The organism is Chryseobacterium vrystaatense (genome assembly GCF_000737765.1).
GTDB lineage: Bacteria > Bacteroidota > Bacteroidia > Flavobacteriales > Weeksellaceae > Chryseobacterium > Chryseobacterium vrystaatense.
This window is the reverse complement of the sequence record NZ_JPRI01000006.1, coordinates 57,672-173,014: the sequence shown is the minus strand read 5'-3', so window position 1 is coordinate 173,014 and position 115,343 is coordinate 57,672. Positions and strand designations below refer to the sequence as shown.

103 protein-coding genes and 1 tRNA gene (1 of these 104 only partly in view) are annotated in these 115,343 nt (G+C 36.4%); 61 read left to right on the top strand and 43 right to left on the bottom strand.

Going from position 1 to position 115,343, the window contains the following annotated elements:
• The 3 genes in view from ku to ligD are tightly spaced (at most 32 nt apart) and all read left to right on the top strand, a layout consistent with a single transcriptional unit that may run on beyond the window.
• Positions 1–695 carry the 3' portion of a non-homologous end joining protein Ku gene (gene ku / locus IW16_RS16555; RefSeq protein ID WP_034746743.1) on the top strand. It extends 91 nt beyond the left edge of the window, so 695 of the gene's 786 nt are visible here — the last part of the coding sequence; its start codon lies beyond the left edge, outside the window; it ends in the stop codon at positions 693–695.
• Positions 695–1,300, top strand: a complete 606-nt coding sequence (locus IW16_RS16550) for a DNA polymerase ligase N-terminal domain-containing protein (RefSeq protein WP_034746740.1) — start codon at positions 695–697, stop codon at positions 1,298–1,300. The genes ku and IW16_RS16550 overlap by 1 nt, the downstream gene beginning before the upstream one ends.
• A 32-nt stretch (positions 1,301–1,332) precedes the next feature.
• Positions 1,333–3,258, top strand: a complete 1,926-nt coding sequence (gene ligD, locus IW16_RS16545; RefSeq protein ID WP_228376952.1) for a DNA ligase D — start codon at positions 1,333–1,335, stop codon at positions 3,256–3,258.
• An 83-nt stretch (positions 3,259–3,341) separates the two neighbouring features.
• On the opposite strand, the gene IW16_RS16540 is transcribed toward ligD, so the two are convergent.
• Positions 3,342–4,187: a mechanosensitive ion channel family protein gene (locus tag IW16_RS16540; protein WP_034746737.1), complete on the bottom strand. Its 846-nt coding sequence runs from the start codon at positions 4,185–4,187 to the stop codon at positions 3,342–3,344.
• A gap of 498 nt (positions 4,188–4,685) precedes the next feature.
• Here IW16_RS16540 and IW16_RS16535 point away from each other — a divergent pair, with 498 nt between their 5' ends.
• Positions 4,686–5,876 carry a DUF6438 domain-containing protein gene (locus IW16_RS16535; protein ID WP_034746734.1) on the top strand — a complete coding sequence of 397 codons (1,191 nt, stop codon included), beginning with the start codon at positions 4,686–4,688 and terminating at the stop codon, positions 5,874–5,876.
• Here IW16_RS16535 and IW16_RS16530 read toward each other — a convergent pair.
• From IW16_RS16530 to IW16_RS16515, 4 genes are all read right to left on the bottom strand, one after another.
• A complete protein-coding gene (locus IW16_RS16530) occupies positions 5,830–6,564 on the bottom strand; it encodes an SDR family NAD(P)-dependent oxidoreductase (RefSeq protein WP_034746731.1) in 735 nt (244 codons plus the stop codon). The genes IW16_RS16535 and IW16_RS16530 overlap by 47 nt on opposite strands.
• Positions 6,565–6,729: 165 nt before the next feature.
• On the bottom strand, positions 6,730–7,092 hold the full coding sequence (gene yajC / locus IW16_RS16525) for a preprotein translocase subunit YajC (RefSeq protein ID WP_034746727.1): 363 nt from the start codon (positions 7,090–7,092) through the stop codon (positions 6,730–6,732).
• 10 nt (positions 7,093–7,102) lie between these two features.
• Positions 7,103–7,624, bottom strand: a complete 522-nt coding sequence (locus IW16_RS16520; RefSeq protein WP_034746725.1) for a DUF1573 domain-containing protein — start codon at positions 7,622–7,624, stop codon at positions 7,103–7,105.
• A 1-nt stretch (position 7,625) separates the two neighbouring features.
• The gene (locus IW16_RS16515; protein WP_034746722.1) at positions 7,626–8,531 is read right to left on the bottom strand and encodes a transcription antitermination protein NusB; all 906 of its coding nucleotides are present in this window, start codon (positions 8,529–8,531) and stop codon (positions 7,626–7,628) included.
• Positions 8,532–8,621: 90 nt separating this feature from the next.
• On the opposite strand from IW16_RS16515, the gene IW16_RS16510 reads away from it, so the two are divergent.
• Both IW16_RS16510 and IW16_RS16505 read left to right on the top strand, forming a co-directional pair.
• A complete protein-coding gene (locus IW16_RS16510; RefSeq protein WP_034746719.1) occupies positions 8,622–10,283 on the top strand; it encodes an ABC transporter ATP-binding protein in 1,662 nt (553 codons plus the stop codon).
• A gap of 99 nt (positions 10,284–10,382) precedes the next feature.
• Positions 10,383–10,718, top strand: coding sequence for a DUF3276 family protein (locus tag IW16_RS16505; RefSeq protein WP_034701927.1), 336 nt, complete (start codon positions 10,383–10,385; stop codon positions 10,716–10,718).
• 167 nt (positions 10,719–10,885) lie between these two features.
• Here the strand turns inward: IW16_RS16505 and IW16_RS16500 are convergent, their stop codons facing one another.
• The 14 genes from IW16_RS16500 to IW16_RS16435 form a co-directional block, all read right to left on the bottom strand.
• The gene (locus tag IW16_RS16500) at positions 10,886–15,928 is read right to left on the bottom strand and encodes a DUF4132 domain-containing protein (RefSeq protein WP_034746716.1); all 5,043 of its coding nucleotides are present in this window, start codon (positions 15,926–15,928) and stop codon (positions 10,886–10,888) included.
• 23 nt (positions 15,929–15,951) lie between these two features.
• Complete coding sequence (locus tag IW16_RS16495) at positions 15,952–16,386, bottom strand: hypothetical protein (protein WP_034746713.1); 435 nt, start codon at positions 16,384–16,386, stop codon at positions 15,952–15,954.
• 233 nt (positions 16,387–16,619) lie between these two features.
• Positions 16,620–18,920, bottom strand: coding sequence for an FG-GAP repeat domain-containing protein (locus IW16_RS16490; RefSeq protein ID WP_131327921.1), 2,301 nt, complete (start codon positions 18,918–18,920; stop codon positions 16,620–16,622).
• A 247-nt stretch (positions 18,921–19,167) separates the two neighbouring features.
• A tRNA-His gene (locus IW16_RS16485) sits at positions 19,168–19,243 on the bottom strand.
• 35 nt (positions 19,244–19,278) lie between these two features.
• Positions 19,279–19,998 (bottom strand): bacillithiol biosynthesis deacetylase BshB1, encoded by a 720-nt coding sequence (gene bshB1, locus IW16_RS16480; RefSeq protein ID WP_034746935.1) that lies wholly within the window; start codon positions 19,996–19,998, stop codon positions 19,279–19,281.
• An 82-nt stretch (positions 19,999–20,080) separates the two neighbouring features.
• Positions 20,081–21,730 carry a tetratricopeptide repeat protein gene (locus tag IW16_RS16475; RefSeq protein ID WP_034746708.1) on the bottom strand — a complete coding sequence of 550 codons (1,650 nt, stop codon included), beginning with the start codon at positions 21,728–21,730 and terminating at the stop codon, positions 20,081–20,083.
• A 91-nt stretch (positions 21,731–21,821) separates the two neighbouring features.
• Positions 21,822–22,694, bottom strand: a complete 873-nt coding sequence (locus IW16_RS16470) for a PstS family phosphate ABC transporter substrate-binding protein (protein ID WP_034746705.1) — start codon at positions 22,692–22,694, stop codon at positions 21,822–21,824.
• Complete coding sequence (locus tag IW16_RS16465) at positions 22,684–22,881, bottom strand: DUF308 domain-containing protein (protein WP_083536272.1); 198 nt, start codon at positions 22,879–22,881, stop codon at positions 22,684–22,686. The genes IW16_RS16470 and IW16_RS16465 overlap by 11 nt, the downstream gene beginning before the upstream one ends.
• A 76-nt stretch (positions 22,882–22,957) precedes the next feature.
• Positions 22,958–23,797: an energy transducer TonB gene (locus tag IW16_RS16460; protein ID WP_034746699.1), complete on the bottom strand. Its 840-nt coding sequence runs from the start codon at positions 23,795–23,797 to the stop codon at positions 22,958–22,960.
• Between the two features lie 23 nt (positions 23,798–23,820).
• Positions 23,821–24,393, bottom strand: coding sequence for an ExbD/TolR family protein (locus IW16_RS16455; protein WP_034746696.1), 573 nt, complete (start codon positions 24,391–24,393; stop codon positions 23,821–23,823).
• A 15-nt stretch (positions 24,394–24,408) separates the two neighbouring features.
• The gene (locus IW16_RS16450; protein WP_034746693.1) at positions 24,409–25,011 is read right to left on the bottom strand and encodes an ExbD/TolR family protein; all 603 of its coding nucleotides are present in this window, start codon (positions 25,009–25,011) and stop codon (positions 24,409–24,411) included.
• A 68-nt stretch (positions 25,012–25,079) separates the two neighbouring features.
• Complete coding sequence (locus IW16_RS16445) at positions 25,080–25,943, bottom strand: MotA/TolQ/ExbB proton channel family protein (protein ID WP_034723277.1); 864 nt, start codon at positions 25,941–25,943, stop codon at positions 25,080–25,082.
• 240 nt (positions 25,944–26,183) lie between these two features.
• Positions 26,184–28,997 carry a leucine--tRNA ligase gene (gene leuS, locus IW16_RS16440; RefSeq protein WP_034746690.1) on the bottom strand — a complete coding sequence of 938 codons (2,814 nt, stop codon included), beginning with the start codon at positions 28,995–28,997 and terminating at the stop codon, positions 26,184–26,186.
• A gap of 186 nt (positions 28,998–29,183) precedes the next feature.
• The gene (locus IW16_RS16435; RefSeq protein ID WP_034746687.1) at positions 29,184–29,654 is read right to left on the bottom strand and encodes a lipocalin-like domain-containing protein; all 471 of its coding nucleotides are present in this window, start codon (positions 29,652–29,654) and stop codon (positions 29,184–29,186) included.
• Positions 29,655–29,833: 179 nt separating this feature from the next.
• Between IW16_RS16435 and IW16_RS16430 the strand changes: the two genes are divergently transcribed.
• The 3 genes from IW16_RS16430 to IW16_RS16420 are packed head-to-tail and all read left to right on the top strand — an operon-like array spanning position 29,834 to position 32,232.
• Positions 29,834–30,829, top strand: a complete 996-nt coding sequence (locus IW16_RS16430) for an acyltransferase family protein (protein WP_131327920.1) — start codon at positions 29,834–29,836, stop codon at positions 30,827–30,829.
• A gap of 21 nt (positions 30,830–30,850) precedes the next feature.
• Positions 30,851–31,606 (top strand): glycosyltransferase family 2 protein, encoded by a 756-nt coding sequence (locus tag IW16_RS16425; RefSeq protein ID WP_034746684.1) that lies wholly within the window; start codon positions 30,851–30,853, stop codon positions 31,604–31,606.
• Positions 31,606–32,232 carry a hypothetical protein gene (locus IW16_RS16420; protein ID WP_034746681.1) on the top strand — a complete coding sequence of 209 codons (627 nt, stop codon included), beginning with the start codon at positions 31,606–31,608 and terminating at the stop codon, positions 32,230–32,232. Before IW16_RS16425 ends, IW16_RS16420 begins: the two co-directional genes overlap by 1 nt.
• Here the strand turns inward: IW16_RS16420 and IW16_RS16415 are convergent.
• The 7 genes from IW16_RS16415 to IW16_RS16385 all read right to left on the bottom strand — a co-directional run bounded on the left by IW16_RS16415 (position 32,224) and on the right by IW16_RS16385 (position 37,414).
• Entirely contained in the window at positions 32,224–33,456 is a 1,233-nt protein-coding gene (locus IW16_RS16415; protein ID WP_034746678.1) for a 3-deoxy-D-manno-octulosonic acid transferase, read from the bottom strand. The genes IW16_RS16420 and IW16_RS16415 overlap by 9 nt on opposite strands.
• A gap of 5 nt (positions 33,457–33,461) precedes the next feature.
• Positions 33,462–33,806 carry a cupin domain-containing protein gene (locus IW16_RS16410; protein WP_034746675.1) on the bottom strand — a complete coding sequence of 115 codons (345 nt, stop codon included), beginning with the start codon at positions 33,804–33,806 and terminating at the stop codon, positions 33,462–33,464.
• Entirely contained in the window at positions 33,803–34,270 is a 468-nt protein-coding gene (locus tag IW16_RS16405; protein WP_034746672.1) for a DUF1648 domain-containing protein, read from the bottom strand. Before IW16_RS16405 ends, IW16_RS16410 begins: the two co-directional genes overlap by 4 nt.
• Positions 34,271–34,286: 16 nt before the next feature.
• Entirely contained in the window at positions 34,287–35,003 is a 717-nt protein-coding gene (locus IW16_RS16400) for a C40 family peptidase (protein ID WP_034746668.1), read from the bottom strand.
• Positions 35,004–35,068: 65 nt separating this feature from the next.
• On the bottom strand, positions 35,069–35,716 hold the full coding sequence (locus IW16_RS16395; RefSeq protein ID WP_034746665.1) for an O-methyltransferase: 648 nt from the start codon (positions 35,714–35,716) through the stop codon (positions 35,069–35,071).
• A 123-nt stretch (positions 35,717–35,839) separates the two neighbouring features.
• Positions 35,840–35,992: a CCPGW family putative bacteriocin gene (locus IW16_RS27235; RefSeq protein ID WP_117590656.1), complete on the bottom strand. Its 153-nt coding sequence runs from the start codon at positions 35,990–35,992 to the stop codon at positions 35,840–35,842.
• Between the two features lie 588 nt (positions 35,993–36,580).
• Positions 36,581–37,414 (bottom strand): OmpA family protein, encoded by an 834-nt coding sequence (locus IW16_RS16385; RefSeq protein ID WP_034746663.1) that lies wholly within the window; start codon positions 37,412–37,414, stop codon positions 36,581–36,583.
• 90 nt (positions 37,415–37,504) lie between these two features.
• On the opposite strand from IW16_RS16385, the gene tilS reads away from it, so the two are divergent.
• The 14 genes from tilS (at position 37,505) to IW16_RS16315 (ending at position 55,539) form a co-directional block, all read left to right on the top strand.
• A complete protein-coding gene (gene tilS / locus IW16_RS16380; RefSeq protein WP_034746662.1) occupies positions 37,505–38,830 on the top strand; it encodes a tRNA lysidine(34) synthetase TilS in 1,326 nt (441 codons plus the stop codon).
• A 242-nt stretch (positions 38,831–39,072) separates the two neighbouring features.
• Positions 39,073–39,642 (top strand): GNAT family N-acetyltransferase, encoded by a 570-nt coding sequence (locus IW16_RS16375; RefSeq protein WP_034746661.1) that lies wholly within the window; start codon positions 39,073–39,075, stop codon positions 39,640–39,642.
• Positions 39,635–40,549, top strand: coding sequence for a helix-turn-helix transcriptional regulator (locus tag IW16_RS16370; protein WP_034746660.1), 915 nt, complete (start codon positions 39,635–39,637; stop codon positions 40,547–40,549). Before IW16_RS16375 ends, IW16_RS16370 begins: the two co-directional genes overlap by 8 nt.
• Before the next feature lie 312 nt (positions 40,550–40,861).
• Entirely contained in the window at positions 40,862–41,062 is a 201-nt protein-coding gene (locus IW16_RS16365) for a hypothetical protein (RefSeq protein WP_034746657.1), read from the top strand.
• Positions 41,063–41,132: 70 nt separating this feature from the next.
• Positions 41,133–42,332, top strand: a complete 1,200-nt coding sequence (locus IW16_RS16360; protein WP_084694570.1) for a radical SAM protein — start codon at positions 41,133–41,135, stop codon at positions 42,330–42,332.
• Between the two features lie 11 nt (positions 42,333–42,343).
• Complete coding sequence (locus IW16_RS25780; RefSeq protein ID WP_051890367.1) at positions 42,344–43,126, top strand: hypothetical protein; 783 nt, start codon at positions 42,344–42,346, stop codon at positions 43,124–43,126.
• Entirely contained in the window at positions 43,126–44,061 is a 936-nt protein-coding gene (locus tag IW16_RS16350) for a glycosyltransferase family 9 protein (protein ID WP_034746651.1), read from the top strand. Before IW16_RS25780 ends, IW16_RS16350 begins: the two co-directional genes overlap by 1 nt.
• 8 nt (positions 44,062–44,069) lie before the next feature.
• Positions 44,070–46,250, top strand: coding sequence for a peptidase domain-containing ABC transporter (locus IW16_RS16345; protein ID WP_034746648.1), 2,181 nt, complete (start codon positions 44,070–44,072; stop codon positions 46,248–46,250).
• 17 nt (positions 46,251–46,267) lie between these two features.
• Positions 46,268–48,667, top strand: coding sequence for an outer membrane beta-barrel family protein (locus IW16_RS16340; protein WP_034746644.1), 2,400 nt, complete (start codon positions 46,268–46,270; stop codon positions 48,665–48,667).
• 602 nt (positions 48,668–49,269) lie between these two features.
• A complete protein-coding gene (locus IW16_RS16335) occupies positions 49,270–51,336 on the top strand; it encodes a protein-disulfide reductase DsbD family protein (RefSeq protein WP_034746641.1) in 2,067 nt (688 codons plus the stop codon).
• Between the two features lie 154 nt (positions 51,337–51,490).
• Positions 51,491–53,041 (top strand): T9SS type A sorting domain-containing protein, encoded by a 1,551-nt coding sequence (locus IW16_RS26165; protein WP_073175482.1) that lies wholly within the window; start codon positions 51,491–51,493, stop codon positions 53,039–53,041.
• Positions 53,042–53,235: 194 nt separating this feature from the next.
• Entirely contained in the window at positions 53,236–53,751 is a 516-nt protein-coding gene (locus IW16_RS16325) for an ExbD/TolR family protein (RefSeq protein WP_034746638.1), read from the top strand.
• A 114-nt stretch (positions 53,752–53,865) separates the two neighbouring features.
• Positions 53,866–54,648 carry an alpha/beta fold hydrolase gene (locus IW16_RS16320; RefSeq protein ID WP_034746635.1) on the top strand — a complete coding sequence of 261 codons (783 nt, stop codon included), beginning with the start codon at positions 53,866–53,868 and terminating at the stop codon, positions 54,646–54,648.
• Positions 54,649–54,720: 72 nt separating this feature from the next.
• Positions 54,721–55,539: a patatin-like phospholipase family protein gene (locus tag IW16_RS16315; RefSeq protein WP_034746632.1), complete on the top strand. Its 819-nt coding sequence runs from the start codon at positions 54,721–54,723 to the stop codon at positions 55,537–55,539.
• Positions 55,540–55,560: 21 nt separating this feature from the next.
• Here the strand turns inward: IW16_RS16315 and IW16_RS16310 are convergent, their stop codons facing one another.
• Positions 55,561–56,565 (bottom strand): DHH family phosphoesterase, encoded by a 1,005-nt coding sequence (locus IW16_RS16310; RefSeq protein ID WP_034746629.1) that lies wholly within the window; start codon positions 56,563–56,565, stop codon positions 55,561–55,563.
• Positions 56,566–56,800: 235 nt separating this feature from the next.
• On the opposite strand from IW16_RS16310, the gene rpmH reads away from it, so the two are divergent.
• Together rpmH and IW16_RS16300 are read left to right on the top strand one after the other, a co-directional pair.
• On the top strand, positions 56,801–56,959 hold the full coding sequence (gene rpmH / locus IW16_RS16305) for a 50S ribosomal protein L34 (RefSeq protein WP_034746626.1): 159 nt from the start codon (positions 56,801–56,803) through the stop codon (positions 56,957–56,959).
• Positions 56,960–57,114: 155 nt separating this feature from the next.
• Positions 57,115–57,825, top strand: a complete 711-nt coding sequence (locus tag IW16_RS16300; RefSeq protein WP_034746623.1) for a cell division ATP-binding protein FtsE — start codon at positions 57,115–57,117, stop codon at positions 57,823–57,825.
• A 73-nt stretch (positions 57,826–57,898) separates the two neighbouring features.
• On the opposite strand, the gene IW16_RS16295 is transcribed toward IW16_RS16300, so the two are convergent.
• The 3 genes from IW16_RS16295 to IW16_RS16285 are packed head-to-tail and all read right to left on the bottom strand — an operon-like array spanning position 57,899 to position 60,646.
• The gene (locus IW16_RS16295) at positions 57,899–58,606 is read right to left on the bottom strand and encodes a tRNA1(Val) (adenine(37)-N6)-methyltransferase (protein ID WP_034746621.1); all 708 of its coding nucleotides are present in this window, start codon (positions 58,604–58,606) and stop codon (positions 57,899–57,901) included.
• Positions 58,606–60,060, bottom strand: coding sequence for a sensor histidine kinase (locus IW16_RS16290; RefSeq protein WP_034746619.1), 1,455 nt, complete (start codon positions 60,058–60,060; stop codon positions 58,606–58,608). Before IW16_RS16290 ends, IW16_RS16295 begins: the two co-directional genes overlap by 1 nt.
• Position 60,061: 1 nt before the next feature.
• Positions 60,062–60,646, bottom strand: coding sequence for a riboflavin synthase (locus tag IW16_RS16285; protein WP_034746616.1), 585 nt, complete (start codon positions 60,644–60,646; stop codon positions 60,062–60,064).
• Positions 60,647–60,694: 48 nt separating this feature from the next.
• Between IW16_RS16285 and pdxA the strand changes: the two genes are divergently transcribed.
• The 12 genes from pdxA (at position 60,695) to IW16_RS16220 (ending at position 71,613) form a co-directional block, all read left to right on the top strand.
• Entirely contained in the window at positions 60,695–61,786 is a 1,092-nt protein-coding gene (gene pdxA / locus IW16_RS16280) for a 4-hydroxythreonine-4-phosphate dehydrogenase PdxA (RefSeq protein ID WP_034746612.1), read from the top strand.
• An 84-nt stretch (positions 61,787–61,870) separates the two neighbouring features.
• Positions 61,871–62,404, top strand: a complete 534-nt coding sequence (locus IW16_RS16275) for a YceD family protein (protein WP_034746609.1) — start codon at positions 61,871–61,873, stop codon at positions 62,402–62,404.
• A 69-nt stretch (positions 62,405–62,473) separates the two neighbouring features.
• On the top strand, positions 62,474–62,677 hold the full coding sequence (gene rpmF / locus IW16_RS16270; RefSeq protein ID WP_034746606.1) for a 50S ribosomal protein L32: 204 nt from the start codon (positions 62,474–62,476) through the stop codon (positions 62,675–62,677).
• Positions 62,678–62,804: 127 nt separating this feature from the next.
• Positions 62,805–63,284 (top strand): acetyl-CoA carboxylase biotin carboxyl carrier protein, encoded by a 480-nt coding sequence (gene accB / locus IW16_RS16265; protein ID WP_034746604.1) that lies wholly within the window; start codon positions 62,805–62,807, stop codon positions 63,282–63,284.
• Positions 63,285–63,383: 99 nt separating this feature from the next.
• Positions 63,384–64,739: an acetyl-CoA carboxylase biotin carboxylase subunit gene (gene accC / locus IW16_RS16260; protein WP_034746601.1), complete on the top strand. Its 1,356-nt coding sequence runs from the start codon at positions 63,384–63,386 to the stop codon at positions 64,737–64,739.
• Between the two features lie 375 nt (positions 64,740–65,114).
• A complete protein-coding gene (tssD, locus tag IW16_RS16255) occupies positions 65,115–65,519 on the top strand; it encodes a type VI secretion system tube protein TssD (protein WP_034746598.1) in 405 nt (134 codons plus the stop codon).
• Between the two features lie 210 nt (positions 65,520–65,729).
• Entirely contained in the window at positions 65,730–66,281 is a 552-nt protein-coding gene (locus IW16_RS16245; protein ID WP_034746593.1) for a YdcF family protein, read from the top strand.
• Positions 66,282–66,342: 61 nt separating this feature from the next.
• Complete coding sequence (locus tag IW16_RS16240) at positions 66,343–67,134, top strand: hypothetical protein (RefSeq protein WP_034746590.1); 792 nt, start codon at positions 66,343–66,345, stop codon at positions 67,132–67,134.
• 241 nt (positions 67,135–67,375) lie between these two features.
• The gene (locus IW16_RS16235; RefSeq protein ID WP_051890364.1) at positions 67,376–68,269 is read left to right on the top strand and encodes a tyrosine-protein phosphatase; all 894 of its coding nucleotides are present in this window, start codon (positions 67,376–67,378) and stop codon (positions 68,267–68,269) included.
• A gap of 212 nt (positions 68,270–68,481) precedes the next feature.
• Entirely contained in the window at positions 68,482–69,729 is a 1,248-nt protein-coding gene (gene rocD / locus IW16_RS16230; protein ID WP_034746587.1) for an ornithine--oxo-acid transaminase, read from the top strand.
• Positions 69,729–70,487, top strand: a complete 759-nt coding sequence (locus IW16_RS16225; RefSeq protein WP_034746584.1) for a glycosyltransferase family 2 protein — start codon at positions 69,729–69,731, stop codon at positions 70,485–70,487. Before rocD ends, IW16_RS16225 begins: the two co-directional genes overlap by 1 nt.
• A 382-nt stretch (positions 70,488–70,869) precedes the next feature.
• Complete coding sequence (locus tag IW16_RS16220) at positions 70,870–71,613, top strand: polysaccharide deacetylase family protein (RefSeq protein ID WP_034746921.1); 744 nt, start codon at positions 70,870–70,872, stop codon at positions 71,611–71,613.
• Here IW16_RS16220 and IW16_RS16215 read toward each other — a convergent pair.
• Entirely contained in the window at positions 71,610–72,707 is a 1,098-nt protein-coding gene (locus IW16_RS16215; protein ID WP_228376951.1) for a glycosyltransferase family 4 protein, read from the bottom strand. The two genes, IW16_RS16220 and IW16_RS16215, sit on opposite strands and share 4 nt — an antisense overlap.
• A 41-nt stretch (positions 72,708–72,748) precedes the next feature.
• Here IW16_RS16215 and IW16_RS16210 point away from each other — a divergent pair, with 41 nt between their 5' ends.
• The 7 genes from IW16_RS16210 (at position 72,749) to IW16_RS16180 (ending at position 81,375) form a co-directional block, all read left to right on the top strand.
• A complete protein-coding gene (locus tag IW16_RS16210) occupies positions 72,749–73,726 on the top strand; it encodes a glycosyltransferase family protein (protein WP_034746581.1) in 978 nt (325 codons plus the stop codon).
• Positions 73,723–74,910 (top strand): glycosyltransferase family 4 protein, encoded by a 1,188-nt coding sequence (locus IW16_RS16205; RefSeq protein WP_034746578.1) that lies wholly within the window; start codon positions 73,723–73,725, stop codon positions 74,908–74,910. Before IW16_RS16210 ends, IW16_RS16205 begins: the two co-directional genes overlap by 4 nt.
• A 65-nt stretch (positions 74,911–74,975) precedes the next feature.
• Complete coding sequence (locus IW16_RS16200; RefSeq protein ID WP_034746575.1) at positions 74,976–76,196, top strand: glycosyltransferase family 61 protein; 1,221 nt, start codon at positions 74,976–74,978, stop codon at positions 76,194–76,196.
• Between the two features lie 153 nt (positions 76,197–76,349).
• Entirely contained in the window at positions 76,350–77,531 is a 1,182-nt protein-coding gene (locus IW16_RS16195; RefSeq protein ID WP_034746572.1) for a hypothetical protein, read from the top strand.
• Positions 77,532–77,601: 70 nt separating this feature from the next.
• On the top strand, positions 77,602–78,510 hold the full coding sequence (locus IW16_RS16190) for a glycosyltransferase family 2 protein (protein WP_034746569.1): 909 nt from the start codon (positions 77,602–77,604) through the stop codon (positions 78,508–78,510).
• 132 nt (positions 78,511–78,642) lie between these two features.
• On the top strand, positions 78,643–80,370 hold the full coding sequence (gltX, locus tag IW16_RS16185) for a glutamate--tRNA ligase (protein WP_034746566.1): 1,728 nt from the start codon (positions 78,643–78,645) through the stop codon (positions 80,368–80,370).
• A 48-nt stretch (positions 80,371–80,418) separates the two neighbouring features.
• The gene (locus tag IW16_RS16180) at positions 80,419–81,375 is read left to right on the top strand and encodes an acetyl-CoA carboxylase carboxyltransferase subunit alpha (RefSeq protein ID WP_034746564.1); all 957 of its coding nucleotides are present in this window, start codon (positions 80,419–80,421) and stop codon (positions 81,373–81,375) included.
• Positions 81,376–81,435: 60 nt separating this feature from the next.
• Here the strand turns inward: IW16_RS16180 and IW16_RS16175 are convergent, their stop codons facing one another.
• A complete protein-coding gene (locus IW16_RS16175) occupies positions 81,436–82,161 on the bottom strand; it encodes a DUF6759 domain-containing protein (RefSeq protein WP_034746561.1) in 726 nt (241 codons plus the stop codon).
• A 145-nt stretch (positions 82,162–82,306) separates the two neighbouring features.
• On the opposite strand from IW16_RS16175, the gene tsf reads away from it, so the two are divergent.
• The 9 genes from tsf to IW16_RS16130 all read left to right on the top strand — a co-directional run bounded on the left by tsf (position 82,307) and on the right by IW16_RS16130 (position 98,205).
• Positions 82,307–83,134: a translation elongation factor Ts gene (gene tsf / locus IW16_RS16170; RefSeq protein WP_034746558.1), complete on the top strand. Its 828-nt coding sequence runs from the start codon at positions 82,307–82,309 to the stop codon at positions 83,132–83,134.
• A gap of 193 nt (positions 83,135–83,327) precedes the next feature.
• Positions 83,328–86,681 (top strand): T9SS type B sorting domain-containing protein, encoded by a 3,354-nt coding sequence (locus IW16_RS16165; protein WP_034746555.1) that lies wholly within the window; start codon positions 83,328–83,330, stop codon positions 86,679–86,681.
• 77 nt (positions 86,682–86,758) lie between these two features.
• Positions 86,759–89,566 (top strand): T9SS C-terminal target domain-containing protein, encoded by a 2,808-nt coding sequence (locus IW16_RS16160; protein ID WP_034746552.1) that lies wholly within the window; start codon positions 86,759–86,761, stop codon positions 89,564–89,566.
• Between the two features lie 113 nt (positions 89,567–89,679).
• On the top strand, positions 89,680–93,078 hold the full coding sequence (locus IW16_RS16155; RefSeq protein ID WP_034746549.1) for a T9SS type B sorting domain-containing protein: 3,399 nt from the start codon (positions 89,680–89,682) through the stop codon (positions 93,076–93,078).
• Positions 93,079–93,240: 162 nt separating this feature from the next.
• Positions 93,241–94,029 carry a hypothetical protein gene (locus tag IW16_RS16150; RefSeq protein WP_051890352.1) on the top strand — a complete coding sequence of 263 codons (789 nt, stop codon included), beginning with the start codon at positions 93,241–93,243 and terminating at the stop codon, positions 94,027–94,029.
• Between the two features lie 203 nt (positions 94,030–94,232).
• Complete coding sequence (locus IW16_RS16145; protein ID WP_034746543.1) at positions 94,233–95,006, top strand: DUF6759 domain-containing protein; 774 nt, start codon at positions 94,233–94,235, stop codon at positions 95,004–95,006.
• Between the two features lie 98 nt (positions 95,007–95,104).
• Positions 95,105–95,782 carry a tRNA (guanosine(46)-N7)-methyltransferase TrmB gene (gene trmB, locus IW16_RS16140; protein ID WP_034746540.1) on the top strand — a complete coding sequence of 226 codons (678 nt, stop codon included), beginning with the start codon at positions 95,105–95,107 and terminating at the stop codon, positions 95,780–95,782.
• 80 nt (positions 95,783–95,862) lie between these two features.
• Positions 95,863–96,306, top strand: a complete 444-nt coding sequence (locus tag IW16_RS16135) for a DUF6759 domain-containing protein (protein WP_034746537.1) — start codon at positions 95,863–95,865, stop codon at positions 96,304–96,306.
• Between the two features lie 57 nt (positions 96,307–96,363).
• On the top strand, positions 96,364–98,205 hold the full coding sequence (locus tag IW16_RS16130; protein WP_034746534.1) for a WG repeat-containing protein: 1,842 nt from the start codon (positions 96,364–96,366) through the stop codon (positions 98,203–98,205).
• A 54-nt stretch (positions 98,206–98,259) separates the two neighbouring features.
• Here the strand turns inward: IW16_RS16130 and rpsB are convergent, their stop codons facing one another.
• From rpsB to rplM, 3 genes are all read right to left on the bottom strand, one after another.
• Entirely contained in the window at positions 98,260–99,021 is a 762-nt protein-coding gene (rpsB, locus tag IW16_RS16125; protein WP_034746531.1) for a 30S ribosomal protein S2, read from the bottom strand.
• Between the two features lie 201 nt (positions 99,022–99,222).
• Positions 99,223–99,609, bottom strand: a complete 387-nt coding sequence (gene rpsI, locus IW16_RS16120) for a 30S ribosomal protein S9 (protein ID WP_034746528.1) — start codon at positions 99,607–99,609, stop codon at positions 99,223–99,225.
• 6 nt (positions 99,610–99,615) lie between these two features.
• Positions 99,616–100,071: a 50S ribosomal protein L13 gene (gene rplM, locus IW16_RS16115; RefSeq protein ID WP_034706094.1), complete on the bottom strand. Its 456-nt coding sequence runs from the start codon at positions 100,069–100,071 to the stop codon at positions 99,616–99,618.
• A 355-nt stretch (positions 100,072–100,426) separates the two neighbouring features.
• Between rplM and IW16_RS16110 the strand changes: the two genes are divergently transcribed.
• Positions 100,427–101,527, top strand: a complete 1,101-nt coding sequence (locus IW16_RS16110; RefSeq protein ID WP_034746526.1) for a DUF3667 domain-containing protein — start codon at positions 100,427–100,429, stop codon at positions 101,525–101,527.
• A 73-nt stretch (positions 101,528–101,600) separates the two neighbouring features.
• Here IW16_RS16110 and IW16_RS16105 read toward each other — a convergent pair whose 3' ends face one another.
• Entirely contained in the window at positions 101,601–101,933 is a 333-nt protein-coding gene (locus tag IW16_RS16105; protein WP_034746523.1) for a hypothetical protein, read from the bottom strand.
• 185 nt (positions 101,934–102,118) lie between these two features.
• On the opposite strand from IW16_RS16105, the gene IW16_RS16100 reads away from it, so the two are divergent.
• The 4 genes from IW16_RS16100 to IW16_RS16080 all read left to right on the top strand — a co-directional run bounded on the left by IW16_RS16100 (position 102,119) and on the right by IW16_RS16080 (position 108,474).
• Positions 102,119–105,466, top strand: coding sequence for a methylmalonyl-CoA mutase family protein (locus IW16_RS16100; protein ID WP_034746915.1), 3,348 nt, complete (start codon positions 102,119–102,121; stop codon positions 105,464–105,466).
• Positions 105,467–105,553: 87 nt separating this feature from the next.
• Positions 105,554–106,333 (top strand): hypothetical protein, encoded by a 780-nt coding sequence (locus IW16_RS16095; protein WP_034746521.1) that lies wholly within the window; start codon positions 105,554–105,556, stop codon positions 106,331–106,333.
• Between the two features lie 55 nt (positions 106,334–106,388).
• Positions 106,389–107,099: a Dph6-related ATP pyrophosphatase gene (locus IW16_RS16090; RefSeq protein WP_034746519.1), complete on the top strand. Its 711-nt coding sequence runs from the start codon at positions 106,389–106,391 to the stop codon at positions 107,097–107,099.
• A gap of 250 nt (positions 107,100–107,349) precedes the next feature.
• A complete protein-coding gene (locus tag IW16_RS16080) occupies positions 107,350–108,474 on the top strand; it encodes a serine hydrolase domain-containing protein (RefSeq protein WP_034746514.1) in 1,125 nt (374 codons plus the stop codon).
• Here the strand turns inward: IW16_RS16080 and IW16_RS16075 are convergent.
• From IW16_RS16075 to IW16_RS16065, 3 genes are read right to left on the bottom strand one after another with little or no spacing between them, the layout of a single operon-like run.
• A complete protein-coding gene (locus tag IW16_RS16075; RefSeq protein ID WP_034746511.1) occupies positions 108,458–109,072 on the bottom strand; it encodes a hypothetical protein in 615 nt (204 codons plus the stop codon). The two genes, IW16_RS16080 and IW16_RS16075, sit on opposite strands and share 17 nt — an antisense overlap.
• Positions 109,073–109,116: 44 nt before the next feature.
• Positions 109,117–109,842 carry a hypothetical protein gene (locus IW16_RS16070; protein ID WP_034746508.1) on the bottom strand — a complete coding sequence of 242 codons (726 nt, stop codon included), beginning with the start codon at positions 109,840–109,842 and terminating at the stop codon, positions 109,117–109,119.
• On the bottom strand, positions 109,839–110,162 hold the full coding sequence (locus tag IW16_RS16065; RefSeq protein WP_034746505.1) for a PadR family transcriptional regulator: 324 nt from the start codon (positions 110,160–110,162) through the stop codon (positions 109,839–109,841). Before IW16_RS16065 ends, IW16_RS16070 begins: the two co-directional genes overlap by 4 nt.
• An 82-nt stretch (positions 110,163–110,244) precedes the next feature.
• On the opposite strand from IW16_RS16065, the gene IW16_RS16060 reads away from it, so the two are divergent.
• On the top strand, positions 110,245–110,781 hold the full coding sequence (locus IW16_RS16060) for a 2'-5' RNA ligase family protein (protein WP_034746912.1): 537 nt from the start codon (positions 110,245–110,247) through the stop codon (positions 110,779–110,781).
• A gap of 48 nt (positions 110,782–110,829) precedes the next feature.
• Here IW16_RS16060 and IW16_RS16055 read toward each other — a convergent pair whose 3' ends face one another.
• Both IW16_RS16055 and IW16_RS16050 read right to left on the bottom strand, forming a co-directional pair.
• Positions 110,830–112,194, bottom strand: a complete 1,365-nt coding sequence (locus IW16_RS16055) for a peptidase M64 domain-containing protein (RefSeq protein WP_034746502.1) — start codon at positions 112,192–112,194, stop codon at positions 110,830–110,832.
• 2 nt (positions 112,195–112,196) lie between these two features.
• Positions 112,197–112,688: a hypothetical protein gene (locus tag IW16_RS16050; RefSeq protein WP_034746499.1), complete on the bottom strand. Its 492-nt coding sequence runs from the start codon at positions 112,686–112,688 to the stop codon at positions 112,197–112,199.
• 100 nt (positions 112,689–112,788) lie between these two features.
• On the opposite strand from IW16_RS16050, the gene ruvC reads away from it, so the two are divergent.
• Together ruvC and IW16_RS16040 are read left to right on the top strand one after the other, a co-directional pair.
• Positions 112,789–113,343: a crossover junction endodeoxyribonuclease RuvC gene (ruvC, locus tag IW16_RS16045; protein ID WP_034746495.1), complete on the top strand. Its 555-nt coding sequence runs from the start codon at positions 112,789–112,791 to the stop codon at positions 113,341–113,343.
• 445 nt (positions 113,344–113,788) lie between these two features.
• A complete protein-coding gene (locus IW16_RS16040; RefSeq protein WP_034746492.1) occupies positions 113,789–114,181 on the top strand; it encodes a helix-turn-helix domain-containing protein in 393 nt (130 codons plus the stop codon).
• A gap of 127 nt (positions 114,182–114,308) precedes the next feature.
• On the opposite strand, the gene IW16_RS16035 is transcribed toward IW16_RS16040, so the two are convergent.
• Both IW16_RS16035 and IW16_RS26670 read right to left on the bottom strand, forming a co-directional pair.
• The gene (locus IW16_RS16035) at positions 114,309–114,797 is read right to left on the bottom strand and encodes a hypothetical protein (RefSeq protein ID WP_034746489.1); all 489 of its coding nucleotides are present in this window, start codon (positions 114,795–114,797) and stop codon (positions 114,309–114,311) included.
• A gap of 6 nt (positions 114,798–114,803) precedes the next feature.
• Positions 114,804–115,295, bottom strand: coding sequence for a hypothetical protein (locus tag IW16_RS26670; RefSeq protein ID WP_034746486.1), 492 nt, complete (start codon positions 115,293–115,295; stop codon positions 114,804–114,806).
• Positions 115,296–115,343 lie beyond the last annotated feature (48 nt).

The window sequence follows — 115,343 nt, the reverse complement described above, 5'->3', positions numbered from 1 at the left end:
TCGACATGCTCGATAAATCCGACTTTTCCAACATTAAATTTAAAAGAGTTAATGAAAGTACGGGAAAGGAAGTAAAATGGGAAAATATCGTCAAGGGATATCTTATGGACGATAAATATATTGTTCTTGATGATGATGACTATGAGGCAGCGAGCCCTGAAAAAACAAAAATACTTTCTATAGATCAGTTTGTGAAAGAAGCAGAAGTAGACAGTGTTTATTTCGAAAATCCTTATTATCTGGAACCTCAGAAAAATGGTGAAAATGCCTACCGACTTCTTTTAAAGGCACTACAGGAAACAGACATGGCAGGAATAGGTACGTTTGTACTCCGTGACAGTGAGGCTATCGGTATGATCAGGCCCTATAATGACGAGATCCTGGTATTGAACCGTCTCAGATTTGATCAGGAAATAAGGGATTATAAAGATCTTAAAATTCCGGCTCTAAAAGCTCCCAAACCGGCAGAACTCAAAATGGCGGTAAGTCTTATCAAACAGCTTTCTCAGGACTTTGATCCTGCTATGTATAAAGATAATTATTCTGATGAACTGATGAAGATTATCAAACAGAAAGCAAAAGGTAAAAATATAAAAGCTAAAAAAGCCGAACCTGCAAAAGAAGGTAAAGTGATTGACCTTATGGCTCAATTAAAAGCCAGTTTACAAACTCCTAAATCAAAATCTGCATCGTAATGGCTCTCAAAGACTATCAGGACAAAAGAAAGTTCGATGAAACTTCCGAACCTAAAGGTAAAACAAAGAAAAGTAAAGATCAGCTTATTTTTGTTATTCAGAGACATGCAGCCTCAAGGCTCCACTATGACTTTCGGTTAGAAATGGAAGGTGTACTGAAAAGCTGGGCAGTTCCGAAAGGACCGTCTCTGGATCCGAAAGATAAACGCCTTGCCATGATGGTAGAGGACCATCCTTATGATTACAAGGATTTTGAAGGAAATATTCCTGAAGGAAATTATGGAGCGGGTCAGGTGGAAGTATGGGACAGCGGAACTTACGAACCTCTTGACGACAACAGCAAACTGTCTGACGAAAAAGAACTGCTGAAAGAACTGCATGCAGGTTCACTGAAGTTTATTTTACACGGTAAAAAACTGAAAGGTGAATTTGCTCTCGTTAAAATGAAAAATGGTGAAGGAAATTCCTGGCTTTTGATCAAACATAAAGATGATTTTGCAGAAAGCCCTTATGACGCTGAAGATAATACATCAAACAAATCTTTAGTAACTAAATTTTTAGAGGAAAAAAAAAGCCTAAAAATAAAGGAAAAAAAGAAGTCATAACTTCTGAAAGCAGATTTAAAAACTTCAATTCATTGACCAACGAAAAGAAGCTCGCTTCATTCATCAGGCCCATGCTGGCCAAATCTTCTGAAAAAGCTTTTGATGACGAAGACTGGGTTTTTGAAATCAAATGGGACGGATACCGTGCTGTTGCCGATCTCAGCCATGCCGAACCTCAGTTTTATTCCCGAAATGGAATTTCATTTTTATCAAAATTTGAAAAAGTAAGCCAAGATTTTAACCGTCAGAAACACACCATGATCCTTGACGGTGAAATTGTAGCATATGATGAAAACGGGAAACCCAGCTTCCAGCTATTGCAGCAAATTGGTGATAATCCAGATCTTGCATTGACTTATCAGGTCTTTGACATTCTCTGGCTAAATGGACATTCTACGGAAGAACTTCCTCTGCTTCAGCGAAAAGAACTTTTAAAAGAAGCGTTAACAGAAACAGATGTGATCAAATACTGCGATCATATTTCTGAAAATGGAATTGCTTTTTTTGACCAGATGAAAAAAATGAAACTGGAAGGGATGATCGCCAAAAAAGCAGATAGCTTATACACTGAAAATCTGAGAAGCAGTGACTGGCTCAAAATAAAATTCACGAATACTGATGAAGCTATTATCTGTGGGTTTACAGAACCCAGAGGATCCAGGGAAAGTTTTGGAGCATTAATTTTAGGAAAATATATTGACGGAAAACTGATATACTGTGGCCACACAGGAACCGGATTTAATAAGGAATCATTGAACCTGCTTTATAACAGGTTGAAAAAACTCATTGTAAAAACTTCTCCTTTTGAAAATATTCCGAAAACAAATATGCCCGTAACCTGGACAAAACCGGAATTGGTTTGCGAAATCAAATATTCCGAAATTACCAAGGACAGTATTTACCGACACCCTGTTTTTGTAGCGATACGTGAGGACAAAGAACCTGAAGACACCAGTTCTAATTCCGATAAGAATCACCCAATGAACAATAAATCCAAAGAAATGAAAGCGAAAACCTCATCAGCAAAAACTGAAAATCCAGAAAAGGACAAAGAAATTACTCTGAATAAACATAAAGTAAAACTCACCAACCAGGATAAGATGTATTTTCCAAAAGATGGTATTACAAAAGGAGATGTCATTGAATACTATCAGTCTGTGGCATCGTATATCCTGCCCTATCTGAAAAACCGGCCGCTATCCCTCAACCGTTTCCCAAACGGTATTGAAGAACAGGGATTTTACCAGAAAGATGCCGGAGACCATATGCCGGACTGGATCAAAACAACAGAGGTATATTCGGAATCCAATGATAAAAATATAGACTATGTCTACTGTAATGACAAAGCTACTCTTGCTTACCTGAATAATTTAGGCTGCATCGATTTAAATCCCTGGAACAGCGCTCTGCCTGATCTGGAGCATCCTGATTATCTGGTATTGGATCTCGATCCTTCCAAAAAAAACACATTCGATGATGTGATTGAAACGGCCCTTCAGGTGAATGAAGTTTTAAATGAAGTAAAAATTAAAGGTTATTGCAAAACTTCCGGAAGTACCGGAATCCATATCTATATTCCGATGGGCGGAAAATATGATTTTGATCAGGTGAAAGATTTTGCACATATTCTGATGAAGCAGGTCAATGAGAAGCTTCCTAAACTGACCACTTTGGAAAGGAGTTTACAGAAGAGAGATGATAAGAAAATTTACCTGGACTATTTACAAAACAGAACAGGACAGACTCTGGCAAGTGTTTACAGCCTGAGGCCAAAAGAAGGTGGCTCTGTTTCTATGCCCCTGGAGTGGGATGAAGTAAAACCTGGCCTGAAGCCAACTGATTTTACAATACATAATGCACTGGAAAGAATTAAGGAGAAGGGAGACATTTTTAAACCAGTTTTAGGAAAGGGAATTGATATGATGAAGGCATTGGAATTGTTGCAGAATGGCGGGTAATCATAAATATAGGTATCAACCTACTAAAAAACCCCTGCAATATTTATTAATGCAGGGGTTTTACCATATTCAAAACACATCTGTTATTTATTATAGACATGAATATCCCTTTGAGGAAAAGGGATTTCAATTCCTGCCTGATCCAGAGCCATTTTACAAGTTATGATTAACTCTTCATTCATCGCCCAGAAATTTTCATTGGATGCCGTAGCCCGTACGGATAAATTGATAGAACTGTCTCCAAGCTCAGTAACAACGACTTGTGGTGCAGGCTCTTTAAGGGCATATTGATTACTGTTGATAACAGACAGTAAAATTTCTTTTGCCTGTTTCAGATCAGCATTATAGGAAACCCCTATATCAAACCAGGTTCTTCGTGTTCCCAGTTGAGTGTAATTGGTAATACTTTTATTTGAAATCTCTCCATTAGGGATGACAATCAGCTGATTCTGAGGTGTTATTAATCTGGTATGAAAAACATCTATAGCATTCACCGTTCCGGAAACACCTGAACTCGCAGAAATAAAGTCGCCAATTTTAAATGGTTTTAATAATAAAATGAGTATTCCTCCTGCAAAATTGGTAAGCGAACCCTGCAAAGCCAAGCCTACAGCTAATCCCGCTGCACCTATCATAGCCACAAAAGCAGAGGTCTGCACTCCCAATTGGGTAACGACCACGATAAAGAGAAGAATATTCAGACCCCAGTTGATGATGTTTAAAAGAAAAAGCTGTAGAGAAGCTTCCATATTACGCTTTCTGAAAGCTTTTTCTACCAGTCTCTTAATCATCCGGATAAGCCAGGACCCAATTAAATATATCAAAAATGCTGAAATGACCGCGGTAATAATCTTAGGGGCCCAGGTAATTGCTGAGGATACGAAATGATCCCAATGCTGCTGAATACTGTTTAATTTTAAATCATCCATGTTCTACTGTCTATTTTTAATTTAAATATGTTTACTAACTGGAATTTTATCCGGAAATGGATTTCTAAAAGCAATGGGCTGAAATGTGACTGGCTGGTCAATGAAATAAATCCTTAAACCTTTTGGCTTAAAGTACATGGTTAGAAAAATTATAATTATACAGCACGAAAGCACGTTCAGGCTTTACTCAATGATCATTTTAGAAGTCAAATCCTATGAAAGGAAAAATTCTGATTTACAAAAATAATTAAAAAAACATGGATGCTTATTTTTTCAGATAACCGGTTTTCCAAAGATAAACACCAGATTATAAGAACAATACAACGAATATATTTTATCCTTAAATTTTAGGAAACTTATTTTCCAGAACACAGATTTAATGAAAAATATCAGATTTATTATTGTCGGTTTTTAAATCAAATTTTTCAAGATGACAGAAATCATTTTAAGTTTTAATTGAGGGTAATTTTTTATCTTTAGCTTCATAACTATCTTACCATGATCAAAAATATCGGATACTGTAGTCTGTTAACACTTATCGTTATTTGCTGTACTCCGGCAAAGCAAAACAAAAAAAATATTTTAGGAGAATGGCTTTTTGCAAAGATAAAAATTGAAAGCACTCATGCAGAACCTCCAGTTCCTTTTATGCAGGATCCGCATAATATTATTTTTTATGCAGACGGAAAATACATCAATAAGAGCGGCTTTTTCAAAATTCCGGATAATGATGACCGGTGGGAAAATAAAACATTATATCTTGGTGAACAGGCAAAGTATAAGATATTCAAAGACTCTTTATCCCTTCTAAACCCTGTTACTAATACTTACGAAGCATCTAAGGTGGTAAAACTCACTCCTGATACTCTTATTTTAAAATCTAAAGACAAGTCCTTATTTACTTACATCCGTCATATATCAAAACAATATAAAAATGCAAATATTGATAAGATCGTCGTATCAAAATTACCATGTTATGGAACCTGTCCTGTGAACTCCACAGTCATTAGCAATAAAGGTGAGTTGCTGTTTTATGGTCAGCAATTTAACACAAAAGAAGGATTCTTTCAAGCTCATATATCAAAACAGATTACAGAAGATATTTTTAAAGGATTAAGCACAGTTAATATTGAAGGTTTAGAAAAGTACTACAGTGAAAATGCCACCGATATGGCCTCCACAACGATAACATTCATTTCGAATGGGAAAATAGTGAAAACAATATATGATTATGGCTCCAGATCGCCCTTCGAGCTCAGAAGATTAATACGAAACATCAGCTATCTTTACCAACATGCAGACCTTAAAAAACTGATTATACAGGATCCTATATTGACAGCCACTTTACAGTCAGATACAAAGCAGGTAGGACTGATCAACAATTCTGAGAGTTTCTATTTATTCAGCGAACTTTTAAACGCATCATCTATCAGTAACAGCGCTGAAAAACTCCCTTTTACAGGCAGCTATCAGCTTGACCTTCCTGAAAATACAGATTATAAAAAAATAGATCTTTACAAAAGGGTAATTTACACAGACGGAAGAATATTCAAAATACAACTTAGAGATAAAACGTTTAAAACTCTTGATCTTGGCTACAATTTCTTTGAAACCAACAACCTTACAGAGCCGAGAAATTATCCTAAGGGAGTTTCGACACCAGACCCTCTGGCAATATTTTCAAAATGATGTATATCATCTTCCATTTAAAATTTGGAACAATCGTAAAAGAATTTCCGGCATTGACGATATGTTTTGCCACGTAATCGGGCTCCATAATCAAGGATTCGTTGAGCTGCAACCCTTCATTGATCTTTGTTCTGATATAACCGATTACCAAAGCGTTGACTGTTATCTTTCTTGACGCCAGTTCCTGCCTTAACCCAGCCAGATACTGTGTAAATGCGGCCTTTGTACTTCCGTAAACAAAATTGCTTTTTCTTCCTCTTACACCTGAAAGTGAAGACAATCCGATAATCCTTTCAAGTTGGGTATTACTCTGATCCATGGCAATGATATTCAGGATGGAAACAGCTCCCATATAGTTGACCTGCATCATTTGCTTTGTCCCTTTAAAATCTCTCAAAGCTTTTTCGTTATCTACCAAAAACCCGGCAGCATATACTGCAATGTGAGGTTTCACAGGAAGTGTATTGTAAAATTTCTGATGAGAATCAAAATCTACTGCATCAAAATAAATAATGGCGATCTTTGAAGAATCCAGATTATTTTCTCCGACAAATTTTTCAAGTGAACCGGTATCGCGGGAAGCAGCCGTTACAGAGAATCCTTTTTCAAGATATTGTTTTATACACTGCTTGGCTACATCTGAATTAGCACCTAAAATAAGAACGTTCCTGCCTGTATTTTGAATCATCTGACAAAGATATTTGATTTGGTTTGATGATGTATAAATTTTTTAAAATCTACAGGACATTTTTTAATCAAAATTTCATAAATAATTTTCTGTCCTGTCCTATTATAAAAAATCGGCGCGGTGAACAAAGTTCACCGCGCCGAGCAATATTTTCAAACTAAAAAATTATTTATTTTCAGTTTCAATTTCTTTTTTCTCTGCTGTTTTTTCAGCTGCAGCTTTTGCTTTATCTCCAAAACGTGTTTCAGTAAATTCTCTTGAAACAGCTGCTTTTTCGAATTTCAGTTTTCCGGATAAAGTTTCGATAACGAATCCGTCATCCTGAACCTGAGCAATTCTACCATGAAGTCCAGAAGTAAGGACCACTCTGGTTCCTACTTTTAAAGTTTCCTGGAAGTTTTTTTCCTGCTTTTGTTTTCTCATCTGTGGTCTTATCATCAGAAAATAAAACCCCACAAACATTACCCCCATCATGATCAGCATCATAGATGAAGACCCCTGCTGTGCCTGTAAAAAGATTGTCAACATATTTTTAAAATTATGGTTGGATGTTCGCTGTGAACGTTAATTTGATAGGAGCCTTATCTACGTTAGCAAATACATCTGCATACTTCTGAACGTTTCCGTCGAAGCTTGAAGAATCAAAATGCAAAGTAATTTTTCCTTTTTTACCTGGAAGGATAGGGTCTTTTGTAAAGTCAGGAGCAGTACATCCGCATCCAGGCTTTACTTCAGAAATCACCAAAGGATTTTTTCCTGTGTTTGTAATTTCGTAAACGTGTTCTACTTTGTCTCCTTTTTTGATATTTCCAAAATCGAAGTTGTTTTCAGATAGGGCAACGGATGTTAATGGCTGGTTAGAAACCGGAGCTGCAGCAGTTGTTTCAGCTGAAACTGGAGCCGCAACAGCATCAGTAGGAGCTAAATTTGTAGCACCTGCTGTAGAATCTGTAATATTTGCAGCTTCTGCACCTGCAGCAGCTTGCTGATTTTCTTTCTTACAAGAAACCAAACCAAGGCCTATAATAGACAAAGCGATAAATGATAACGTCTTTTTCATGTTAAATTCTATTTTGATCTTTACAATATTTATCCAAAATTCCGTTAATGAAGATATTGGAACGGTCTGTTGCATATACTTTTGCAATTTCAATAAATTCATTGATAATAACTCTTGAAGGCGTAAGCGCAAAATTATCCAGCTCTGAAATCGCTGTAGATAAAATGACTTTATCCATTAAGGAAACTCTTTCCAAATCCCAGTTTTCCAGTCTTTCGCTTAGTTTTTTCTCAGTAGCTTCCCAATTGTTCAGGGTATCTCTAAGAAGTTTTCCTGCGAAAGTTTTATCCTCTTCATCTTTAATCATTTTAATCAAAGTTCTGCTTTCTTCATCTTCTTTCAGGAAACCGATTGTTTTCTGTACCATCGAATTGGCGATATGGATATCGTCATACCATGAAAGTTCCTTATCACTAAGATATTCCTGAAAATCTTCATTCTCAGCAATGTATCTCAAAAACAGTTTTCCAATAAACTTCTGATCCTCTTCAAAAGAATAACCATCTTCTTTCATAAAATCCTGGTAACGCTTTCCTGCAGTAATTCTCTGGAAAGTTTTCACCAATATGTCATCATGCATATCCCATTTCAACTGCTTGTGTTGTCCTGTGAAAAATAATCTCTCCGGATTTTCTTCCAACTTGATCAGTACCTGGTTGTTGATGAATTTTTGGTTAGGATTAATCTCAGCATCGGTTTTAAGATATTTATTCTTCCCGATCTCGATTTGAGTCTCTGCTAATTCTTTCAGAGCTACCAAAAAGTTGAGTTGATAGATATAGAGATTATAGATTTTCTCTATTCCTGAGAACATGTTTTTCTCTAAAACATCAAATTTCAAAGGATTTTGATAGTATGAATACACTGTTTGTACTACTTTTTCACGGATTTGTCGTCTTCCTAACATTCAAAGAGCTTTTTATGGGTGCAAAGATACAAAAATTAAAATTGATGAAATTCGTAGTCTGCCTACATTTTTGTAAATTTGTAAAACTTTATGAAAGCGCTAAAAACCTTAAACCCTTACTTTTGGAAGCACAAAATATTATTGTTTTGGGGGTTGTTATTTATCATTGCCAGTAATTTCTTCAATATATATAAGGTTCAGTTTGTTGGAAAATCTGTGGACGAACTTACTAAAAGCGGGAATCTGGGCTTTAATAAGCAGGTTCTTATCTATGTAGCCATTATTGTAGGCTGTTCACTTTTAACCGGTTTTTTCACGTTTATGATGCGCCAGACGATCATCGTTGCATCGAGAAGGATTGAATATGAACTGAAAAATAAAATTTACAGACATTATCAGGAACTTTCACTTACTGACTATAAACAGACAACTATAGGTGATCTGATGAACAGATTAAGTGAAGATGTTGTAGCGGTAAGGATGTATCTTGGACCCGGAGTGATGTATGTGGTGAACTTGGTAATTCTTCTTTTGATCACCAGTATTTATATGGTGAAGACTGATGCGTATATGACTTTGTGGACTTTGCTCCCTCTTCCTGTTTTATCTTATATCATATTTAAGGTAAGTTCAATTATTAATAAGAAGTCGAAGATTATGCAGAAAAGCCAGTCTGCAATTTCCACTTTTGTACAGGACAGTTTTTCGGGAATCAGGGTTGTAAAATATTTTGCCAAGGAAGATTACATCAAGAAAAACTACGGCATAAAGGTAACTGATTATCAAGACAAAGCATTAGATTTAGCGAAAACAGAGGCCTATTTCTTTACCATTATTTTATTTGTAATCGGGCTGCTGAATGTGGCTGTAATTCTTGTAGGGGGACAAAAGTATATGGCTGGAGAACTTAGCGTAGGTAAAATCGCCGATTTCTTTATGTATATCAATATTTTGATCTGGCCATTCTCAATGGTAGGCTGGGTAACTTCGGTCAATCAGAGAGCGGAAGCTTCGATGCAGCGAATTAATGAATTTCTGGATAAAAAGTCAGAAGTTGTCAACACAAATTTTGAGAACTATCCTATTAAAGGTGATATTGAATTCAGAAATGTTTCCTACGTTTATCCCAATACAGGAATCAAAGCACTGGACAATTTAAGCTTTAAGATTGGCGCCGGAGAATCCCTGGCTATTATGGGTAAAACAGGAAGCGGAAAATCGACGGTTGCCCTTCTTCTTTGCAGACTCATTGACCCTACTGAAGGAGAGATCTTAATTGACGGTAAAAACCTCAAGGAACATAATCTGAAAAACTACCGGGATTTCATTGGCTATATTCCTCAGGAAAGCTATTTATTCTCAGATTCTATTGAAAATAACATCGGTTTTTCTATTGATCATCCTTCCCACGAAAAAGTGGTTGAATATGCAAAAATAGCAGACGTCGATAAAAATATTATTGAATTTAAAGAACAGTATAAAACACTTGTTGGTGAACGTGGGGTGATGCTTTCGGGAGGACAGAAGCAAAGAATATGTATCGCAAGAGCATTAATTAAGGATCCAAATATCATAATTTTTGATGATTCCCTGTCGGCTTTGGATACGGAAACAGAGCAGAATATCCTGGAAAATATTGATAAAAAAATCAACAACGCCACATCCATAATTATCACACACAGAGAGTCTAGCGCTCAAAAAGCTGATAAAATCCTCAACCTTACTGAAATTACCAATTCTGTAACCGCTTAGCTGTTTCATTCTCAATTGTTAAATAAATCATAAAAAAAATTTTGTGATTAAAAGAATTCTTTTATATTTGTTCTTAACAAGATTAAAAAATATCTAACAATGAGTGAATACAAGGAACGCCATGAAAATGAAATTTTCACTAAGGTGTTAAAAGCAGGGAGAAGAACTTATTTCTTTGATGTGCGCGAGACGAAAGCAGGAGATTATTATCTTACGATTACCGAAAGCAAAAAGAATTTCGGAGAGAATGGAGAAGCTACATTCGAGAAGCACAAAATTTATCTTTACAAAGAAGATTTTAAAAGTTTTCAGGAGATGTTTAATGAATCCACAGATTTCATCATTAACGAGAAGGGTGAGGATGTAATATCAGAAAAACACGACAAGGACTTCAAAAGCAAATCATTCACAATTGATTCCGACGACGAAGTTTAAAAAAAGAATATCTAAAAACACAAGCATCTGAAAAAGATGCTTTTTTTATGCCTCAATTTTTCCTGTACAATGTAATTAGGTTGATTTCTTTTACAATGGACATAAAAAAAAGAGTACACTTTCCGGGAAGTATACTCTTTATAATATTATAATATCAGAATTACAGTCTATACATATTCTTTCTTTATCTGCGAAAGTATGGTTGGATCCTGTATTTCATCGTCTTTGGCTAACAGCAACACTTTAGACATCACTTCTGCCGACTTTGGATCATCATCTGCAAACGGAAGGAATAGTCTTCCTCTATGCTGAGATTGGACAGCAAGTATGGACAGATATTTCCCAGGAACCTGATGCACTACTGCACTTCCCAAATGCACACTATACTCTGCCATTTTACCTTTCACTAAGACATGCGAACCTTCTATACTCACATTATCCAGTTTGAATAAACGTGCAGTTTCTTTCATAAGCACAGCCCGCATTTCAATGGAAGAATGACTTGCCTCAGGATCAACTCCTCCAACGTGAGCTACAGACACCACAAGATCTATATCCCGCATTACCTCTGAGAACAGTCTTGGGTTAATATCTTCAAATGGAATATTCTTATAGTCTTTTAATGAATGGAATTCTATCGTTTCCAACGTTGGACTTTCTACTTCAGCCGGAGAAAACCAGTTGGCAGCGGCATACATTTTCACCTGGAAGCCTTCTTTATGATATACTTTTTGCAGCCCTTCTTCATAATCGACTTTCCAGCCTCTTGTTTTTAGCAGGGCCAATGTCTGTTTAGGCTGAACCTGATGTCCGGCATATCGACGCGACACAGATTTTTCCTTCAGCTCATCAGGAGTAGGTACATATAATTCTCTGAAAACTTGCTTGAACGGCTGAATCAGTTTTTCCGTGAAACAATAATGCTGATAATCACTCCAAACTGAATGTTGATGCAGATCGACACAATGGGCAATACGTAACGTATGATCTCCATTTAATTCCTGAATTTCTCCATGAGCATTGACCAGACTGCCCTGATGATAGAATCCTATTTTATGATCATCGGAAATAAATACAAGTTTTTCCAAATGCTTAACAATAACCGGATGTTCAAACAGGTTTTTAATTTCTGCAAAAAGAAACTCGTCACCTCTGATCATTGCCTCCTCTAGTCCTTTACGGGATCGGCTCCATTGCTCACGCATGATCTTACGGTAGTTTCCTAATTCCAGGATGGCTTTTTCTTTTTTGATCTTTGGCGGAATAGATTTCAATTGCTTATCATCTCTGAATACCACCATTTCGGCTTTCCCATCTGCTTCTATAATTAAACCTACCGTAACCCCATCAATTGTAACCTGAGTTTCTTTTGACAGAATGGTTTGAATCTGCTTGGTCTCCATGGCCCAGGTCAGTCTGACAGGATCAGGATAACCGGCATTTCTTGCTAAATTTTCCAACGCCACACGAATAGCGAGTGCTTCACTTGACTGCTTCATAGAGCCAAATTCTTTACTCTCCTTTTTGAACTGCTGAATATATTCATATCGGCTCAAAACATCTTTCTCCGGATTGGCTTTACTCAATGGAACAAGCCCATACACACGAAGATAATCCTGATCGCGCTTGTCTTTAACTTTCGCTGTTACTTCTTTTATTTTCAAATCACCAGTAAGGGTATCCGAATAGAGTCTTGCACGACGGTGTCCGTTTCCGTCGGATATATATTTTGCAGATTCATACAGCATCTCCCAACGGGCTTTACCTAATTCTTTAAAGGCTTTCGTAAACCAATCTTTATCTACTGCTCCGTCCTGAAAATCCTGAACATCTACGGATGAATATTTGGCTACTTCACTTTCCAGTTCTGAATTCTGTGCCTGATAAGCGCTGGTTTTGGTATGGGCATGCATCCACCATATCGCTGAATCCAGACCTTTCCAGCCTAAATAAGTACTGATCAGCTTCTGCCATTGAGGTGCGTACACAGCTGCCTGTATCAAGCGAAGCTCTGAAACCTTCTCTTTCTTCATCATTTCATTGAACAATTCCTGAGTATCGCCAGCTAAAGGATGAGAATTTTTGATCAGATAAGAAAACAGTTTCTGCTTGGTCATGCTTTCGCTGCCATAACTGTAAATGTAATTGGCATAGAGTGTCGTTTTTCCCAATCCTTTCAAAAGCTGTATGAGACGATGCGCACCATATATATTTTGAAACTCCTGAACAAAATGTGAAACCGCCGTGCCTGCATCACCCCGAATAAGTTCTATATCCAGAAACTTATTCTGTACTTCATCAATCATCGGTTTCAGAAAAGGAAATTCCTCAGGATAATTTTCCTGGTTGGGATATGTTTGGGTTCTGGTAAGATCTCTTATAGCTGATTCAGCTGTGATAATCCCTTCGTAAAGTTCACCTTTGGTAATGATTTGCAATTCATAAGCCTTACAAAATAAATACAATGGCGGCACAGAAACTTTTATATTATCCTGCAACCCGTTATACTGCATCCATCGATATAAATTCCATTGCTTGATATGCTGTTCATCTGTAAGATTCTTCTTAGGGATAACCCATAAAAAAACATAAAAAAAGCCTAGTTGCTGCCAGCCATTTCCTCTTTGTGTATAGTAGTAATCCTTATCATCTTTTCCTTTATAATTGATGACATCGTCCGGAAGATGAGCAAAGAGTGTACTGCAGGCATCTATCAGAAAATCAGTTTTTTCCTCGAATACAAATTTATGTTTTAGGGATTCGAGAATTCTGCTGATAGGATTATTCCAATTGTAGTCATCTTTGATAGGATTGGGTATGACATTCTTATGGTAAAACACATATCCCTCCAGGAATTCCCTGAATACTTTTCGGTCGCACTTTTCGGCAAATGTCAGCAAAAATAAATCTCTCGGCAGCATTCCTGAATCTTTAAACCACTGTTCCCATACCTCATGCAGGGGATAATTTTCGGCTAACTGCTGAGGAGTAAACCCCTCTGTATTTCTTTTAATCGCACGGAAAGTATTTCCCATTAATACTTTGGTTACAGAATTACCCCACTCTTCTGATTCATATTCATGGTCTTTATGCTGCAGAAATAAATCATTGAGTTTTTTTAATTCTTCTTTTATCTTGGCAATGGATAGGGTGAAACCATATTTATCATTTTTGGTTGCCTGCGCATATATTGAATCTGCTTCTACCTTGGGTAATGCATACTTTGAAATTACGGAAGGATCATAAAAGCCAAATCCGTTTTCAGCGGAAAGTATGGTCTGATCTCCTGAAGGATTAATCTGATCTAAAAGGCCCTGTTCTCTTTCGGATACCTTTCGCCTTTCAGCAAACTGGCTGGTCCAGGTACCGATTTGAGCAGACGCTCTTCTTTCTTTTTGAAGCTGAAGCATGATATCCAGTGAGGCAGTTCGCTGTTCGATATCTCCTTTGGTCATTAATTCCTCAATCAATGGAGCAACTACCCCATCCTCCTGCTCTATCACAAGCTCTATAAGCTTCTTTCGAAGTGTACCGCCTTTTCTTTTAAACATATCAAAGAAAATCATTATTTCTTCCTTATTTAAAGGATGTTGCTGTAATACATTGATGCTTGATGCGATCAAAGATTCACTGCGGTCTTTGAGAATTTTAAATGCAAACTCTTTCTGGAATGGTGTTACAGCGAGTTTTTTCTTTCCGAAATTATAGGAGTACGAATAACAGTAGAACTCACCCAAAATAGCTCTTGATAACTGTTCACGCAATGAGAGTTCAAACTGCTCAAAATAAGAAAGGACGGTATTCAGTTTTTCAGTATTCTCCCCTACCAAATAGAACATCGAAGCGTATAATGTACTTTTACTGAAGGTGGCATTAAGCCAAGAGAATATTTTACCTTCAAATTTCTTTTCCTTCACCTCTATCTTTTGGGTAAGCTCATGCAGCTTTTCGAAGAAATCAGGATAATCAGGATTATTGATAAAGAATTTTGACTTAACATTTGCACTTAATAATGTTGATAAGGGCTCTCCTGCAAATGCTAAAACCTGCAGATCGCCTTCCAGTACAGCCTTATAATACAATGGCATTTGGACATAAGGATCTTGGGTTTCTCCTGCAAACTTGACAGCCAGGCATTTCTTTTCAACACTGCCATGATCATACAGCTGATGCAGATAAGGAACGGCTTTCTCTACATCCCATACAGATTGCACCCACAGAGCCATGTATACTTCATTATTATTCTTGCTTTTTATGGCATCAGGAATCAGCTCAGGATTCTTGAAATAGGTATCCGCTAATGAAACGATATTTTTTATCACCGATTCTTTTTCTGCATCCCAGCCTAAACCTGTCCAGGTATCTATAGAACGTACTACAGATGAGAATCGGGTTAACTTATGTTCTACAATCACATTCGTCATGTATTCCAAAGCTCCTATACTGGTTTCATCCAAAGCTTCCAGAACCGTTTGCCTCAAACCTTCCTGCCGTTGTGCAGCCAGCAAGAGTTTTTCCACCAGTTCCCAACATCGCTTTTGCTCACTGTTGAGTAATGCTTTTATAATGTTCCGGGATACTTTTCCTTCAGGATGTTTATTGAAAATAATATCTTCAATCAGTTGATAAATCGCTGTGTTCCCCGTATCTATTGCTGCTGACCAAATGTAGAACTGATTGGAACTATTTGATATTTCACTGTCGTAAATAATCTGTTCTTCTAACGAAAGATCAAAATACTGTTCACCTCCACTACTGTAAGAATATACACTGGGAAGCTCAAGCAGGCTCCCTAACAAATTGATTTGGTTAAGAAATAGGTACTGTTCATTATTCGGTGCACGGAAAGACCGCCGATAATATCCCGTCTGATACATTTTAAATGGCATTTTGTTCAACGCGTACTTTACGAGATCTACATTCTCTCCAAAAAAATAAACCAACAGGTTATGATACTCTTTGTCGTTCCAAATATCGGGTTTTATATACTTTTTAAGGTTTTCTGTTTTTTTAGAACCTAAAGTTAGGCTCTCAAAATAATTGGTCTTCCCAACTATCAACAAACCAAATTCTGCTACTTCTTTTTTAAGTTCGGGTTTTGAAAAGAGTTTTGATAATACACCTTTTTCTGCCTGCTCCTTTAAATCTTTCCGTAAATCTCTGTAGTTATTTACTGTCTTTTTTGATTCTAATTTTTCTGTGATTTCCATTTATTTTGATTCAGTGTCTTTAATTACCAATAACTTCCTGCAAGAAATGTAAGCCTGATAAAAGCAAAAGTATGCTGCAAACTCAGGTCTATGGTTTGAGTAAGATTTTCAAGTTGCTCATCATTATAAAAAACAACAAACATCCCGTCTTCAAAAGCAAGAATAGCATTTTCCTGTGCCTTCTGAATATTTGCTTTCTTTTCATTATAAATACTTCCAAATCCCACCTTGCCGGTATCTGTAAGAATATTCAGATAGTTTTCCACAGGAATTTTAGTATAATCCTGATCTTCCAGCTCAAATGATTGGGCATTAAATGCTTCAACCTGCTGCCGAACAATTAATTTTAATAGATTTTCTAAGGTGATCGTGATATCTTCGTAAGCGATTTCAATTTTTTTTTCTGAAAGAACAGGATGTTTCTTCCCCAACTGCTTTACAGTGACCTTTATTTCCATATTTGACGTTAGTGTGGATTAAATATAGTAAAATTTCTCAGGGCCATTGTATCAATCTGAGATTTTATGACGAATATCAATAAAAAAGGGTCAATGGCAGAATTTGTTTTGCAAGTGAATTTTTGAATTCAAAATATACGATTTTGAATAAAGTTGCTTATGATTTACAAAAGAAAAAACGGACTTTTGGTCCGTTTTTATACTATACTGTGCATTCTCAAAGTCCTTATTTCTTACTTTCCTCTTTGTGCAGATGCTATGGTCTCTGATTTTTCTTTGAGAATAAAGGAAGATTTCAGTAAACTGAATAATTCGGCTGGCAGCTCATCCTGGCAAGGATCAGATTTCTTATTCGTATTAGAAGTTTTTTTGATAACTTTTGCTGCAGAAAACATGACAATACCCCCATCTTTTCTAAGGGTAATCAGCTCATCATTTTGAGAAGCCGAATTAAAATTCCCAAGACACATCACACTATTTTCTGTCTGTATAGCAGGAAAAATTTCAGAGCCTGCAGGAATTAAGCTGTTTCCACTCAATTTAAACACTCTATATTCTCCATCAAAATTTCTGTGAGCAACTATCTCATTTACTCCATCTCCATCAATATCACCAACAGCTAATCCCTTCCAGTCTGAAGCAGAACCCCACCCTGTATATGCTGCGACTTTTGTCATAACCCCATTGTCATCAATATCATAAACATGTATCCCATTATGTATAGAATTATTGTCATCCGCATCCACAAGCAGTACTATTTCATCCTTGACATCATTATCAAGATTACCTGATGCTATTGCTTTTATTTTGGCATTTGCGGGAAAATTGAGAGTATTTGTAAAAACTGACTGCAAGTCTGTTCCATTGAATTTGTGTACTGCAACCTCTTTATTAAAATTTCTTACTGTGATAACATCATCTTTTCCACCGCTGATAAAATTTCCGGCAGTAACCCCTACCCAATCTGACTGTGCTCCCCATCCTGTATATTTTGCATGCTCAACAATGGCATTATTTTCAATTTTTAATACATAGAACCCGTTCTGGTTATAATCGGTATGGTCACTTAATGCTATGATTTCGCTTTTATTATCTCCAAAAAAGTCACCGGCAGCCAGCCCTTTCCAGTTATATGAAGCTCCATACATTTTAGTAGTTGCAACAGAACGAAAATTCTTATTATAAGGCTCTGAAGCACTTATCATACCATCATAATTTCTGATACTTACAAATTCATCATCATTGTCATCATCAAAATTTCCTTTTGCTACGCCTCTCCAATCAGAATCCTCACCAGGTAGATGTTCTGTATTTACTGGTACAATTAAATTTTCAAAATTGGATAAAAGTGCAATGGTCAAGGAGGAGCCGTCGACAGTTACGTTTTCATAATAATTTTTAGCGGCTTGCAGATCTGCAATTATTTGATATATTTTTCGATCATATTCAGAATAATACATCCACATATAAGAAATATAGCCATCGTATTGAGAAGCAGGCAGGGTATTATACTTAACATTCCAAGATTGAGCTGTATAATTCACGCCATTATTGATTGATAAAGGAGACTTGTATATGTCTCTCGTAAAAGTATTAGTATATTTTTCTATGTCAGAAAATGCATAAATCAGGTTGTTACTGGCATCTGCAATCTGATATTTATAACATTCATATGGAAAAACCGCTGTCAGCCCCGCATGAGAAACATCGTCACGTAAGTCAGTGTGCTGCCAGTAAGTCCAGCTATATGACCCAAGATTACTATTAAGCGAAGTCTTTGATTTCAAAAAATTTGCCATCTTGTAGAGCCTGTCAAAATAGGTATTTTGAGAAGTAGCTCTATACATTTGTACAAAGACTCTTCCGACAGAGCTTTGCATATTTAAGGGTAAAACGACACCCGGATAACCTATTGGTGGATTACCATCACTTCTTTCTTTATAATAACCAAGGTTATTGGGATCTGTATACCATTGATCATTGTGGTAGTCTAATGTTTCTTTTACTTTTTGTATCAGGTCGTCTGCTATCAAATCGTATGTTTTAAGTCCATATCTTCCACCTGCATCCGAAGTCAGATTTTTTATAGCGGTTCCACCAAGTTTAACGATTGCTGCAAACTTAGCCATTGGGTATGTTATATTAGCACTATGAACCAAATGTGAATAAGGGAATCCTGAATCCATTGTTGCATTGTAATGATTAGTAGACCATGCTGCACCAGAAATCCCCCTATAATCATAGATTTTGCTTAGTCCCGGTACCTGATCTCTCAGATCATCCCTTCTATCAATTGTATTTCCAATGCACTTTATTAAAGTTTCTGCATATTTTTTATCATGTGTTTTTTCATACATCAATACCAATGCTTCCATATGGGCAGGTACAGCCCATGAAAACTCCAGCTGGTCTGAACTGGCTGATGTTCCTACTGATGTATCATAGCCCCTATTATCAAAAAAATTGCGATAATAGGATTGTGAATAAGACATTAAGGAGAATAGCCCAATAGCAATAATAAAGAGTTTTTTCATGTTAAATAGTTTTGATTTGAAGTGATTTTAAAAAGAATTATGTTTCACTATTTGAATAAATCAAATATAAAAATATTTTTAATTCCTCTCTATATGTGCATAAAGAAAACCGTTTTTAAGCCCTAGGGTTAGGATTAAGAATAAATCGAAAGGAAATTTTTTTTAAAAGAATAGAAAATCGAACATTATTTTCTGCTTGAAATATGGTAAAATAAAAAAGTACACTTTTAAAAAGTGTACTTTCTTTGGGTGAATGAGGGGTCTCGAACCCCCGACCTTCGGAACCACAATCCGACGCTCTAACCAACTGAGCTACAATCACCGTTTTGTGAGTGCAAATATAGGGAAGATTTTTTAATTACCAAATAATTCCATCAAAATTTTTCATCGCAATGAGCTTCTCAGACGTAAATCCCTCAGCATAAGCAACTCCCGATAACCTTCCTAAATCCTGTGCACGATAGGTAAGACTTTCAAAAAAGTCTTTTGTCGCAATCGGAGTAACAGGTTCCTTAGAAGTCGGATCATAAAACTGTGTTTTGAATGCCATACATGCCTCAATCTTTTTATCTAAGTGTTCAGATATATCAATAACAAATTCCGGTTTGATATCTTTCCATTGAATATAATGAAAAATCTGCTTCGGTCTCCATACTTCCTGACTGTCGCCATCCACAACTGTTTCAATTTTTCTCAACCCGGAAAGAAAGCACGCATCTGATACTAATTTCGCTCCTTTTGCATGATCGGGATGTCTGTCATCAATTGCATTGGCTAAGACGATTTCAGGGCGGTATTTGCGGATCATTTTTACAATCTCCATCTGATATTCTTCGGAGTTCACCAAAAACCCATCCTTCATTCCTAAATTCTCTCTGGCAGCAACTCCAAGGATCCTCGCTGATTCAGCAGCTTCCACTCTTCTGGTTTCATCGGTTCCTCTGGTTCCAAGTTCTCCCTTGGTAAGATCTACAATCACACATGTTTTTCCTTCCGAAATCATTTTGGCTATCGTTCCGCCACATCCCAGTTCTACATCATCAGGATGTGCTCCAAAGGCAAGTATATCTGTTTTCATATAGTCAAAGATAAGATTTAAAATAAAAACTTCCCAAGCATTACGCATGGGAAGTTTTAATATGTATAATTTAAAATTTAAATTACTTGTTGATTTCTGCATTTAATTTTACAGCATCCTGATACGTCGGATCAAGCTGTAAAGATTTAGCTACATAATCCTTAGCTTTTGCAGCATCAGAATCTTTATTCATATACGCTACCGCGAAGTAAGCATACGCTAAAGTCTGTTTGTTAGCTTCCTGATCTGCTGGCTTCACCGTACTGATGAATTTTTCGTACGCTAATTTTGCAGCATCATTGTTTCCTGCCTGCTGATAAGAATATCCCTGGCTGTAATAAGCCGGTGCCCAATCTGGAAGAAGGATACTCATTTTCTGCCAGGTAAGAACAGCACCGTTCCAGTTTTTAACATCCTGGTAAGCTGTAGCTAATTTAAACAGAGAATCAGAATCTTCTTTATTAGCTGCTACTTTCTTCTTCAACGCTTCAATTTCCGGAGTAGTTGGTCCTTTTTCTGCTTCAGCCTGAGAAGCACCTCCACCTGCAATATTCGCAAGCTCAATATCCCACTTCATAGTTTCATCTTTAGCAGCTTTAGCGATTGCAATTTTCTGCTGAGATTCTGTCATTAAAGCAGATTTTTTAGCGGCATCAGTTTCAGTTTTTGCCAATCCTGCAGCGATAAGTCCCTGAAGACCCTGATCTGCCGGCTGCAATCTTGTTTTCTCAGCCTGAGATACGAATGTATCCATATTCTGTTTTGCATCTGCATAATTTCCATCAGCAAAAGACTGATATGCTCTCAATTTAAATTTGATCGGATCATCAATCTTATCAAAGATCTTATCTAATACAACTTTAGAGTTGGCATAGTCTTCGTTCGTGAAATATAATTTAGAAATTTCTAACTGAGTATATGGATCCTCATCAGCATATTTCGTATAATTGATAAGGTCTTGGGTTGCTTTTGCATTCTCCTGATATCTGATGTTATAAGAAGCCATCGCTTTATAGGCAGGTGCATATGTTGCATCTACGGCAATAGATTTATCAAGACTTTCTTTTGCATTTTTCCACAATTGAGCTGCCATCCAAAGCGTTCCCATTCTTGTATAAACAGAAGCTTTATTTTTAGCTAAAGGTAAGGCTTTGTCGTAAGCAGACATGGCATCACCCGGAACTCTTTTTATTCTGTAAGCATCTCCAAGTGTATAATAGTAATGTGCCGGAACTCCTTTTTTCTCTGCTTTTTCAATCGCTTTCGTCAAAAACTGAATCGCTAAATCAGGAGCATTGTTTTTCTCAAATAAAGTTAAAGCTTCAGCGGCTCTGAACAATACTTCAGGGTCCTTTTCTCTGGAATCAGTTACAATTTTCTGAATTTCAGCCACTGCACTTTTATCACCTTTACCTAATTTTACAGTTGCTAAACCGATTTTGTTAAGGTAACTTTTACTATCAGCAGCCAAACCTTTATTAAAGCTTTCTACAGCTTTAGCATAATCAGGCTCACTCTGCTTAAGATAAGTATTTCCTAAATAGAAGTAATTTTCTGCTGTTGGTGCTTTTGCAACCATTTCCGTAAAATTGATTTTAGCCTGTGCAAATTTATCGCTGTCTATACTGTTAATACCATCCTGCAATGTTTGTGCAGAGGTAAAACCGGCAAAAAATACCACGGCTGCTCCAAAAGCAATTTTCTTTACATTCATAATCATTATATCTTTCATTTTATATTTTTCTTTATTGGAGTTATATGCTCCACAATTTTTAGACCAAAACAATATTTTTATAAAAAGTATATTCTTATTTTATTGTTTTTTAACGCATTTGAACCTCTCTTTTGTATATATTATAGGGTTGCAAACCTTCTTTTTGTACGATCATCTGTCCTAGTTGCGTACATGAATATCTGATAAATCCGTTGGCTATATTGAAATTGCCTTCATTGGTTAAGAAATAGAGAACACGGGTAAAAGGATAGGTCATATTCCGTAGAGTTTCCGGATCAACTGAGTATAATTTCCCTTTATCTTCTATCGGAAGAACTTTAACCATTTCTCTAAGCTTCTCAGAAGTTTTATCATAGGGACGACTGAAAGTATTAAGGCCAATAACTCCAATTTTATCAGTATGCTTTGCTAATTCTTCAATAACATTCTGATTACCCGGGATGATAGAAAACTTAAGATCTTTTGGCTGTTTCTTTAACTTTTGAGCAACAAAATTCAAATTGCTTGAATTGGTTCCGTCAAAAATAAAATTCTTAGCCTCAGATTCCAACCCTTTTTTTATTTCATCCATTGAAATGCTCTGTTTGGGAGAATCTTTAGGCACAACAAAAACCACCGCATCTGCTGCGAATTTAGCTGGCAAAAACTTCAGGTCAACTTGTTCTTCGTATGCTTTTTTTTCTTCAGGCGTAAGCTCTCTGGACATCACTGCAATTCGAGCCTTATCATGCAGCAGATCAAGAAATCCCAGATCCTCTTTTTTGGTTTCGATTTTGATATGGGTCTCAGGATAATTGATCATGTACCCGTCCGCCAAAGCCTCAGTAACACTTTTAAAAGATTCGTCGGTAAGTATGGTAAGGTCTCCTTTGTGATAAGATGGAGATTTATCTTCTTTTTTGCAGTTCACAGCAACGATACTTATCACAGAAAGCGCTGCAATTTTTAGACTATTTCTCATCTCGTGAATCTTTAATTCTTGAAACGGCTCTATAGATTCTAAATATTCCATAAAGAATAAGCACTCCACCCATTGCATAAGCAATAGCGGGCTCCAGAATCGTAAAGAAAAATTTGTAGATAATCACTACAATTCCCAATACGATATAAAATAATCCGGTAACTAAGGATAACCAATTGAACATCATGTAACAAAAATACCAAAAAAAATAAAAAAGAGAAGCATATGCTTCTCTTTTTATTTATAAGTTGAATAAATAATTCTTATTCAAAGTTCATTGTGAACGGTACGCTATAGTAAGATCTAACGCTCTCCCCGTTTCTTTTCGCAGGAGTCCATTTTTTAAGTTTCTTAACTACACGAATTGCTTCACTGTTGAAATCGCTGTTTGGAGATTTCTCTTCAATAGTCACAGCGGAAACCGTTCCGTCTCTTTCTACAACGAACTTAAGCTTGGCTTTAAGTGTACCTTCACCTCCTTCCATTAAAGAAGTATCAAAATTTTCCCCAAGATATTTTCTCAATGCTGCCATACCTCCTGGGTATTCTGCAGACTGGTCTACATCTTTGTAGATCTCATTAAGGTTATTTGTTTTTACTTCAGCAGTACTGGCTTTGTTACCAGTAGATGGTGGTGGTGGTGGTGGTGTATATGCCGGAGCTTTAACCCCCTCCTGATTATTCAAACCAGTTGTTGTTTCTAACTGCTTAGAAATTGGTGGCGGTGGTGTCTCAATCTTTGGAGCTTTTACAGGCTCTGGAACCACGTTCTGAATTACCTCAATTTTCTCTTCAACTTTTGGAGGAGGTGGTGGAGGTGGTTCTTCTTCTTTTGGCTGCTCAATAATTGGATCATCTTCAATAATGTTTACCAAATCAGCCTTCACTTCTTGTTTAGGCGGTTCAGTAAGTCTCTTAATTGTAAGATAGATAAAAGGAGACAAAGCCGCAACCAGGAATAATGCCGTTCCAACAATAAAAGATTTTGTCAGAAGTCTCGGATACTGATGTCTAAGATCATAGGCACCATATTCCTTGTTTCTATTTTCAAATACAATCTCGTCTAAAGTAAGATTCTGATTGTATACATTTTCATCTGCCATAGATTTACAGTTTTATGGTTAAATTACTTTGTAGCTGGTGTAGCCGCAGCTCCATTATTCCCAACTTTTCTATCATAAATCGCTTTTTCCCAAGGCTTCACATCGGTTACCCCGTACTGCTCACTTTTGGTAATAGCCATTTCGTCAAGAATATCTACAAAGTTCTTATATACAGCATCGTCAGTAGGCTTGATAATAACAGTAAATTTTGATTTATCTACAGCGCCTGCTTTTGCTTTCTCAATTATTTTTCTAATCCCCTCTCTATCGTAAGTAGTCTCATTAAGATTCTGATCAGTTAAAGATGTAGGATCCTGCTGATGCCAGAAAATCTTATTGTCTTTACCCAATAATAAAGAAATTGAGTTAGAAAGTTTAATTTCTGTTGGAGGTGGTTTCGGCTGATCCTCTTTAGGTTTTGCCGGAAGTCCCAAATCCATTACATTCGGTTTACTAAATGTGGTTGTGAACATAAAGAAGGTAATCAATAGAAAACCCAGGTCCACCATTGGAGTCATATCTACTCTGGTATTCTGCTTCTTGGAACGTACCTTGCCGCCTTTGCCGCCTTTTTCCTGTACTTGTACTTCTGCCATTTCTAAATGATATTATTATGGTTTACCTTCTTGTGATGTAATCAACCAGAATTTAAGAAAATCAATATCTCTTAAACCTTCAAATAGGCTTTTAACTTTAGGGTACTCAGTAGTAACGTCTCCTTTGATCGCTAATTTGTAATCAGGATTTACGCTCAAACTTTGTTTTACCCATTCTACTAACTGCTTATTTGTACTATCCATAGGAATCCCAGTAGGACTCTTGAAATTCTTTTGCTCCTCATCTGACAAATCGAGATAGCTTTTAAGTTGGCTCATAGGAACCCCAATCGCTTGTACTTTTTGAAATGCAGCTTTTTCCTGGTTGGTAAAAGTCATATTATACTTTTGTCCCATTTTGTCTAAAAGCTGTAGTCTCTCTGATGCATTCTCTACCGGCTGGAAATAAAATTTCCCGTCCGGAGTAGCGTTGATGGTCATCAAACTCGCATCAGGAAGTAACTTCTCTGATATTGAAGATGGCGGTTTAATCTGCTCCACGTCAGGTTTTTTAAACTGAGTGGTCAATATAAAGAACGTAAGTAGTAGGAAGGCAACGTCACACATTGCCGTCATATCCGTCACTACTCCATGTCTTTTTGGTTTGACTCTCGCCATTGTTTTGAATTATTTTTAATTAAACTTCTTTTAATTGGAATGCAAATTCCTTGCTACAAATTCAATTCTTAGTTGAATTCAGCAAAAGACTGCTGGATGCTCATAGCGATCTCGTCGATCTTATAAGTTAATCCGTCAATTTTAGATGTAAAGAAGTTATAAAGAATAATTGCAATAGCTGAAGTACCAATACCTAATGCCGTGTTGATCAAGGCCTCAGAGATACCTGTAGAAAGTGCAGCAGCATCTGGAGTACCACCACCTGAACCTAATGCAAAGAATGCTTTGATCATCCCGATTACAGTTCCTAATAGTGCGATCAATGTAGCTACAGTACCTAAAGTAGAAAGAATCATCATGTTCTTTTCCAGCATTGGCATCTCAAGAGTTGTAGCCTCTTCGATAGCTTTGTTAAGAGCTACCATTTTTTGCTCTTTATTTAAAGTAGTATCATGAGAAAGTGCTTTGTAAGTAGTAAGACCTTCTTTCACTACGTTACCTACAGATCCTTGCTGTCTGTCACACTCTTCTAAAGCTTCATCAATTTTGTTTTGATTCAATAAGCTTCTTACCTGAACTACGAAATTGTCTAAGTTTCCTTTTCCAGCAGCCTTACCTAGTACGAAATATCTTTCAAAAGAGAAAACGATTACTGTAATCATGAAAGTAATCAAGATTGGTACGATAACCCCTCCTTTGTAGATAATACCTAAAAACGATTCTGGGTGAATGTCTTTTCCTTCAACACTAGAGAAAGCTACAGAACCACCACCTAGTTTTTCTGCGTCTTTAAAGTTCCCTGGGTTCCCAAGAACAAATAAATAAATACAAACTCCTATAACGAATAAAATAGGAATAATAACAGCCGGGTTTAAACCTCCTGCTTTTCTAGCAACTACTTGCTCATCATTTTTTGAAACATTCATTTCCATATTTAACTAAATTATATTGTTTTAAAATTTTACAAGGTGTAAATTAAAGGCAAAATTAATTAAAATGCAAGAGTCTTAAATAAACATTTTGCATTTTTATGATAAAGAAATTTTAATACGATTTCGATATAATAATTATTTTTAAATATTTTATTTATTTTCCCCAATTTTAACATTTGAGTTAGAAATTTAAAAAAATAAGACCCCCATTTTTTTTAATTTGCCAATGTTAACTTTTTTTTAAATTACGATATTCACAATACGGTGATGCACGACGATGATTTTTTTAGGTGTTTTACCCTCCAAAATCGGCTGCATTTTTTCATCCGAAATCACCAAATCTTCAACCTCCTTCGCTGATAATTGAGCGGAAAGTGAAATTTTGAACTTCATTTTACCGTTTACACTTACCGGATACTCAATTTCATCCTCTACAAGGTAATCCTCGTTTAATACAGGGAATTTTTCAAATTCAACAGATTCCTTATTTCCCAGCAGGCACCAAAGCTCTTCACAGATGTGTGGTGCATAGGGAGAGATGATAACGGCTAAGGGTTCTAAAATATTGCGTTTATTACATTTTATTTTTTGAAGCTCGTTCACAGCAATCATAAAGGAAGATACGGAAGTATTGAATGAGAAGTTCTCAATATCATAAACAACCTTCTTTATTAAGGTATGTAACACTTTATATTCTGCTTTTGTAGGCTCTTCATCAGAAACTTCAAAAACATCTCCGTTAAAATAAAGGTTCCAGAATTTTTTCAGGAAACCATACACTCCACTTAGGCCTTGTGTATTCCAGGGCTTGGATTGCTCCAAAGGACCTAAGAACATTTCGTACAGTCTTAAACCATCTGCCCCGTATTCTTCACAGATATCATCAGGGTTGACTACATTATATTTTGACTTGGACATTTTTTCTACTTCACGGTCTGTGATGTATTTTCCATCTTCCAGGATAAATTCTGCATTCGCATAATCAGGTCTCCATGCTTTGAAAGCGTCAGTATCCAATTCATCAGAAGTTCCTTTTAATAAGGATACATCAACGTGAATCTTTTGAGTCTGATAATCAGCAGCCAGATTTTTCGAAACATATTGGTTGGTTCCGTCAATTCTGTATACAAATGCACTCATTCCCAAAATCATCCCCTGATTGATCAGTTTTTGGAATGGCTCATCATGATTAATATATCCTCTATCTTTTAAGAACATGTTCCAGAAACGGGAATATAATAGGTGACCAGTTGCATGCTCACTTCCTCCGATGTATAGATCTACCTGTCCCCAATAATCACTTAAGTTCTTATCCGTAAAAACTTCATCATTGGAAGGATCCATATATCTAAGGAAATACCAAGAGCTCCCCGCCCAACCCGGCATTGTAGATAATTCTAAAGGAAATATGGTTTGATCATCAATTAAATCTGTAGAAACAACTTTTTGGTTCGTTTCATCCCATGCAAATACTTTCGCATTCCCCAATGGCGGATCACCATCTTCCGTCGGAAGGTATTTTTCAACTTCCGGAAGTTCTAATGGTAAAGCAGAAACCGGAAGTGTGTAAGGCATTCCTTCCTTATAATATATAGGAACCGGCTCACCCCAATAACGCTGTCTGGAGAAAATTGCATCACGCTGTCTGTAGTTTGTTGTTCCGTGCCCAATTCCTTTGTTCTCAATTTCAGAAATCATTTTTGATTTAGCATCATTATAATGTAATCCGTTTAAGAAATCAGAATTGACACATACCGAATCTTTAGAGTCGAAAGATTTTTCCTGAACGTCTTCTTCAGTATCAACTACTTTCTTAATTTCAAGATTAAATTTCTTTGCAAATCTGTGATCACGCTCATCGTGTGCAGGAACCGCCATGACAGCACCTGTTCCATAACCCATCAATACATAATCCGAAATATAGATCGCCATTTTCTCTCCACTAAAAGGATTGACCGCATAACTTCCCGTAAAAGCACCGCTCACGTTTTTCACGTCAGACATTCTGTCTCTTTCCGTTTTCTTGGAAGTTTCTTCTATATAAGTATCTACCTCTGCTTTTTGAGCATCTGTAGTAATAGTATCCACTAAAGGATTTTCAGGAGCAAGCACCATAAATGTCGCTCCGAAAATAGTATCCGGTCTGGTCGTAAAAACCTCAACAACCTCATCATGACCATCTACCTTAAACTGCACCTGTGCTCCCTGAGATTTTCCAATCCAGTATTCCTGGGCATCTTTAAGAGGCTGCGGCCAGTCTAATGTATTCAGTCCCTGTAACAGTCTTTCGGAGTAGGCGGATATTCTCATACTCCACTGCATCATTTTCTTTTGGAATACAGGAAATCCCCCTCTTTCAGATTTTCCGTCTTTTACCTCATCATTCGCCAACACAGTTCCCAAAGCAGGACACCAGTTTACGGTAGTCTCTGCACGGAATGCGAGACGGTAATTCAACAGGATATCTTCTTTATCAATATCTGACGAATCTTTCCATTCTTCTGCTGTGAAATTTAATTCGTCGTTTTGATTGGCATTTAATCCTTCAGTTCCTTTTTCTTCAAAATGTTGAATAAGAGTATTGATGGATTCTGCTTTATCCGTATTTTTATTATACCATGAATGATACAGTTCAATAAAGATCCACTGTGTCCATTTATAATAGGATGCATCTGAAGTTCTCACCTCTCTGCTCCAGTCGAATGAAAAACCGATCTTTTTCAACTGCTCCTCATATCTGTTGATATTTTCTTCAGTAGTGATCGCCGGATGCTGTCCTGTCTGGATAGCATACTGTTCAGCAGGAAGGCCAAAGCTGTCATAACCTACCGGGTGGAGAACATTGAAACCCTGGTGCCTTTTATATCTCGCATAAATATCTGATGCAATATATCCCAGCGGGTGCCCCACATGAAGACCTGCTCCGGATGGGTACGGAAACATATCGAGAACATAAAATTTAGGTTTGTCTGTTTTATTGGAGGTTTTATAAGTCTGGTTTTCTTCCCAGTACTTCTGCCACTTTTTTTCTATCTGCTGATGATCGTAAAACACTTTATTATAAATATTAGATGTTAAAATTCTTAATGAGATTTACTTTTCATTCCCAATCAAGATTCACAAAAATAACGATTTTAAAAGAAATGGAAATTTTAATTTTAATTAATTCAATAATCTCCCTGAACCCAAAAAAAAATCTCATCCGGAGATGAGATCTATGATAAGGTATGAAATGTATATTTACTGAGGGATTCTCTTCATTGTAAACGTTCTTGTCTTATATACAGTCGGATCCTGGGTCTCTTCTCTAAATGCTATGTTTAAGGTAGCATCATTGAGGGTAACGATTTTACCGTTAGATGGCTCCACTATACCCTGATACTTAACAATTACCGTTTTTGCACTTTTATCATACGTGTAGGTAAAGTTTCTGTCAGAAGTAATAGCACACGTAGGTGTTCCGTTGTCTCCCCACTCCGTTCTCTTTCCGGATGCCTCAGTATTAAATCTCCATCTGGATTCTTTCTGACAGTCTGTATACGTAATAAGATCTGAGACAGGATCTTCACCAACTTCTACTGTAGTAACCACTTCTTTCAGCGGCTGCCAAACACCTACAAGAGGATATTCCATCTCTTTATCACCATCATCATTACATCCTGTAGCCACAAATAATGATAAACCTGCAAATAGTAATGCTAATTTCTTCATATATAAAATTTTCAAGGGCTAAAATTATAATTTTTTTGATTTATAACACTATTTTTTGTGAAAAATTATTTCGATAATGTATATTTCTGAAAATTTTAGAACAGTATCCTTTAAAACAGCCGTATTTAGCAAATATTGAAGTAAGTGTTCTTCTCTCTGTTTTATTAAAAACCCTATTTTTGCAGAAAGAAACAAAAATGCAGGATATAACGAAAAATAATTTTGACTTCATACGTGTTCTCCTTGCTTTCATTGTCTTTGTAGGGCATTTGGGAGCTTTAAGTGACTCAAGCCAACTCACTTTTTTAACACACAGCCCTGTAGAAGTTGCCGTTTTTTCGTTTTTCATTGTCAGCGGATTTCTTATTGCAAGGAGCTACGAAAGATCTTCCAGCCTGAAAAGCTATCTAAAGAAAAGAATCAACAGAATTGTTCCCGCTTATTTATTGGTAGTAGTTCTCTGTACTGTACTTCTCAGCCTTGTAAGTACACTTTCTTTCTCAGATTATTTTGGATCTGCACAGGTCTATAAATATTTCTTCTGGAATTCTATATTCATGAACTTTATGTCCCCTTCCCTTCCGGGAGTATTCGGAAATGAGGCGGTCAATGGTGCGCTATGGACCCTTAAGATTGAAATGTGTTTTTATTTTTCAGTTCCACTGATTTTTTTATTATTCGGTAAAAATAATAGGTACAGAAATATCAGCCTGATCGTTTTGTATTTCCTTTCTCTGATATTCCTTAATTATTTTGAAATGGCCGGAAAAATTTCTATTTCCAAACAACTTCCTGGTTCACTATGCTATTTCATAGGAGGAATGTTGGGTTATTTTTATTTTGATCAGTTCATCAAATATAAAAACACCTTGTTCATCATTGCCATTATTACAGTTTGGATAGATCTGATTCTGCACATCAAACTATTTTCGCCTATCATGATCAGCATTATTGTACTGTATATCGCCTACTCACTGAAGTTCCTGAATAATTTTGGGAAATATGGAGACTTTACTTACGGTATTTATATATTCCACTTCCCTATTATCAGGGTATTTGCCACGTTGGGTCTATTTGCCAATTACAATCCTTTTCTCATGAGTTTTGTATGTATGCTGATAGTGATCGGAGTAGGAATTGCATCCTGGCATCTTTATGAGAAAAAATTTTTATAATTTTACATCAGTAAAAACACAATGAAAGACCTAGTCTCCATCATCACACCCTGCTACAATTCTGCTGAATTCATCGAAGAAACGATACAGTCTGTCCTGAACCAAACCTATCAAAACTGGGAATGGCTGATTACTGATGATCTTTCTAAAGACAATACAGTAGAAATTATACAAAAATATAATGATCCGAGGATAAAACTGCAGGTACTTGATCAAAATGGCGGTGCAGGAAATGCAAGGAATAACAGTTTGGAAAGAGCTGCAGGACGATATATTGCCTTTTTGGATTCTGATGATTTCTGGTACCCTGAATATCTTGAAACCATGACGGATTATATGGTGGAAAACAGAGCTGAGCTGGTTTACTGCAATTACTCAAGATGTAATGAACAGCTACAGCCCGTTTTAAAAGATTTCTTAGCTGATAAAGTGGTCACTTTTTCCAATCTTCTTAAAACCTGCAGACTGGCTCCGGTATCTACGATGTATGACACCCAGAGAGTGGGTAAATTTTTATTTCCCGTAAAAAGCAAGCGGGAAGATCACGTGATGTGGCTGAACCTTTTAAAAGTAATTCCGGAAGGAATGCCTATCAATAAAACCTTAGCGAAGTACAGGATGCGTGAGAACAGTGTTTCGCGAAAGAAAAAGAACATCATCAAGGATCAGTATCTGGTCTATAAAGATTTTATGGGATTTTCTACTATAAAATCACTGTATTACACCGCCAACTGGGCAGTGAATGGATTTCTAAAATATTCTAAAATTTTCAATTAATGGAGTACTCAAAAGAGTTTAAAGCAGCATTGAGTGCTTTTTCGAATGTAGAAAAAGACCGTCTTATTTTCAGACTGCTGAAAAAGGATAAGCTTTTGTCTAAAAAACTATATTTCGAACTGATCGATGAGGAAACGACGGATGATAAAAGAAATGCAATGGAAGAGAATGTGGCAGAGCAGGTTGTTCTGGCTGCAAAATATGTGGGAAACGCCAAATACTTCCTTACCATTATCAGAAAACTGAGTGCAGAAATAACGGAGCATATTAAAATAACCACCGACAAATACGGTGAAGTTTCACTGAACCTTTTGTTGGTCAACAGAATTCTGGATTCCAACAATGATTTCAGCAGACAGCGGTTTGACAATGTTTACAAACTTTATATTTACATCATCAATAAAATATTCAAAGCGTTGGTATTAACAAAAAAACTGGATGAAGATTACTGGATGGAGATTGATGAGCTTTTGAGAGAAACGCAAACAAAAATCTCTGAGAATCATTATTTACAGAAACTTTGTATCAATAATGGGCTAGACCTTAACTGGTTTGAATCCGAAAACGTTCCTGATGATATAGACCAAATTATGAAAGACACTAAAAGCCAGGGTTTTTTAAGATAAAATTTTATTCAGAATAAGCTTAGTGGCATCAGGTTTTCCATCGATAAACTTTTGGGCGTTGTCAGACATATCCTGGAGTTCTTCTTTATTATTAAGTAGAAACAGGACAAAGTCTGCTGCCGCATATTCTTCTGCAAAAGATTTCCCTCCGTTAAAAGCAGTCAGGTCGTCTGCCTCAGGGTTTTTTCTGTAATGATTTCCAAAGACTACAGGAACACCAAACGTTGCAGCCTCCAAGATATTGTGGAGTCCAGCATCATGAAAACCTCCTCCCACTACAGCTATATCTGCGTAAGAATAGAGTTTTGACAATAAACCGATGCTGTCGATAATTAAAAGCTGGGCATCTGGAATTCCGGATGGAGTATCTCTGATTTCACTATATAATAAAGCATTCGGAAAAGTTTGTTTAAGATGCGAAACTCTTTTTAGATCATGAGGAGCTATAATTATTTTCACATTTCTGTTCTTCTGCCAAATAACAGCCGCCATTTTTTCCTCTGCCTGCCATGAACTCCCAAAGACTAGCGCCTGACGATCTCCCAGAAATTCTGAAATAAAATCTACATGATTATCGCGTACTCTCAGCTGTTTTACCCTATCGAATCTCGTATCTCCTGTTACCGAAGAATTACCGAGACCGATACTCTTGGCTAACGCAAAAGAGAATTCGGTTTGGTGAAAAAACCAGTCTACATTTTTTTTAAGCTGTTTTACAAACCATTTTCCGTAAGAAGTAAAAAAGGCCTGCCTTTCATAGAACAAAGCTGAGATCACATAGATCTTAGCGCCGTTATGTTTCAGCGCAGCCAGAAGGTGATACCAATAATCGTATTTAACCGTAAAAAACAATTTCGTTTCAAACTGGGAAATAAATTCTTTTACAGTACGTTTTTTATCAAAAGGGAGATAACACATTACATCTGCAATATGTTTCTTTTTAATAACATTTTCATACCCTGAAGGTGAAAAGAAAGTCACCAGGATCTTATAATCAGGATATTTTTCTTTAAGTTTTTCCAACACAGGAAGTCCCTGCTCATACTCACCCAGACTGGCGGCATGCATCCAGATCACTTTATCTGAGGGTGAAAATGATTCTTTTACCTTATTCAGGGACTGTTTCCTTCCCTCAACTCCTTTTTTAGTTTTGTCATTAAACAAGGCAAAGACCTTCATTCCGAAGATGAGAAGACTGATAAATATATTGTATAGGAAAGACATTTTAGTTATTTTTCAATTTCAATTCGGTCATTATGAGTCGATGGACTGGAGATTACAAGGAATTCCAGTTCATCCTGAGATTCATTAGCTATAAAATGTTTTGATTGAGGCTGAACGGAAATACTTTCTCCTGCCTTTACAGAAAACTTTTCATCGTTAATATCAAATATAGCCTCTCCTCTTAAAATATAAAACACCTGCTCTGCTGCTTCATGGAAATGTAGTTTTTCAGCCGTTCCTGAAGGCATTTTTTCCTGTTTTACAGAAAGATTCGTGGAATCATTCAAGACCCAGCTTTCACAGCTGTTTCCCCAGCTATAATACTTTGAATTATCTTTGGAATGTATCATGTGAATTGGGCTATCAAAATAAAAACAGCGATCATGCTGCCAATTACAGCTAAAACAGATGCCGGCAGCGGAACTTTAGGCTTTACGGTGTCATCAAAGGAATATCTGAACATATAATCCTGCCCGTTCATAAAAATAAGCATAGTCAGAAAGAACAGCCATCTGATAAATATTTTAACAATCAGAAACTGCATACTACTGTTGTGATCTGTAATTTCAATCGGAAAATTAATGGTCTGAGGATGCCTTACTGCACCTAAAAAGAAAAAATACAAGGCCGTTCCAAGCATTGGAGTTAAAAAAGAACTTCTTTTACTCCCAAAGTGATCAGCCTTCCCATCAAAATCGAAATGTACAGGAATTCTTTTAGGTAAACTTTTGTAATTCTTTAAGGTAAACCACCAGAAAAAAACAACCAGTCCAAAATTAAAAATATCAAAAGCTGTAAAAATAATATTCTCCATCCGAACTGTATTGAAGCTAAAGTACGTTTTTGATCACTCTCAGTTTATGGGTATGCTTATTCATTTCTTTATTGAAGATCCCCGTAGAATCAAGAATATCTATTCTCACTTTTCCGGAGGCATGAATAATTTTCTGGTTTTCCAGCATAATGCCTACATGAATAATTTTACCCTCAGGATTTTCAAAGAAAGCTAAATCTCCCGGCTGACTTTCTTCAACAAAAGTTAAAGGCACTCCTACTTCCGCCTGCTGATAAGTATCTCTGGGCAATTTAATATCATGTATCTTGTATACCAGCTGTGTAAAACCTGAACAGTCTACAGCAAAAAAGCTTTTTCCACCCCATAGGTAAGGAACGTTAAGAAATTCTCGGGCTGCCATCGCAATACTTTCGCGAAGATCATGACTCCTTCTTGAAGCAACTGCCGGAAATTCTACTTCAGACCCCATTGAAAGAAGTGTTTTGCCATCATTCATCAATACTGAAGCGAAATCCTCAGTGACTACGGTCACTTTTCTTTTAGCCAGTTCTTCGTCTGTTACAGGCTTTAGCTGTTTGGTATCTATCCATCCTTCATATCCATCATAGTGCATTTTTATTCTGGTCCAGTTTTTAACCGCTTCCAAAATATCTGCACTTTCTCCAAACAATATTTCTGTAACAATTTCCGCCTTGTCAGAATTTTCTGCGCGAACTGGTGCTACTGTAACGTTACAAATTCCTTTATTCATAATTTTTTAGATGATAGATTTAAGACAACAGTTTTTAGATATACCTGTTGCTGGTGTCTGATATCTTATTTTCTTCTCAGAAAATTCACTCCATCACGCAAAGGTAAAATAAGATTTTCAAAATCGTCGTCTTTTGCAATCAAATCATTCAGTTCTTTGATGACCTGTGTAGATTTCTGTTTAGGATTTTCCTCCAGTACTTTTCCATACCACAGCACATTATCAAACATCACGACAGAACCTGATTTTGTTCTGGGCTTGATGAGCCTAAAATATTCTGCATAGTTTTCCTTATCAGCATCAATAAAGACAAGATCAAAAATCTGATCGGTTTCCCTTAAAAATTCTTTGGCATCCTGAAGTCTGAAATCAATCTGTTCTGCATATTCACTTTCTGAAAAGTATTTTTTTGGCAGATAAGCAAGATCTTCATTCACATCCAATGTCGTGATTTTTCCGCCTTTAGCCAGACCCGATGTCAGACAAAGTGTAGCATAGCCTGTAAAAGTTCCTATTTCCAGTACATTTTCAGGTTGCAGCATTTGGGAAATGATCGTCAGAAGTCTTCCCTGCTGATATCCAGATATCATGTGAGGCTGGGTTGTTTTCTGAAAGGTCTCTCTTCTCAGTTTTTTCAGAATTTCAGGTTCTGTGGAAGCATGTGTTTCCAGATACCTGTCCATTTCAGGATTTTTTTCTTCAAAAAAGCTCATAAAATTTTTATTTAAACAAATTTAACAATTTTAAAATTCCTTTTTGAATTCCATATCTCTATTTACTACCCATAAAAAAGGAGAGAAATAAATTTCCCTCCTTTCCAAATATTTACTGCTCCATTACAGAGCTATACAATACTGACCTGGTGAACCACATACCCAACCCGGACAACAGTCTTTAGTAACACGACAAATTATCTGGGGATTACAGTCTCTGATAGCACCCTGTACATTTTTCATTTGTTCTCTTGAAAGTTTTTTTTGATTTTTCATATTGTTTGATTTAGTATTAATTTCCTACTCTTTAAGATTTTCGGATCGCTCTATATTTTATATCTCTTTAAGGAGATTTAAATATAAACATTCTTTTTTAAATGAATAATATAATTAATATAAACCATCAATCACTTATTAAATCAATAACAGATATTGCACTCATAGTTCCTCACCTATTATATTTTCCCTTTTGTTTATGCGTGAAACAACGCATTACAGACTATTTATTTCGTTAATAAGGAAACACTAATTCAGTAATCCCCGGGAAAACCACGATGCAAAATACCGTAAAAACACGGATATGTTTGTGTCAAATAGAGTTATACATTTGCAGAGAACAAGGGGTAAAAACACTAAGAAAAAAGGAAATGAATGCAGAGGAAAAACTAAATAACATTGAGAATCAGAAGACCGCAGGGCCGAAAGGCAAGGCGGATTCTTCGTCCCAAAAAACTAAGACCGAAATATCCAATTCATTTTTGCAGCGAATTATCTCGTTATTGAAAAAAGAAGAATTAATTTGACTAAAAAAATAAATCCCGAATTACTTCGGGATTTATTTTTTTGATATGTTTTATGTTTCAATTACTTCTTAGGAGCAATATCCATTAATTTCATGAATTCATCAAGCTTAGGCATAATGATGATCTCCGTTCTTCTGTTTTCTGCTCTTCCCGAAACACTCATATTCGTTGCTTTAGGATTGTATTCAGAACGTCCACCTGCTGTGATTCTTGCCGGATCTACACCAAACTGAGTTTGAAGTACCTTTGCAATAGAGGTTCCTCTCAATGCAGAAAGATCCCAGTTGTCTCTTGGCAAGTTAGGAGAACTTAATGGAGCATTATCTGTATTACCTTCAATCAGTACAGAATATTTATCGTAATCATTGATTACTTTAGCTACTTTTCCCAATACTTCCTGAGCGGCAGGCAACACATTGTAGTCCCCTGTTTTATAAAGCATCTTATCTGAAAGTGAAATCATCACCACTCCTTTCAATACCTTCACCTGTACATCGTCATCTGTTACATTATCCAGAGATCTTTTCAGCTTGTTAGACAACGCCATATTCAGACTGTCATTCTTCGCATTATTTGAGATCAGCTGTTTGATATATGAGTTTGAAGCATTGATCTCTCCTACCAGTTTATCAATATTAGCAGAGCTTTTCCCCGTATTTGAAAGACATGCATCCAAAGACGATTTCAAAGCATCGTGCTGGCTTTTTAAAAGATTATTCTCCCCTGACAATGCAGAGTTCTGAGACTTCAAATCCTGAATTTCTCTTTGTCTTTCTCCAATATTTTCAATACACTGCTTATAATTTGAGCTTAAAGAATCATACTGCTTTTTACTGACACAAGAGGTCAATCCCAACGCCATCGCAGAAACTGCTAAAATTTTAATAATCTTCATAAGTAATCATTTTTAGACGAATCAAAGTTAGGAAAATTGAATTGAATTTTATGGATTATCTTTGCATAAAAGAAATTCCCAACAGACATCTTGGAAAAATTCAGTTTTAAAAATCAGCTTGAAAACCTTGTCCGGAATCCGGAAAACCACGGCTATCTTCTGGCGGTAAGCGGCGGTGCCGATTCTATGGTTTTAGCCTCTTTATTTCAGGGTTTAGGACTTACTTATCAGGTTGCCCACATCAATTATAAACTCCGTGGCGAAGACTCAGATCTCGATCAGAAAACGGTTCAGGATTTTTGTGAGAAAAATCATATTCCCTTCCACCTCTATGAAGTTTCAGAGAAAGATAAAAAACCGGAAAATTCGATCCAGCTTTGGGCCAGAGAACTCCGTTATCGTTTTTTCAGGGAAATTCAGGATCAGGAAAAACTTGAATTTCTGGTTACAGCACATCATCTGAATGACCAGCTGGAAACGTTTATCATCAATCTCTCCAAAGCTTCCGGAATCAACGGGCTCAGTGGAATTCCAGCCTGCAGCAATAAAACACTTCGTCCACTTTTAAGTTTTTCCAAAAAAGAAATCTATGAATATGCTGAAGAAAATCATATTGATTTCCGGGAAGATCTTTCCAATAAAAAAAGTGATTATCTGAGAAACAAAATCAGAAACGAAATAGTACCCAAGCTATTAGAAACAAACGATCATTTTCTGGAAAACTTCAAAAAAAGTTCTTCGTACCTGAATCAGACCAGAGAATTTGTCAGCCAGCAAATTGATGCTATAGAGCATCAACTCACTATACCCAATAATGATTATATTATTTTATCCCGCGACAGGCTGTCTCTTGAAAGCGATTTCGTAAAATTTGAAATTTTAAAAAAGTACGGGTTTGACAAAGAAGAGGAAATTCCCAAAATCTTCATATCTGAAAACGGCAGCACTTTTTTTTCAAAAAAATTCCAGCTGATAATTGGTCGTAACGAATTAATTTTCACCGATAAAAATGCAGAAGTGATTACCAGAGATGAGATCCTTGTGATGGAAAATTTTGATGATTCTCAAAATTCAGTCAGTATCAACCTTGCAGATATGGTTGAAAAAAATTTGGTGGTACCAACTAATTTTGAATGGAGTTTAGATGCCGCGACACTGCAGTTTCCTTTGCATTTAAGAAAACTGCGGAATGGGGATATTTTTTATCCTTTAGGGTTTTCGGGTAAAAAGAAAGTTTCTAAATTTTTAAGAGACGAAAAATTATCTGTTACCATCAGGACCAAAACATGGATACTGTGCGACGGAAACAATACAGTAGTGGGAATCTTGCCTTTCCGTCAGGATAAACGTTTTGTTGCCAGCAAAGAAACCAAACTTCTTCTAAGAATTTATTTTAAGGATCAGGAATTTCAATAATTCTTTGCCTTTATACCTAGTTTCTAAACTTCTCTATTGTCCATTTATTAGAATGGGAAATACTATTTGATATAAAATTAACATCTTAGCCAGAACTGTATTATAGAGCTGTATTATATAGTATTCAGAAATTACAGGGCATTATCTGGTATAAATTTTTACTGGCTCACGATCACTGATTAGTGATAAATTACTTATATTAACCGCTTATTATTTGTTTTCTAAAAATTGTATTGATAAAAATGATAAAGGTAAGTTATAAAGAAAGAGACGCAGCTGTTGATATCCTGTACAAATCTTTTATTGACATCCTGATCCCCAATTCTATTAATTTCGTTGTCAAGAAAGGGGGAGACCGAAAAAAAAGATTGAAAGCACTTATGCGGTATCAGGTGGATATAGCTCTTCACTATGGAAATGTATATCTGAGTGATGATGGCAAAGCATGTGTTATATATCTGGAAAAATCGCAATCGGGTATAAAAAAGATAATGCTTGAAATTCAGCTGGTTCTGGAGTGTATCGGTCTGTCGAGAATCACCAAGGTTCTTACCCGTGAAAGGCTCATAAAAGCTCATCATCCAAAAGAACCTTTTGTCCATCTATGGCTCATGGGAGTTATCCCTGAAGATCAGGGAAAAGGAAAAGGTACCCGTCTATTGGAAGAAACAATGAGAATTTATTCGAATAAATTGATTTACGTAGAAACCACAACTCCCGAAAATCTGAGGTTTTATCAAAAAAATGGTTTTTCTATTTTTCACGAGACTCAAGAATTAGATTATCCCTTATATTTTTTAAGCTATGTTTAATACAGAAATTTATCTTAGTACATTTATATACATCATTTTGTTTCTGCTTTTTATAACAATCTGTGTATTACAATTAGGACTCGCCGTCAAAAAAAGAAAAGACAGGGCCTATTATTTAAAATACCTGACTCTGATGTCTTCGGGGCTGGTTTATAATGTTGTCGAAGGACTTTTACCTGACAAAAATTTCGGAATTAATACTATGGCCCAGAACATTCTTGCATGGACTGTAGGAGTAGGAGTTGCCTATTATTATATAATGTATCTTAAAAATGAATACAATCTCACATTTTTCAAAAAGATCTCGTTTGAAAGGATTGGTATCTTCGTATTGTTAACGCTGATCATTTTATTTATATTACCCTACACAATAACGCAGTCACTTGAAACATCCAGACAATTCTTCCCGGGCTTCTTTTTAGCTTTACTCTCGCTTGCGCTCTTTGGCGTTTTCAGACAGCAGTATAAAAAATTTAAAAAAAATGATCATGTATTATTCCGGGTTCATGATATTAATGGTTTTTTGAGCTTTCTGGGGTTGGTATCTCTTCCAGCTACAATTGTCGTTTTTGGAGATAATCAACTGATTGAACAGACCTGTTTCAGTTTTGGGTTTCTGGTATGTTCTATTGACTTTTTTTTATATCCGAAAAGAAAAAAAATAAAACAAGAACGCTTATTTAATGAATTGTCATCGAGAGAATCAGAAATATTAACACTTTTGCTTGATAATCCATCTTTAAAATATTCGGAAATCAGCAACAGACTCAATATTTCTGAGAAAGCCTTATCGTCCCATTTATCAAATATCTATAAAAAAACAGGAATCAGAAATAAAAAAGAGATCGAAAAATTAAGCGCATCTTCCCGTGAACTTCTCAGTATGTCGAGTGAAAATCTCTCTTAACATGATTATTTACTTACAGAAAGTATTTTCTACTGATTAAATCACAGATTGTGAAGGCTCTTAACATGTTTTACAAAATACTGATTATCAGATATTAAAAACAAACAAGGGTAACCCTTAGAAAATTTAAGGGTTAATTTAAGGGTCATTAGGTGATATCATTACGTTGTTAAATTAAAATAATATTCTAGTTTTGGAAATAAGATCAATAGATAATAATTAACAAAACGGGCCAAACGACTATATATAGCAAGTCCAAAAAGTGGAATGACTATAAACTTTCACAGGATATTAATAATTAATTTACAAAAAATGAAAAACATCAAAGTAACACATGACGCAAAAGAGGTACAACACGCTCTTGAAAACTCAAAAAACGAACTTCTAAAATCATTAGCTGCAGATTTTAAGGATGGAGATTCTTTATCAGGAGGCGAATGGGTAAAAATTAAAACCAAATTTTCAAAAGGTGGCACTTTAAATCCTGGCACAAGCCTGGAGCAACAAGGGTAACATTTCTCTTTACAATAACAGGGAATGGTAATAAGTAATATTATTATTATTCCCTTTTTTATACATAATTATGAAAAGTATAGATAGTGTAATAAAAATTGCCAGCAGATGTAATATCAACTGTAAATATTGTTATATGTATAATATGGGAGATTCTTCTTATAAGTTGCAGCCCAAGTATATGACGATAGATACCGTAAAAAATCTTGCAATCCAGGCTAAGAACTATTGTACATTAAAAGATGCTAAAGCATTCCATTTTATATTTCATGGAGGAGAACCTCTTTTGGTAAAAATGGAATATCTGCAGAAAATAATTGATACAATAAAGGCTCATTTATATCCTGAAGTACATCCTGTCTTTTCTATTCAGACCAATGCTACCTTAGTAACTGACGAATGGGCTTTATTCATTAAAAAAAACAAAATAAATATAGGCATCAGTCTCGATGGAGATAAAAAGGTAAATGACGAAAACAGGATAGATCACCGGGGATTCGGAACCTATGACCGGGTGATACAAGGGATCAATATTTTAAAAAAGCATGAGATTAATGTCAGTATTCTTTCTGTTATTAATATTAATTCTGATCCGGTAGAAATGTATAATCATCTGAAATTACTCGAAATAGATTCTGTAGATTTTCTGATTCCGGATCACAATTATGATAATCCGCCTCAGATGATCAGCCATGATTTGTCATATAAAAGAAAGGAAACACCTTATGCTGACTGGCTGTTGAAAATATTTGACCTTTGGTTTCTAGAAGAGAAACCTATAGATATAAGGTTTTTCAGGTATTCTCTGATTGTGTTTTTGGGTGGTAATATTTCCTTTGACTATATAGGAACCGATACGAATGATGTATTTGTGATTGAAACAAACGGCGATATTGAACCCGTGGATTCTTTAAAGATCTGTGGTGAAAATTTCACAAAAACAGGAAGGAATGTAAACCATACTTCGTTTGCAGAAGCCTCTAAAACTCCTATTATCGACCTTTACATTCATAGTAAAAATAAAGACAAACAATGCCAGCAATGCCAGCAGTGTCCTATTTTTGAAATATGTGGCGGTGGTTTCATTCCCCACAGATATAAGTCTGATAATGGATTTGACAATCCATCCATTTACTGTTCCGACCTGATTAAACTCTTTACTCATATTCAAAATAAGCTTTTAAATCAGTTGGAGATAAAGGATAAAGAAAAGACAGAATATCTGGATACCTATAAAATAAAATCAGTTTTAGATACTGCGTTTGCTTAAAAAATAAAAAGATGTTAAAAGAAGGAATAAGAATTTTAGCGGACAGTTCTGAAAACAGTGTCAGTGCTATCTCTATTAATACAGGAACCGAAATACCGAGAAACGGCAATTACATGCAGGGAGCACTGATTCCTAAAAACACTTTCAGATCGCTTTCTGATGCTGAGAAAACTATTGTTTTCACTAATCAGAATAACGCTGCCGGAATGAATTATAATGAAATTATAAAAATTATTCAGCTTCCTGAAAATTTACAGAATATGATCAGGAGTATTCATCTTAACAGCCTTGAGTCTTATGAACAACTTGAAGATACAGTCACTCATGAAGATTTTAAGATACTCGCGAAAGATCTTATGGAATATGTAGGATCTAAGTCTTTAACTCCGGAAATTTATAATCTGGGGATACAGATAGAACCAGGTAATGAGTATACTACAACCAAACAGAGTGATGAATACGTAGGTCTGCACATTGACTCCTGGGACAGACAACCGGTCTCGGAAAGAAAAAACTCCAGAAACAGAATCTGTTTCAATATAGGAAAAGGCTCCAGATATCTTTATTTTATAAATATTCCAGTCACTGATTTATGCTCTGAATTTCCAGAAGATAATATTGACCATATTGTCACGGATTTCCTCATGAGCAATCCGGATTATCCCGTGTTGCGGATACAAATCAAACCATTTGAAGGATATATAGCACCTACAGAATATATAATTCATGACGGTTCTACAGCCGGAAGCAATTTTAAGGATGTCACATTTACCGTAAGAAGCAATTTTTATTAATGGAATTTAAAAACCCTTATATTTTCTTTTGTAATGCCATTGGTGATTACATAATGGCTCTTCCTACTTTAAGAGCACTAAACCAGCTCTTTGAGGGGAGACTGTCTATTGTGTATAACAGCAGTAAGATTAATGAGTATCTTCTAAGTGAATTTAATTTCCGTTGCAGTATTGGAATTGAGTTTAATCATTCTGATGGTGAAAGAAGATTCGATCCTGTATTGCTTTCGGACAAAATGCAAGACTGCGATCTGTTTTTATATCTTAATACATGGATCTATTCAGAAGATATTCGGATCCTGCTAAACGGATTGCCGCTATTGAAAAAATCGGCAGGATATTACTCCTGTTTTTCAAATCAGATTCCTTATAGTACTGCCATTCATAATTTTGATTTATACTTCAGGATGGTTCATTTATTTGACAAAAAGCTTTCGATTGAAAACTTTTCACATCCTCCGAAGCTTAATGAAGCTTACGAAAATATATATACTCAGGTAAAAAAAACAAAGCTAAGAAGTGTACAATACCTCTCTGTTCATTTTGACAGTGAACCTGAAAAGTCTATAGAAAGTCATTTATACCGTCCATTTCTAGAAAAAATACTTGATGACAATTCAGACATATTTATCATCCCACTGGGGCTCGAAAAGATTAAACTGGCGGAAAAATATGAAGATCGCATCATAAATTTTGGAAAACCTCTGCCCTTTCTGATTGCTACGGCATATCTGTCCTGTTCGGATTATTTTATAGGTGTAGATTCCTGTTTTCTTCATTTGGCAGATTTGTTTCAGGTACCATCCACAGGTTTGTTTGGGCCCACCTCAGAAGTGGAATTCGGCTTCAGGTTTAATAAAGATTATACTTACATATGCCCGGAGACAAGAGAACTTAAGGATATAGATTACCATAGTGTATATAAGATTCAATGAATTATTAGATGTTTAGAAAAAATAGATTTAAATTCCGTTACCAAAAAGACAGAATGGACTGTGGCCCGGTCTGTATACAGATGATCAGTGATTATTACGGTAAAAAATATGATCTAAATTTTTTAAGAGAAATATGCAACTACGGCAAACAGGGAGTAACGATTAATTCTTTGAAAGGTGCCGCAGAAAAAATCGGGTATGATGCCCACGTCATAAAAGCCGGCCTTGATGAGATCAATGATCTTGATTTGTTTCCTTATATTTTGCATTGGGGTAATGATCATTACGTAATCCTTCTAAAATTCACAAAAAAAAGTGCTGTTATTGCAGACCCGGGATATGGCATATTATCTGTATCAAAAGAGATTTTTAAGAAAAACTGGTATAAGAACAACAAAGGGGTCGCTGTAGTACTTAGCCCTGCAGAACTTCTGGAGAGTAACGAGCCTAAAAGAACTTCACTGTTTGGATACACATCAAAATATTTAAAAAAACACAAAAAAGAAATTTTAAAGATAGCAGCTACTTTATTAATAATCAATACTCTGACTTTTCTGCTTCCCTTTATAACACAGAAAATATTTGACGACGGAATAGCTCATACCGACAAAAAAATGATCTATTATCTTATATTGTCACAACTATTCATCTACATCGGAATCTATCTTTCAGAAATATATAGAAACTGGATTGCCGTAAAACTGGGTGGGAATATAAGCATTGAAATTATCTATAACTTTTTCAAAAAACTCATTAAGCTTCCTATTCACTTTTTGGAGACCAAAGTGGTGGGTGATTATAACCAGCGTATTCAGGATAGTGAAAAGATTGAAGCATTTATGACTTCACAGAGTATTACCTCCATCTTCTCTATGCTGACGATAATAGTGTATCTGATCGTAATGAGTATTTACAATTTCAATTTATTCTTCTTATACATTTCGATCACCTTAGTATCAGTAGCTGTTTCCCTGTACTTTCTAAAAAAGAGAAGGCTTTATGATTATTTGATATTTAAGGAAAAGGCAAATATTCAAAATCTAACCTTCGAAATTTTAAACGGAATCACTGAAGTCAAGCTGAATGGTCTGGAAGATGTAAAACTTAATCAGTGGAAAAATTATCAGAATCTGGCCTTGAAGCTTAATGTAGATCTTGCAAAAATAGGACAGCAGCAGTATATATCTTTCAGCGCACTTAACCAGATCAAAAATCTATCCATTACCCTGGTTTCATCTATTCTGGTAATAGATGGTCTGCTTTCTCTTGGCGAACTTTTAACCATTTCATTTATTGTAGGGCAGCTCAATTCTCCTATCGACCAGCTGATCTCATTCTTCAGGGATGTTCAGGACTCAAAACTGAGCATGGAAAGGATCAGCGAAATAGAGGATCAGAAAGATGAAGACAATGAAAAGGATGCCAACTTGAAAGAAGTGGAAAATGAAAACTCCATTATATTCCGAAATGTAAGTTTCAGCTATAACAGTACAGACCGGGTGCTTGATAATATCAACATTGAAATTCCGGAAAACAAAATCACCGCGATTGTAGGAGCAAGCGGAAGCGGAAAAACAACGCTCATAAAACTCATCCTTAAATTCTACGAAAGATACAGTGGTGATATTTTTATAAAAGGAGTTAATATAAAAAATGTAACCTCAGCAAGTATTCGAAAAAGTATAGGAACAGTAATGCAAGATGGATATTTATTTTCCGATACCATAGAGGGAAATATTGCCGGAGAAACCATCATGGATAATGAAGAAGAATATCAGGCTTTGAAACAAATGGCTTATCAGCTTTCTAATGCTGAAGAGTTTATAAGCAGATTGCCACTAAGGGACCAGACCAAAGTGGGCTCCTATGGAATCAACTTGTCGGGAGGACAGGAACAGAGACTTATCATTGCCAGAGCCTTATTTAAAAATCCCGATTTTCTTATATTGGATGAAGCTACTTCTGCTCTGGACACAAAAAATGAAAAAACAATCCATAATAACCTGAAACTATTTTTTAAAAATAAAACCGTTCTGATCATCGCCCACCGGCTAAGTACCGTAAGAAATGCCGATAATATTATTGTAATGGACCACGGAAAGGTCATAGAGCAGGGAGAACACAGAGAATTACTTGATAAGAAAAATAAATATTACGAACTTGTCAAAAATCAGCTGGAATTAGATTAAATTTACTTCACATATTAATGAATTATACAAAGCACATATATCCTGTAATTATTTGTCTCCTTTGTTTCTGCCAGATCTCTGGACAGAACTTAAAAGGCTATGTCTACAGTGATAAAAAACCGGTTAATTCTGCAGAGGTACTCATCACAGATCCGGAACAAAAGAAATACTTTACGGTCACTGAAGAAAATGGTGTATTTACTATTGAACTTCCCGCTAATAAAATGTATGATATCAAAATCTATTCGGATAAAAAGCTTTTAACCGCAAAAAGTATTTTTTTAGATGGAAATAAGATAGAAAATTTCTATGCAGAGAATAAAGAAATTGAAATTAAATCCGTCGATTTTGTGGTTAGGAAAAAAAAAATAATACAGCAAAAAACAGACAGAATTGTTTTCAATGTTGAGAACTCTATTATGGCGAGCGGAGGAGATCTAATGGATGCCATGCGCCTCGCACCAAGAATTTCTATACAGAATGATGACATAAAAATAACCGGTAAAGATAAAATTCTTGTGATGGTAGACAACCGTCCCGTAAATATTCCCAAAGAAGATCTCATCAATTATTTGAAATCTATCCGTTCGGACGAAGTCAGCAGTATAGAAGTAATTACCAATCCTCCTGCTAAATACATTGCCGAAGGTAACAGCGGTATCGTCAACATTATTACAAAAAAATCAAAAAAAGACTACTGGAATCTTACACTGAATACTACAGGCCAGGCCGCTACGCATTTTATTTCAAAAAACGGTGCTAACTATAACCTGAATTACAAAGGATTAATCGTTTCTTCAAGTCTTAATTATGTCAAAGGATATAATGCCCCTCTTAATTATTCCAAAATTGAATATCCCGGTGTCACATGGATCGAAGACAGCAAACAAACCGCTTTAGCAGACAATTTCTCAGGAAGACTTTCTCTTGATTATAAAGTAAATAAAAAACTGACAACCGGGCTCCAGTATATTGGAAGTTTTTCTTCACCTGAAGTAGAATCTTTAATCGAATCAAAAATTTTCGACCATGCAGATCATGATAAAAACTCGGTGATAAATACAAACTACAAAGATTCTAAAAGTAACAAGTTCAATTCTTTTAACTATCATATTCTGTATGACATTGATACCACAGGTAAAAAAATTGCTTTTGATTTTGATTACTTTAACAATATAAACCTTACCAATCAGCTATTTGCCTCCCATACAACAGCAGCTGCTTTAAGTGGTTTACAGAATTTTGATGCAGGAAAAAATGACGGTTATCAGAAAATCACTAACTACTCTCTAAATCTGGACGTAGAGCATCCTACCTCCTGGGTTAATATAAATTATGGTGCCAGACTCTCCTTTACCAAGACGCAGAATGACATTCATTTTTATGACCTTACCACTGGAACTGAAGTTCTGGATCAGAACAGAACCAACCAGTTCACTTTTAAAGAAAAAAATCAATCTCTCTATTTCTCATTAAATAAGGAACTCAACGACAAATGGGAAATTCAGGCAGGCTTAAGAATGGAAAACACTGAAACCACAGGGTATTCCGGAACTTTAAACAATGAATCAAAAATAAGATATACCAAATTTTTTCCTACCGCATATGTTCTTTACAAATTAAACGAAAACAATCAGTTTTCTATCAATTACGGAAAACGGATTCACCGTCCGGAATTCAGCTTGTTAAACCCATTCAAATATACTTTCTCACCGTACTCTACATCTGAAGGTAACCCTTACCTCCTTCCCGAATTTACGAACAATGTAGAGCTTACTTATAGCTATAAAGATTTTATGATTACTTCTTTGTATTATTCAGATCTAAAAAACGGCTTTGATATGCTTAATATCCTTGACAGCGGGACCAAAATTCAAAATACAGCACCCCTTAATTATATCGCGAACCAGTCTTATGGGCTCAACCAATATTTCTATTTCAAAATATTTCCATGGCTGAACACCAATGTCAACATTACCGTTTTCAACAGTCAGTCGCAATCTTCGACTCCTGTTACGCTTTCCTATCTCAATGGGTGGAATTTCGAAACAAAGGCTGATATTAATATTACCCTAAACAAAAGAAAAACCTTATTTTTCAGTACTAATCTATGGAGTGTTTCAAAGGGGGTTACCAATCTGGACAGAAGTACCTCAGGGTTTCAGACTGATGCAGCTTTAAAACTTTTTCTGATGGACAAAAAATTGCAGATCACCTGTTATGCCAATGATATTTTTAAATCTAACAGAATTGCCTACACAGGTTTATCCAACAATAATAAAACAACGTATAAGAATTATGATGATCTTCGGTTCGTAAGGCTATCAGTTGTATACAGTTTCGGGAACAAATCTGTAAAAGCTTCTTCAAGAGAAATTAAAAACTCTGAAGAAAAAGACAGAACAACGTCTAAATAGATCCGTCATTCCTAAGAGAAAATACAAAGGTTGGATAGTTTATAGATTTACCTCATTATGACTTATGAAGAAATTTATTTTATTCATACATCAACCTTCCGTTTTATTATTATTGATATCCGTTATTTTTAAGGTAGAATTTTCAAAAATTCATCTTTTTAAATCGTTATACGCTTACAACAGATTTCTAAAATTTTTAATTTAAAATACACACATTAAAATAAACTGTATGTATCATTTAACTCTTTCTGTAAAATTTAATCAAACACAACATACCGGCGGACAGAATAAAACGATATTGGAAATACTCATAAATCTTTAAACCATTCAGAAGTATTCATCTAATTTAAAATTAAGTACGTCCCCAATTGATCTGTCTTTTTATTATGATAATGCATTTCATCAGGTTCATTTTTTCTGTAAAAAGAGCATCCCTAAATTTTTTAGGGACGAAAAATTATCTATTTTAGCAAGGCAAAAAATTTGGATCCTGTCCGACAGTAGCAGCTCCGTACTTGGAGTGCTCCCTTTCAGACAGGACAGACGATATACAAAGGATGAGAAAACGCAAAGTATTCTCAAAATTTTAATGAAAAGAAAAAATGAAATTTAGAAACTGGTTTTTAGTAGTGCTGCTATTGTTAGCGGCAGGAATTAATGCACAGATCAAGAATCCTGTAAAATTTAAATTCACGATCAACGATCTGGGAAACAATCAATATGAAGCTGTTTTGAATGCAACGATGGAAAGTGGCTGGCATATTTATTCCAAAGACCTTCCTGAAGATACAGGAATTCCTACTGAATACAAAGTTTCAGGGAAAAATATTGAACTGATTGGCAAATTTACCGAAGTTGGTAAAAAGCATGAAGAATTTTCGGAAGCTTTTGGTGGAACGATTGTGTTTTATTCGAATTCAGCTGGCTTTAAACAGAAGTTCAAATTAAAAGATCCTGCCAAACCAGGTGATGTAACTTCTGAAATTACTTATCAGACGTGTGACGACAGAGTTTGTCTGGCTCCAAATACCTTAGAATTTAATCAAAAAGTAACTCCAAAAGGAGCTACTGATGAAACTGTAGAGGCAAAAACAGAAGCAACAAAAGATTCAGTAAAAACTATAGAAACGGTTGTTACAAGCCCTGTAAAAGGAGATGTGACTGTGACTCAAACTTCACAGTTAGACCCTAAACAGTTAAAAATTGCAACCATTGATTTCCAGAAACCTTTAACGGATTGTGGAACTAAAGAAAACAAAGTTGATGAAAATTACTGGACTTATTTATTTTTAGGATTTGCAGGAGGTTTAATCGCTTTACTGACACCATGTGTTTTCCCTATGATCCCACTCACAGTTTCTTTCTTTACCAAAGGAAATACCAATAAAGCAAAAGGGAAAAGAGATGCTATGATCTACGGATTTTTCATTCTTCTGATCTTTGTTCTTTTGAGTGTTCCATTCCATTTGATTGATGGAATTGCAGGTAATGTTTTTAATGAAATCTCTACAAGTGTATGGCTGAATGTAGCCTTCTTTATCATATTCATCTTCTTTGCAGGAAGTTTCTTTGGATACTACGATATTACTTTACCAAGTTCTATTGCCAATAAATCTTCCAAAGCAGAAGAAGCTGGTGGAATTGTTGGTATTTTCTTCATGGCATTAACGCTTGTTATTGTTTCTTTCTCATGTACCGGACCTATTCTGGGAGGTCTATTAGGAAGTGCAGTAACAGGATCATCCAATGTTCCTATGCTGCTTACTTTTGCACTGGCAGGATTCGGACTGGCATGGGCGATCGTTTTCGGACTGTTGGCATTATTCCCGCAGGCTTTAAAAAGTCTTCCGAAATCAGGAGGATGGATGAATACAGTGAAAGTGGTTCTTGGATTTGTAGAGCTGGCCTTAGCATTAAAATTCTTATCCAAAGCAGATTTAGTATCTAAAACATTTTTACTGAAAAGAGAGCTTTTCATCGCCATCTGGATTGTGATTGCATTAGGACTGGCTTTATATTTATTCGGAATCATCAGGTTCCCGCATGATGATAAAAAACCGAAAATTTCTATCACAAGAAAAATATTGGGAGCACTCGGAATAGGTTTTGTGATCTATCTGATCCAGGGATTAATTCCTGCCGAGCGTCCAAAACTTCAACTTTTAAGCGGAATTCTACCTCCATTGAATGTTAGTTATTTCCATGATGAAAAAGACGGAATTCTGGGCATGCATCCTGAACATGATTTCTTTAAAGCCATTGAGCTTGCTAAAAAGGAAAACAAACCTATCCTCATCGACTTTACCGGCTATGGTTGCGAAAACTGTAGAAAGATGGAAGAATTCGTCTGGAGCGAACCGGATATCCTTCCTATCCTGCAGAATGATGTGGTACTGGCTTCGTTATATGTAGATGACAAGGAAGAGCTTCCTGAAGATCAGAAAACTAAAATCGATCTTGGTGATGGGCAAATCAAAAAGGTAAAAACGATTGGTGACCGTTGGAGCTTATTCCAGCAGGTGAATTTCAACAACAATTCCCAGCCGCATTACGTTCTGATCACCCCGGACGGAAAAGTGATCAATACTCCGGTATCCGGATACATGCCGAAAGAGGATTTTAAAAAATTCTTAGAATGCGGAGTTAATTATTATAAGACTACAAAGTAAGATTTACTTTCAACATCATAAAGCCTTATCAATTCATTTTGATAAGGCTTTTTTTATACACTTATTAGAAGAATATCTACAGTTATTAATTGATATGAAAACAATTGCTTTTTATTATTAAATTACACGCTTAATTACTAAGATACAATTATATATGAAATATTTAAAATTTACTTTTCTATTTTTCCTTTCTATTTACTCTATTCTATCAGCACAGACTGCACCTGCAATAGAGTGGCAGAAATCATTGGGGGGAAGTAATGGGGAAGAAGTACATTCTATCCAGCAAACTTCTGACGGAGGGTATATCGCTGCAGGGTGGTCTTATTCTGTAGACGGAGACGTTACAGGAAATCATGGAAATTCCGACTACTGGATCGTAAAATTAGATGCCTCAGGAACTATACAATGGCAGAAATCACTGGGTGGAACTTCTGATGAGAACGCCTATTCCATTAAACAGACCGTTGACGGAGGATATATTGTTGCCGGAGAGTCTTCTTCAACCGATGGAGATGTTACAGGAAATCATGGAAATACTGATTACTGGATCGTAAAATTAGATGCCTCAGGAATTATACAATGGCAAAAATCACTGGGTGGAAGTAATCAAGATAAGGCCAATTCTATTCAGCAAACTTCTGACGGAGGATACATTATTGCCGGTGACTCTTATTCTACCGATGGAGATGTTACAGGAAACCATGGAAATTCCGATTACTGGATCGTAAAACTAGATCCCTCAGGAACTATACAATGGCAGAAGTCACTGGGTGGAACTTCTTATGAAGGAGCTAATTCAATCCAACAGACTTCTGACGGAGGATACATTGTTGCAGGTACAGGTGGCTCTACTAATGGAGACATTAGTATAAATTATGGAGGCGGAGATTTTTGGATCGTAAAATTAGATGCCTCGGGAACTATACAGTGGAACCAATCATTGATGGGCAATCTTGCTGATACTGCAACGTCTATCCAGCAAACATCAGATGGAGGATACATTGTTGCCGGTATGTCTAATTCTACAAACTCTGAAACGCCGCTAATGTTTGGAACATCTAATTATTGTGTGGCAAAATTAGATTCTAACGGAAATACATTATGGCAAAGATATTTTGGGGGCAGCGGTGAGGATCACCCCTATTCTACCCAACAAACTTCTGACGGAGGATATATAGTCGCCGGGGGAACTGGTTCTGCAGATGGGAATATTACTGGAAATCATGGAAGTTTCGATTACTGGATCTTAAAGTTAGATACCTCAGGAATCATACAATGGCAGAAATCATTGGGTGGGAGTTCTTTTGACTATGCATATTCCATTCAACAGACAGATGATGGGGGATATATCCTCGCAGGTATGGTTTTTTCTTCAGACGGAAATATTACAGGGTACCGTGGAGAAAGTGACGCCTGGATCGTAAAATTGAGCGCTACCCAATTAAACACTGCAGAAAGTTCCCTTATTAATAAGCCTGTTATTTATCCAAATCCTGCAAAAGATTTTGTTCATTTAGATCATCTATCCGGAGAAACTGTTGTCAATATTACCGATATGTCCGGAAGAAATTTATTTAACAAAAAATACAGCGAGGAAAAGATCAATATCAATACATCCCAGTTTACAAATGGTGTGTATATGATTCAGGTTCAACATAAAGGGAAAATTTTACTATCAGAGAAGTTGAAGATAAACAAATAGCATACAAATATTTAAAGTATCATAAAACCTTACGAAATTAAAACCTCGTAAGGTTTTTTAATAACAAAAAAACAACGTTTTCACTCAAATTAATGCTATTTAACAAATTTAGGTATAAACTTTGCATCGTTTCACCAAACTACAATAGGTTTTCACATTCAACAAATACCGTTTAACATTTAAAATTTTGAATTATGGCTGAAGTAATTGCACAGGAAAAATCAGGAGGCAAGCAAAAGAAAAAATTAATCAGGGTAGATATGACTCCCATGGTAGATCTGGGATTCTTACTGATTACCTTCTTTATGTTTACCACTAACTTTACAAAACCTAACGTAATGGATCTGGGGCTTCCAGCCAAAGGAGATCCTCCAAGTGGACCTGTTGTAGATCAGAAGAACCAGGTAACATTCATTCTGGGAAAGGACAACAGGGTATTTTATCATCAGAGCAACCAAAATGATCTGAATGCAGAAAACCTGAAAGAAACGGACTTCAGCGGTGTAAAAATTTCAAAGATCATTTCTGAAGCATATAAAAACGCTCCGAAACCTGAGAATTTCACTGTCATTGTAAAACCTACTGATGACGCCAACTATAAAAATTTCGTAGATATCCTGGATAATATCGCGATCTCAAAAAAAGAGAGGTATGGTATCACGGATATTAAACCGTGGGAAAAGAAAGTATATACTGAATTAACAAAATAATAAGACAAAGAGCATTTTTATAATGCTCTTTTTTATTTACATTTGACTATACAAGTGATTTCAGAATGTGATACTACGTCTGAAATATTTTTAACTGCTAATACGATTAAGATCATGCTGAATTTTGAGAGAAAAGGAAACGGAAAAGAAACTTTGGTGCTACTCCATGGCTTTATGGAAAACCTATCCATCTGGAGCGATATGGAACCTCACCTTTCTAAGAATTTTTCATTATTAAAAATAGATCTTCCCGGTCATGGCCAGTCCGACATTTTAGCAGAAGTTCATACTATGGACCTGATGGCTGATGAAGTAAAGAAGGTTTTAGACCATGAGAAACTGACTCAAGTTCATCTATTGGGACATTCTATGGGAGGCTACACTTCACTGGCTTTTGCAGATAAATACCCTCAAACTCTTAAAAGTCTCACCTTATTTTTCTCAACCTATTTTCCCGATGACGAAGAGAAAAAACAGCAGCGAATCAAAAGTTACAGGATCATTAAAGATGCCTTCGCCCATTATGTAAGAGCCGGAATTCCCAATCTCTTCAATCCTAATGAAAGAGATATTCTGGAGGGAAAAATTGAAACTGCTCTTGAAACTGCTCTTTCTACCAATAATCTCGGAGCCTTAGCCTGTGTAAAAGGCATGGTGGAAAGAACCGACAAAAAACACATCATGGAAAATCTGGAGGCTAAAATTTTGGTTTTAGCAGGGAAACACGATAATGCGGTAAAAACAGACATCATGATTAAACATCTTCCTGACAGAACCAATATAAAGTCATACATTCTGGACTGCGGACACAACGGACACTGGGAAAAGCCCGGTATTTGCGCAGAAATCATTAATACAGAGCTCCTTCACAATCTTCCTAAAAAACTGGTCATGTAAAAACCTTTGGAAGTGAGTCTCAGCCAATGCTTATCAAAATTTCTTGTATATTAGTAGAGATTAATTATTTAAATGGGGCTATTCTCGTTCAAAAAAAAGAAACCGCCGGTCATCGGCCTTACGCTATCCGGTGGAGGAATGCGCGGAATTGCTCATATCGCAGTACTCAAAGCATTAGAGGAATATAATCTCAGACCGCATATCATTTCAGGGACCAGCGCAGGTTCCATTGTGGGAGCCTTCTATTCTTTCGGAAAATCACCGGATGAAATGATGGATATCGTAAGGCACACGACCTTCTTTTCGAGGTCTTACCTTAAACTTTCTAAAAATGGAATTTTCAGCTCAAATTTCATTTTAAAACTTTTTAATGATCATTTTCCTGAGAATGATTTTAAGATTCTGAAAATCCCTGTTTACGTTACCGCCACAGAAATGACTCATGGAATCGTGGATTTTTTTTCAGAAGGAGAACTTTTCGGACCTCTTTTGGCCTCATCCAGTGTGCCTTTCATTTTGCCTCCTGTAAGGATAGGTGAAAAAATATATGTTGATGGAGGGGTTTTGGACAATCTGCCTATAGAACCTATTATTGATAAATGTGATTTTTTAATTGCCTCCCACGTCAATTCAATAAGCTACGATGAATTAAAGAACATGAGCCTTATGAAGGAATTCGATAGGATTCTGCATTTAGCCATCGCCAAATCGGTTTATTCGAAAGCTAAATCCTGTGATATTTTTTTAGACCCTCCTAAAATGACAAAATTCAGTTTGTTCAGTAAGAAAAACCTGGACGTTATGTTTCAGGAAGTATATGAATACACCTGTATAGAGCTTGAAAGCCAAGGATACACTAAAGGTTTGGGTATCCGCCAAAGAGCGGATTAGCGTATAAAGAACTATTACAATTTATATGTTCTCTTCTTCCAGCCTTTTCTTAAATGTCTCTATGGTATCCGGTAAAGATTCATCAGATTTTCCACCTGCAGCATTAATGTGCCCTCCTCCACTAAAATACTTTCTGGAGAACTGGTTTACATCGACATCATCTTTGCTTCGGAAAGAAATTTTGATAAAGTCATCGTAAAGATCTTCCATGAAGAAAGCCGCCATTTTCACTCCGGCAATACTCAATCCATAGTTTACAAAACCTTCCGTATCCCCTTTCTGGAAACCATATTCTTTCAGTTCATTTCTGGTGAGTGATAATACAGCTACTTTACCGTCATTAACCACTTCTATCCTTCCCAATACCAAAGCGAGAAGATGGAGACGGGAAACGGTGTTGGTATCCCATGTATTCGAAGTAATAACAGAGGGGTCTGCTCCTTTTTCTATCAGATTAGCGATAATCCTGTGCGTAGTGGCACTTGTAGAACGGAAACGGAAACCACCTGTATCGGTCATAATCCCTGTATAAAGACATTCTGCAATATCCTGATTGACTAAATTCTCATCTTCCATCGCTTCAATAAAATGATAAATCATCTGTGAAGTCGCAGGAATCACTGTGTCAGAATAAACAAAATCAAATTTTTCAGGCTGCTGGTGATGATCGATAAGAATTTTCTTCGCCTTAGCTTTCGTAAGCCAGTCTCCTAAAATTCCTATTCTTGATGGAGAATTAAAATCAAGACAGAAGATCACATCTGCCCCACTTATCAGATCAGATGCATATTTTCTCTTATACTCTCCGATGATTACTTTTTTAGATTCCGGCATCCATTTCAAAAATTTCGGAAAATCATTCGGCACAATCACTTCTGCCGGAATTCCTTTTGCACCCAAATAGTGTTTTAATCCCAGACTGGAACCTATAGCGTCTCCGTCCGGATTGTAATGGGTAAGGATAACTATCTTGTTTTCAGGAGTAAGTAATGTACTGATATCTAAAAGTTCTGCTGGTGTAAACATCGTGTGTTTATTTTTCTTTAAATTTGAGTTTTCAAAGATAGAGCTTTTAAATAAATCATTTGAATATAATTTTTGAACCCATATTTCATTTCCCTCTCGCAGTTTGCAGATATAGGGTTCAAAAACATTTCAAATAATTTCCAAAAAAAGATTATTAAAATTTGTAACTTTTAAAAATTTCTATATCTTTGCAACCTGAAAATTAATAGATTAATTACGATTTAAATATATAGTAATGAGTAAAAGAACATTCCAGCCATCAGAAAGAAAGAAAAGAAACAAACACGGTTTCAGAGAAAGAATGTCTACGCCAAACGGTAGAAGAGTTTTGGCAGCAAGAAGAGCTAAAGGCAGAAAGAGTTTAACTGTTAGTGCTGTACGCGCTAAGAGATAATATCTCGAATTATCATATACAAATTATGCTTGAAAAGAAGTTTTTCAGGCATTTTTTGTTGTTAAAATTTCCTAAAGTTTAGGTTTTTTAAGCTTCTTTTTTCTATTTTTAAGATCTGAAAAAATATTTTAGAAATAGTACGATAAAATTGAATTATGCCGCATACAAATATCTCCGGAGATAATATTATAAGCTTACAGCACGCAAAAATTGCGCAAAAAAATTTCACTGTTCTTTCTGATGTTAATCTTAACATCAAAAAAGGCAGATTCTGCTACCTTATCGGAAAAACAGGTTCCGGAAAGAGCTCGCTTCTGAAAACGCTTTACGGACACATTCCATTAGCATCAGGACATGGAGCTGTGGTAGGCTTTGAACTTGCTAAGCTGAGACCTTCAGACATTCCAAACCTGAGAAGAAAACTAGGGATTGTATTCCAGGATTTTCAGCTGCTCTCAGACAGAACGGTTGAGAAAAACTTAAAATTCGTTCTTGAAGCAACAGGATGGAACGATAAAGTAAAAATGGAAGATCGCATCAATGAAGTTTTAGGAAGTGTAAACATGAAAAGTAAAAAGCATAAGATGCCGCATGAACTTTCCGGAGGAGAGCAGCAGCGTGTAGCTATTGCAAGAGCTTTACTGAACCACCCTGATCTTATCCTTGCTGATGAGCCAACAGGAAACCTTGACCCTGAAACATCCAATGAAATCATGACCCTCCTGAAGCAGGTAGCTCTTGAGAATGGAGCTGCTGTAGTAATGGCAACACATGATTACCATATGATCCAAAACTTCCCGGGAGAAGCGATCAGATGCGAAGACGGAAAAGTTTCTGTACTGGATACAGCCGAGTTATTTGAGTAAGATTAAAGAATATGAGATTAAAAAATGAAGGCATTTAGCTAAAACTAAACTGCCACCATCTTACTTCTAATCTCTAGCTTCTCTCTCTATTTTTAAAGATATGAAACTCCTTTGTGAGTTCAAGATATTGGTCCGAGTATTCTCTCGGACTTTTTTCTATGACAAAATCAGATTCTTCAACCACCCCTTCTACAAATGAAAACTCAAGAACTACTCTTTTCGTTTTTGAATTTTGAATTCCTTTAATATTCACCCTCCTTTGTAAGAACAACCGATTTTCTAACGCTATTGTAACAAAGCCATTTCCTGCTTCGGCAGGAATAATTACCGACAGAACCCCGCAATCAGACAGAAGACTTACAGAAGCATCAACAAGCTGTTGAAAGTTAAGCTCCACCGTCTGACGTGCAATTTTATCTTTATCGGAACCAGATTCTTCAAAGTAAGGTGGGTTTGAAACAATCAGATCAAATCTTGTTTCTGTTTCAAAATCTTTTAAATCCTGATGAATATTCTTGAGCCTTGAATGAAACGGGGAGCATTCAAAATTAATTTGAGTAAGCGAAGCTGCCTCCTCATTGATATCCAATCCCAAAAAAGAAGCTCTGGAATTTCTTTGTGCAAGCATTAATGAAATTAAGCCGGTTCCTGTTCCTATTTCCAGAACCTCCGAAGCAGTTTCTACTTTAGCCAAAACACCAAGCAATACCCCGTCTGTACCTACACGGAAGACATTTTTTGACTGTTGAATTTCGAAATGTTTAAATTTAAAAGGCTTCACTATAAATTGGTAGGCAGTGTAATTGTAAATGTAGATCCTTTACCTACTTCTGACTTCACCGCGATTTCACCTTTATAGTCTTCGATCATTTTTCTCACCATCGAAAGACCAAGTCCCATGCCGCTGTTTTTAGAAGTAAAATTAGGCTCAAATATCCTTTCGTACATGTTTTCAGGAATTCCCACTCCATTGTCCTGTACAGAGATCATCACCCTTCTCTGGTGTTGTTCCACATCTACATTGATAATGAGTTTACGCTCATCGCTTTGGGCCTGCTTTGCATTGGTCACGAGATTGGTAATGATCCTGGAAAGATAAATCCTGTCCATATTGATCATAATATTGCTCTTATTGGAATGCATAAAGATACTGTCGTCATTGAAAACGCGCAGAATATCTTCCACTTCCGTATTAAGATTGATGACCTCGTTATTTTTTTCAGGAAGCTTTGCAAATTCAGAGAAGGCTGATGCCACAGTGGCGATCAGGTCAATCTGATCCACCATCGTTTTACTCATCTGCTTTACCCTTTCTCTGATATTCGGATCTTCCGGATCAAATTTTCTTTCAAAATTCTGAATGGTAAGTTTCATTGGTGTAAGTGGATTCTTAACCTCATGAGCTACCTGTTTTGCCATTTCCCTCCAAGCCTCTTCAGAAGCCTTGAAACGCAACCTTTCTTTCTGATCCTGAATCTGCAGAATCATTCTGTTGTAAGCTCTTGCCAAAGCATTAAGCTCATCATTTTTATAATATCTGATAGGACGCATTTCATTTTCGAACAATGTAATACGTGTAATCATATCAGAAAACTTAGTAATGTTTTTCGCCAAACTGTTAGAAGTCACCCAGCTTATCCAAATACTGAAAAGAATCAGAAAAATATCTACCAGAAGAATATATTTAATATACTGGTGAAGAACATCTAAATATGCAGATTCGTTATGATACAAAGGAATATATACAATTCCTATAGGCTCAAGTTCATTGTTTTTTAAAAGGAGATAGGAAGAAGTACGTCCTGCATCTTTGGTTTTGTCGTAGCCTTTAATATCAACTCTGGAATCAGTAGCCAGAATTTTATTGACAATATTGACAGGAATGGTCCTCTGGTCAATAAGACTTTCATCCTTATTGGAGAGAAGATAGCCTCCTTTCAAATCGTAAATTACAATATCATGCTGGTTGATATCTGCTATTTCGAATATTTTATTACCTAATACTTTAGGCAGATCTTCTGTTTTAACAAGAGTACGGCTTACTGCATAATCAAGATATCTCATCACCGCGTTGGTCTTCTCCTGCATATCAATATTGCTCTGCTGAAGAGAATTGTTCCTTAATACAAAATAGGGAACCAGCGATGTCGCGACAACACTTAAAAAACATACAAGTAAAAAACCGAAAAACACCCGGTTCCTTAAGCTATAACCTTTGTATTTACTTATTGGCATCCTACTTTTTAATTAACCTAGCAATATACTTACCAATGATATCAAATTCTAAATTAACTTTATCTCCGATTTTCAAATGTTGCATATTGGTAAATTCCCATGTGTATGGGATAATAGCTACAGAAAACTGTGTATCCTCACTTTTTGCGACGGTAAGACTGATCCCATTCACCGTAATTGAACCTTGCGGAACAGTTACAAAACTACCGTCATCTTCATATTTAACAGTAATGAAATAGCTGCCATCTTTATTTTCTATTCCTGCTACCTCTCCTGTTTTATCAACATGTCCCTGTACAATATGTCCGTCTAGCCTTCCATCCATCTTCATACAACGCTCAAGATTAACAACTGTACCAAGGTCCCACTTTCCAAGATTGGTCTTTTCCAATGTTTCACTGATCGCTGTGACCACATATTGATCATCTTTAATCTCAACAACGGTAAGGCAGCACCCATTATGAGCCAGACTTTGGTCTATTTTTAATTCGCTCGTAAAAGGGCATGTTAATGTGAAATCTATGTTGCTTCCTTTTTCTTCAATCTTTTCAATAACGCCAACTGCTTCAATAATTCCTGTGAACATATTATTTTTTGCTAAATTTGTAAATTATAATCTTCAAAGATAATCAAAATGAGCCCAAAAAACCATAAAGTACGAGTAGGAATTTCAATCGGTGATTTTAACGGCATCGGTCCGGAGATCATCATGAAGTCCCTGACAGACAAAACCATTACGGACTTTTTCACTCCGGTGATTTTTGGCTCGGGAAAGTTGTTTACATTCCAGAAAAATATTTTCAAGCTGAATGTGAATTTCAACTACATCAATGAAGCATCACAGGCTCAGCCGGGAAAACTCAATATGGTGAACCTGACAAAGGACAATGTGAATGTAGAACTTGGTGTACCAACAGAAGAATCAACCAAAATGGCTATTGAATCTTTGGAACTTGCCACTGAAGCTTTAATGAAAGGAGATATTGACGTGCTTGTTACTGCTCCTATCAATAAAGATGAAATGGTAAAAATGGGATTTAAACATACGGGGCACACAGGATATTTTGAAGAAAAATTCAGCAAAAAAGGACTGATGTTCTTAGTTACTGACGACTTGAAAGTAGCTGTTTCTACACACCATATTCCTATTTCCAGTGTTGCTGAAAATATTTCCAAAGAAAAAATAAAAAAACAGATCAGAGCCTTAAACCAAACCTTGATTGAAGATTTCTGTATTCAGAAACCTAAAATCGCTGTATTGGGATTGAATCCTCATGCGGGTGACGGAGGGGTGATCGGTAAAGAAGAAATTGAAATCATAGAACCGGCAATCAAAGAACTTTCTGACAATGGAATACTGGCTTTTGGTCCTTACCCTGCAGACAGTTTCTTCCAGCCAAACAAATACAAAAATTTCGATGCTGTTTTGGCCATGTATCACGATCAGGGACTGGCTCCATTCAAAACTTTAGCGTACGAAGAAGGCGTGAATTACACAGCCGGACTACCGTTTATCAGAACTTCTCCGGACCATGGAGTAGCGTATGATATTGCAGGAAAAAACATTGCTGATGAACAGAGTTTTACAGAAGCGATCTTTACAGCTATTAAAATATTTAAGAACAGAAGCGAATATAATGATCTGATGACCAACCGTATGCAGCCAAGAAAAATGGTTGTAGACAACGGAGTTGATGAAGATCTGCCGGATGAAAATGAAGGATAATTCGTTAAAACAAATTTTAAATTAATTTGTTATGGATTTTATTTGTTATTATAAAAAAATTGCATATTTTTGCACACTCATTTTATGGACAAGTTAAGAAACTATGACGTAAGCTTTTCCGGACTTAAAAACGGAAAGCACGAGTTCAAATTTGAGATTGAAAAAACGTTCTTTCAATTATTTGACACTGAACAGGAATTTACAAATCCTAAAATAGTAGCTGATGTTTTTCTTGAAAAGCATACTACATTTTTAGAATTTGAGATCAAAGTACAAGGGACTGTAGAACTCATTTGTGATCTCACCAATGATGAATTCGATCACCCTATTGAAAACGAGATCAGAATTTTAGTGAATTTTGGCGAAGAATATGACGACAGCAATGAAGACGTCATTACCATCCCTACCTCAGATCACGCATTCAATGTGGCCCAGTTGGTCTATGAAAGCGTAACACTTTCTATACCGATGAAAAAAGTCTCACCGAATGTAAGTGATGAAGATCTGGAAATTCTCAACAGGTTCAGTCCAAAAGATATTGAAGAACCCGAGGAAGAAGAGAAACAGGAAAGCGACCCGAGATGGGAAGCACTGAAAAAGTTAAAAGACAATAATTAAATAAAAAATAATTTAAATATGATGAGATGATGAATCTCATCGCTCATCAATTAAAAAAGTTATTCAAAAATGGCACATCCTAAGAGAAGACAGTCGTCCACAAGAAGAGATAAGAGAAGAACTCATTATAAAGCAGTAGTTCCTCAATTAGCTAAAGATGCAACAACTGGTGAACTTCACCTTTACCACAGAGCTCACTGGCATGAAGGAAAACTTTACTACAGAGGTAAAGTAGTATTGGAAAAAGAAGTAACAGCTACAGAAGAAAACTAAGAGTCGCTTTTCACTGAAAAAGCCTCATTTTAATACAAAAACAGCCCGATTTTGATAAAATCGGGCTGTTTTTTGTTGTTTTTTGTGTTTTTTTGGTATCTTTGACCCAAAATCAAATATAAAATTTATGGACATTAAAGACATACAAAATCTTATCAAGTTTGTATCTAAGGCTGAAGTTTCAGAAGTAAAGTACAAAACTAAAGATTTCGAAATCACTATTAAAACTCCATTAGCCGGCAGCGATGCAGTGTATGCACAGCCAGCAGTTTACCACACAGCCCCTCAGGCAGCAGCTCCAGCTCAGGTAGCAGCTCCGGCAGCAGCTCCAGCTGAAAAGGCTGAGGCAGTATCTGATGACAGCAAATATGTAGCGATCAAATCACCAATGATCGGTACTTTCTACAGAAAACCATCTCCTGATAAAGATGTATTTGTAAACGTAGGTGACGAAGTTTCTGCAGGAAAAGTAGTTTGTGTAATCGAAGCCATGAAGTTATTTAACCAGATCGATTCTGAAATCAGCGGAAAAATCGTTAAAATCTTAGTAGATGATGCGACGCCGGTAGAATACGATCAGCCTTTATTCTTAGTAGATCCATCTTAATTTAGAGGTTAGATGTTAGACATTAGATGTTAGACTCAATTCTGCATTCAAAATAACATTATCTAATTTTCAAATTATCTAATTTTCAAATTGAAGAAGATGTTCAAAAAAATATTAATAGCCAATCGTGGCGAAATTGCAATGCGTATTTTACGTACGTGCAAAGAAATGGGAATCAAAACCGTTGCCGTATACTCTACTGCAGACAAAGACAGTCTTCACGTAAGGTTTGCTGATGAAGCAGTGTGTATTGGTCCTCCAATGAGCAAAGACTCATACCTTAAAATCCCTAACATTATTGCTGCAGCTGAAATTACCAACGCTGATGCTATTCACCCTGGATATGGATTCCTTTCTGAAAATGCCAATTTCTCAGGAATCTGCCAGAAAAATAACATCAAGTTTATTGGTGCTTCTCCTCAGCAGATTGAAAGAATGGGGGATAAAGCCAATGCCAAAGCTACCATGAAGGCAGCAGGAGTACCATGTGTACCTGGGTCTGACGGATTGATTGAATCTTACGAACATGCTGTAAAAGTAGCTGAAGAAACGGGTTATCCTGTTATGATCAAAGCTACTGCAGGGGGTGGAGGAAAAGGAATGAGAGCGGTATGGAAAGCTGAAGACCTTAAAGAACACTGGGAATCTGCGATTCAGGAAGCTGTTGCAGCCTTCGGAAACGGAGGAATGTACATGGAAAAACTGATCGAAGAACCAAGACATATTGAGATCCAGGTAGCTGGTGACCAGTACGGAAAAGCATGTCACCTTTCTGAAAGAGACTGTTCTGTACAGAGAAGAAACCAGAAACTAACGGAAGAAACTCCTTCTCCCTTCATGACAGACGAACTTCGTGAAGAAATGGGTGCCGCTGCTGTAAAAGCCGCTGAATTCATCGGATATGAAGGTGTAGGTACTATCGAATTCCTTGTAGACAAGCACAGAAATTTCTATTTCATGGAAATGAATACAAGAATCCAGGTAGAGCACCCGATCACTGAGCAGGTAATCGATTATGACCTGATCAGAGAACAGATCCTTCTTGCTGCAGGAACTCCAATTTCAGGAATCAATTATTACCCGAAATTACATTCAATCGAATGTAGAATCAACGCGGAAGATCCTTACGCAGACTTCAGACCGTCACCTGGAAAAATCACAGGATTAAACATCCCTGGCGGACACGGAATCAGAGTGGATACTCACGTTTATTCAGGATATACTATTCCTTCCAATTATGACTCCATGATCGCTAAGCTTATTACTACGGCTCAAACCCGCGAGGAAGCTATTGCTAAAATGAGACGTGCCCTGGAAGAATTCTATATTGAAGGAGTAAAAACGACTATTCCTTTCCACAGACAACTAATGGATAATGAAGATTATCTTGCAGGAAACTACACTACAAAATTCATGGAAGATTTTGTAATGGACAGAAAATACGATAATCACTAAGATTATTTATACATAAAATTTGAACTGCCTCATTTTGGGGCAGTTTTTTTATTCACTGGCTATGAAAAATCAACTGTTTTATTTTCTGTTGATCTTATTTTCCTCAGTCCTATCCTCAAAACTTGATGTCTAAAAGCTGTTCGTTTTTTTTCCCTTGCAATCCCCCTATCCATCGGAAATTCATAAACGCCTAATACCTAAAAACGATAAGTAACTGATTACCAACAAACCAATAACCTAACAATTGTTAGTCGAAGAATTACGACACTTTTTTAAATTTCTTCAAAAATTTTTTTTTGATAATATAATTACTTCTATTTTTGGTGACATAAGATAACAAACCACACAAATATTAACAATTAAAATTTACTTATCATGGCAGAAAGAAATTCAAGAGGAATTTTAAAATTCAATGGCGGTGAAGGACAAAAGTTATTAAAACTTAACTACAGTGTATCCCGTTCTACAGACGTATCAGGAAGAGTGGCATCAGACCCTTCCAATGCATTGATCAAACTTACAGTGGAAGCGACCGAAAAGTCAGACATCCTGGAAAGCCTTCTTAACGGGAAATATAAGCCTACAACCGGAGAGGTAACATTTAACAAGTCTCACGAGGAAGGAACTCTTACAACCTTAAAATGGGAGAATGGATATGTGATCCAGCATGAATTAGATTTCGATGCAGTAGATGACAACAGTATGTACATTACTTTTGTGATCAGTGCAGAACAAATCGATCTTGGAACTTCTTCTTACAGAGGAGAATGGCCTTCTTAAGAATGTAATACCTACATCAGGAAAAAGCAGCAGACAGAATGGTACACCCGATTTCAGGGATGCTGTTCTGTCTTTTTTGAATGTATTTACTAATTCCTTACTGAAAATTACGAATAATGTAGAATTTACGTTTTCGGTTTTTTGTTTACCCCAAAACAAAGTAGGATATTTACTGCAGGAATAGTAAAAATTCGGTAGTACATTAATCATATGGTGAAAAATATTTTCAAATTCTTTATTGTATCAGGAGTGTTATGGTTTGCCGTTCATTCTATTTACATAATCAATGATGGATTAAGCAATACGGAGCAGAACGCTGATTTGGCAGTAGTATTTGGCAATAAAGTTAATACGGACGGAACTTTATCTCCCAGATTGAAAGCCAGACTGGATCATGCTATTAAATTATATAGAAAGAAACAGATAAAACAAATATTCGTAAGTGGTGGTTTAGGCAAAGAAGGATATTGGGAAGGTACCGAAATGAAAAAATATCTGGCAGCCCATCAAATTCCTTTGGAAATAATTATCACTGATAATCATGGAGATAATACTGAAAAAACGGTCGTTAATTCCATAAAAGCAGCTAATAGTTTACAGTATAAAAGTATCGTCTCAATATCTCAGTACTATCATCAGACACGGATTAAGAAATTGTTTAAAAGACATCATTTTAATTCTATTTCCAGCTCCAGTCCTCATTATTTTGAAATCCGAGATGGGTATTCTATTCTGAGAGAATTTCCTGCCTACTATTTTTAGTTTAAAATATTTTGAAAAAGGCAATTTGAAATTTGAATTATAGGCAATATAAAAAATAATCATGGAAGAAAACAAAGTTAAACCTTTTCAGAAATATTCAGGAACACATGTTTACCATGTGGAAAACTCTCTTGAAGTACAGTTTGGAGAAAAAAAAGGATTCCATTCTTCGTGTAAACTTAATATACAGGAGACAGAAAATGAAGATCATACCAAAAACTGGCTGATAGAAAAAATAGAGGATGCCCCGTTGCTTTCTGAGAATCCTTTTATGGAAGTTCTCCATGAACTTGAACAGAGTTTTTACCCTTTGGAGATCCATGTAGATGAACAGGGAGTTTTCCTTAATGCTTCAGATCATAAAAAAAATGTGGAAAACTGGAAACAGAAAACAGCAAATCTCCACGAAAAATACGAGAATGCTGATGTATTCAGAAATCAATACCTGAGGGATTTGGAAGATGAGCATCTTTTTTACACCAATAAACAGAAAGAGCCTTTTTGGAATCTTCTTTTTTTTGCCCCTTCTTATGTGGACAACGGTGGAAAAAATGATGAATCCATTGAATGGAATATTAAAGGAATTGGAGCTATAGAATGTACAGGAACGATCATAGCTGAGCAGAGAGATTATGGGTTCGATTCTTTTTTCAATTCAGAAATCATTATTCCAGCTCACTTAAAAGAAGAAATCGATAAAAAATATCTGCCAAAAACGTCAGTGTACAAAGCAACCCTTACGATACAAATGGAATATAATTCTCCCAAAAGACAGTATTCGAAAAAGAAAGCTGAGTTTACGCTTTCTGATGGAGAAAAAATATTGTACAGGGAAATAAGCAGTATGATATAACCTGATGAACACATGATAGAGCAGATAAGAAAACAGTAAAGCATAACCTGAAAATGGGTATGCTTTTTTTTATTTTAATATAGTTATAGTAAATTTTCAACTGCTTTTAATAATATAATGCATATACTTTAAAAACCACTTTAAACGGTCTATAATGTTGTAAATTAGCGGCTGCAGAAGCAAAAAATCTGCTGAAAGAAATGGAAAAATTTGCTTTTTAACATAAAAAACAGACAGCCACATGATGAAAAAAATATGTATTAACTACTCCATTTTATTTTTAATGATAATATCCAATTTGCGCTGTAACAAAACGGCAAAAACAGAATCCCCGCAAGATGTAATTGCAGGTGTTAACCTTAATATTCAATCTGTACCCAACCTCAGAGATTTAGGAGGATATGACACCACAGACGGAAAAAAAATAAAGGAAGGTTTAGTCTATCGTTCCAACCAGCTTAATCCAATTTCAAGAGAAGATATCTCAAAACTACAAGCCCTCCATCTAAAAACCATTTATGATTTAAGAACAGCTGAAGAAAGGGCACAATTTCCCGATCAGATATCAGGAGATTCAAAAGAAATATGGTTAAATGTTCTTGCTGATAACAGTTCTGCAGGTGTTGCTACCTTAGCAAAAACTTTACAAAACACAAACGAAGTCAATACCATAATGGGTAATGGCAAAGCTGTTGAATTATTTAAGCAGGTCTACACAGATCTTGTAGAATTGCCAAGTGCCAAAAAAGCATATCATGATTTTTTCCTTTCACTAGCCAATGATAAGAATTTACCCGCTCTTTTTCACTGTACAGCAGGAAAAGACAGGACCGGGTGGGCTGCAGCCTCTCTTCTTGCCCTTCTGGGAACTCCAAAAGATCAGATTTACAGCAACTATTTAGATTCAAACACTTATCTAATACCTGCCTATCAGAAACAAATAGATTCGTTTGTAGCAGCAGGTGTAAAAAAAGACATTATACTCGATGTGATTGGAGTCAGGAAAGAATATCTGGATGCTTCTTTTAACACAGTTGAAAAAAATTATGGTTCTATAGAAAATTATTTTGAACAAGGATTACACATTGACAAAACGACACAGGAGAAAATTAAAAAGAATCTTCTTTCAACATAGAATCAGGGTTAAAAAATAAATACAAAAGCTTACGATAAAAAAACTCAAGTCATAAAGATATAAAACCTGCATGACCTGATCTGCTAAGGAAATATTTTCTAAAACAGCAGAGTGCACCCTTAAAATACACTTTAAATAAGCCTGTGTACTGTATTACGTTTTTGTTCATGCATCTCATTAATAATGCTTAAATTTGTCAAAAACCGAAACATATGTCAACAGCAGCAACAGCAAAAAACTCACAGTATTTCATTGACCTCGAAGACAAACATGGAGCGCATAACTATCATCCTCTTCCAGTAGTTCTTGACCGGGGAGAAGGCGTTTTTGTATGGGATGTAGAAGGTAAAAAGTACTATGATTTTCTTTCAGCATATTCTGCTGTGAATCAAGGACATTCTCATCCAAAAATTGTAGAGGCTTTAGTAAACCAGGCTAAGAAGCTGGCCCTGACTTCAAGAGCATTTTACAATTCAAACCTGGGCGAGTACGAGCAGAAAATCACTACTCTTTTTGGATTTGATAAGGTTCTTCCTATGAACTCCGGAGCTGAAGCTGTAGAAACTGCTGTAAAATTAGCGAGAAAATGGAGTTATGAAGTAAAAGGAATTTCAGAAAACGCAGCGAAGATTATCGTTTGTGAAAATAATTTCCACGGAAGAACAACTACTATTGTTTCTTTCTCTAATGATCCGGATGCTAACCAAAACTATGGACCTTTCACACCTGGATTTATTAAAATTCCTTATAATGATACGGCAGCACTTGAAGAAGTATTGAATAGAGAAGCTGGAAATATCGCTGCATTTTTAGTGGAACCTATTCAGGGGGAAGCAGGTGTATATGTTCCGGATGAAGGTTATCTGAAAAACGCTTCTGAACTTTGTAAAAAACATAATGTACTTTTCATCGCTGACGAGGTTCAGACCGGTATTGCAAGAACAGGACAGCTGATTGCATGTCACCATGAAAATGTACAGCCTGATATTCTTATTTTAGGAAAAGCTCTTTCCGGAGGAATGTATCCTGTATCAGCAGTATTGGCCAATGACAACATCATGAATGTGATCAAGCCAGGACAGCACGGATCTACGTTCGGAGGAAACCCTATTGCCTGTGCAGTGGCAGTGGCAGCTTTGGATGTTGTGGCTGATGAGAAACTTTCAGAAAGAGCAGAACAGCTGGGTCAGCTATTCAGATCTGAAATTGAAAAGATCATTGAAAAACATGACCTTATTACCAAAGTAAGAGGAAAGGGTCTTTTAAATGCTATTCTGATCAACGATACACCGGACAGCTCTACAGCATGGAATCTATGTTTACAGTTGAAAGAAAACGGCCTGCTTGCAAAACCTACGCATGGAAACATCATCAGGTTAGCACCACCTTTGGTCATCACAGAAGAGCAGTTATTAGACTGTGTTAAAATCATTGAAAAAACTATTACAGAATTTCGTTAATGAAGTTATCAGTCTGTTATATTGTTTTAAATGGAGAAAGAATCATTGAGAAAAGTATCAGGAGCATTGATGAAATAGCCGATGAGATTATTATCGTTGATTCTTTTTCCACAGACAAAACTGAGGAAATCTGTACCGGATTTCCAAAAGTGAAATTTATCAGAAAAAAATTCCGCGGCTTTGGCTGTCAGAAAAACTATACCCTTTCTTTAGCTTCAGGAGAATGGATTTTGTTTCTGGATTCCGATGAAGTTCCGGATGAAACAGCAATCAATGCTATTAAAGAAATTTTAAAAAGCTCCAATCCTCCATATAATGTATATCAGATTCACTTCAACAATATCCTGCTGAGTAAAACCATTAAATACGGCGGTTGGGGTAATGTATGGAGAGAAAGATTCTTTAGAAAAGATCACGGAAAATACACCGATGATCTGGTCCATGAATGCTTTATTACAGAAGACAGAAAAGGAAAGCTGCCCGGAAATATCAATCACTATACCTATAAAAGTATTGCCCATCATATTGAAAAGATCAACAATTACACACAATTGATGGCAGAAAAAAAGGTATCAAACGGAAAATCAGTAACTCTTTTCAAGATTATCTTTTCCCCTTTCTATGATTTCATGAAGACCTATTTTTTCAAACTGGGATTTTTGGATGGTGTTGCCGGATTTTATATTTCTATTACCGGAGCATTTTACACCTTCCTGAAATATATAAAAATCAATGAAATCCTTAAATTCAAAAAATAGCCTTACCGATATACAATAAAACAGCCGGCCTGCTTGCAGCCGGCTGTTCTTTTTATGACCATTATACAATGAGAAAAAACGTTGTAGATATTCAGATAGTCTCTGTTTATCTTTTTTTTCTGCTCCTTCAAATAGCTTTCTTTAGTTTTGTAATGACTTGTTTCAGTTGCCTCGTCTTATTTTAAGGTATTTTTAAGCTGCTGTATCCAATATTTAATTAAATTTGAGGAATTGTAACAGAAGTCATTTTAAGTAGACTTATACACTACTTAGATCGTAAATTAGACCATCATAAAAAAACAATAGAATTATATGGAACGTGATACATTTTTATTGGTATAAACTCCATAAAAAACAAACGGATCCAAAAATTCAGATAGCCATGTTCAAATTTGTTAAAAGGACACTAGGATTTTCGAAAACTGAAAGTGTCCGAATTCTCATGTATCATAAGGTCTTGCCGGAGAGAGAAATTCCCAGCAAGGACTCACTTACTGTATCAGTAGAGAATCTGGAAAAACAGCTTCAGTATGTTAAAAACAATTATAACACCTTGTTTTTTAATGATCTGAACAGCAACAGTGATCTGAAACACAAACTCATTCTTACTTTTGATGACGGCTACCTTAATAATCTTCAGTACATGGTCCCGTTACTGGAAAAGTACCAGCTAAAGGCTACTATTTTTATTCCAACCGGACTCATTCAGAATGATGAGACCAATCAAAACCGCGATATGATGACGTTTGATGAGATTAGATCTCTTAATCCTCAATACGTAGAAATTGCGCTGCACAGTCATACTCACAAAAACTATTCACAGATTTCTTTGCAGGAGGCAGCAGATGATCTTCATCAAAACATCCGCACTTTAGAAGAAAAAGAAATTCCTTTTACAAAGGTACTTGCCTACCCTTATGGTAAATTCCCTAAGAAAGGGGTACAAAAAAAAGAGTTCTTTTCCATACTGGAAAAAGCAGGTATTACTTCAGCTTTACGTATCGGAAACAATATTTCCTATTTTCCCTGGAAAAATAAATTTGAGATCAAAAGAATTGACATCAAAGGGGGTGATAGTTTCGACGTTTTTAAATGGAAATTAAAGCTCGGAAAGATCAAACTTTAATTCAAAAGTTCCTTATAAAGTTTTTCATAAGCATCAGCCATTTCCTGATAGCCGAACTTCATGGCCCGGTTTTTTAACCGTATCATATATTCATCTTTTCTGGCACCATATGTCTGCATTCCCGATGCATATACATGCTGCATATGTTCTGCTGAAAAGTTGTCAAAATAAAAAGCCAGATCCCCACCAATTTCAGGAAGACTGGTCAGTGTGCTTAAAAAGACTGGTTTTCCAAAATACATCGCTTCCACAGGTGGAATACCAAAACCCTCAGCTAATGATGGATGGCAGTAAGATTCGCAGTGCTGTATGAGAAAGTATTTTTCATTATTATCTACATTCTCCAGGATATGAACCCTTTTTTCCAATCCTAATATTTTTATTTTTTCTAAAAATTTTTCCTTGTAAGCAGATTTTGCAGAAGAGGTTACCAGCACAAGGTCTCTGTCATTTTTTGAAATAAGATCAAGAAGTGCCTCCTGATTTTTTTTAGGAAAAAGCACCCCAATATTTAGAATATATTTCTTCCCTATGAAGCTGTACTTATGATCAGATTTAAATTCAGCAGATTCAGGAAATATCAATCCGTTGTAGATGACATCTACTCTGACATTATTTTTTAAAGTAAAAAGTTTTTTATTTTTAAGAAAATCATTTTTAACAAATTCTGAAATACATACTACAGCATCTGCATTCCCAAGATTTTTCTGAACGGTCTTTATAGTTTTTTCCACTTTTTGTTCAGAGCTTCCATCGTGCAGAAAATTAAGATCATGAAGCGTCACTACTTTTTTCTGCCCGGCTCTTACAGTATGAAAATATTTAGAAAGCTGATGGGCTGTATGGATCAGAGAAAAAGATTTTGTATTGATAGAAATTCTTTTTTGCCAGAATTTCCAGTCGATAATATTTATTTTTTTTTTTGTCGGTGGAATATTTTTTTTTGGTCCATAAAAAAAGTACTCAAAATCAGACCCTTTCTCGTCCAGACCCTTTATTAATGAAACACATACGTTTGCAATTCCCGACTTCGGGTACTTCAATCTTTCGGCATCAATCAGGATTTTATGTTCCATTACTGTTAAGCTTTTCATCAAAAATATAAATTTAAATATGAAATTTTTATTTTTGCAGTATGAAAATTTGTTTAATCAGCTTCGATTTCTGGCATTATGATGAGCACATAGTGGAAAAACTGAGTGATAGAGGCATTCAGGCATGCCATATCAACATCGGAGCCTTTACCCATAAAAATACTGGAGAACGTCTGAAAAACACTTTCAGTAAAATTTTTCTGGGCAAAAACCCCAAATATCACAAAAGACAAAGTTTCATTCTTGAATCTCTGGAAAAAATTGGCAAACAGGATCAGATCCTTGTCATCAACCCGGAAGCTATTGACGAAAGCATCCATCAGAAGATCAGAGAATATGCCGATCGTAATATTGCCTACCTGTACGACAGCATGGCCAGAAACCCTGCAACACACCTTCTTCATTACTTTGATACCATCTTTTCTTTTGATGACGAAGATGTGAAAAACTTCGGATTCGAAAAAATTACGAATTATAATTATCTTGATCATATTCCTGCAGCAAAGCAGCGTCCAAAACTGGATCTGTTTTATATTACGTCATATGATCAGAAGAGGCTCTCTGCTTTGAATTTACTGATCAACCGACTTTGTCCTTTAAAAGTAAAATTCGAGGTCTACATCGTAGGAAAAAAGGGATGGAAAAATAAGCTGAACCAAATTTTTGATAAAAAGAATATTGAAATTTTAAAATTCGGAAGAAAAAAAATACCTCATCATGCTCTTCCTTCCTATTATAAAAACAGTAAAGTGATTCTTGATTTAATGCGTGCCGACCAGACGGGGCTCAGCTTCAGAATATTTGAAGCCATGGCTCTTGAGAAAAAGGTCATCACCGATAATCCTACGATCAAAACTTATGATTTTTATAATCCTAATAACATTTTGGTGCTGGACAAGAATTTCCGTAATGTAAAAAAGGATTTTTTCACCACACCTTACCAAAAACTGCCGGAAGAGATTTATAATAAGTACACTCTTGACCATTGGGTAGACACTGTATTCAAGCTGAAATCATGAAAGCCATAAAAAAGGTACTTATTGTATCCCGAGAGTATAAATCCTCCCGCACACCAAAAGTAGGTGGTACAGGAATTTTTTATAAAAATTTATGTACAGAACTTGTAAAAAGAGGAATCACTGTACATGTATTTCTGATCTCAAAGTATGCATTTGACATTGAGGAAGACGGTGTACATATCCATTCTATAAAAGATATTTTCAAAGCTAATCCTCTTCTTGAACTGATACGATCTTTCACGGGAAAAGTGAAAGCTTTTGAACAGATTCATTTTAGAACATATCTATCAGAGAAAAAAATAATATCAGAGAAAATAAGTTCCTGGATCAAAAAAAATGATCTTCACTTCGATATTGCAGAAATCCATGATTTTGATGGTTTGGCGCTTTCTATTCCCAAGGAACTTCCTTACGTAATCAGATGTCATGGCTCATGGTCTGTTCTTGAAAAATATTTTGGCTACAAAAAAGTTCACAAGGGTAGAATTTTTTGTGAAAAAGCGGCTTTTAAAACTTCTCAAAATATCATAACGATATCGCAGTACAATGAGATGATCAACAAAAGCCTTTTTGCAATCAAAAATCCAACACTCATCTATAATGGTATTGATGAGAAATTCTACAAACCAGAAGAAAATACCGAAATCATTTCTAAATCTGTTTTCTTTTTAGGGAATGTATCATTTGAGAAAGGAGCAGAAACTTTAATCAATGCTTTTATCCAACTTAAAAAAATGCATTCCGGTGCATCGCTTCATTTCATAGGAAATCCTAACCACTACCCTGCCTATATCAATGAGAACATTCAGGATATGGATATCAGAAATTCAATCCATTTCCACGGAAACAAATCGGGAACGGAAATTGTGCAGCTTATCAGCAAGGCAGAGGTCGTATGCTTCCCCTCCAAAGGTGAAAATTTTAGCTTATCTTTGCTGGAAGTAATGGCCATGCAAAAACCTGTTGTATGCTCTGCTATAGATTCCTTTAAAGAAATTATACAGGAGCCAGTAAACGGCCTTATTGCTGACGAAGACAACTTTCATGAAAAGATCAATCTTATTTTTGAAGACAAAGATCTAAGAAACAGGATAGCACTTAATGCCAGAAAATTAATCGAATCAAAATTCGGCATTGATAAAATGGTTGATGAAACCTTAAGGTATTATCAGGGTATTATATAGAAATACAATTTCTACAGGCCGCAAAACAGTAACCGAACTTCTTAGGTCATCCTAAGTTTTAGAATATGAATGCAAAGGAACAAATTGAAAATTTAGAAGAACAGCTTAAGGCACTCAGAAAAAAATATTACATCAAGTCTTTTTTCAGAAGAGCAAAAAGATTGGTAACAGATTTTTTGCCGCTCGATTCTATACCATCAGAATACTGTACTGAAAAAATTATGGTGAGTGAAAAAGGAGAGGCAGAACTTTTTCTTCCTAAAACGTTTGATACTCCTCAGGTTTCTGTAAAAACGCCTAAAAATGCTGTAGAAATCTATGCTCTTCAAAATGTATTCTGCATTCCTAATTCAACCTATTTTTTAGATCTTAAGAAAGAGAAAATCTTTTATGAAAAATGGCATGATGACGACAGAATCATCTATGTCTATAATACTGATAATTTATCCCAGCATTCGATGACTCTTGCGAAAGTAAGGAACCACAGGAATGTCTATTTTGATGAGGAAGCTATTTTCCTGGGTGGAACTTTCACTTTTAATTATTATCATTTTTTTGTTGATATTCTTTCTAAGGTTGAATTTTTCAAGTACATTCCGGATGCAAAGAATAAACTGATCATTATAGATGAAGATATCCAGAAGGTTGAAAACCTGAAAGACCTTTTAATGTTCTTTCTTAAGGATTATAAAATTAAATTTCTCGGTCACGAAAAAAAATACTACCGTTTCAAAAAACTCTGGCATATCACCAGTACAAATTATGCTGTTCCCAATATTATGCCTGGTGAAAAGTATGAGGTGGGATTTGCTAAACTCTCTAAAACATCGCTGCAGTATCTGAGAAAGACTGCATTCGATAACTTAGACATGAGTAAGGTTCATATTCAACCTGTTAAAAAAATCTTTATTTCCCGTAGATCTCAGTTTAGAAAATACAATGTTGACGAAATTCTGGAAACAGCAAAGAAATATGGATTTGAGGAAGTATTCTTTGAGGACCTGAACATCCACGAACAAATCTATATGGTCAACAATGCAGAGTATATCATAGGACCAAGTGGTGCAGCATGGACCAATGTTCTGTTTGCAAACCCGGGAGCAAAAGGGCTCAGCTGGTTCAGTGCAGTTTGGGGAGATTTTGCCATATTTTCGACGTTGGCGGCAGAGGTAAAATTTGATCTTTATTTTTATATTTATCCACAGGATTATGAAGGATTCCATGAAGATTACAGACTGGATCCTGAATTTTTTGACAAACAGCTGCAACAATTGCTTGAGATATAAACACTCACAACGAAGAACGACTCAGAATTTCCTGAGAAATACCAAGTTAATCTCGATCTGAATTTGAAGTTAAAAAAAAAAGAAGAAAAAGCACTATAATTCCATAGAGTAATTATTCTTAAAATACTACTGGCAATAAAAATATAAATTACGATGAATAAGGATAAATTAGTCCCCTATATAAATGGTTCAATAATAGTATTTATACTTATTTATATTTTTTACGGCTTCTTTAATCAAAAACAGATAAAAAAAGAGAATGGTTTCGGATGGGATGGAGTTTATTATAATGCAGCTTACCAGATATTTTCTGATAAAGGAAAGGAAGTTTATAAAAGTAACGAGCATAATAATACATATTATGAACTTTACCAAAATGCCGATCCTTTTAATAAAAGAATAGGAGTTCCTGTACTTGCCTCAAAATTACCTTTTGGTTCTGTTTTTAGTTTTAAATTAATCAATCTTACAGCATTCTTTTTAGGCCTCTTTATCTTATACTATAAATGGGGTAAAATAAGCATTACCCTTGCATTGATTTTTATTCTTACAATGTTGGTAACACCACAAATGCCATTTAGATTGACTCTTTTCTATCCGTTTTCCGTAGATGGTGTACAGTTCTTATTTATTTCACTGATGATTTTCTTTTACGAAAAACCATTATATGTTATGCTGGCAAGTATACTTTTTTTACCTTTTAAAGAAAGTACTGTTCCGATTTGCTGCATTTACTTAGGAACGAGATTCTTAATGCGGAGAAAGCTTAAATATCTCCTTTATATTGCTCCAGTTCTTTTGTTTTTTTGGATTTATTTGAAGGTAGGTTCAAAAATCTTTGGTTTTAATAGCGAAAGTAACGGAATAGCTGTAATGAAATATTTCTTTACTCAGTTTTATGGTAATATTAAAAATACAGTTAAACTTATTGCCTGCTTTTTTATTGTATTTTCTTCATTTTTATTTATCAAGAGAAAATTTTCAGAACAAACCTTATTTTTTATTTTCCTTGTTGCGCTACTCTCTGTTTCCGGATCTGATCTTACCAGAATATTCTGCGTTGCACTTCCTTTTCTTTTTGACGAACTGATCAATAAGGATAAAGTAAAAGATATTTTTCTCTATTTAATAATATTCATCCTTTTTGTTCCCTATAAGTTTATCTTTACTATTCTTGAATTTCAAGATAACAATAAGATTGGAGAAGGTTTTTTTGTAACGAATCTGGAATACCAGGACGTTAACAAAAGCATATTTTTCTTAATCTATTTTATTGGCTGTAATATTATTTTATTTTTTTATTTGAAATATTCAAAGCAAAAACAATTAAGCTAATCATAACAGTTCTACTTATTGCAATCTTTTTAAAGTATTCTTTCATATCGAAAATCAATATTATTACCCAATGAATAACACGCCGCTTGTAAGTCTTGTCATCATCACCATGAACCATGAGAAGTTCATTGAACAGGCCTGCATGTCCGCCATTTCGCAGACCTACCCCAATTATGAAATTATTCTGCTGGATAATGCTTCAAAGGATCAGACTTTTAAAAATGCAGAAAAGATACTTTCACAATTCGGGCAGCATTATAAAATGATCAGGAATACCGAAAGTTTTGGAGTTGCTAAAAATATCAATATTGCTGTTTCAGAAACTTCAGGAGAATATATTTCCCTGCTTTCAGGAGATGACTGGTATACTGAAGACAGCCTGGCGGAAAAAGTATCCTATATTCAGAAAAACCCTGTAGACTTTGTTCTTTCAGACGGTTATAAATATTATCAGGATGAAGATAAAACCACTGACGCCTATGCTCCAAAAGAGAAAAGACATATCATAGACAGTCTCCATAATTTTTTCCACGAAAATGTCTCTGAAAACAGAACTGCCAATGTAGGAACGTTTGTAAAAAGAGAACTTCTGGTGAAGTATCCTTTTGATGAAAGTATCAATACTGAAGACTGGGATATGAATTTAAGACTTACGTCAAAAGGTTATAAAATAGGATTCATTGATAAAAAGCTGTTCTATTACAGGATCCTTTCAACCAGCCTTTCCAGAAACTGGAAGCTGATGAAGGATTCTTATGAGAAGGTAACCCATAAATATATTGATTATATAAAATCGGATCAGGAGCTTTATAAAAAATACAGGCTTAAACTTATTCACTTCAACTATGAGATTCTTCTGTCAGAAACAGACTCCGAATCTGAAAAAGAAAGACTTCGAACAGAATGGAAAAAAGAAAAGTACCGCGTTAAATATAAAAATCCTGTCCTGTTCTTTAAACTGCTGATGCTTAAAAAATAAATAAAAGGGATGAAGTAATTTTTGACTTCGTCCTTTTTTAATCTCTGAAATTAAAAAAAGCCAACAACCAACCTTCAAATAATCCTTAAAACATTTAATTTTAAGTAAATTTGCACCAAAATTTTAATTGAAATGGAGAAAGTAAGAGTTCGTTTTGCTCCAAGTCCTACCGGACCTTTGCATTTGGGAGGCGTAAGAACCGCATTATATGATTATCTTTTTGCCAAGAACCAGGGTGGTGAATTTATCCTTCGAATTGAAGATACAGACACGGCAAGATATGTAGAAGGAGCTGAAGAATATATCGAGGAAGCTTTAGAATGGTGCGGAATCATTCCTGATGAAAGTCCTAAGAAAGGAGGAAAATTTGCACCTTACAGACAGTCTGAAAGAAGGGATATCTACGACAGATATACGGAGCAGATCCTCAAAACAGATTATGCCTACATCGCTTTTGACACCCCCGAAGAACTGGATGCCATCCGTGCTGAGTTTGAAGCAAAAGGAGATGTTTTCTCTTATGACAACAAAACCAGAAACCGACTGAGAAACAGCATTGCCCTTACTGAAGAGGAAGTTCAAAAGCTACTGGATGAAAAAACACCTTATGTGGTAAGGTTCAAAATGCCGGTGGACAGAACGCTGAATCTTGAAGATATCATCCGCGGAATATCTTCAGTGAATACCAATACACTCGACGATAAAGTTCTTGTAAAGAACGATGGAATGCCAACTTATCATTTTGCCAACATCATTGATGACCACGAAATGGAAATTTCCCACGTGATCCGTGGAGAAGAATGGCTGCCGTCTTTAGGTCTTCACACTTTACTATATGAAGCTATGGGCTGGGAAGCGCCTCAGTTTGCCCACCTTTCACTGATCTTAAAACCAGATGCTGCATCGCTTATTAATAAAGAGAATATAGACAGTATTACCAAATCTTTTACTGAAGATTTCATCCTAAAAAACAACGCCTATTCATTTGAGGGTGCCTCTGTTTTGATAAAATCTTTCTTCGCAGATATTAAAAGCCCAAGGTTTAAATCATCATTAAATGAGAATGAAAAAGATGATACCTTAACAGCTTCTGTAAAACAGTTTTTGAAGAAGAGCCTTTCAGGAAAGCTGAGCAAAAGAGACGGCGATAAATTCGGTTTCCCTGTATTCCCATTGGATTTCAAAGATCCCGCAACAGGAATTATTTCTAAAGGGTACAGAGAAAACGGCTATCTTCCTGATGCATTCATCAATATGGTGGCTCTTCTGGGATGGTCTCCTGCAGATGATAAGGAAATTCTGACGCTGGAAGAAATGTGCAAAGAGTTTGATCTTCATAAAGTACATAAAGCCGGGGCCAGATTCAGCAAAGAAAAATCAGAATGGTTCAACCATCAGTATATTCAGTTGAAATCTAATGAAGAGCTTCTTCAGATTTTAAAGCATGCAGATCTTGACCTGTCTGCTGTTTCCGATGAAAAATTAGTAAAAATCATCGGCCTCATGAAAGAAAGAGCAAGTTTCCCGAAAGATATTTACGAAAACGGAAAGTTTTTCTTCGAAGCTCCGCTCTCTTATGACGAGAAAGCATCGAAAAAAGCATGGAATGATGAAACTTCTTCTATCTTAGGAGAACTGGCAGAAAACCTTAATACGATTGAGTTTACTTCAGAAACAGTAAAGCAGTTCATTCACGATTTCGCAGAAAACAAAGGTCTGGGAATGGGAAAAGTGATGATGCCACTGCGTTTGTCTTTAGTTGGCGAACTGAAAGGCCCTGACGTTCCAGATATCATGGAACTAATTGGAAAAGAGGAAAGTATCTCTAGAATAAACAATGCTATCAATAATTTTAAATAGTTTTTCATAATTTTTCATAAATTTGAAAGATTTAATTTACTTCAAGAAATGGAATATTTAAGTTTCGAACTTCCTATAAAAGATCTAATGGATCAACTTCAGACTTGTTCTTTAGTAGGAGAAGAAAGTGGTGTTGATGTAAAATTAGCATGCAGCCAGATTGAGGATAAGATTTTAGAAAAGAAAAAAGAAATCTACGAAAACCTCACCCCTTGGCAAAGAGTACAACTATCCCGCCATCCGGATCGTCCTTATACAATCGACTATATCAACGGAATGGTAGATAAAGGAAGTTTTCTGGAACTTCACGGAGACAGAAATTTCGCAGATGATCCTGCAATGATCGGCGGTTTAGCTACATTGGATGGTCAGAAAGTAATGATCATTGGAACCCAAAAAGGGAGAACAACCAAAGAAAGACAATACAGAAGATTCGGAATGCCGAATCCTGAAGGATACAGAAAAGCTTTACGACTGATGAAGCTTGCTGAGAAATTCAAAATCCCTGTAGTGACTTTAGTAGATACGCCGGGAGCTTATCCTGGATTAGAAGCTGAAGAAAGAGGACAAGGAGAAGCTATTGCCAGAAACATTTTCGAAATGGTTCAGCTTAAAACTCCGATTTTCACTTATATTATCGGTGAAGGAGCAAGCGGCGGGGCTTTAGGAATTGGTGTAGGAAACAAAGTGTATATGCTTGAAAACACTTGGTATACTGTAATCGCACCGGAAAGCTGTTCTTCAATCTTATGGAGAAACTGGGATCATAAGGAAGATGCAGCCAATGCATTGAATCTTACTCCGAAAGATGCTTTAAGAGAAAAATTCATCGACGGTGTTATTGAAGAGCCACTAGGTGGTGCTCAATACGATCCGGAAGTAGCTTATCTGAATCTGAAAAATTCAATTTTACAGAATATCAAAGCTTTTTCAAAGTTCTCAGGACAGGAACTTGAAACCCAAAGGCAAGAGAAATTCATTGCAATGGGACAGTTTAAAGGATAAAAAACAAAAACGGTTAAGAAAATTCTTAACCGTTTTTTATTTTTAGCTTTTCTCCCTGTACTATTCAGATACATTAAGTGCAATCTCAATGTCTTTATCAATCTTTTTCAGCGATGAATACTTGGCATCACAAACCATCGTAGTCAATACATATTCTCCTTTATCTATCAGAATAAAATTCTGTCCTTTTGCAGGAACGCTAAGATTATAATATTTTTTTCCGCTTATTTTGACAATCAGGTTGCAGCTTGATCTGTTTTTGATATTAATATAAGCATCATTTTTGTTGGTGTCATTATTGAATAAGTGAGTAAGCATGGCTGCCGTTCTTTTAGCTTCCTCACTTGGCTCTGCTTTACTGCTTGTCCCTGCGCTTTTCGCGGAACCTACAGAAGCATAGTTAACTGTTCTTTCAGGTTTTGAAGCAGCTGGTGTCGCAGTATTATTGGTGGCAAGCGTTTTTCCGCTATTCAATTCGTTATTCTTAACAATTTTTTCAATTTTCTCCTTGCTGATTGGCCTAATAGTAGGTTTTGCTTCAGGAGAATTATCTGCCATGATCATATCGATCAGTTTTCTTTTAAAATAATCTGATTTAGCATGTCCGGGGTTCTGCTTCAGGAAACCGGCAATAACTCTTGCCTCTTTTGAAGCTTCTGCATCCTGCTCTGTATAGATGATTACTGTTTCTTTTTCTACGACAGCCTTAGATTTCGATTTCTTCTTTTTTTGGGAAAAACCTAGTGTAAAAATGCATAGAAATATAAGTAGAAAGATTTTTTTCATTAATCAAGTCTTTAAAATAGTATTAAATATATCAATAACGTGAAAAGTCATTTTTTAGTTTATCATTAAAATCATTATCTTTGCCCTGCTCTAAAATTAAGCTAAAAATTAATACTAATCTTAAATAAAAAAAATAATAGATATTATGTCTTATACACCAGTTGCTGCAGACGTAGCGAAATTAAGAAACCAAACAGGTGCAGGTATGATGGACTGCAAGAAAGCTCTAGTTGAAGCAGAAGGAGACTTCGAAAAAGCAGTAGATATCCTTAGAAAAAAAGGACAGAAAGTAGCTGCAAACAGAGCTGACAGAGAATCTTCTGAAGGTGCGGTAATCGCTAGAGTAAACGAGGATAACACTTTAGGTGTTGTAATCTCTCTAAACTGCGAGACTGACTTCGTTGCAAAAAATGAGGCTTTCATTGTACTGGCTTATGAATTAGCTGAAATGGCTATCTTCGCTGCTACTAAAGAAGAGCTTTTAGCTACAGATTTCCACGGGATCACTGTTGCTGAAAAATTAATTGAGCAAACAGGAGTTATCGGTGAAAAAATCGAGATCGGAGCTTTCGAAAGAATCGAAGGACCATTCTTAGGAGCTTACATCCACGCTGGAAATAAAATTGCTGCTATCACTTCTCTTTCTGCTAAAGTAGACGGAGCTGACGAAGCTGCTAAATCTGTTTCTATGCAGGTTGCTGCAATGAACCCTATCGCTTTAGATGAAACTCAGGTTTCTCAGGAGACGATCGATAAAGAATTAGAGATCGAAAGAGAACTTCTTGTAAAAGAAGGTAAGCCTGAAAACATTATCGAAAACATCCTTAAAGGTAAAATGCAGAAGTTCTACAAAGACAACACATTGGTACACCAGTCTTTCATTAAAGACGGAAGCCAGTCTGTTGCTGACTATGTAAAGTCTGTAAACGGAGACCTTAAAGTAACAGGATTTGTAAGAGTTAGCCTAGCTTAATTATCTTTCAAAGAAAAATACTGATCCCGGTGAATATTCACCGGGATTTTTTATGGAATCATGCTTCGCTGTTAACTTAATATGACGCTAATTTTAAATATTCAACAACATAAGCAAAAGCGCTCATTTGCTGAATATTTTAAGGTAAAAATAGATTATTAATGTTTAAATTTGCTGCCCCTTATAATAAAGCATGAAAAAATTTCTACTAGCGATCTGCACTTTTCTTTGTTTAATCGTTAATGCGCAGCTGGATACTGAGCATTGGTTTGCTCCAATGTCTGCAAGCTCTCCACAGGGAGTACCACAATGTTATCTATACCTGTCTACCAACGAGACTACCCCATTTTCGGTACAGGTCTCTAATAACAATACGGTGTTTTCTACCGTACAGGTAAGCAAAGGAAATCCTGTACAGCTGAGTGTTCCAAGCAATTATATGATTACTTCCACTGCGAGCAACCTTTTTACCCAGAATTCAATGGGGTTGCATGCTAAAGGGGCTAAAAAATTCTTCGCCAACTTCAGATTTTCTGTTCCCAATCAGGCAGAGATCATTACATCAAAAGGTTTAGCCGGAATCGGAAAGACTTTTTTCATAGGAACAGCTCCCACTACTTTTCCAAAAGATCATGTAAATTCTACCATGGGAGTAACTGCTACAGAAGACAATACTACAGTTACCTTGTCCGGATATAACCCGGACGTTGTTTTCTCTGACGGCAGTGTAATGCCAACAAGGACATTTACAATCAACAAAGGAAAATCCTATATCATTGATGTTGTAAGTGACATGGGTGGAATGAGTAATCGAAAAGGATTACTAGGTGCAAAGCTTGTCGCAGATAAACCGATATCAGTGACGAACGGAAACTTCAACGGTCTTTATACCACTCAGAACAACAGCAATGTAGATGTCCTGATGGATCAGGCGGTCCCTACAGACAGACTGGGGAAAGATTTTGTTATGGTAAAAGGCAACGGGCCTGCTTCTGTGGGAATGGAAAAAGCATTAATCATTGCAACTGAGGACAACACCACTCTTATAGTCAACGGAAATCCTGTACCGGGTGTTAATCTTAGTGCCGGTGGATACTATATGATTGAAGGTAACAACTATATCAATCAGGGTGGCAGCGGACATTATAATATGAATATTTCTGCGAATAAAAACGTTTACGTATATCAGCTTCTTGCCGGAGCAAGCGGAAATACGGTTTATCAGACAGGAGGTATGAATTTCATCCCGCCATTAAGCTGTTTCTTACCGAAAGAGATCAATGAAATCGGATTTATTAATAGAATTGGCAGCACTAATTACAATACCAAACTTAATATCATTACGCAGGCAGGTGCAGCTGTAACGATGAACGGCAATCCTGTTGCTGCTGCTGCGGGACCTTACCCGGTAACCGGAAATCCTGGATGGGTTACCTATTCTGTCATGAATGTCTCCGGAAATGTTACCATCAATTCTACAAAACCTGTCACTGCAGGAATTGCTGCAGGAAGCGGCTCTGTAGGTTATGGAGGATATTTCGCTGGATTCTCTTCAGTTCCTGCGATCACAAAAACGGGGGACTGCTACGCGGGAATCCGCCTGGAAGTGGATAACAGTTATGATGCATACCAGTGGTATTTCAATGGCGTTTTAATTCCGGGAGCGACTTCTTATTTTATCAATCCTGAATTATATGGAGCGGGAACTTATACCTGTTATATCACGAAAAACAACTGTGAATCAAGATACACCTCTGAATACCAATATACATTGTGCCCGCCAATATCCACCACAACTTATACTATCGGATCATGTAATACCAAAGTAATCACTCCAGCTTTTACGACTTCTACACAAACCATTGTTCCTTCCCACACAAGTATTATTTCACAGCCGACAAATGGTACGGCAACTGTGAATCCAGCAACAGGACAGATCACCTATACACCCAATGCAGGATTTACAGCAGACACTACAGATTCTTTCATTTATTATATTGACGGAAACGGAAATCCTGCCGATTTTGAATATTTCAAAATCGTCGTGAATATCGATGTTCTTCAGACCCAAAACACTACGCTTTCAGCGTGTGCCAATGCCAGCGGAAATGGAACCTTTAATCTTACCACTGCTATTTTAACCTCTGATACGGGCACTACAGCAACTTATTACACCAACGCCAATTTAACCGGACAGATTATGAGTCCTGCAGCTTATACCGGACCGGCAGGAATAATCTACGCCAATGTCACTTCAGCGTTCGGATGTTCTAAAACCGCTCAGATCACATTAACATTGAATCCTACTCCTAATATCAATACAAGTAGTTTTAATGCAAGCTTTTGTGATGATAATTTTGACGGAATCATCAGCGTAAATTTTGCTGCTGTAACCCCGCAGATTGTAAGCAATTCGGGTCTATTTCTGGTAAAGTATTACCTTAATCAGGCAGATGCCGCTGCAGGAAACAACAATACACTTCCTGCCAACTGGACCTATAGCACCAATACAACGGTTTATGTAAATGTTTCTGCTACCATTGGTGACTGTACAGCAGCGTTGGGACAGATCAATTTCTCGATTGGTAATAAAATTCCTTTATTATCAAATTCTGTAACCACCGATGTCTGTGACAATGACCTCAATGGATCAGAATCAGCCAATCTTAATGATTATAAAAACTTTTTTACAGCAGATCCAACGGTGATCCTGTCTTTCCATTCTTCACTGGCTGATGCACAGGCAGGAACAAATCCTATTTCCTCTACTCAGAATATCACTTCTGTACATACGTATTATGTAAGATTCCAAAGCAGTATAGGATGCCCTAATACAGGTCTTCTTAAACTTACTTTAAAAACGCCAAAAAAATCAGGAACACTTCGCGACCAGGTGATCTGTTCGGATGAAAAAGTAATATTAGATGCAGGGCCGGGATTCTCATCTTATCTTTGGAGCAACGGAGCTACAACCCCAAGCATCACCGTTGGTGCAGGAAACTATTATGTAGATCTGGGATCAAACGGATGTGTATACCGTCAGACGGTAAGCGTAACGACTGCCCAGGCTCCTACCATTACCCGAATAGATATGTCCGGGACTACAGCTACTGTTTATGTGACTGGCGGAACTCCTCCTTATCAATATTCCCTTGATGCATTTACTTATCAGACTTCTAATATATTCAAAGATCTTTCACGAGGAATACATAAGGTTTATGTACTGGGATCTGATGGCTGCGTGCCTGTGACCAAAGAGTTTCTGGTTCTGAATCTGGTTAATGCCATCACACCGAATGGCGATGGACTTAATGATGTACTTAATTATTCTGATTTAAAAATCAAACAGAATGTGAAAATAGAGGTTGCTGACCGTTATGGATCATCAGTTTACAAATCATCTGACAAAAACTATGTATGGGATGGAAAAGTAAATGGAAGAAACCTACCAACGGGAACTTATTGGTATGTAATCACATGGACAGAGCCGGATACAAAATTACCAGTTTCATATTCCGGATGGCTTTTAATTAAAAATCGTGATTAATTTTTAACTTTTGTTATATTTATTTAATACTATTTCAAATATTATTTTAAATTTGTAGAAATCCTAATTCCACACACATGAAAAGATTTCTACTCAGCTTAGTATTACTTCTTTTATCAATTAATACACTCTTTGCACAAAGGGATACCGAGCACTGGATTGCTCCGTACTACGACAGTTACGGAGGATATACCAATAGAGTTTACCTTTCTACCGACTCGGTAACTCCTTTTGATGTAAAAATATATAATAATAATTCGGCGACTCCTCTTACGACGGTTACGATCAGTAAGGGTAACCCACAAACTTATACGGTAGATGCCTCTGTTATTTCTGCTACGGCAGCTAATGAAGCTTTCCAGATAAGTACCAAAGGATTATATTTACAGGGAACCAAACCTTTTTACTGTAGTTTAAGGCTCGCACAATCCGTACACGGTGAAATTATCACAAGTAAAGGGAAAGCGGGTACAGGAAAAGAATTTTTTGTAGCAGCTGCTCCAAATACAAACACCTCAAGCTTTTATAACTTTACAGCAGGTGTTCTGGCAACTGAAGACAATACAACAGTTACTGTAACATGGAATAATCCGGTAACCTTTTTTGGAGGTACTCCTACCGGAAATACGCATACCGTTACCTTAAATAAAGGTAAATCATTTATTTATGCTGGCCCCGGAACTGTAGCGGCCAACCAAACAGGATTTATCGGAGCCAAAATTGTGGCAGATAAACCCATAACCCTTACCAACGGAAGCTGTAATGCCAACTTTTCCACCTCGCCTGGTGGAACAGATCCGGTTCTTGACCAGTCGGTTCCTACCAATAGACTTGGGAACACTTTCGCCATGGTTAAAACCAAATCTACAGCTCCCAATCTAAACATGGAAGGTGGTCTAATCATTGCTACTGAAGATAATACAGAAATATTTTTAAATGGCGCTACGACTCCGGTTCAAACGATCAACGCAGGAGGATGGTACAGAATTAATGAAACCAGCTATGTAACTCAGCCTGGCGCGGGAACACATTCCAATATGTTTATCTCCACCTCGAAAAATGTTTATCTATATCAGTTTATTGGCGTACTTTCAAGTGATGCGACTAACGGATTCAACTATATCCCACCATTGAACTGTTTCCTTCCAAGAAAGATTGATGAAATTGGGAAAATCAACGAAATGCCTGGGATTACTTCAGGAATTTCTTTAAAATTAAACATTTTAACAGAGACCGGAGCAACAGTTTTAGTCAATGGATTCCCTCCTTTAGCGGCGGAAGGACCATACCCACTTACAGGTAATACCCAATGGCAAACTTATGCTATAGAAAATATCACCGGAAACCTTACCATCACCTCTACTAAAGCTGTAACGGCCGGAATCAACGGAGGATACAGTTCTGCAGGATATGGAGGTTATTTCGCCGGGTTCTCCTCTATTCCTATCATTACAAAAAAAACAGGGGAATGTGCACCAGGTATTGTTTTAGAAGTAGATGACAGCTATGAAGGATATCAGTGGTTCTTAAACGGAACAGCGATCCCGGGAGCAACAGCCAATACCTATGCACCGACAACTTCGGGTAACTATACAGTAAAAGTATCAATGGGTACATGTCCACCTATTATAACACCTATTTATAAGGTATTTACATGTTTAAAACAGACAACACAAGCACTGAATGCATGTTCAACTAAAATAATTACTGCTGCGTTTACTTCTTCAACACAAACTGTGGTTCCAGGGACACTGGTGATCATTACAGCACCTACTCATGGTACAGCTGTGGTGAATCCAAACGGAACTATTACTTATACACCAACAGCAAATTACTACGGTCCGGATAAAATCGTTTACAAATTCTGTGGTAATGCCGCTGAATTTATAGACTGTGAACAGATCACATTAAATCTTACAGTAGTTCCTTTTCTTGTAAGAGACGCTTTGATAAAAGCGTGTCAGTACGACGTAGATCCTAATGCCCATTTTGATCTGACTAAAGCTGTCGTTACAGACTTCAATCCAGTGGTTAAAAAATATTATCCTTCACTGGCTGATCTTAATGCAGGAACCAATGAAATCACTACTCCTGAAAACTATCCATCTCCGGGAGGATTTGTATATGTGAAAGTAACAACTAACGAAGGGTGTACAGCCAATGCAAAAATTGAACTGATCCCTCTTCCAATAAAAAAATCTCCAATCCTTGTTGACCAGTATATCTGTGTAGACAGCAAAACAAACCTTGATGCAGGTCCTGGTTATGAATCTTATTTATGGAATACAGGAGCAACAACTTCTTCAATCCAGAATGTAGGTATTGGAGAATATTCAGTGATCCTGGGTAAAAACGGATGTCTTCTTAAGCAGATCGTAAGAGTAAGAAAAGTTGAAGACCCTGTAATTACGAAGATTGAAATTACCAACACAACAGCGACAGTGATTGTAAACGGAGGAAAAGCTCCTTACAAGTATGCTGTAGATACACCAACAAACTGGCAGGATTCCAATACCTTTACAGGACTTACAAGAGGTCAGCATATATTCTATGTAAAAGATGTCTATAATTGTGAACCTACAAAAGTAGAAGTAACCATTCCTAATTTGATCAATGCTATTACTCCTAACGGTGATAATAAAAATGATTTTATCGACTACAGCGAGCTTGGCTACAAAGAAAATCTTTCTTTTGTAATTTATGACAGATATGGAAATATGATATTTACCGGAAATAAATTCAATAATTACAAATGGGACGGAAGACATTATGATAAAAAACTTGTAACCGGAACATATTGGTACCATATCAACTGGAATGAGTCTAATAAAGAAAAAACACCAATCAAGTACACTGGATGGATTTTAGTTAAAAACATTGAATAAAACCATTCTTTTCAAGAATATTAAAACCGCGATATCAAATCGCGGTTTTTTTATTATTTTTTCAACGTATGAATGCATTTAATTATTAAATTTGTGTTAAACCTCCATACTAGATGAAGAAATATTTATCTTTTTTATTTATATTTTACATTTTCACCTTTACCTTTGCCCAATTGGACAGAGAGCACTGGTTTGCCCCCATGATGGACAGGAGCGGAAGCCCTAATCCTTATCAGAAATTATACTTATCTACCAACAGAACAACACCTTTCCCGGTAAATATTTACAATAACAATGTCCTAATCGGCACATTGAACATCAGTAAAAATAATCCTCAGAAATTTGATGTATTAAGAAATTACATCATTACCACAGATCAGACCGATCTGTTTACTCCTACCACCAAAGGATTATATCTAAAAGCTGAATTTCCTTTTTATGCCAATTTGAGATTTTCTGTATTCAACCACGCTGAGATTATCACATCAAAAGGGATACCTTCCACAGGAAAAAATTTTTATGCGGCAAATGCTCCTATTACGGTAGACAATCCTATCTTAAACTTTATGGCCAGTGTTCTTGCCACAGAAGACAATACAACAGTGACCATAAGCGGATATAAGCCAACAGTACAGTTTTCCAACGGAACTACAGGAGCTTCTAATCCAACAATGACATTTACTCTTAATAAAGGGCAGTCATATATCATAGATGGTATTGGTACCACTGCAGGAAACTCTGATGGTATTATCGGTGCAAAGATTGTGGCCAACAAACCCGTGAATGTTACCAACGGAAATTTTAATGGTCAGTATGCCGGAAACTTTGCTACCAGTTCTGATATTTTGATGGATCAGGCCGTTCCGGTAGAAAGACTGGGAACTGAATTTGCTCTTGTCAAAGGAAACGGCAGTATAGGATCCAATATGGAAGGAGCACTCGTCATTGCTACAGAAGATAATACACAGATCTTTGTCAACGACGAAATACCTCCCCTTACCACTCTAAATGCGGGACAGTATTTTATGGTTCCTGATTCAAAATATAAAATCCAGGGAGGAACTCATTACAACCTCTACCTCAGAACATCAAAAAATGCATACGTCTATCAGGTTCTTGCAGGAGACTCCGCTTCGGGGAGCGAGGTAGCTACCGGTGGGTTTAATTTTATTCCTGCCCTGAACTGTTATCTGCCCAAACAAATCAATGAACTGGGCTTTATTAACGAAAACTTTGTTCATTCCAATGCTAACCCCTCAGGAATTCTTAACATTCCAACAAAACTGAACCTTATTACCCAAAGAGGAGCCATTGTTACAGTAAACGGAGCATTTCCACCCGCTGCTACAGGACCTTTCAATATGACCGGTACCAATAACTGGGTTACCTACGGAATTCCCAATGTAACAGGTACGATAACCGTGATCTCTGACAAAGCCATCACTGCAGGAATTAATGCAGGAAGTGATGCTGTTGGATATGGAGGATTTTTTGCAGGTTTCCCTACGCAACCCGTTATTCTGCGGTCAGGAGGAAACTGTGCTCCGGGGATGGTACTTACAGTAGATCCTATTATCTACGATACCTATCAGTGGTATGTGAATGGAAACCTTATTCCTGGAGCTAATGGGTCATCTATAATACCTACACAGTCAGGATACTATACCTGTTCCGTAACAATGGGAAGCTGTGCACCACTTGTGACCGAGCAGTTTAAAGTCCTGAACTGTACAAAACTTAGTACGTCCGCTTATAATGTCTGTACTAACCAAACCATTACTCCAGCCTTCAGCAGTTCTGCACAGACTCCTGTCCCTTCCACAGTGGCTATTGTTAATCCTCCTGCATTGGGTACAGCAGTAGTTGATCCGCTAACAGGCATTATTACCTATACGGTCAATACACCGGGAACCGCAGGAACAGATACTTTCACTTATACATTCTGTGGCAATGATCCTATTTTTACAGATTGCGAAACAGTAACTGTCACTTTAAATATCCAGTCCATTACAGTCATGAATGTCACTTTAAATGCCTGTAACATCAATGGACAGGGAACATTTAACCTCACTTCAGCCAATGTAACCAACAATTCACCGGTAACCATTACCTATTACCCTACTCTGGTTGATGCACAGACAGAAAATCCTGGTGCAATCATCACCGGAACAACTGCATATACCGCTCCGGACGGCACCATTGTATATGCAGTGGTAAAAAACAGTATGGGCTGTAAAAGTATTGCCCAAATTACCCTTTCTCTATATAATCTGGCTATTATACTGAACAACTACAACGGTATTTTCTGTGATGACAATATGGATGGAACAGTTACCGTCATATTATCAAATATAACAGGCATAGTTCTAAATAACCCGGGCTACTTTACCAACGTAAGATATTACGCATCCCTTGCTGATGCCAACGCAGGAAATGCCAATACCCTTCCTAATAACTGGAGCTATACTGCCACAACCACGATATACATCAGAGTGGAATCCCCTGATGGATGTGCTGTTGTTGTTAAACCTTTACAGTTCAGTATCGGAGCCAGAATACCTCTGATCACAAAAGCTGCTGTGACCACTATATGTGACGATGATCTTGATGGAACAAAAACGGCAGACCTTACCCAGTTTATTCCTATGTTTACGGCAGATCCGAATGTCACTTATACTTTCCACGGAAATCTGACCGATGCACAGAATGACAGTAACGCGATATTAGCCACAGTCAATATTACAGGTACACAAACGTATTATATACGGTTCGAAAAAAACGGAGTATGTCCCGAAGTCGCATCTATCCGATTTACAGTTAAAATACCAAAAAAATCAGATATCTTACATGATGTGATAATCTGTCCAAAGGCCACTACCACTCTGGATGCCGGTCCTGGATTTGAAAAATATCTTTGGAGTACAGGAGCTACATCCCCTTCTATTTCTAATGTTTCAGCAGGAAATTATTGGGTGGAACTTACCTTCAATGGCTGTGTTTACAGACAATATGTTACAGTTACGGAATACCCTGTTCCCATGATCACTTCTATTGAGATCAACGGAACGACTGTAACAGTTGGAGTAAGTGGCGGAACACCTCCGTATCAATATTCTCTGGATGGGGTAAGCTGGCAGAATTCAAATGTTTTCAACAATGTTCCAAGAGGTGCCCACAATGTTTTCGTGAGAGACTCCAAATTATGCCAGGAAATAACAAAACCGTTTGCAATCATCAACCTTATCAATACCATAACTCCAAATGGTGACGGACACAACGAACAGATAGACTATTCTGCTTTAATGAGCAATACGAATCTGGAGTTCAGAATATTTGACCGCTACGGGGCAGAAATTTTCAGAGGAAGTCCTGACAACCGATACACATGGGACGGAAGAATGGGCGGAAGACCTGTACCTACGGCCACTTACTGGTATTTTATAAGCTGGTCAGAATTTGGAACTTCTACCACGGTAAAATATACAAGCTGGCTTCTGGTAAAACATAAGTAATAACGTATTATTAGATAAAAATTTCAAAGTATCTTTTTTATTTATTTAAGTTTATAACATTCATTAACAGTTTACTATCAAAGTTTAATATAACTTTAACCTGCGAACACGATCTAAACAGGCATAAATTGCTGTATTTCTACGTAATTTTGCCCTAATTATATGAAGAAGCTAATTACCCTTTTGATGCTGGTTTTTCTAGCAAAAGTCAGTGCACAGATATATTCCGGAGAGGTATTTTTAAGAGATAATTCTATCTTATATCTCAACCAGGTTTATGTCACCAATCTGAATACTCAGAAAACGGTACTTACCGATTATAACGGTACTTATAACATACCTGCAGCTGCGGGAGATGTCATCCGTTTCACCTCTATTGTTACTGAACGAAAAGACGTTAAGCTGAGTCCCCAAATGTTGCAGCAGAAAAACCTGATTGAATTAAAAATCGCCTACTATGAAATCCAGGAAATTGTACTGTCCCGTTTCAAGCCAACCGGAAATTTGAGGTATGATGTAAATTCTATACGAAAAGAAGATAAAAAACTGGCGCTGAAAAAAGTAATCGGATTGCCGGAACCAAAAGGCGACGGAACCTCTCCCGAACTTCCGGTTGCCGGATTAAGGGATGGAGGTCTTACCTTTAGTTTAGAAAGCATTTATGATATCCTTTCAGGGGACCGAAAGAAAAAACAGCGTTATATGGCTTATGAAAGAATGAATAATTCTGTAACGCAGATCAAAAATTATTTAGGAAAAGATTATTTTGCAAAGTTCAAGATTCCAGAGAATCTTATCGATAACTTCCTTCAGTTTGTCTATACGTCAGAAAATATTCAGGCTTATGTACTTGCAGGAAATTTTGAGGCAATTAAGGTTCCTATAGAAAAATATTTACCTATTTATCAAAAGAGACTTAAAACCTCAAACCTTCAAGAGGTTATTAAATAAATTTTTCACATCAATATTTACAAAGAAATGTATACTATATAAAATTTATAGTATACATTTCTTTTTTATTTAAAAATATTCTTATTTTTATATCACAATTAAGTGTAGAAATAAAAAGAATTGCACGAGATTGTATTAATGAAAAACTAATTGGCCAAACACACATTAAGAGAATACATCAACTTATCACTTAATATTTGTCAATGAAAAAATTACTTTTACTCCTTGTTTCCATTCTTTTTATGAACCTGTCTGCCCAAAAAAAGGGAAAAGACTACAGCAATATTATAAAAAGTAAAAATATCTATGAGATCAATGCTTTTCTCAGAGATGCCCATCCTGACGATCCAAGACGATCTGTACTGAAACCCCGTGTCATGGAAATGATGACACAATATATAAAAGAAGCACATCCCGCTGATCAGAAAGTGAAAGATATGCAGGAAATGCTCGCTTTGCTAAAAAGAAGACCATCCACAAAGATCAGTTTTGATGAAATGAATGCCATTATCAAACAGAAACAGATCGCTAAATACAAAGCAGAACTTGCCGCAAAACAATCTACAGTAGTATATACTCCAAGTACGACCCAAAATGCGTTCGTAGTCAATACGGCAGCCAATGCTGCTGTTCCCAATGCTGAAGCCGATGAGTTCAATATGCTGATGGCTGTAAATCCGGTAGAACATAAGAATAAAACCGTAAAAATACTCAACTCGCTATTCGACAACGACCCCAACAGTAAGGAAAGTATTGTTCTGATCCAAAACAAATCCGACTGTAACATCATTGTAAGAATGGAAGGCGTTGGAACCACCAAATACAGACTTGCTGTTCCTGCACACAATGAGAGTACCATCGTAATTGATAAGGGCCAGTATCTGTTTACAAGTCTTGTCTGCGGAGCGCAATATGCTTCACAAAAAACAATAGAGAAAGCCATTATGGTAGCACTGGGAACTTCGTCTACTCCTTAGGTTTACTGCTAAATATACTCAGTGCATGCCTTTTATATTTAAAAGTAAGGTAGTCTATGTAAAATTCGCTATTTTTGCGGGATTTTATAAATAACTCGATGGGCAAAAATAAATTAGCAAGATTCGCAGAAAACAAAATTTTACCAAACGTCATTCAGCCGACAAGAGAAGACGCGCTGAATGGTTTTTCACTTAAAGGAAAATGGAGAGAAGACTTCTTTAAGAATGACCATCCTATTGTTCTGGAACTTGGCTGCGGCAAGGGTGAATATTCTGTGGGACTTGCCAAAACATTCCCTGAGAAGAACTTCATCGGGATCGATATCAAAGGTGCTAGATTCTGGTTTGGTGCTAAGGAAGCTGTTGATAACAACATGAATAATGTTGCATTTTTGAGAAGTCAGATCGAGCTTGTAGATCATTTTTTTGCAGAAAACGAAGTGGACGAGATCTGGATTACATTCCCTGACCCACAGATCAAATACAGACGTACCAAACACAGACTTACCCATCCTGACTTTTTAGAACGATACAAAAAATTTCTGAAACCTGGTGGAATTATCCATCTGAAAACGGATTCGGAGTTTCTTCACGGCTATACATTAGGCTATTTACAGGGTGCCGGCTATGAAATAATCAGTGCTCATCACGATATCTACGGTGCTCCCGAATATGATCCGAATACAGAGCATCTGAGAGATATCAAAACCTATTACGAAGAGCTTTTCTCTGCAAAAGGAAAAACAATTACATATATAAAATTCCGGATAAGCTAAAAATTCATAAAGATCAGAGACTGTATTTTCAGTCTCTTTTTCATTATATTTATGCTTCATAATTTCAAATTAATGAGTCGATGAAAAAAATATCTGCACTTTCTGTCTTTTCAATTCTTTTATTATCAAATACCAGCTGTAGTGTCAATTACAGCAATTATCCCACAAGAACGACACCTTCTTCAGGATCAGGAAATACAGTACTTAATACAGAGAGAGAATACGCTGAACTTGCCAGGACCTACAAACCTGAAACCACAGAGGTATTAAATGATCTTCTCAATGGAGATTCTGCATCTAATCCAAAAACCTCTATTTCTGTAGAAAATAAATCCCGCTGCAATATGGTTCTTACGGTAAGCGGAAATGGCTTTTTTAAAAAAATCCCTATCGCGTCAGGCAAAGTCGGCTATACCATGGTCCCAAAAAACCAGAACTACAAACTTTCCGGAATGCTTTGTAATTCTTCTTACCAGTCCACAAAATTCATTTCAACTTCATACGCTATAAAACTTAGCAATTAGAATAAAAACCTGCAATATCATGTAGGTTTTACTATATTAGACGGGTATTATTGATTTATGAAAAAAACAATAGCCACCCTCCTGATTATCCTCTCCGGAAGCCAGTATGGGCAGACTAAACCTTCGGATACGTTAACTAGGAATGAGATCATCGAACAGAAAGAAACGATCATTTCTTATCTGCAGAAAAACAGTATATTTTTAAAGAATAATTTTGATAAAAAATATACGATGATTGGCGATTTCCTTCCTGTAGACGAGAAAAATGCCTACAAATTAGCGAAGGTATCTATAGACGGCTGCTGGGGTTATATTGATGAAAAAGGGAAAGAGATTATTCCACCTTTTTACAGTTATATCTCGCAATTCTATAACGGCATTGCCTTAATAACTTACTATTCAGACGATGCTGTATTTAATAAATGCGAAAGGTTGATCAATGATAAGGGAGAGTTTTTATTTCCAGACTGCAGCGAACAAAGCAGCAGCAGTATCATACCTGAAAGGAAAAAGAGTATTTTCTCTCAGATCCCAAACACCCCTTACGTAAAATATGGCCCCCAAAAAGGATTTGGAATTATCAACAGAGACAGAAAAACACTGGTTCCTACCCAATATAAATCGATAACCTTTGAAGGGCAGCATTTTATCTGTCAGTCACAGGATGAGAAAACAATAGATCTCTATAGTGAAGAAGGAAAGTTAGTCTTCACTGCTCCAGGGAAATATGCTTATCATATTAAAGATCAGTATTATTCTTTCATGAATTATGAAACCGGCAGATATGATCTGATTGACATCATCACTAAAAGAAGAATATTTCAAAATTTTACGGGGTATCATAATCCCGGTAACTCAAAAAAAATATCATTCAGGGTTCAGGATTACCGCCAACCTAATAAATTTAATGAAGATGAAAATGTTTATATGGCAGATCAGAACTTTAAAATAATCAATATAGATCACCCGAACGCAAAAAATTTTGAAGACCAATATCTCGTTCAGGAAACAACAGAAAACAATCGTTTAGTTTATATTATTCTTGATTTTGAAGGAAAAGTAATCACAAAGTACAATGAATACGAGTACGATCTTTACAATTATTTCGCTCCTTTTAGGCTGAATGACCCTGCCTTTATACAACAGAATGCCTCCAGATTTTCAGGGTATAAAAAGATCAACAGACTGGACGATAATGATCCGCAGTATATTGGTTACTTCTACAGTTTTCACCCTTATAATGAAAGCTCACACGAACCACGAATAAGGAAAGGCATTCATTTTCTCAATAAGAAAACCTCAGAAATATTCCTGACCCTGTCTCCTGACAAATACAGAGATCCCAGAACATTCGATATCGGACAGGTTTCTGTGTATAATATTCCGTTGGAACGGACTGAAATCTATGATTTGAATGGCAGTATGCTCTTTTCTCTGCCTTTTGATGCATCTAATGATCCTAAAGAAAAATATTTCCAGGTCATAAAAAATAACCTTTATAATATAGCCGATAAAAAGACTCATAACCTGCTCTTCAGAAATTACTATAAGGAGATTAAAAAAATTGGAGACACCGGTTTATTTTTGGTCAGTAATGGCACTCATTACGGGATTCTGGACAATACCGGAGCTATAGTAAGCCCCTTTGATAAAATCTATGGTTACCTCAATGAAAAAAAAGCAGATTATGTATATCTGTTTAAAAGCAATATGTTTGAATCTTTCAACACCGCTTCAAGAAAAGCAGAAATCCGCATACAATATGATGACAAAAACGGATCATCCGGCCAATATATAAACGGCATCTATTATCGCGCCAACATTGCAATCGATCAATATGGCAACGCCTTTTACCAGGTCAAAAATGAAATTGTATTCCGTCCGTATTCATCTAAATAAAAAAAACGCTGGATCTGCATCCAGCGTTTTTCCTATATTAAAGAAAATCTTTAATTATTCAGCATCGAAATCAGCATCTGTTTCAGCAGATACCTTTTCTCCTTCTTCTTTAGATTTTTCTTTATCAGCTTTTCTTTGAGACTGACCTTCTTTGATAGAATCAGAAACAATGTTTAAGATCATATCAATAGACTTAGAAGCATCATCGTTTCCTGGGATAACGAAGTCTACTTTTCTTGGGTCAGAGTTTGTATCAACAATACCGAAAACTGGAATACCTAATTTCTTAGCTTCAGTTACAGCGATATGTTCTCTCATGATATCTACAACGAAGATTGCAGAAGGAAGACGAACCATGTCAGAGATAGAACCTAAGTTTTTCTCCAAGTTAGCTCTTTGTCTGTCAACCTGTAATCTTTCTTTCTTAGATAAAGTTTCGAACGTACCGTCTTTTTTCATTTTGTCGATATGGTTCATTTTCTTTACAGCCTTTCTGATAGTAACAAAGTTTGTTAACATACCTCCTGGCCATCTTTCTGTAATATAAGGCATATTAAGTTCAGAAGCGTGTTTTGCAACAACTTCTTTCGCTTGCTTTTTAGTTGCAACGAAAAGAACTTTTTTACCTGCAGAAGTTAATTTTTCTAAAGCACTACAAGCTTCATCCAACTTAACTGCTGTTTTATGTAAGTCTACAATGTGAATACCGTTTTTCTCCATAAAAATGTATGGAGCCATATTTGGATTCCACTTTCTAGTCATGTGACCGAAGTGTACGCCAGCCTCTAAGAGGTCTTTTACATTTGCTTTTGCCATGTTTTCTGTTTTTGTTAGTTTACTTTCCGCTTCTTATGCAATCAACAACTTCTTTAGATGGGAGAAGTGTTTGGATGCTAAACGTAACGGGCAATTTGCTTTAAGCTTTAGGCATGAAGCTGCAAGCTGTCAAGCGAGTTAAAAAGTTTAATAAGTTTTTCAAAAAGCCTATTGCATAATGCTTTAAGCTTACCGCAATTCTTAACGTTTTGAGAATTGGAATCTCTTTCTTGCTTTTTTCTGACCTGGCTTCTTTCTTTCCACCATTCTTGCATCTCTCGTAAGTAAACCAGCAGGTTTCAAAGCTAATCTGAATTCAGCATTGATTTCGCATAAAGCTCTTGAAATACCTAATCTGATAGCTTCTGCCTGACCTGTATTTCCACCACCGAATACGTTTACGGTAACGTCATACTGACCAACAGTCTCAGAAAGGATAAACGGTTGATTCAATTTATAAACCATCACGTCTGTAGAGAAATAAGTTGCAGCATCTTTACCGTTTACTGTAATGATTCCAGAACCTGGTCTTACATAAACTCTCGCTACAGAAGTTTTTCTTCTTCCGATTTTGTGAACTATAGACATAATTAATTATTTAAATTCGTTAACATTAATTGTTTTAGGCTGTTGAGCTTCATGTTTGTGCTCAGTTCCTTCATATAGATAAAGGTTCTTCAATAAAGCAGATCCTAATCTGTTCTTAGGCAACATACCTTTTACAGATTTTTCCAATACTTTTAAAGAATCTTTCTTCTGAAGTTCAGCCGCAGTCATAGACTTCTGTCCACCAGGGTAACCTGTATGCCAGATGTAAGTCTTATCAGCCCACTTATTTCCGGAAAGCGTAATTTTCCCAGCATTCAAAACGATTACGTTATCACCACAATCTACGTGAGGTGTAAAGTTCGTTTTGTGCTTACCTCTCAAAATCTTTGCAACCGTTGAAGCTAGTCTTCCTAACGGCTGTCCTTCAGCGTCTACCACAACCCATTCTTTATTAGCAGTAGCTTTGTTCGCTGAAACAGTTTTGTAACTTAATGTATTCACACGTTTTAGTTAAAGATTAAACATAATTTTCCCCTAAAAGGGTGTGCAAAGGTACAAATAATTTTCGTATCCCGAAAACATATTTTATTTAATCTATATAACCTCCGGATTTTAACCTTGCTTTAATAGATTTTAACTACCTTTTTACTTTTGGCACAGAACTTGTAAAATGAATGACCGATGAAAAAAAACGCTTAAGAAGATTCTAAAAACACAACTGATAAAGTAAAGAGTTTCATCCCTCAACTCTTGCTTTATTAACTTTACTTTAAAGATTTCTGTAAAAGCTTACCAATGTGGTTATTTTATATCGTTAAATATTTATATTTGCCCGAAAACCATATTCCTATAATCCATGAGCCACGGAAAAATCAGAGAAGATAAAACCTGCCTGAACTGCGGGCATCAGGTTGAAGAGAGATTCTGCCCACACTGCGGACAGGAGAATATCGAAAGCCGCCATCCCTTTTACTTCCTTTTCACCCACTTTATTGAAGATTTTACCCATTATGACGGACAGTTTTGGGGGACTTTAAAAAACCTCCTCTTCAAGCCCGGAAATCTCACCAATATTTATTTAGAAGGCAAGAGACAGAAATTTGTACCGCCTGTAAAACTGTATATATTCGTCAGTTTTATAACATTCTTCATGTTCGCCCTTTTCCCTTTTGATATTAGTTTTGGCGACAGAGATGATCCCAAGGATACAGATAAAGCAGGTTTCTTTGAGAATATGACCTCTTCTGAAGTAAAGAAAGTAATCGACAGTATAAAAACCAAACCCCATCTGACGGCAGAAGATTCTCTGTCTATCAAAACTCTGAGTGCTTTTGCAGATTCTACTCAAAAGGGCATCAAGCATAGCCTTAAAATGGATAATAAGATAGATGCTGATATTAATGTTAATGGGTACAATAACAGAAAATCTTATGACTCGGCGGCCGCTAAAAACCCATCATCTTTAGATTTCATCCAAATACCGCTGACCCATAAATTTTTTGAACTCAAAGAAAAAGGAGTAACAAAAGCAGAGATTCTTAGAAACCTGACAGAAAAATCTTTCCACAATTTACCGAAGGCTCTTTTCATATACCTCCCTCTTTTTGCATTCTTTTTATGGATTTTCCACAGTAAGAAAAAATGGTGGTATTTCGATCACGGGATTTTCACCCTTCATTATTTCTCGTTTCTCTTATTGAATGTCTTGTTTGTATTTCTTCTTGGCAAATTGATAAGTTTTTCAAATATAGGATCTGTCAATATTCTTCTATATTTAGTAATGTCGGCTCTGCTGATCTATAGTATTGCCTATTTCTTCATCGCTCACCGCCGGGTTTATCATGCCCATGGATTAGTGAGTATTATCATCGGAATGGCATTATTTACCGTTAATTTCTTTGCATTTACGCTTTTAGTTGCTGGTCTTGCTATGGTAAGTTTCCTGATGATCCACTAAATAATAAGAGGTACTTACTCCATATAAAAAGAGGCTGTTTGTTCAACAGCCTCTTTTCTTTTTATTTTCTTTTCTATTTTCTTAAGGACTTGCTGGCCCTGAAACTCGCTATCATATAGTACGCTACAAAAACCGTTGAAAATTTAAGGATGGAAGGAATAGCCAGCTCCAGGCTGAACAGGCCTGTTCCGATAAGCACCAGAACTCCCATCACCGCAAAAGAAATACCTAATTTCTGAGGCAGTGTGAAATTGGGTGTATCCAGATAGTAAGCAATTCCCCATGCAATACCAAAGGCCAGTGCATAATAGATATCAAGACCGATATTTTCAGAACTGTAAAAAAAATAATTGATCAGGAAACTGAGAACGGTTCCTAAAGCAAAATACATCAAAGCCTTTTTCATACTGTATATATAATCGTGCAAAAATAGAGAATTTACTGATCATTTCTAAACGAATGATTGTTAAGTTGGAGAAAAAAGGACCATACCCACACAAACAACATGCTAAAAATCAAAAGATTAAACAAAACCAAAAGGTTCTTTTTTTATTATTATATTTGAAAGTTCAGAAATTTTCTAGATTTTTTATGGAAACCCAAAAATATACTCCAACCAACAAAGTGAGAATCGTAACCGCGGCGTCATTATTTGACGGACACGATGCTGCGATTAATATCATGCGCCGTGTGATTCAGGGAACAGGATGTGAAGTAATCCACCTTGGCCACGACAAATCAGCAGAGGAAGTTGTAAACACAGCGATCCAGGAAGATGCCAATGCTATTGCCCTGACCTCATATCAAGGCGGTCACAATGAATATTTTAAATATATCTACGACCTTTTAAGAGAAAAAAATTCACCGCAAATCAAAATTTTCGGTGGCGGTGGCGGTGTAATTCTGCCTGAAGAAATTGAGGACATCATGTCTTATGGAATCGACAGGATTTATTCTCCTGATGACGGCCGTGAACTTGGCCTACAGGGAATGATCGATGACCTGGTTAAAAGATCAGACTTCGCAACCGGAAAAGAGGTAACAGCAGATGATCTGGATTCAATTGATTTTGAAAATTCAACAAGCATCGCTAAAATTATTTCAGCTGTAGAAAACTTCTCAGATGAAAAACCTGAATTGGTAAAAGCTATTGACGAAAAATCAAAAGACTTAAATATTCCAATCATTGGTATCACCGGAACAGGTGGTGCCGGAAAATCTTCATTGACAGACGAATTGGTAAGACGTTTCTTACGTTCGAATACAGATAAAAAAATTGCCATTATTTCAATTGACCCTTCCAAAAAGAAAACGGGAGGAGCACTTTTAGGAGACAGGATCCGTATGAATGCGATCAATGATCCAAGAGTGTATATGCGTTCAATGGCTACAAGAGAAAATAATGTTTCGGTTTCTCCGTTCATCCATTCTGCACTGAATGTATTGAAACTGGCTCATCCGGATGTTATTATCCTGGAAACTTCAGGTATCGGACAGTCCGGTTCGGAAGTTTCAGATTTTGCTGATGTTTCCATGTACGTAATGACTCCTGAATATGGAGCTTCTACACAGTTGGAAAAAATCGACATGCTGGATTATGCAGATTTGGTTGCATTAAACAAATCTGATAAACGAGGTGCTCTTGATGCACTTCAGGCGGTAAGAAAACAGTTCCAGAGAAACCATTTATTATGGGAAAGTCCGTTGGATGACATGCCGGTTTATGCGACAAAGGCATCTCAGTTTAATGATCACGGAACCACTGAACTTTACAACAGACTTGTTGAAAAAGTAAATGATAAGTTTTCAGAATTAAATTTACAGGGCTTCGTTGAGCAGGAAATTACAGACGAGGTAACCATTATTCCTCCAAAAAGGGTGCGTTATCTGTCTGAAATTGTTGAAAACAACAGAATTTATGATGCTAATGTAGAAAAGCAGGCTGCGCTTGCCAGAAAGATGTATCATATCGAAGGGGTAAAAAGTTTCTTATCGAATGAAACATTAGACAGCGAATATCAAAAAGCAGAAAAAGATCTTCAGCAGGAAAATATCGACTTCCTGAAATCATGGGACGACACGAAAAAAGCATTCCATGAAGAATTCTATTCTTATTTTGTACGTGGAAAAGAAATCAGGGTAGAAACCTCAACTGAATCTTTATCCCACTTAAGAATTCCCAAAATAGCATTACCTAAATATACAGACTGGGGCGACCTGATCAAGTGGAAAGGCCAGGAAAACCTTCCGGGAGGCTTCCCATATACTGCGGGAATTTATCCATTTAAAAGAACAGGTGAAGATCCGACAAGGATGTTTGCAGGAGAAGGAGGTCCGGAAAGAACCAACAGAAGATTCCATTATGTTTCTGCAGAAATGGATGCCAAACGTTTGTCAACAGCATTTGACTCTGTAACTTTATACGGTCAGGATCCTGCTTTACCACCGGATATTTACGGTAAGATCGGAAATGCAGGAGTTTCTATTGCGACGCTGGATGATGCTAAAAAACTATATTCAGGATTTGACCTTGTCAATGCAATGACTTCGGTTTCTATGACGATCAACGGTCCTGCTCCGATGCTGCTGGCCTTCTTTATGAATGCTGCCATCGATCAGAATGTTGAAAAATATATTGCTGAACATAAACTTGAAGCTAAAGTTGAAGCCGTTTTAAAAGCAAAATTTGACGACAGAGGTTTAGAAAGACCAAAATACAACGGAGAACTTCCTCCTTCCAATAATGGTTTAGGTTTAAAACTATTGGGAATTACCGGAGATGAAGTAATCCCGGCTGATGCCTACGCTGAAATCAAAGCCAAAACGATTGCAACCGTTCGTGGTACCGTTCAGGCAGATATTTTAAAAGAAGATCAGGCTCAGAATACCTGTATTTTCTCTACTGAATTTGCACTAAGACTGATGGGTGATGTTCAGGAATTTTTCATCACAGAAAAAGTAAGAAATTTCTATTCGGTATCTATTTCAGGATATCACATTGCTGAAGCAGGTGCGAATCCGGTTTCTCAGCTGGCATTTACACTGGCCAACGGTTTCACGTATGTGGAATATTACCTGAGCCGTGGAATGGATATCAATGATTTTGCACCCAACCTATCGTTCTTCTTCTCTAACGGTATCGACCCTGAATATTCAGTAATCGGACGTGTGGCGAGAAGAATCTGGGCCAAAGCCATGAAACTGAAATACGGAGCAGATGAAAGAAGCCAGATGCTGAAATACCACATTCAGACTTCCGGACGTTCTCTTCACGCTCAGGAAATTGATTTCAACGATATCAGAACAACATTACAGGCGCTTTACGCCATTTATGACAACTGTAATTCTCTTCACACCAATGCTTATGACGAAGCGATCACAACTCCTACTGAGCAATCTGTGAGAAGGGCGATGGCTATTCAGTTGATTATCAATAAAGAATTAGGTTTAGCTAAAAACGAGAATCCATTACAGGGTTCATTCATTATTGAAGAATTAACAGATCTTGTAGAGGAAGCAGTTTATGCAGAATTCGACAGGATTACAGAAAGAGGCGGTGTTCTTGGTGCTATGGAAACCATGTATCAGCGTTCTAAGATCCAGGAAGAATCCATGCACTATGAATGGTTGAAACATACGGGAGAATATCCGATCATCGGGGTGAATACTTTCCTTGGAAAAGATGGTTCACCAACGGTTCGTCCGGGAGAAGTAATCCGTTCTACTGAAGAAGAAAAGCAGGTTCAGATTGAAACGCTTCATAATTTCCAACAGTCGAATGAGCATCAATCTGAGGAAGCCCTAAGAAAATTACAGTACGCAGCCATCAACCAGCAAAACTTATTTGCAGTCATGATGGATGCGGTGAAATACTGTTCTCTTGGCCAGATCACCAACGCTTTGTTTGAAGTGGGTGGAAAGTACAGAAGAAATATGTAGTCCGTGTCGGACAGACCATTGATAAAATTAAACCTCAAGGAATTTTCTTTGAGGTTTTTTTGTACTTTTAATCATTAAAGTATCTCAATGAAGCAAAAATTTCAAATTAAAAAACCATGTCCACAGCTTTGGGAGGACATGCAGAATACAGCGGATGGTAAATTTTGTGATGTGTGCGAGAAAAAGGTTTGGGATCTTGATCATATGCCGAGAACAGAGATTGATGAGATTCTAAAAAACGGCGATTCTATATGTGGGAAAACCTCACTTTTAAAACCTGCTTTTTCAAGTGTTTTTTTAGCGCTAACATTAACATCAGCAATATATACCAATGCACAAACAGCCAATAAGTCTCTGGTAGAAAATGTTTATCAGAAAAACATTACCATAAGCGGTCATTTAGTTTCTCTGAAAAACAGAAAGTTAGTTTCCGGAGCAATTTCCTTAGTTACCTTAGATCAGCTGTACCAAGCAAAAGCAGACGAAAACGGGAATTTCACTTTGTCGTTTCCGGAGAAAGCATTAACCGAACACAACATCATCAGGATTGACTATACCGTATTAGAGTCAAATAATAAAGAGTTCACGGATCAAAATTCTTCTATTTTCAAAACCAATGAACTCCTGGGGAAACAGAATTTTGAAATTGAAGACCGCTATGTTACCATAGGAGGTATAATGATTTCTGACAACGCACCTCCGGACTATTATTTCCTTGACGGTAAGAAAATCGGAAAAAGAAAATTTGAAAATGTACAGAAAGAACATCCGGAATATAAGTATTTGGCATTTTATGATGACGTCATTGTTCAGAAACTGGCTAAAAAAAGTTATATAAAAAACCTGTATTTACTTTATTCAGAATAAATTAGGAAGATCCCTCAAAATGATGCGGGATCTTTCAATTTCATAATACAATTCAATGAAGCCAAAAGCCGTATTCAACTGGAGCAGCGGAAAAGATTCTGCTCTCGCCCTTTATAAAACTTTGCAGGAAAACCAAATTGAAATAACCACTCTGCTGACCAGCATCAATCATGAGTTTCAGAGAATATCCATGCATGGGGTTCATGTTTCTCTTTTGGAAAAACAGGCTGAAAGTCTGGGGCTTCCTTTGATAAAAATGGAACTACCCAAAGAACCTTCTATGGAAGAGTATAAAGATATAATGAATAAGACGATGTCGGGCATTCAGTCGATGGGAATCACTCATTCTGTCTTTGGAGATATTTTTCTTGAAGATCTTAGAAAGTACCGTGAAGATCAGCTGAGTTCAGTAGGCATGAAAGCCGTCTTTCCTCTCTGGAAGCAGAATACATCGGATCTGATCCATGAGTTTCTGGATCTGGGTTTTAAAACAATTGTTACCTGCGTGAATGGAAACTACCTGGATAAAAGTTTTGCCGGCAGAGTGATTGACAAAGATTTTATCCGTGACCTTCCTGAAAATGTCGACCCCTGCGGAGAAAACGGGGAGTTTCATACATTTACTTTTGACGGACCTTTATTTAAAAACTCCATTCAGTTCGAAATTGGTGAAACGGTAAAGAAAACGTATCCTAAACCCAAAGCCAGTCCTGAAGATGAAGACGGAGCATATGTTTTCTGGTTTTGCGATCTGGTTATGAGATAATTATGCAGAACCAGTTGTGATGTAGTCTATAATCGGGAATTCTTTTTTAAGAATGAAAATTTTTATGAAATTTTGCCATAACTGATGAAAACATTCTTCATCTGTTCATTGCTTATGCAAAAAAGGATTCCGTTTTCACAGCATTTTTCCTTTATCAACAGTAATATTTCATCACTCCTGCCTGGCAAAAGTGGGCGGTTTTTCTTATTTTTGGGAGACAAAGCTGTAAAAAATTTATTCCCATCACAAAATGACAAAAAAAATATCCCTTTTTCTTTTATTTATTCTATTGGTTTCTAATTTAATTTCCTGTCAGAAGGAGATAACTCAAGTATCTAAACCCATTGATAAAAATGCTGTCGTCGATTCTACCATCACTGCTTTTCAGAAAACACTTTTGGAACAGCAGATTGATTCTGTGTTTAAAAAATATAAATTCAACGGAAGTATTGCCGTCTTTAAAGATTCACTACAGCTGTACAGAAAAGAAAACGGTTTTTCTGATTTTAAAACTAAAACAAAAATCGACAGCACTACCATTTTTGCCATCGGTTCTGTAAGCAAGCAGTTCACAGCAGCTCTTGTTCTTCTTCAGATGGAACAGGGAAAACTGAATGTGGCTGACAAGGCGTCCAAATACCTTAAGGAATTTCAAATTAAGGAGTATGAAAACATAACGATTCATCAGCTTTTAAACCATACTTCCGGGCTTAATACTTTTGGAGGGAAACTGATGTTTAAAAGCGGCTCTGATTTCTTCTATTCTAACGACGGTTTTAATGCATTGGGGAAAATCGTAGAAACCGTTTCAGGAAAATCATATGATGACAATGTACAGGAACTGTTCAAAAAAGCAGGAATGAAAAATTCTTCTACCGGAAATATTTTTGAAGGACATAATTTTGCGAGCGCTTATCTTGGAAATGCAAATAACTTTCAGGTCGTTCCCAATATGCCCAAACGATTAGGAAGCAAAGATATAGGAACCCCTGCAGGTGGTATTCTTTCTACAATAGATGATCTTCATCTGTGGAACAATGCGCTCTACGGCGGAAAAATCCTGAAACCGGAAACTTTAAAACAGCTCACTTCCAAAAGCGCCGAAAGACATCATGCCATTTTGGGAAAAATGGGTTATGGCTATGGGATCATGATGAATACCGGAAAACCTGAATGTTATTTTCACAGTGGTTATGTAAAAGGATCTCCGTCACTGAACATTTATTACCCGCAGAGCAAAACATCGGTTGTCATCCTGTCTAATATTGCAGACGAAGAAAAAGGCAAGAGCTCTACTTTCAGGCCTCATGTCGAAGTGAAAAAGATTACCGATAACCTTGAGAATACAATACTGCAACTTAAATCAAAACATTAATTTTCTTTGCATTCCAGTATAAAAGCTGAATCTGAATAGCCGCAGCAAACAGAAAGAATGGTTTTATCATAACTGAAAGAGTTTCATGAAGATCTTTAAAAAAGAAGGAGGCTATTGCGATCAGTATAATTCCTGCAAACAGATTTTTTAAAAGTAAGGGATGAAAACTGATCTGAAAATAATCGTTTAAATTCATGGTTTTCTGCATAAAGTTATAGACGGAAAGACCGAATATAATCACCAAAAATACGATCTGTACATCATTAAACAGATAAGGTTTCATGTAAAGCAAACCTGAAAAGACCAATGAAAAGACCAAAGCGTATACACTCATCTTTTTGAAACGCGTCTGAAGAATGTCTTTCTCAATCCTTGTCATTTTTCTTTTTGATAAAAGATCTGCTTTTACCAGTTCCAGTTCGTTTTTCCAGTTCATTGTGGTCTGTAGAAAAGCTTCCTCAAAATCTGTATGACTATTTTCCATCACACCTGCGATCTGAAGCATAAAGTGATCTTTAATCTCCAACAGCAGCTTTTTTTCCAGTTTTTTTGAAATAAGATATTGTACAATCTCTATTTCCTGTGCAGTATTTATCATGATAATAATCTGAAATGATTCTTTTTTTGGTTCAACTCAATCTGTCAGAGTGTTGACGTCTGCAGAAAATTCTGTAATTTTTTCAAAGACTTTTTATGCTCAAAGAAATTGAACAGGGTAAAGATCACGGCAGTCTGCAATACAAAAGGAATGAGTAATGTGATCAGAACGCCAAAGATTTCCGGAGTATTCTGTGTTCTGAAAAACTGGTAGGCATAATGTCCGTTCTTCCCCATGAGCTGCAGCATTGACAGGGTGCTGATCAACATAAGTCCTGTATTTTTCTGATACATGGTATAAAAGCACTTTCCTTTGTATTTAAAGTCTGTTCTCATGTATTTCCAGATCTTTACATTCACTAGCCAGGCCAGCCCTAATACAAGCAGGAACATCCCATTCAATACTCTGAAAAATATCCTGTACTCTTCCTGATTCTTTGAAAACATGATCAGCAGCAGATTGATTCCAAAGAAAAGAAGACCGATTACAACAGATTTTTTTAGCAGGCTGTTGTATTTTTCTTTTATAACTTTTTTTGCAATTAAAGGAAGCTGTACAGGTGAAAACAAAATATAGCTGACCATTTTAAATTCTCCATCCCAGGCTTTTTTCACTTTCAGGAAAGCCTGTTCAAAGTTTAACTTTTCATTGGTTTGAACATCTGAAACCTGAGATATCATATGGTCTTTTATCTCCAGTAAAATATCAAGTGGAAGCTGTTGGAAAATAAGATAATCAGCAACCTCCTTTTCCTGTGTCTCAGTCATCATATATTAAAAATGGTATTGAGGTTCAACAAATAACTTTTCATTTCATTCTCCTGAACAGCCTGATGTTTTTTGCCTTTTTCCGTCAGGAGATAATATTTCCGGTCTCTTCCGTTGATCTTTTGAATCTCAGAAGTAATCATGCCATCATTTTCCAGTTTGTGCAACAACGGATACAGAGCACCTTCCGTCATTTCCAGCTCCCCTTCTGTAAGCTCTTTTGCCCGTTGGGTGATTTGATAACCGTACATCTTGACTTCTTTCGAAAGAAGTTTCAAAATAATATTCTGGAGTGTTCCTTTATAAAGACTGTTCTTTTTCAACTGATCTTAATTTATACCTTTCAAATCTATGCATAATTTTCTTATGTATAAAGTTTTTCTCTGGAAAAATGTAATTTGCCTTATGAAAAAAATGTATTTCATCGCCATTTACCCTCCACAGGAAGTCATTGACGAGGTGAACATCTTTAAGAAAGATCTTGCTTTGAATTATGAAAATTCTAAGGCATTGAAGAACGATGCCCATATTACTTTATTTCCTCCTTTCTCCAGAGAACTGGAACTGGAAAGCGATATTCATACAGCTTTTCAAAAAATCGACACGGATCTGCCTCCCTTTGAAATAGCACTGAATGGGTTTGGAAGTTTTCCGAATCCTAAAAACCCGGTTATTTTCTTACAGCCGGAGCCGAATGAAAATCTCACCCAGCTTTATCAAAAGGTAAAAGAGCATTTCAATTTTATCAGCTATTCCTTCCATCCGCATGTCACGGTTGGATATAGAAATCTTAGTTATGATAACTATCTGAAAGCCTGGGAGCTTTATAAGAACAAGGAATTCAAAACTAAATTATTAGTCGATAAATTACTGCTTCTCCGCCATGATGAGAAGTGGATTCCCATTGCGGAAAAGAAACTCACTGGAACTCTTCATGAATAAAAAATGCCGGCTTACACAGCCGGCATTATGATTTTGAATCGTATGAATTTACTGTTTTATAATTTTCTGTGAAATAATCATTCCTTCATTTTCATACACATTCACAAGGTAAGTACCTGCCGGAAGATTTTTAATATCTACCAGCAAGGTTGAATGGTCTTTAAGTTCCGATTTTATCCGGATCAGTTTTCCGGAAGCATCGAATAGTTCAACCCTTGTGTTTTCGGAAAAATCCTGTTTTCCTTTTATAAAAAACTCGCCGTCTGAAGGGTTGGGATAGACACTGTATCTTCTTTCTTCAGCCTTTACTTCGGTCATTTTCCGCGCAGAAGATTTATTCAGCGTCCAGGTGATATTGGTAAAATGGACTGTATTGTGGTTATTTACTTTAAGCATCGGGCTGTTATCATTGACCGAAAAGATCAGGGTATTGTTTCCCACATTCAGCTGAGAGGGAGAAACGGTAAGTGAGCTGGCTGTTGATGCAAGCTGCGTTCCGTTCAGTTTCCAGGAATTGACGAGTGTATTCGGAATAGGAAGAATTTCGTTAACCGTAAATGTGACATTGGCATTGGCATTCACCGATGAAGTATTGGCGGGTGTATAGGAATCTACCGGAGATACCAAGGAATGAATTTTTTCAATGATGGCTTCTTTACAGACTGAGCAGAACTGCTGGTTGAGATACCTCATCTCACAACTTTGGTGAGGACGGAACCACGAAGGGCTTTCTGCATGGGAGTACACTCCTACCCCGTTAAGTCCTACCCAGTTTTTCCACTTTACAGTAGCCGGGTTTGAAGTCTGGGTTTTGTTGGGAGCTTCTCCGGTACCGGAAAACCAGTATTCATCGGCCAGCTTTCCGAATGAATGTCCGAGTTCATGGACAACAATTTCATTGGACGATCCGTTAAGAGAAGCAAATGCATAGGTACCACCGCATCCTCCATATTCTGTTGAATTACCCAATACATAGGTAATGTCATAATCCGGAACATTGGCTGCAAGAACCTGTCCAACTTTATTGGTTGTATTGCTGTAAATACATCTGTGAACCCCGAAGTCAAAGGAAGACCCAAGATAATTGGCAGGATTGGAAACGGGAATAACAGGCTCTGTCACATCTGTCGCTGTTCCGGGATGCTTTACGCCCGAAGCGGTAGAGACCACCTTCACGGCATAGGCATTGAAATAATTTTTATATTCTGTATAGGGGCTTTTTGTAAAAAGATAATTGACGGTAGCCTGCGCAGAGTTTACAAAGGAAGTTTGCTGAGCTGTGGTAAAACCGTCGCCTAATACCGCAATGATAATTCTTTTGTCGTTCGATCCGTTCTGAAGAAGGGGAACGGTCTGGAAGGTCTGTGCAGCAAAACAGCTTCCAATCAACAGGGCAAATAAAGTTTTTTTCATGGTTATAGTTTTTGGGTGAATAGAAGTTGGGTTCCGGATTCGGTTACTTTCTCGATTTTAACCGTCTGGATTTGCTCAGAATAAGCATATCTCACACTGAATTCTGCATTCTCAAGGGGAATTTTCTTTCTGCTGATTCCTTCTTTTTCATACACTTCCATTTCCGGATGCAATGGATTTTTCACAAGCTGTCTGATCACCTCCTTTCCTCCTGAATCGGAAAGAATCACCATAAAATCTCCGGTCTCAACGTCGCTTCTGTCAAAAGAAGGGGCAGATTTGAGCTTTCCTTCTGCAACTTTTTTTTCCTGAAGAACAATTCTTTCCTTTCCGGACGCCTCCTTATCTGCCTTAAAAAACAGATAAACAATCTTGCCTTCTTTCCGGATCTCGGCACCGGAGGCCTTTTCACCGGAATACCGTAACACACTGTTTTTCTGAAAACTAAAAAACAGAACTACGGGAACAATAAAAAAATTGAGTAAATTTTTCATAACATTTTTATTTAAAGTTATAAATATTTCCCAATACAATGAATATTTTAAATAAAATTTTCTCTGATTAAAAAAGTTTAGAATATCCTATCTTTGAGCCATGATTTCAGAGAAGATAATTTTAGGCATTGATCCCGGGACTGCCATTATGGGTTTCGGTATTATTTCCGTAAAAAAAGGCAAAATGGAGATGGTATCTATTCACGAACTGATCCTAAAAAAATATCCCAACCACGAAACGAAACTGAAATACATTTTTGATAGAACTCTTGCTCTGATCGATGAATACCATCCCGACGAAGTAGCGCTTGAAGCTCCATTTTTTGGAAAAAATGTACAGAGTATGCTCAAACTGGGACGTGCGCAGGGCGTGGCAATGGCCGCAAGCCTGTACAGAAATATTCCGATCACGGAGTATTCGCCCAAAAAGATCAAGATGGCAATCACCGGTAACGGAAATGCCAGCAAGGAACAGGTTGCGGGAATGCTTCAAAACCTTTTAAATTTAAAGGAATTTCCTACAAAATATTTAGATGCCTCGGATGGTCTGGCTGTTGCGGTATGTCATCACTTCAATTCCGGAACGATAGCCAATACCAAATCATTCAGCGGCTGGGAAAGTTTTCTTAAGCAGAACCCGGACAGGCTGAAGTAAGAAGAATCAGGTATATAAACAATTCCGAAAGAGAAGGATAAAAAAGAATAATAGAGCCTTTTCACAGGTTGTGAGACGGCTTCTTTTGTTTAAACAGGCTGATATATTCTACATGAAAACAAGGCTGAATTCATATTATACAGGCCTGACTCAGCTTGCTCCTCCTCTATCAGCTGAAATATATCTCCGGCAGTTTCATAAGTTTTCTTTTAACCGCTTCGGAAGTACCTACAGTCGCTTCCAGCGACGTGTTCTAATAATTTCAGTACTACAAAAAAAATATTTTTCTGTGATTGAGTGGTTTTGGTTTTTCATATTCCCGCCACAGATGTTCACCCTTAAAAATAGAATACAAAATGTAGGATTCTGTGTAACAACGGAGATTTTATGAGATATTTTTTTAACTTTAATATCCTATCTTTAAACCTTCAAAAATTGATTAAGTATGGAATCACAAATACATCAGGGAAAAAATGTAAAACGTTTTAGAGAGATGCTGGGAATTAAGCAGGAAGCTTTGGCTCTGGACCTGGGTGACGAATGGAATCAGAAGAAAGTTTCTTTGCTGGAACAAAAAGAAGTTATAGATGACTCTGTGCTTAAAAAAATTTCTGAAGTACTGAAAATTCCTTTGGAAGCTTTTCAAAATTTTGATGACGAGCAGGCCATTAATATTTTTTCAAATACTTTTCATGATGGTTCAATTGCAAATGCTAGTGCTGAAAACATACAATGTACATTTAATCCACTAGAAAAAGTGATTGAATTGTATGAAAGGATGCTTAAAGAAAAGGATGATATGATAGCTAGATTGGAAAAGCTTTTAGAGAATAAATAATATAAAAAAACCACTGTTACTGCAGTGGTTTATTATTATTAACAAAGTAGTTGTTATTATTATTTTACCACACGAAAGGATTGTTGTGGCAACGAGAGAAAAAAATCTTGCTGTAGCGAAGTTTTCTTTACCAAATCTTTATTATTCCTTTTTGTTTTCCCATGCCTTCTATTTCAATTCTAATAGTGTCTTTTAAGTATGGCTGTGTTAAATATCCCCATACTACATCAGAACTATCTAATTTTTCTTTATCCTCCGGAAAAATATTCAATACAATAGAATCTTTTACATTTCTCTCATAACTTAAATTGTATGGATAATGTGAAAATTTATCTATTCTTGTATCTTCACTAGAATGGTAACCATATTTAAACCCTTTCTCAACATAAGGCTTAAAATCAAATCCTTTTAAATTAGCGGAATCAACAATTTTATAGTTCAATTCCTTTACAAAAACTTTTCTATGTTTTGATTCGCTTATAGTATTAGTACCAACTCTATACTTCCATTTCTGATAACCATACCAGCCAAAAGATGAAGAAAAAATGCCAAAAGCATAATATAAAAGTACACTAAACAGAACAATACCTATAAAAATAAAAGATAATTTTTTCACAATTTTTTAATTTTTATCTACACCTTCAAAAGTAAGAGGTCCAACTTCAAGTTTTCCAACTTTGCGAACTTGTATTTCTTTATCCGCAGGAAGAAAGAATCTATTTAAAAAGTTAATTCCTCCTACTTTTTCTTTATTAAAATAATCCATAATGTTGTTAGGAGCTGGATCTCTAACTTTCGGAACATACCATGCGTTATTAGATCTTATATCTATAATTTTATTAAGAGAATCTAACATCACCGTTGCACATGACTGTCCAATGACACAGTATGTTTCTGCACTAGCTGCCTCAGCTGCTGCTGCTTTTATCTTAACATCTTCTTCTTTGGTTGTTTTAACAGTAACAAATTTATCATAATGATGTTCTTCAAAACGATTAATTTTATTTGCTGCCAACATTGCCTGCTTAGGACTTAATACTTTGCCCAAAGGAGTTCCGATATCAGGATTTTTAGAATCTCCATATGCACTGCTTCCTTCACCGGTTCCATTCATTGAATAATAATACCAGCCATCTTTTTCATTCCCTACAATAACAGCTCC

Bases quoted from the DNA above. Each gene is read 5' to 3' on its own strand.
- IW16_RS16550 (WP_034746740.1), top strand. From the start codon at position 695: ATGGCTCTCAAAGACTATCAGGACAAAAGAAAGTTCGATGAAACTTCC.
- IW16_RS16540 (WP_034746737.1), bottom strand. From the start codon at position 4,187: ATGGATGATTTAAAATTAAACAGTATTCAGCAGCATTGGGATCATTTC.
- IW16_RS16535 (WP_034746734.1), top strand. From the start codon at position 4,686: ATGATCAAAAATATCGGATACTGTAGTCTGTTAACACTTATCGTTATT.
- IW16_RS16530 (WP_034746731.1), bottom strand. From the start codon at position 6,564: ATGATTCAAAATACAGGCAGGAACGTTCTTATTTTAGGTGCTAATTCA.
- yajC (WP_034746727.1), bottom strand. From the start codon at position 7,092: ATGTTGACAATCTTTTTACAGGCACAGCAGGGGTCTTCATCTATGATG.
- IW16_RS16520 (WP_034746725.1), bottom strand. From the start codon at position 7,624: ATGAAAAAGACGTTATCATTTATCGCTTTGTCTATTATAGGCCTTGGT.
- IW16_RS16515 (WP_034746722.1), bottom strand. From the start codon at position 8,531: ATGTTAGGAAGACGACAAATCCGTGAAAAAGTAGTACAAACAGTGTAT.
- IW16_RS16510 (WP_034746719.1), top strand. From the start codon at position 8,622: ATGAAAGCGCTAAAAACCTTAAACCCTTACTTTTGGAAGCACAAAATA.
- IW16_RS16505 (WP_034701927.1), top strand. From the start codon at position 10,383: ATGAGTGAATACAAGGAACGCCATGAAAATGAAATTTTCACTAAGGTG.
- IW16_RS16500 (WP_034746716.1), bottom strand. From the start codon at position 15,928: ATGGAAATCACAGAAAAATTAGAATCAAAAAAGACAGTAAATAACTAC.
- IW16_RS16495 (WP_034746713.1), bottom strand. From the start codon at position 16,386: ATGGAAATAAAGGTCACTGTAAAGCAGTTGGGGAAGAAACATCCTGTT.
- IW16_RS16490 (WP_131327921.1), bottom strand. From the start codon at position 18,920: ATGAAAAAACTCTTTATTATTGCTATTGGGCTATTCTCCTTAATGTCT.
- bshB1 (WP_034746935.1), bottom strand. From the start codon at position 19,998: ATGAAAACAGATATACTTGCCTTTGGAGCACATCCTGATGATGTAGAA.
- IW16_RS16475 (WP_034746708.1), bottom strand. From the start codon at position 21,730: ATGAAAGATATAATGATTATGAATGTAAAGAAAATTGCTTTTGGAGCA.
- IW16_RS16470 (WP_034746705.1), bottom strand. From the start codon at position 22,694: ATGAGAAATAGTCTAAAAATTGCAGCGCTTTCTGTGATAAGTATCGTT.
- IW16_RS16465 (WP_083536272.1), bottom strand. From the start codon at position 22,881: ATGATGTTCAATTGGTTATCCTTAGTTACCGGATTATTTTATATCGTA.
- IW16_RS16460 (WP_034746699.1), bottom strand. From the start codon at position 23,797: ATGGCAGATGAAAATGTATACAATCAGAATCTTACTTTAGACGAGATT.
- IW16_RS16455 (WP_034746696.1), bottom strand. From the start codon at position 24,393: ATGGCAGAAGTACAAGTACAGGAAAAAGGCGGCAAAGGCGGCAAGGTA.
- IW16_RS16450 (WP_034746693.1), bottom strand. From the start codon at position 25,011: ATGGCGAGAGTCAAACCAAAAAGACATGGAGTAGTGACGGATATGACG.
- IW16_RS16445 (WP_034723277.1), bottom strand. From the start codon at position 25,943: ATGGAAATGAATGTTTCAAAAAATGATGAGCAAGTAGTTGCTAGAAAA.
- IW16_RS16435 (WP_034746687.1), bottom strand. From the start codon at position 29,654: ATGAAGAAATTAGCATTACTATTTGCAGGTTTATCATTATTTGTGGCT.
- IW16_RS16425 (WP_034746684.1), top strand. From the start codon at position 30,851: ATGAAAGACCTAGTCTCCATCATCACACCCTGCTACAATTCTGCTGAA.
- IW16_RS16420 (WP_034746681.1), top strand. From the start codon at position 31,606: ATGGAGTACTCAAAAGAGTTTAAAGCAGCATTGAGTGCTTTTTCGAAT.
- IW16_RS16415 (WP_034746678.1), bottom strand. From the start codon at position 33,456: ATGTCTTTCCTATACAATATATTTATCAGTCTTCTCATCTTCGGAATG.
- IW16_RS16410 (WP_034746675.1), bottom strand. From the start codon at position 33,806: ATGATACATTCCAAAGATAATTCAAAGTATTATAGCTGGGGAAACAGC.
- IW16_RS16405 (WP_034746672.1), bottom strand. From the start codon at position 34,270: ATGGAGAATATTATTTTTACAGCTTTTGATATTTTTAATTTTGGACTG.
- IW16_RS16400 (WP_034746668.1), bottom strand. From the start codon at position 35,003: ATGAATAAAGGAATTTGTAACGTTACAGTAGCACCAGTTCGCGCAGAA.
- IW16_RS16395 (WP_034746665.1), bottom strand. From the start codon at position 35,716: ATGAGCTTTTTTGAAGAAAAAAATCCTGAAATGGACAGGTATCTGGAA.
- IW16_RS27235 (WP_117590656.1), bottom strand. From the start codon at position 35,992: ATGAAAAATCAAAAAAAACTTTCAAGAGAACAAATGAAAAATGTACAG.
- IW16_RS16385 (WP_034746663.1), bottom strand. From the start codon at position 37,414: ATGAAGATTATTAAAATTTTAGCAGTTTCTGCGATGGCGTTGGGATTG.
- IW16_RS16375 (WP_034746661.1), top strand. From the start codon at position 39,073: ATGATAAAGGTAAGTTATAAAGAAAGAGACGCAGCTGTTGATATCCTG.
- IW16_RS16370 (WP_034746660.1), top strand. From the start codon at position 39,635: ATGTTTAATACAGAAATTTATCTTAGTACATTTATATACATCATTTTG.
- IW16_RS16365 (WP_034746657.1), top strand. From the start codon at position 40,862: ATGAAAAACATCAAAGTAACACATGACGCAAAAGAGGTACAACACGCT.
- IW16_RS16360 (WP_084694570.1), top strand. From the start codon at position 41,133: ATGAAAAGTATAGATAGTGTAATAAAAATTGCCAGCAGATGTAATATC.
- IW16_RS25780 (WP_051890367.1), top strand. From the start codon at position 42,344: ATGTTAAAAGAAGGAATAAGAATTTTAGCGGACAGTTCTGAAAACAGT.
- IW16_RS16350 (WP_034746651.1), top strand. From the start codon at position 43,126: ATGGAATTTAAAAACCCTTATATTTTCTTTTGTAATGCCATTGGTGAT.
- IW16_RS16345 (WP_034746648.1), top strand. From the start codon at position 44,070: ATGTTTAGAAAAAATAGATTTAAATTCCGTTACCAAAAAGACAGAATG.
- IW16_RS16340 (WP_034746644.1), top strand. From the start codon at position 46,268: ATGAATTATACAAAGCACATATATCCTGTAATTATTTGTCTCCTTTGT.
- IW16_RS16335 (WP_034746641.1), top strand. From the start codon at position 49,270: ATGAAATTTAGAAACTGGTTTTTAGTAGTGCTGCTATTGTTAGCGGCA.
- IW16_RS26165 (WP_073175482.1), top strand. From the start codon at position 51,491: ATGAAATATTTAAAATTTACTTTTCTATTTTTCCTTTCTATTTACTCT.
- IW16_RS16325 (WP_034746638.1), top strand. From the start codon at position 53,236: ATGGCTGAAGTAATTGCACAGGAAAAATCAGGAGGCAAGCAAAAGAAA.
- IW16_RS16320 (WP_034746635.1), top strand. From the start codon at position 53,866: ATGCTGAATTTTGAGAGAAAAGGAAACGGAAAAGAAACTTTGGTGCTA.
- IW16_RS16315 (WP_034746632.1), top strand. From the start codon at position 54,721: ATGGGGCTATTCTCGTTCAAAAAAAAGAAACCGCCGGTCATCGGCCTT.
- IW16_RS16310 (WP_034746629.1), bottom strand. From the start codon at position 56,565: ATGTTTACACCAGCAGAACTTTTAGATATCAGTACATTACTTACTCCT.
- rpmH (WP_034746626.1), top strand. From the start codon at position 56,801: ATGAGTAAAAGAACATTCCAGCCATCAGAAAGAAAGAAAAGAAACAAA.
- IW16_RS16300 (WP_034746623.1), top strand. From the start codon at position 57,115: ATGCCGCATACAAATATCTCCGGAGATAATATTATAAGCTTACAGCAC.
- IW16_RS16290 (WP_034746619.1), bottom strand. From the start codon at position 60,060: ATGCCAATAAGTAAATACAAAGGTTATAGCTTAAGGAACCGGGTGTTT.
- IW16_RS16285 (WP_034746616.1), bottom strand. From the start codon at position 60,646: ATGTTCACAGGAATTATTGAAGCAGTTGGCGTTATTGAAAAGATTGAA.
- pdxA (WP_034746612.1), top strand. From the start codon at position 60,695: ATGAGCCCAAAAAACCATAAAGTACGAGTAGGAATTTCAATCGGTGAT.
- IW16_RS16275 (WP_034746609.1), top strand. From the start codon at position 61,871: ATGGACAAGTTAAGAAACTATGACGTAAGCTTTTCCGGACTTAAAAAC.
- rpmF (WP_034746606.1), top strand. From the start codon at position 62,474: ATGGCACATCCTAAGAGAAGACAGTCGTCCACAAGAAGAGATAAGAGA.
- accB (WP_034746604.1), top strand. From the start codon at position 62,805: ATGGACATTAAAGACATACAAAATCTTATCAAGTTTGTATCTAAGGCT.
- accC (WP_034746601.1), top strand. From the start codon at position 63,384: ATGTTCAAAAAAATATTAATAGCCAATCGTGGCGAAATTGCAATGCGT.
- tssD (WP_034746598.1), top strand. From the start codon at position 65,115: ATGGCAGAAAGAAATTCAAGAGGAATTTTAAAATTCAATGGCGGTGAA.
- IW16_RS16245 (WP_034746593.1), top strand. From the start codon at position 65,730: ATGGTGAAAAATATTTTCAAATTCTTTATTGTATCAGGAGTGTTATGG.
- IW16_RS16240 (WP_034746590.1), top strand. From the start codon at position 66,343: ATGGAAGAAAACAAAGTTAAACCTTTTCAGAAATATTCAGGAACACAT.
- IW16_RS16235 (WP_051890364.1), top strand. From the start codon at position 67,376: ATGATGAAAAAAATATGTATTAACTACTCCATTTTATTTTTAATGATA.
- rocD (WP_034746587.1), top strand. From the start codon at position 68,482: ATGTCAACAGCAGCAACAGCAAAAAACTCACAGTATTTCATTGACCTC.
- IW16_RS16225 (WP_034746584.1), top strand. From the start codon at position 69,729: ATGAAGTTATCAGTCTGTTATATTGTTTTAAATGGAGAAAGAATCATT.
- IW16_RS16220 (WP_034746921.1), top strand. From the start codon at position 70,870: ATGTTCAAATTTGTTAAAAGGACACTAGGATTTTCGAAAACTGAAAGT.
- IW16_RS16215 (WP_228376951.1), bottom strand. From the start codon at position 72,707: ATGAAAAGCTTAACAGTAATGGAACATAAAATCCTGATTGATGCCGAA.
- IW16_RS16210 (WP_034746581.1), top strand. From the start codon at position 72,749: ATGAAAATTTGTTTAATCAGCTTCGATTTCTGGCATTATGATGAGCAC.
- IW16_RS16205 (WP_034746578.1), top strand. From the start codon at position 73,723: ATGAAAGCCATAAAAAAGGTACTTATTGTATCCCGAGAGTATAAATCC.
- IW16_RS16200 (WP_034746575.1), top strand. From the start codon at position 74,976: ATGAATGCAAAGGAACAAATTGAAAATTTAGAAGAACAGCTTAAGGCA.
- IW16_RS16195 (WP_034746572.1), top strand. From the start codon at position 76,350: ATGAATAAGGATAAATTAGTCCCCTATATAAATGGTTCAATAATAGTA.
- IW16_RS16190 (WP_034746569.1), top strand. From the start codon at position 77,602: ATGAATAACACGCCGCTTGTAAGTCTTGTCATCATCACCATGAACCAT.
- gltX (WP_034746566.1), top strand. From the start codon at position 78,643: ATGGAGAAAGTAAGAGTTCGTTTTGCTCCAAGTCCTACCGGACCTTTG.
- IW16_RS16180 (WP_034746564.1), top strand. From the start codon at position 80,419: ATGGAATATTTAAGTTTCGAACTTCCTATAAAAGATCTAATGGATCAA.
- IW16_RS16175 (WP_034746561.1), bottom strand. From the start codon at position 82,161: ATGAAAAAAATCTTTCTACTTATATTTCTATGCATTTTTACACTAGGT.
- tsf (WP_034746558.1), top strand. From the start codon at position 82,307: ATGTCTTATACACCAGTTGCTGCAGACGTAGCGAAATTAAGAAACCAA.
- IW16_RS16165 (WP_034746555.1), top strand. From the start codon at position 83,328: ATGAAAAAATTTCTACTAGCGATCTGCACTTTTCTTTGTTTAATCGTT.
- IW16_RS16160 (WP_034746552.1), top strand. From the start codon at position 86,759: ATGAAAAGATTTCTACTCAGCTTAGTATTACTTCTTTTATCAATTAAT.
- IW16_RS16155 (WP_034746549.1), top strand. From the start codon at position 89,680: ATGAAGAAATATTTATCTTTTTTATTTATATTTTACATTTTCACCTTT.
- IW16_RS16150 (WP_051890352.1), top strand. From the start codon at position 93,241: ATGAAGAAGCTAATTACCCTTTTGATGCTGGTTTTTCTAGCAAAAGTC.
- IW16_RS16145 (WP_034746543.1), top strand. From the start codon at position 94,233: ATGAAAAAATTACTTTTACTCCTTGTTTCCATTCTTTTTATGAACCTG.
- trmB (WP_034746540.1), top strand. From the start codon at position 95,105: ATGGGCAAAAATAAATTAGCAAGATTCGCAGAAAACAAAATTTTACCA.
- IW16_RS16135 (WP_034746537.1), top strand. From the start codon at position 95,863: ATGAAAAAAATATCTGCACTTTCTGTCTTTTCAATTCTTTTATTATCA.
- IW16_RS16130 (WP_034746534.1), top strand. From the start codon at position 96,364: ATGAAAAAAACAATAGCCACCCTCCTGATTATCCTCTCCGGAAGCCAG.
- rpsB (WP_034746531.1), bottom strand. From the start codon at position 99,021: ATGGCAAAAGCAAATGTAAAAGACCTCTTAGAGGCTGGCGTACACTTC.
- rpsI (WP_034746528.1), bottom strand. From the start codon at position 99,609: ATGTCTATAGTTCACAAAATCGGAAGAAGAAAAACTTCTGTAGCGAGA.
- IW16_RS16110 (WP_034746526.1), top strand. From the start codon at position 100,427: ATGAGCCACGGAAAAATCAGAGAAGATAAAACCTGCCTGAACTGCGGG.
- IW16_RS16105 (WP_034746523.1), bottom strand. From the start codon at position 101,933: ATGAAAAAGGCTTTGATGTATTTTGCTTTAGGAACCGTTCTCAGTTTC.
- IW16_RS16100 (WP_034746915.1), top strand. From the start codon at position 102,119: ATGGAAACCCAAAAATATACTCCAACCAACAAAGTGAGAATCGTAACC.
- IW16_RS16095 (WP_034746521.1), top strand. From the start codon at position 105,554: ATGAAGCAAAAATTTCAAATTAAAAAACCATGTCCACAGCTTTGGGAG.
- IW16_RS16090 (WP_034746519.1), top strand. From the start codon at position 106,389: ATGAAGCCAAAAGCCGTATTCAACTGGAGCAGCGGAAAAGATTCTGCT.
- IW16_RS16080 (WP_034746514.1), top strand. From the start codon at position 107,350: ATGACAAAAAAAATATCCCTTTTTCTTTTATTTATTCTATTGGTTTCT.
- IW16_RS16075 (WP_034746511.1), bottom strand. From the start codon at position 109,072: ATGATAAATACTGCACAGGAAATAGAGATTGTACAATATCTTATTTCA.
- IW16_RS16070 (WP_034746508.1), bottom strand. From the start codon at position 109,842: ATGATGACTGAGACACAGGAAAAGGAGGTTGCTGATTATCTTATTTTC.
- IW16_RS16060 (WP_034746912.1), top strand. From the start codon at position 110,245: ATGAAAAAAATGTATTTCATCGCCATTTACCCTCCACAGGAAGTCATT.
- IW16_RS16055 (WP_034746502.1), bottom strand. From the start codon at position 112,194: ATGAAAAAAACTTTATTTGCCCTGTTGATTGGAAGCTGTTTTGCTGCA.
- IW16_RS16050 (WP_034746499.1), bottom strand. From the start codon at position 112,688: ATGAAAAATTTACTCAATTTTTTTATTGTTCCCGTAGTTCTGTTTTTT.
- ruvC (WP_034746495.1), top strand. From the start codon at position 112,789: ATGATTTCAGAGAAGATAATTTTAGGCATTGATCCCGGGACTGCCATT.
- IW16_RS16040 (WP_034746492.1), top strand. From the start codon at position 113,789: ATGGAATCACAAATACATCAGGGAAAAAATGTAAAACGTTTTAGAGAG.
- IW16_RS26670 (WP_034746486.1), bottom strand. From the start codon at position 115,295: ATGAATGGAACCGGTGAAGGAAGCAGTGCATATGGAGATTCTAAAAAT.